Annotated in this window: 111 protein-coding genes, 5 tRNA genes and 2 pseudogenes (1 of these 118 running past the window's edge); 62 read left to right on the forward strand and 56 right to left on the reverse strand. The window is 64.7% G+C overall.

Going from position 1 to position 112,778, the window contains the following annotated elements; translation table 11 throughout:
- Nucleotides 1-187 precede the first annotated feature (187 nt).
- Nucleotides 188-1,327 (reverse strand): alpha/beta fold hydrolase, encoded by a 1,140-nt coding sequence (locus P8R42_21585; protein ID MDG2307191.1) that lies wholly within the window; start codon nt 1,325-1,327, stop codon nt 188-190.
- Between the two features lie 309 nt (nt 1,328-1,636).
- Between P8R42_21585 and P8R42_21590 the strand changes: the two genes are divergently transcribed.
- Nucleotides 1,637-1,849, forward strand: coding sequence for a hypothetical protein (locus tag P8R42_21590; GenBank protein MDG2307192.1), 213 nt, complete (start codon nt 1,637-1,639; stop codon nt 1,847-1,849).
- Between the two features lie 55 nt (nt 1,850-1,904).
- Nucleotides 1,905-2,120, forward strand: a complete 216-nt coding sequence (locus P8R42_21595; protein ID MDG2307193.1) for a transposase — start codon at nt 1,905-1,907, stop codon at nt 2,118-2,120.
- A gap of 254 nt (nt 2,121-2,374) precedes the next feature.
- Here the strand turns inward: P8R42_21595 and P8R42_21600 are convergent, their stop codons facing one another.
- Together P8R42_21600 and P8R42_21605 are read right to left on the reverse strand one after the other, a co-directional pair.
- Nucleotides 2,375-2,668 (reverse strand): hypothetical protein, encoded by a 294-nt coding sequence (locus tag P8R42_21600; protein MDG2307194.1) that lies wholly within the window; start codon nt 2,666-2,668, stop codon nt 2,375-2,377.
- Nucleotides 2,665-2,859, reverse strand: coding sequence for a hypothetical protein (locus P8R42_21605; protein ID MDG2307195.1), 195 nt, complete (start codon nt 2,857-2,859; stop codon nt 2,665-2,667). Before P8R42_21605 ends, P8R42_21600 begins: the two co-directional genes overlap by 4 nt.
- A 366-nt stretch (nt 2,860-3,225) precedes the next feature.
- Here P8R42_21605 and P8R42_21610 point away from each other — a divergent pair, with 366 nt between their 5' ends.
- Nucleotides 3,226-3,540 carry a hypothetical protein gene (locus tag P8R42_21610; protein MDG2307196.1) on the forward strand — a complete coding sequence of 105 codons (315 nt, stop codon included), beginning with the start codon at nt 3,226-3,228 and terminating at the stop codon, nt 3,538-3,540.
- Between the two features lie 45 nt (nt 3,541-3,585).
- Nucleotides 3,586-4,356 (forward strand): DNA-formamidopyrimidine glycosylase family protein, encoded by a 771-nt coding sequence (locus tag P8R42_21615; GenBank protein ID MDG2307197.1) that lies wholly within the window; start codon nt 3,586-3,588, stop codon nt 4,354-4,356.
- Nucleotides 4,357-4,525: 169 nt separating this feature from the next.
- Here P8R42_21615 and P8R42_21620 read toward each other — a convergent pair whose 3' ends face one another.
- Nucleotides 4,526-4,750 (reverse strand): fasciclin domain-containing protein, encoded by a 225-nt coding sequence (locus tag P8R42_21620; GenBank protein MDG2307198.1) that lies wholly within the window; start codon nt 4,748-4,750, stop codon nt 4,526-4,528.
- A gap of 85 nt (nt 4,751-4,835) precedes the next feature.
- Here P8R42_21620 and P8R42_21625 point away from each other — a divergent pair, with 85 nt between their 5' ends.
- The 15 genes from P8R42_21625 (at nt 4,836) to P8R42_21695 (ending at nt 21,461) form a co-directional block, all read left to right on the forward strand.
- The gene (locus P8R42_21625; GenBank protein MDG2307199.1) at nt 4,836-5,036 is read left to right on the forward strand and encodes a TIGR02450 family Trp-rich protein; all 201 of its coding nucleotides are present in this window, start codon (nt 4,836-4,838) and stop codon (nt 5,034-5,036) included.
- 115 nt (nt 5,037-5,151) lie between these two features.
- On the forward strand, nt 5,152-5,799 hold the full coding sequence (locus P8R42_21630) for a cytochrome c3 family protein (protein ID MDG2307200.1): 648 nt from the start codon (nt 5,152-5,154) through the stop codon (nt 5,797-5,799).
- Nucleotides 5,783-8,809, forward strand: a complete 3,027-nt coding sequence (locus P8R42_21635) for a TAT-variant-translocated molybdopterin oxidoreductase (protein MDG2307201.1) — start codon at nt 5,783-5,785, stop codon at nt 8,807-8,809. The genes P8R42_21630 and P8R42_21635 overlap by 17 nt, the downstream gene beginning before the upstream one ends.
- A complete protein-coding gene (gene nrfD, locus P8R42_21640; GenBank protein ID MDG2307202.1) occupies nt 8,806-10,206 on the forward strand; it encodes a polysulfide reductase NrfD in 1,401 nt (466 codons plus the stop codon). Before P8R42_21635 ends, nrfD begins: the two co-directional genes overlap by 4 nt.
- Nucleotides 10,203-10,739 carry a DUF3341 domain-containing protein gene (locus P8R42_21645; GenBank protein MDG2307203.1) on the forward strand — a complete coding sequence of 179 codons (537 nt, stop codon included), beginning with the start codon at nt 10,203-10,205 and terminating at the stop codon, nt 10,737-10,739. Before nrfD ends, P8R42_21645 begins: the two co-directional genes overlap by 4 nt.
- On the forward strand, nt 10,732-11,319 hold the full coding sequence (locus P8R42_21650) for a cytochrome c (GenBank protein ID MDG2307204.1): 588 nt from the start codon (nt 10,732-10,734) through the stop codon (nt 11,317-11,319). The genes P8R42_21645 and P8R42_21650 overlap by 8 nt, the downstream gene beginning before the upstream one ends.
- The gene (locus tag P8R42_21655) at nt 11,316-12,461 is read left to right on the forward strand and encodes a hypothetical protein (GenBank protein MDG2307205.1); all 1,146 of its coding nucleotides are present in this window, start codon (nt 11,316-11,318) and stop codon (nt 12,459-12,461) included. Before P8R42_21650 ends, P8R42_21655 begins: the two co-directional genes overlap by 4 nt.
- Nucleotides 12,458-12,868, forward strand: coding sequence for a hypothetical protein (locus tag P8R42_21660; GenBank protein ID MDG2307206.1), 411 nt, complete (start codon nt 12,458-12,460; stop codon nt 12,866-12,868). The genes P8R42_21655 and P8R42_21660 overlap by 4 nt, the downstream gene beginning before the upstream one ends.
- A complete protein-coding gene (locus tag P8R42_21665; GenBank protein MDG2307207.1) occupies nt 12,865-13,713 on the forward strand; it encodes an SCO family protein in 849 nt (282 codons plus the stop codon). The genes P8R42_21660 and P8R42_21665 overlap by 4 nt, the downstream gene beginning before the upstream one ends.
- Nucleotides 13,713-14,708, forward strand: a complete 996-nt coding sequence (gene coxB, locus P8R42_21670; protein MDG2307208.1) for a cytochrome c oxidase subunit II — start codon at nt 13,713-13,715, stop codon at nt 14,706-14,708. The genes P8R42_21665 and coxB overlap by 1 nt, the downstream gene beginning before the upstream one ends.
- Nucleotides 14,696-16,330 (forward strand): cytochrome c oxidase subunit I, encoded by a 1,635-nt coding sequence (ctaD, locus tag P8R42_21675; protein ID MDG2307209.1) that lies wholly within the window; start codon nt 14,696-14,698, stop codon nt 16,328-16,330. Before coxB ends, ctaD begins: the two co-directional genes overlap by 13 nt.
- A 1-nt stretch (nt 16,331) precedes the next feature.
- A complete protein-coding gene (locus tag P8R42_21680) occupies nt 16,332-16,979 on the forward strand; it encodes a cytochrome c oxidase subunit 3 family protein (GenBank protein MDG2307210.1) in 648 nt (215 codons plus the stop codon).
- Between the two features lie 9 nt (nt 16,980-16,988).
- A complete protein-coding gene (locus tag P8R42_21685; protein MDG2307211.1) occupies nt 16,989-17,390 on the forward strand; it encodes a cytochrome C oxidase subunit IV family protein in 402 nt (133 codons plus the stop codon).
- Between the two features lie 25 nt (nt 17,391-17,415).
- The gene (locus tag P8R42_21690) at nt 17,416-19,851 is read left to right on the forward strand and encodes an FAD-dependent oxidoreductase (protein ID MDG2307212.1); all 2,436 of its coding nucleotides are present in this window, start codon (nt 17,416-17,418) and stop codon (nt 19,849-19,851) included.
- Nucleotides 19,848-21,461, forward strand: a complete 1,614-nt coding sequence (locus P8R42_21695; protein ID MDG2307213.1) for a cryptochrome/photolyase family protein — start codon at nt 19,848-19,850, stop codon at nt 21,459-21,461. The genes P8R42_21690 and P8R42_21695 overlap by 4 nt, the downstream gene beginning before the upstream one ends.
- Before the next feature lie 25 nt (nt 21,462-21,486).
- On the opposite strand, the gene P8R42_21700 is transcribed toward P8R42_21695, so the two are convergent.
- The gene (locus P8R42_21700) at nt 21,487-21,639 is read right to left on the reverse strand and encodes a hypothetical protein (GenBank protein MDG2307214.1); all 153 of its coding nucleotides are present in this window, start codon (nt 21,637-21,639) and stop codon (nt 21,487-21,489) included.
- On the opposite strand from P8R42_21700, the gene P8R42_21705 reads away from it, so the two are divergent.
- Together P8R42_21705 and P8R42_21710 are read left to right on the forward strand one after the other, a co-directional pair.
- Nucleotides 21,633-22,040, forward strand: a complete 408-nt coding sequence (locus P8R42_21705; protein MDG2307215.1) for a class I SAM-dependent methyltransferase — start codon at nt 21,633-21,635, stop codon at nt 22,038-22,040. The genes P8R42_21700 and P8R42_21705 overlap by 7 nt on opposite strands.
- A 333-nt stretch (nt 22,041-22,373) precedes the next feature.
- Nucleotides 22,374-23,120 (forward strand): SDR family oxidoreductase, encoded by a 747-nt coding sequence (locus P8R42_21710; protein MDG2307216.1) that lies wholly within the window; start codon nt 22,374-22,376, stop codon nt 23,118-23,120.
- 420 nt (nt 23,121-23,540) lie between these two features.
- Here P8R42_21710 and P8R42_21715 read toward each other — a convergent pair whose 3' ends face one another.
- Nucleotides 23,541-23,723 carry a hypothetical protein gene (locus tag P8R42_21715; protein ID MDG2307217.1) on the reverse strand — a complete coding sequence of 61 codons (183 nt, stop codon included), beginning with the start codon at nt 23,721-23,723 and terminating at the stop codon, nt 23,541-23,543.
- 674 nt (nt 23,724-24,397) lie between these two features.
- Here P8R42_21715 and P8R42_21720 point away from each other — a divergent pair.
- Nucleotides 24,398-25,657, forward strand: coding sequence for an NAD(P)/FAD-dependent oxidoreductase (locus tag P8R42_21720; protein MDG2307218.1), 1,260 nt, complete (start codon nt 24,398-24,400; stop codon nt 25,655-25,657).
- Here the strand turns inward: P8R42_21720 and P8R42_21725 are convergent.
- A complete protein-coding gene (locus P8R42_21725) occupies nt 25,654-25,797 on the reverse strand; it encodes a hypothetical protein (GenBank protein ID MDG2307219.1) in 144 nt (47 codons plus the stop codon). The two genes, P8R42_21720 and P8R42_21725, sit on opposite strands and share 4 nt — an antisense overlap.
- A 170-nt stretch (nt 25,798-25,967) precedes the next feature.
- On the opposite strand from P8R42_21725, the gene P8R42_21730 reads away from it, so the two are divergent.
- Complete coding sequence (locus tag P8R42_21730) at nt 25,968-26,672, forward strand: tyrosine-type recombinase/integrase (GenBank protein MDG2307220.1); 705 nt, start codon at nt 25,968-25,970, stop codon at nt 26,670-26,672.
- 67 nt (nt 26,673-26,739) lie between these two features.
- Here P8R42_21730 and P8R42_21735 read toward each other — a convergent pair whose 3' ends face one another.
- Nucleotides 26,740-28,119 carry a sulfatase gene (locus P8R42_21735; protein ID MDG2307221.1) on the reverse strand — a complete coding sequence of 460 codons (1,380 nt, stop codon included), beginning with the start codon at nt 28,117-28,119 and terminating at the stop codon, nt 26,740-26,742.
- Nucleotides 28,120-28,441: 322 nt separating this feature from the next.
- Between P8R42_21735 and P8R42_21740 the strand changes: the two genes are divergently transcribed.
- The 4 genes from P8R42_21740 (at nt 28,442) to P8R42_21755 (ending at nt 30,611) form a co-directional block, all read left to right on the forward strand.
- The gene (locus P8R42_21740) at nt 28,442-29,500 is read left to right on the forward strand and encodes a recombinase zinc beta ribbon domain-containing protein (protein ID MDG2307222.1); all 1,059 of its coding nucleotides are present in this window, start codon (nt 28,442-28,444) and stop codon (nt 29,498-29,500) included.
- A 50-nt stretch (nt 29,501-29,550) separates the two neighbouring features.
- On the forward strand, nt 29,551-29,760 hold the full coding sequence (locus P8R42_21745) for a type II toxin-antitoxin system HicB family antitoxin (GenBank protein ID MDG2307223.1): 210 nt from the start codon (nt 29,551-29,553) through the stop codon (nt 29,758-29,760).
- Nucleotides 29,750-29,977 (forward strand): type II toxin-antitoxin system HicA family toxin, encoded by a 228-nt coding sequence (locus P8R42_21750; GenBank protein ID MDG2307224.1) that lies wholly within the window; start codon nt 29,750-29,752, stop codon nt 29,975-29,977. The genes P8R42_21745 and P8R42_21750 overlap by 11 nt, the downstream gene beginning before the upstream one ends.
- 190 nt (nt 29,978-30,167) lie before the next feature.
- Nucleotides 30,168-30,611 carry a hypothetical protein gene (locus P8R42_21755; GenBank protein MDG2307225.1) on the forward strand — a complete coding sequence of 148 codons (444 nt, stop codon included), beginning with the start codon at nt 30,168-30,170 and terminating at the stop codon, nt 30,609-30,611.
- 10 nt (nt 30,612-30,621) lie between these two features.
- Here the strand turns inward: P8R42_21755 and P8R42_21760 are convergent.
- The 4 genes and pseudogenes from P8R42_21760 to P8R42_21775 form a co-directional block, all read right to left on the reverse strand.
- Nucleotides 30,622-30,995: pseudogene (locus tag P8R42_21760) on the reverse strand (DUF5615 family PIN-like protein).
- A 347-nt stretch (nt 30,996-31,342) separates the two neighbouring features.
- A complete protein-coding gene (locus tag P8R42_21765; protein MDG2307226.1) occupies nt 31,343-34,123 on the reverse strand; it encodes a fibronectin type III domain-containing protein in 2,781 nt (926 codons plus the stop codon).
- Between the two features lie 204 nt (nt 34,124-34,327).
- Nucleotides 34,328-34,402 (reverse strand) — tRNA-Glu (locus P8R42_21770).
- A 67-nt stretch (nt 34,403-34,469) separates the two neighbouring features.
- Nucleotides 34,470-35,870 carry a DUF1329 domain-containing protein gene (locus P8R42_21775; GenBank protein MDG2307227.1) on the reverse strand — a complete coding sequence of 467 codons (1,401 nt, stop codon included), beginning with the start codon at nt 35,868-35,870 and terminating at the stop codon, nt 34,470-34,472.
- 301 nt (nt 35,871-36,171) lie between these two features.
- On the opposite strand from P8R42_21775, the pseudogene P8R42_21780 reads away from it, so the two are divergent.
- A pseudogene (locus P8R42_21780) lies at nt 36,172-36,396 on the forward strand (transposase).
- 98 nt (nt 36,397-36,494) lie between these two features.
- On the opposite strand, the gene P8R42_21785 reads toward P8R42_21780, so the two are convergent.
- A complete protein-coding gene (locus tag P8R42_21785; GenBank protein ID MDG2307228.1) occupies nt 36,495-38,282 on the reverse strand; it encodes a DUF1302 family protein in 1,788 nt (595 codons plus the stop codon).
- 166 nt (nt 38,283-38,448) lie between these two features.
- Here P8R42_21785 and P8R42_21790 point away from each other — a divergent pair, with 166 nt between their 5' ends.
- Nucleotides 38,449-39,138, forward strand: a complete 690-nt coding sequence (locus tag P8R42_21790) for a methyltransferase domain-containing protein (GenBank protein ID MDG2307229.1) — start codon at nt 38,449-38,451, stop codon at nt 39,136-39,138.
- 222 nt (nt 39,139-39,360) lie between these two features.
- Nucleotides 39,361-39,942, forward strand: a complete 582-nt coding sequence (locus P8R42_21795) for a hypothetical protein (protein MDG2307230.1) — start codon at nt 39,361-39,363, stop codon at nt 39,940-39,942.
- 78 nt (nt 39,943-40,020) lie between these two features.
- Here P8R42_21795 and P8R42_21800 read toward each other — a convergent pair.
- Both P8R42_21800 and P8R42_21805 read right to left on the reverse strand, forming a co-directional pair.
- Nucleotides 40,021-40,093, reverse strand: a tRNA-Lys gene (locus tag P8R42_21800).
- A 58-nt stretch (nt 40,094-40,151) separates the two neighbouring features.
- The gene (locus P8R42_21805; protein ID MDG2307231.1) at nt 40,152-40,529 is read right to left on the reverse strand and encodes a response regulator; all 378 of its coding nucleotides are present in this window, start codon (nt 40,527-40,529) and stop codon (nt 40,152-40,154) included.
- A 110-nt stretch (nt 40,530-40,639) separates the two neighbouring features.
- On the opposite strand from P8R42_21805, the gene gltX reads away from it, so the two are divergent.
- The 3 genes from gltX (at nt 40,640) to P8R42_21820 (ending at nt 42,260) form a co-directional block, all read left to right on the forward strand.
- Nucleotides 40,640-42,064, forward strand: a complete 1,425-nt coding sequence (gene gltX / locus P8R42_21810; protein ID MDG2307232.1) for a glutamate--tRNA ligase — start codon at nt 40,640-40,642, stop codon at nt 42,062-42,064.
- A 37-nt stretch (nt 42,065-42,101) separates the two neighbouring features.
- Nucleotides 42,102-42,174 (forward strand) — tRNA-Gln (locus tag P8R42_21815).
- 14 nt (nt 42,175-42,188) lie between these two features.
- Nucleotides 42,189-42,260: transfer RNA gene (locus P8R42_21820), tRNA-Glu, on the forward strand.
- Between the two features lie 595 nt (nt 42,261-42,855).
- On the opposite strand, the gene P8R42_21825 is transcribed toward P8R42_21820, so the two are convergent.
- Complete coding sequence (locus tag P8R42_21825) at nt 42,856-43,095, reverse strand: hypothetical protein (GenBank protein MDG2307233.1); 240 nt, start codon at nt 43,093-43,095, stop codon at nt 42,856-42,858.
- Nucleotides 43,096-43,379: 284 nt separating this feature from the next.
- Nucleotides 43,380-43,772 (reverse strand): hypothetical protein, encoded by a 393-nt coding sequence (locus tag P8R42_21830; GenBank protein MDG2307234.1) that lies wholly within the window; start codon nt 43,770-43,772, stop codon nt 43,380-43,382.
- Between the two features lie 158 nt (nt 43,773-43,930).
- Here P8R42_21830 and P8R42_21835 point away from each other — a divergent pair, with 158 nt between their 5' ends.
- The 5 genes from P8R42_21835 to P8R42_21855 all read left to right on the forward strand — a co-directional run bounded on the left by P8R42_21835 (nt 43,931) and on the right by P8R42_21855 (nt 47,432).
- Nucleotides 43,931-44,350, forward strand: coding sequence for an HIT family protein (locus P8R42_21835; GenBank protein ID MDG2307235.1), 420 nt, complete (start codon nt 43,931-43,933; stop codon nt 44,348-44,350).
- Between the two features lie 71 nt (nt 44,351-44,421).
- Nucleotides 44,422-44,691, forward strand: a complete 270-nt coding sequence (locus P8R42_21840) for a hypothetical protein (protein MDG2307236.1) — start codon at nt 44,422-44,424, stop codon at nt 44,689-44,691.
- 80 nt (nt 44,692-44,771) lie between these two features.
- Nucleotides 44,772-45,659, forward strand: a complete 888-nt coding sequence (locus P8R42_21845) for a DUF692 domain-containing protein (GenBank protein ID MDG2307237.1) — start codon at nt 44,772-44,774, stop codon at nt 45,657-45,659.
- Nucleotides 45,634-46,428 carry a putative DNA-binding domain-containing protein gene (locus tag P8R42_21850; GenBank protein ID MDG2307238.1) on the forward strand — a complete coding sequence of 265 codons (795 nt, stop codon included), beginning with the start codon at nt 45,634-45,636 and terminating at the stop codon, nt 46,426-46,428. Before P8R42_21845 ends, P8R42_21850 begins: the two co-directional genes overlap by 26 nt.
- Nucleotides 46,425-47,432, forward strand: a complete 1,008-nt coding sequence (locus P8R42_21855) for a DUF2889 domain-containing protein (GenBank protein ID MDG2307239.1) — start codon at nt 46,425-46,427, stop codon at nt 47,430-47,432. The genes P8R42_21850 and P8R42_21855 overlap by 4 nt, the downstream gene beginning before the upstream one ends.
- 442 nt (nt 47,433-47,874) lie before the next feature.
- Here the strand turns inward: P8R42_21855 and P8R42_21860 are convergent, their stop codons facing one another.
- From P8R42_21860 to P8R42_21880, 5 genes are all read right to left on the reverse strand, one after another.
- Nucleotides 47,875-49,317: an oligosaccharide flippase family protein gene (locus P8R42_21860; protein ID MDG2307240.1), complete on the reverse strand. Its 1,443-nt coding sequence runs from the start codon at nt 49,315-49,317 to the stop codon at nt 47,875-47,877.
- 69 nt (nt 49,318-49,386) lie between these two features.
- The gene (locus P8R42_21865) at nt 49,387-49,830 is read right to left on the reverse strand and encodes a hypothetical protein (protein MDG2307241.1); all 444 of its coding nucleotides are present in this window, start codon (nt 49,828-49,830) and stop codon (nt 49,387-49,389) included.
- A gap of 153 nt (nt 49,831-49,983) precedes the next feature.
- Entirely contained in the window at nt 49,984-51,171 is a 1,188-nt protein-coding gene (locus P8R42_21870; GenBank protein MDG2307242.1) for a cytochrome P450, read from the reverse strand.
- Nucleotides 51,172-51,179: 8 nt separating this feature from the next.
- Nucleotides 51,180-51,974 (reverse strand): SDR family oxidoreductase, encoded by a 795-nt coding sequence (locus P8R42_21875; GenBank protein ID MDG2307243.1) that lies wholly within the window; start codon nt 51,972-51,974, stop codon nt 51,180-51,182.
- A 77-nt stretch (nt 51,975-52,051) separates the two neighbouring features.
- Nucleotides 52,052-53,512, reverse strand: coding sequence for an MATE family efflux transporter (locus tag P8R42_21880; GenBank protein MDG2307244.1), 1,461 nt, complete (start codon nt 53,510-53,512; stop codon nt 52,052-52,054).
- Between P8R42_21880 and P8R42_21885 the strand changes: the two genes are divergently transcribed.
- The 8 genes from P8R42_21885 (at nt 53,511) to P8R42_21920 (ending at nt 60,215) form a co-directional block, all read left to right on the forward strand.
- Nucleotides 53,511-54,836 (forward strand): citrate synthase, encoded by a 1,326-nt coding sequence (locus P8R42_21885; GenBank protein ID MDG2307245.1) that lies wholly within the window; start codon nt 53,511-53,513, stop codon nt 54,834-54,836. The two genes, P8R42_21880 and P8R42_21885, sit on opposite strands and share 2 nt — an antisense overlap.
- On the forward strand, nt 54,836-55,597 hold the full coding sequence (locus P8R42_21890; GenBank protein MDG2307246.1) for an SDR family oxidoreductase: 762 nt from the start codon (nt 54,836-54,838) through the stop codon (nt 55,595-55,597). The genes P8R42_21885 and P8R42_21890 overlap by 1 nt, the downstream gene beginning before the upstream one ends.
- Nucleotides 55,598-55,606: 9 nt before the next feature.
- Entirely contained in the window at nt 55,607-55,987 is a 381-nt protein-coding gene (crcB, locus tag P8R42_21895) for a fluoride efflux transporter CrcB (GenBank protein ID MDG2307247.1), read from the forward strand.
- A gap of 2 nt (nt 55,988-55,989) precedes the next feature.
- Nucleotides 55,990-56,322 (forward strand): DUF190 domain-containing protein, encoded by a 333-nt coding sequence (locus tag P8R42_21900; protein MDG2307248.1) that lies wholly within the window; start codon nt 55,990-55,992, stop codon nt 56,320-56,322.
- Nucleotides 56,323-56,392: 70 nt separating this feature from the next.
- Entirely contained in the window at nt 56,393-57,307 is a 915-nt protein-coding gene (locus tag P8R42_21905) for an NAD(P)-dependent oxidoreductase (GenBank protein MDG2307249.1), read from the forward strand.
- An 11-nt stretch (nt 57,308-57,318) separates the two neighbouring features.
- Entirely contained in the window at nt 57,319-57,714 is a 396-nt protein-coding gene (locus P8R42_21910) for a hypothetical protein (protein MDG2307250.1), read from the forward strand.
- Complete coding sequence (locus P8R42_21915; protein ID MDG2307251.1) at nt 57,711-59,603, forward strand: DUF3604 domain-containing protein; 1,893 nt, start codon at nt 57,711-57,713, stop codon at nt 59,601-59,603. The genes P8R42_21910 and P8R42_21915 overlap by 4 nt, the downstream gene beginning before the upstream one ends.
- A gap of 291 nt (nt 59,604-59,894) precedes the next feature.
- A complete protein-coding gene (locus P8R42_21920) occupies nt 59,895-60,215 on the forward strand; it encodes a hypothetical protein (GenBank protein MDG2307252.1) in 321 nt (106 codons plus the stop codon).
- Nucleotide 60,216: 1 nt separating this feature from the next.
- Here the strand turns inward: P8R42_21920 and P8R42_21925 are convergent, their stop codons facing one another.
- From P8R42_21925 to P8R42_21935, 3 genes are read right to left on the reverse strand one after another with little or no spacing between them, the layout of a single operon-like run.
- Nucleotides 60,217-61,161, reverse strand: a complete 945-nt coding sequence (locus P8R42_21925) for an LLM class flavin-dependent oxidoreductase (protein MDG2307253.1) — start codon at nt 61,159-61,161, stop codon at nt 60,217-60,219.
- A 2-nt stretch (nt 61,162-61,163) separates the two neighbouring features.
- Nucleotides 61,164-62,321 carry an acyl-CoA dehydrogenase family protein gene (locus P8R42_21930; protein MDG2307254.1) on the reverse strand — a complete coding sequence of 386 codons (1,158 nt, stop codon included), beginning with the start codon at nt 62,319-62,321 and terminating at the stop codon, nt 61,164-61,166.
- Nucleotide 62,322: 1 nt separating this feature from the next.
- Entirely contained in the window at nt 62,323-63,456 is a 1,134-nt protein-coding gene (locus tag P8R42_21935) for an acyl-CoA/acyl-ACP dehydrogenase (GenBank protein MDG2307255.1), read from the reverse strand.
- Nucleotides 63,457-63,543: 87 nt separating this feature from the next.
- On the opposite strand from P8R42_21935, the gene P8R42_21940 reads away from it, so the two are divergent.
- On the forward strand, nt 63,544-64,443 hold the full coding sequence (locus tag P8R42_21940; protein ID MDG2307256.1) for a TIGR03619 family F420-dependent LLM class oxidoreductase: 900 nt from the start codon (nt 63,544-63,546) through the stop codon (nt 64,441-64,443).
- On the opposite strand, the gene P8R42_21945 is transcribed toward P8R42_21940, so the two are convergent.
- Complete coding sequence (locus tag P8R42_21945; GenBank protein ID MDG2307257.1) at nt 64,414-66,672, reverse strand: DUF748 domain-containing protein; 2,259 nt, start codon at nt 66,670-66,672, stop codon at nt 64,414-64,416. The two genes, P8R42_21940 and P8R42_21945, sit on opposite strands and share 30 nt — an antisense overlap.
- Before the next feature lie 79 nt (nt 66,673-66,751).
- On the opposite strand from P8R42_21945, the gene pap reads away from it, so the two are divergent.
- Nucleotides 66,752-68,227 carry a polyphosphate:AMP phosphotransferase gene (gene pap / locus P8R42_21950; protein MDG2307258.1) on the forward strand — a complete coding sequence of 492 codons (1,476 nt, stop codon included), beginning with the start codon at nt 66,752-66,754 and terminating at the stop codon, nt 68,225-68,227.
- Between the two features lie 6 nt (nt 68,228-68,233).
- Here the strand turns inward: pap and P8R42_21955 are convergent, their stop codons facing one another.
- Genes P8R42_21955 through P8R42_21965 form a run of 3 tightly spaced genes read right to left on the reverse strand, consistent with a single transcriptional unit; the run spans nt 68,234 to nt 70,421 of the window.
- Nucleotides 68,234-68,656, reverse strand: a complete 423-nt coding sequence (locus P8R42_21955; GenBank protein ID MDG2307259.1) for an OB-fold domain-containing protein — start codon at nt 68,654-68,656, stop codon at nt 68,234-68,236.
- Nucleotides 68,657-68,660: 4 nt separating this feature from the next.
- A complete protein-coding gene (locus P8R42_21960) occupies nt 68,661-69,881 on the reverse strand; it encodes a hypothetical protein (GenBank protein ID MDG2307260.1) in 1,221 nt (406 codons plus the stop codon).
- A 39-nt stretch (nt 69,882-69,920) separates the two neighbouring features.
- Nucleotides 69,921-70,421, reverse strand: a complete 501-nt coding sequence (locus P8R42_21965; protein MDG2307261.1) for a DUF4215 domain-containing protein — start codon at nt 70,419-70,421, stop codon at nt 69,921-69,923.
- A 240-nt stretch (nt 70,422-70,661) separates the two neighbouring features.
- Between P8R42_21965 and P8R42_21970 the strand changes: the two genes are divergently transcribed.
- On the forward strand, nt 70,662-71,084 hold the full coding sequence (locus P8R42_21970) for an alpha/beta hydrolase (GenBank protein ID MDG2307262.1): 423 nt from the start codon (nt 70,662-70,664) through the stop codon (nt 71,082-71,084).
- Here P8R42_21970 and P8R42_21975 read toward each other — a convergent pair.
- The 3 genes from P8R42_21975 to P8R42_21985 form a co-directional block, all read right to left on the reverse strand.
- Nucleotides 71,050-71,122 (reverse strand) — tRNA-Ala (locus tag P8R42_21975). The genes P8R42_21970 and P8R42_21975 overlap by 35 nt on opposite strands.
- 141 nt (nt 71,123-71,263) lie before the next feature.
- Nucleotides 71,264-73,060: a DNA repair protein RecN gene (recN, locus tag P8R42_21980; protein ID MDG2307263.1), complete on the reverse strand. Its 1,797-nt coding sequence runs from the start codon at nt 73,058-73,060 to the stop codon at nt 71,264-71,266.
- A 3-nt stretch (nt 73,061-73,063) separates the two neighbouring features.
- On the reverse strand, nt 73,064-73,906 hold the full coding sequence (locus tag P8R42_21985) for an NAD(+)/NADH kinase (protein ID MDG2307264.1): 843 nt from the start codon (nt 73,904-73,906) through the stop codon (nt 73,064-73,066).
- A 191-nt stretch (nt 73,907-74,097) separates the two neighbouring features.
- Between P8R42_21985 and P8R42_21990 the strand changes: the two genes are divergently transcribed.
- Nucleotides 74,098-75,351: a replication-associated recombination protein A gene (locus P8R42_21990; GenBank protein MDG2307265.1), complete on the forward strand. Its 1,254-nt coding sequence runs from the start codon at nt 74,098-74,100 to the stop codon at nt 75,349-75,351.
- 9 nt (nt 75,352-75,360) lie between these two features.
- On the opposite strand, the gene P8R42_21995 is transcribed toward P8R42_21990, so the two are convergent.
- From P8R42_21995 to P8R42_22030, 8 genes are all read right to left on the reverse strand, one after another.
- Nucleotides 75,361-75,813, reverse strand: a complete 453-nt coding sequence (locus P8R42_21995) for a pyridoxamine 5'-phosphate oxidase family protein (GenBank protein MDG2307266.1) — start codon at nt 75,811-75,813, stop codon at nt 75,361-75,363.
- A gap of 10 nt (nt 75,814-75,823) precedes the next feature.
- Nucleotides 75,824-76,888, reverse strand: a complete 1,065-nt coding sequence (locus P8R42_22000) for a ribonuclease Z (GenBank protein MDG2307267.1) — start codon at nt 76,886-76,888, stop codon at nt 75,824-75,826.
- An 83-nt stretch (nt 76,889-76,971) separates the two neighbouring features.
- Complete coding sequence (locus P8R42_22005; protein MDG2307268.1) at nt 76,972-77,214, reverse strand: hypothetical protein; 243 nt, start codon at nt 77,212-77,214, stop codon at nt 76,972-76,974.
- A 58-nt stretch (nt 77,215-77,272) separates the two neighbouring features.
- Nucleotides 77,273-77,917 (reverse strand): hypothetical protein, encoded by a 645-nt coding sequence (locus P8R42_22010; protein MDG2307269.1) that lies wholly within the window; start codon nt 77,915-77,917, stop codon nt 77,273-77,275.
- A gap of 15 nt (nt 77,918-77,932) precedes the next feature.
- Entirely contained in the window at nt 77,933-78,136 is a 204-nt protein-coding gene (locus P8R42_22015) for a hypothetical protein (protein ID MDG2307270.1), read from the reverse strand.
- Nucleotides 78,137-78,172: 36 nt separating this feature from the next.
- Nucleotides 78,173-78,550, reverse strand: a complete 378-nt coding sequence (locus P8R42_22020) for a hypothetical protein (protein MDG2307271.1) — start codon at nt 78,548-78,550, stop codon at nt 78,173-78,175.
- A 3-nt stretch (nt 78,551-78,553) separates the two neighbouring features.
- Nucleotides 78,554-78,961, reverse strand: coding sequence for a biopolymer transporter ExbD (locus tag P8R42_22025; protein ID MDG2307272.1), 408 nt, complete (start codon nt 78,959-78,961; stop codon nt 78,554-78,556).
- Nucleotides 78,954-79,613 carry a MotA/TolQ/ExbB proton channel family protein gene (locus tag P8R42_22030; protein ID MDG2307273.1) on the reverse strand — a complete coding sequence of 220 codons (660 nt, stop codon included), beginning with the start codon at nt 79,611-79,613 and terminating at the stop codon, nt 78,954-78,956. The genes P8R42_22025 and P8R42_22030 overlap by 8 nt, the downstream gene beginning before the upstream one ends.
- Before the next feature lie 176 nt (nt 79,614-79,789).
- Between P8R42_22030 and P8R42_22035 the strand changes: the two genes are divergently transcribed.
- Nucleotides 79,790-80,131, forward strand: a complete 342-nt coding sequence (locus P8R42_22035) for a hypothetical protein (GenBank protein MDG2307274.1) — start codon at nt 79,790-79,792, stop codon at nt 80,129-80,131.
- The gene (locus P8R42_22040; protein MDG2307275.1) at nt 80,128-81,456 is read left to right on the forward strand and encodes an aminopeptidase P N-terminal domain-containing protein; all 1,329 of its coding nucleotides are present in this window, start codon (nt 80,128-80,130) and stop codon (nt 81,454-81,456) included. The genes P8R42_22035 and P8R42_22040 overlap by 4 nt, the downstream gene beginning before the upstream one ends.
- Here the strand turns inward: P8R42_22040 and P8R42_22045 are convergent, their stop codons facing one another.
- Both P8R42_22045 and P8R42_22050 read right to left on the reverse strand, forming a co-directional pair.
- Nucleotides 81,457-82,974, reverse strand: a complete 1,518-nt coding sequence (locus P8R42_22045) for a leucyl aminopeptidase (protein ID MDG2307276.1) — start codon at nt 82,972-82,974, stop codon at nt 81,457-81,459.
- A 45-nt stretch (nt 82,975-83,019) separates the two neighbouring features.
- Nucleotides 83,020-83,355: a hypothetical protein gene (locus P8R42_22050; protein MDG2307277.1), complete on the reverse strand. Its 336-nt coding sequence runs from the start codon at nt 83,353-83,355 to the stop codon at nt 83,020-83,022.
- A gap of 289 nt (nt 83,356-83,644) precedes the next feature.
- Here P8R42_22050 and P8R42_22055 point away from each other — a divergent pair, with 289 nt between their 5' ends.
- From P8R42_22055 to P8R42_22065, 3 genes are read left to right on the forward strand one after another with little or no spacing between them, the layout of a single operon-like run.
- Entirely contained in the window at nt 83,645-85,582 is a 1,938-nt protein-coding gene (locus tag P8R42_22055; GenBank protein MDG2307278.1) for a serine protein kinase, read from the forward strand.
- Nucleotides 85,583-85,602: 20 nt separating this feature from the next.
- Nucleotides 85,603-86,838, forward strand: coding sequence for a DUF444 family protein (locus P8R42_22060; protein MDG2307279.1), 1,236 nt, complete (start codon nt 85,603-85,605; stop codon nt 86,836-86,838).
- On the forward strand, nt 86,839-88,275 hold the full coding sequence (locus tag P8R42_22065) for a SpoVR family protein (protein ID MDG2307280.1): 1,437 nt from the start codon (nt 86,839-86,841) through the stop codon (nt 88,273-88,275).
- A 1-nt stretch (nt 88,276) separates the two neighbouring features.
- On the opposite strand, the gene P8R42_22070 is transcribed toward P8R42_22065, so the two are convergent.
- Nucleotides 88,277-89,518: a molybdopterin molybdotransferase MoeA gene (locus tag P8R42_22070; GenBank protein ID MDG2307281.1), complete on the reverse strand. Its 1,242-nt coding sequence runs from the start codon at nt 89,516-89,518 to the stop codon at nt 88,277-88,279.
- A 139-nt stretch (nt 89,519-89,657) separates the two neighbouring features.
- Between P8R42_22070 and P8R42_22075 the strand changes: the two genes are divergently transcribed.
- Both P8R42_22075 and P8R42_22080 read left to right on the forward strand, forming a co-directional pair.
- A complete protein-coding gene (locus P8R42_22075; GenBank protein ID MDG2307282.1) occupies nt 89,658-90,767 on the forward strand; it encodes an ATP-binding protein in 1,110 nt (369 codons plus the stop codon).
- Nucleotides 90,757-92,205, forward strand: coding sequence for a sigma-54 dependent transcriptional regulator (locus P8R42_22080; protein ID MDG2307283.1), 1,449 nt, complete (start codon nt 90,757-90,759; stop codon nt 92,203-92,205). Before P8R42_22075 ends, P8R42_22080 begins: the two co-directional genes overlap by 11 nt.
- Here P8R42_22080 and P8R42_22085 read toward each other — a convergent pair.
- From P8R42_22085 to P8R42_22135, 11 genes are all read right to left on the reverse strand, one after another.
- The gene (locus P8R42_22085) at nt 92,180-95,056 is read right to left on the reverse strand and encodes a helicase C-terminal domain-containing protein (protein ID MDG2307284.1); all 2,877 of its coding nucleotides are present in this window, start codon (nt 95,054-95,056) and stop codon (nt 92,180-92,182) included. The two genes, P8R42_22080 and P8R42_22085, sit on opposite strands and share 26 nt — an antisense overlap.
- Before the next feature lie 51 nt (nt 95,057-95,107).
- Nucleotides 95,108-95,614, reverse strand: a complete 507-nt coding sequence (locus P8R42_22090; protein MDG2307285.1) for a hypothetical protein — start codon at nt 95,612-95,614, stop codon at nt 95,108-95,110.
- 116 nt (nt 95,615-95,730) lie between these two features.
- Nucleotides 95,731-96,366 carry an OmpA family protein gene (locus P8R42_22095; GenBank protein ID MDG2307286.1) on the reverse strand — a complete coding sequence of 212 codons (636 nt, stop codon included), beginning with the start codon at nt 96,364-96,366 and terminating at the stop codon, nt 95,731-95,733.
- Nucleotides 96,367-96,547: 181 nt separating this feature from the next.
- Nucleotides 96,548-99,304, reverse strand: a complete 2,757-nt coding sequence (locus P8R42_22100; GenBank protein ID MDG2307287.1) for a c-type cytochrome — start codon at nt 99,302-99,304, stop codon at nt 96,548-96,550.
- Nucleotides 99,305-99,322: 18 nt separating this feature from the next.
- Complete coding sequence (locus P8R42_22105) at nt 99,323-99,496, reverse strand: hypothetical protein (GenBank protein ID MDG2307288.1); 174 nt, start codon at nt 99,494-99,496, stop codon at nt 99,323-99,325.
- Nucleotides 99,497-99,506: 10 nt separating this feature from the next.
- Entirely contained in the window at nt 99,507-100,316 is an 810-nt protein-coding gene (locus P8R42_22110; GenBank protein MDG2307289.1) for a cytochrome C, read from the reverse strand.
- Nucleotides 100,317-100,415: 99 nt separating this feature from the next.
- A complete protein-coding gene (locus P8R42_22115) occupies nt 100,416-101,186 on the reverse strand; it encodes a cytochrome b N-terminal domain-containing protein (protein MDG2307290.1) in 771 nt (256 codons plus the stop codon).
- Between the two features lie 43 nt (nt 101,187-101,229).
- On the reverse strand, nt 101,230-101,670 hold the full coding sequence (locus P8R42_22120) for a Rieske 2Fe-2S domain-containing protein (GenBank protein ID MDG2307291.1): 441 nt from the start codon (nt 101,668-101,670) through the stop codon (nt 101,230-101,232).
- Between the two features lie 371 nt (nt 101,671-102,041).
- The gene (locus tag P8R42_22125; GenBank protein MDG2307292.1) at nt 102,042-102,296 is read right to left on the reverse strand and encodes a hypothetical protein; all 255 of its coding nucleotides are present in this window, start codon (nt 102,294-102,296) and stop codon (nt 102,042-102,044) included.
- A gap of 387 nt (nt 102,297-102,683) precedes the next feature.
- The gene (locus P8R42_22130) at nt 102,684-105,296 is read right to left on the reverse strand and encodes a 1-acyl-sn-glycerol-3-phosphate acyltransferase (protein MDG2307293.1); all 2,613 of its coding nucleotides are present in this window, start codon (nt 105,294-105,296) and stop codon (nt 102,684-102,686) included.
- Entirely contained in the window at nt 105,293-106,444 is a 1,152-nt protein-coding gene (locus P8R42_22135; GenBank protein ID MDG2307294.1) for an aminotransferase class V-fold PLP-dependent enzyme, read from the reverse strand. The genes P8R42_22130 and P8R42_22135 overlap by 4 nt, the downstream gene beginning before the upstream one ends.
- A gap of 56 nt (nt 106,445-106,500) precedes the next feature.
- Between P8R42_22135 and P8R42_22140 the strand changes: the two genes are divergently transcribed.
- The gene (locus P8R42_22140) at nt 106,501-107,451 is read left to right on the forward strand and encodes an RluA family pseudouridine synthase (GenBank protein ID MDG2307295.1); all 951 of its coding nucleotides are present in this window, start codon (nt 106,501-106,503) and stop codon (nt 107,449-107,451) included.
- A gap of 20 nt (nt 107,452-107,471) precedes the next feature.
- Here the strand turns inward: P8R42_22140 and P8R42_22145 are convergent, their stop codons facing one another.
- Nucleotides 107,472-107,834, reverse strand: a complete 363-nt coding sequence (locus P8R42_22145) for a hypothetical protein (protein ID MDG2307296.1) — start codon at nt 107,832-107,834, stop codon at nt 107,472-107,474.
- Between the two features lie 149 nt (nt 107,835-107,983).
- Here P8R42_22145 and P8R42_22150 point away from each other — a divergent pair, with 149 nt between their 5' ends.
- From P8R42_22150 to lon, 4 genes are all read left to right on the forward strand, one after another.
- A complete protein-coding gene (locus P8R42_22150) occupies nt 107,984-108,178 on the forward strand; it encodes a thiamine biosynthesis protein ThiS (protein MDG2307297.1) in 195 nt (64 codons plus the stop codon).
- A 457-nt stretch (nt 108,179-108,635) separates the two neighbouring features.
- Nucleotides 108,636-109,025: a hypothetical protein gene (locus P8R42_22155; protein MDG2307298.1), complete on the forward strand. Its 390-nt coding sequence runs from the start codon at nt 108,636-108,638 to the stop codon at nt 109,023-109,025.
- Nucleotides 109,018-109,857, forward strand: coding sequence for an SAM-dependent methyltransferase (locus P8R42_22160; protein ID MDG2307299.1), 840 nt, complete (start codon nt 109,018-109,020; stop codon nt 109,855-109,857). The genes P8R42_22155 and P8R42_22160 overlap by 8 nt, the downstream gene beginning before the upstream one ends.
- A 189-nt stretch (nt 109,858-110,046) precedes the next feature.
- Nucleotides 110,047-112,494 carry an endopeptidase La gene (gene lon / locus P8R42_22165; protein MDG2307300.1) on the forward strand — a complete coding sequence of 816 codons (2,448 nt, stop codon included), beginning with the start codon at nt 110,047-110,049 and terminating at the stop codon, nt 112,492-112,494.
- Here the strand turns inward: lon and gph are convergent.
- On the reverse strand, nt 112,491-112,778 hold the 3' portion of the coding sequence (gene gph / locus P8R42_22170; protein MDG2307301.1) for a phosphoglycolate phosphatase. Its footprint extends 456 nt past the window's final position; the window shows 288 of its 744 coding nt (coding positions 457-744); its start codon lies off the right edge, out of view; it ends in the stop codon at nt 112,491-112,493. The two genes, lon and gph, sit on opposite strands and share 4 nt — an antisense overlap.

Consider the following 112,778-nt stretch of genomic DNA (forward strand, 5'->3'; position numbering starts at 1 on the left):
GGACGATCCGGATTTTCTCTTCCGCCGAAAAACGACGCCGTGTCTTGCGCTGAATGTCGCGGACGACCTTCTCCGCGCTTTCTCCCTTTCCCATCGGATTCTCCTTCCGTTTGGGCCGGGAGTGTCTCTTATTTCATCGACATATTTGGTCCAACCGTCTCTGAACCCGAACACGACGGAACCGGCCTCACTTCGCGAAGAAGACCACGTCCGGTTCGTTCGCTTCCGCGTAGTCCGTCGTCAGGTAGTCCGCGTAGCGCTCGTCGCCACCGAGGTACCGCCCAAAGAACGCCGCCGCGTAGAGGTTCTGGACTCGAAGCGCGATGTTGATGTCGAGGGCCGGCGGCTCGCAGGTTTCTTCGTAGGGGCCGGTCAGGGCCGATGCCCCGATCGACGCCCAGGTGTCCTTGGTAATTCCGATCGAGATCAGCCAGTTCCCGATCTGGCAGATGTTTGCAAAGTGCGTGTGCGTCGCACCGACGGAATCCACTCGGAAGAGGTTCGGGGAACTCTCTGCGAGATCGAAGCTTCGAATCTGTTGTTCGAGAAGCGAGTCGAGCGTTCCACAAAGGAAGAGCGCGGGGAGCGTGAGGCGGCGGAGCTCGTCATCCGAAATCCGAGAGTTCGCGGCGGCAATCGGCATGATCGCGACCACGCGCGGGTCCGGCGCGAACACATCGTACCCGGTGGCGGCAGCGGTTGCCGTGAAGCCACCGAAGGAATGTCCGGCAACGCCGACCCTGGCCGTGTCGACGCGGCCCTCGAACGGGTCGCCCGCCGAATCGTTGCGCCGGCTCATGTAGTCGATGACCGCTGTGACGTCGGGGACGCGATCGGCGGCCGGGTCTGGCGAGCTGTTGTCGCCATTGATGTTCCCTGTGTGCTCGGGTGAGATCACCACGTACCCGTGGGTCGCGAGGTGCTCCATCAGTGGGACGGACTGGGTATTGATGCCCCCGAAGCCGTGCGAGAACACGATCAGCGGCCGCACACCCGACCCACCGGGCGCCGCGTCGCGGTACGCAAGCTCCGACGTGATTCCGGCTTCGCCCTGCAGCGCGTAGAGCGTGAACTCCGAGTCTCCGGCGTCGTCGATCGGGTACCAGATGTCGACCGGCAGACTTCGGCCGCCTCGAGCATCATCGATCACCACGTCTTCCGCGTGGCCCGCCATGTAGGGACCGGACTCCGCCGGCAGAGCGAGAGGCCCCATCGGTTGCGCGGGGCCCGTATCGCTCGCGGTTTGAGCCGAGTCACCGCAGGCCGCTAGGGCGAGCGCGGCCAACGCGAGAAGGAAATGAGATCCTTTTGCAGTCGAGTTCTTCACAAGCGATTCCTCCAAAACGATAGTGGCCCGAGGGCGAGCCCAACGGTTGTTTCGCAAGCTCCCAGGCGTGATGCAATCGGGACGCGCGGGCCTACCCTGCCCGCCCTAGGATCGGCGTAGGATCCCCAACCGGGCAACCGACTTTCGTCGACCCTCCGGCCCGGTGAGGGCCGGCCGGGCTCGCTCACGGGCCCCACACCTCGCGATCGCGTGAGAAGTACGCTCAAGATCGCCAAAACACCCGTCGAACGGTCGGTTGCCGAGCCAGAATCGCTCGACGTGCGGTGGAACACTTGGTTGACTCCGTGAATGCAGACACGAGAGTACGCCGACTTCGTCCTTCGGCAGCGCGACGATATTCCGGCGCTTTACGGCGAGGTCGATTTCTCGACGGTGCCCGAACGGCTCGACAGCGAGGCGGCGGTCGACGACGAGCGCTTCGCCAAGACGCGGTCGCAGGTTGCTCGTGTATTCGACAATCGGTCCATGAGGCAGAAAGAGGCGCACGCATACGTCCGATAAGGCGCCGTTAGGTCGCCTTGGAGCCAAAAAGGGGCTTCATGTCGGCTATCCGCTGGTGGAGCTGGACAAGTACTACGGTCCGTGGGGGCTTGAGCGGGCGCTTGGTCGCTTCGTGGAGCACTACAACCACCAGCTCTACCACGAGTCACTGGACAACGTGACGCCAGCCGATGCATATCATGGACGTCGCAAAGCGATCCTGTCGCGCGGCGAACAGATCAAGACGAAGACAATGGCTCCTCGTAAGCGGCAGAATCTACGCGCCGCGTAGGCAGGCAAACGTGCCGGAAGTGTCTCTAAAAAATCGACCCCGAAGATTCCGACTCAGCTGACGACGTACACCCCTTCCACACTCCCACCTCAACAGCCCTCCCTTCAACCCGCCCCCCATCCCGGCTGTCAGCCGCAAGGGACAAGCGACTCGAGCGAAATATCCTTCGTCGGCCCGGGGCCGGCGCGCCGCGGGGAGGACACCGCCGCCGGACGGCGGACTCCCGCGCAGGGGTAGGCTCCGGGGAGTCCGCTTCAGAGCTCCGGCTGGTGCTCTGAGGGGTGATGTCGCTCGAAGAGCGCTAGGTACTCAGCGAGTGTCGTTCGACCGTCATCGTTCGCGTCGAAGGTCTTGAAGCTGACCCCGTATAGGCCAAGGTTCGCCTCCTCGAACTCTTTGCTCGACAGAGCTCCGCTCCCGTCGGCGTCGGCCAGATTGAAAACTTGCTCCACCCGCGCACGCGCGTCGGGCCCCGCGTGCTCGAGGCCGATGGACGGCTCGGCCACGAGGACGATCGCCACGGCCAAAATCAGTTGGGCCTGTCTCATCGACGTGTATCCTCCGCGCTCCGAGCGCGCACCGAGGCCGTTGTTGGCCGGGAGTAGACCAGCGCATCTCGCGCGAGAATTGCGATCGATACGCCCACGGCGGTCGCCGTGAGCGCCAGCAACGGCTCCAGTCCCGTGAGACCCAGATCCAGTCGAACAAGAGAACTACCCATGATGGCGAAAACATTCATTTCGAACCTCCTTGCTGGTTGGAACGCTATGCCCGTTTTGCGCGAGGTCAATACACCTACTGCAAAATATCTCTTTTTATTAACTAATCTAATATCCCGAAGCGCATCGACACCTCTGGAGGTTCATCTCAAACTTGAAGAGAGGCACGACGGGCCGGCGCGCTCAGCGCGAGAAGCTCCACAAGCTCGCCAATCCTGTCCACCAGAGAGCTCGGCTCGGCTCGACCTCTGAGCGTCACGAGCCAGGCGACGAAGACAACCAATGCGAGCGCCATGTTCGGCGGCGGTGGAACGCCAGCTCCTGCCTTTCTCGATGCGGAACAGTTCGTCTATGGCGTCAAGCTCGAGAGCCCCTAGGATCGAGATATGACGCGCCCGACGACGAAATGGTCGGCCCTCGAGACGGCACGAACGGAACTCCTACCGCGCATTGATTCGCTTCAGCGCCTGTCAGAGTTCCTCGACGGGCACGAACGCGCCCGCTTCTTTCGCGAGATTGCAGATCTGATTCGGAGCGCAAACGAAACCGACGAACGGATGGAGCCGTTCATGCGTCTTTCCACCAACGCCTTCCAAGGGTTCACGGTATCGCCCCCCGAAGCGATCGTACTCGACGAGGTTCTGGAAACGGCCAGTAACGTTTCTGAGGTTCTGGCTCGGGACGACGCAGCCATCCACTGAAGAATCAGCTCCTCTCGCCCCGCAGCGAGAAGATCTTTCGACCCGATGCCTGAAGGCCACACCCTGCATAAACTCGCCCGAGACCTGTCTCGTGATTTCGTCGGGAAAACTGTGTCCGCGAGCTCGCCGCAAGGCAGGTTCAAAGAAGGCGCGGCGCGCATCGACGGGCGAAAACTGTCGGCCGCGGAGGCCTGGGGCAAGCATCTATTTCTTCGCTTCGGACGAACCCATGTGCACGTCCATCTGGGGCTCTTCGGAAGATTCCGTCGCCGAAGAATGCCGCCTCCCACACGGTGTGGTGCCGTGAGGCTACGTCTCGAGGATTCTCGCTGGATATGGGACCTTTCCGGCCCGACTGCGTGCGAGATTCTCTCCCTTCGTGAGCGGACCGCGCTCATCGACCGTCTCGGGCCGGACCCTCTGCGGTCCAACGCCGATCCTGACGCGGCCCTCGCGCGCATTGCTCAGAGTCGTCGCTCGATTGGCGCTCTGCTGCTGGACCAGTCGGTCATCGCCGGCATCGGCAATGTATACCGCGCAGAAGTTCTCTTCCTCGCCGGAATCCACCCGGAGCGAACCGGCCGCTCCCTTACCGACAGCGAGCGCGCAGATCTCTGGTCGCGCAGCGTCGCGCTACTCCGACGGGGCGCCGAACTCGGCCGGATCGTGACCGTGGACGAACCCGGTCGTACGAGCGGCGAACGGCTCTGGGTCTACAAGCGGCGCGTGTGCAAGCGCTGTTCTTCGCGCATTCGTTCGAGCACAATCGCGAGCCGTAAGATCTGGAATTGCCCACGATGTCAGCCAGCCGCGTGAGGATTCCGCCAGGGAACCCGTCTACGTCTTCGCGAACGCAGTTTCGGCCCTCGCGTTGCGAGAGCCGCAGGCTGCCTCTCCTTTCGACCGGGAAGGTTGGACGGACGCAGTCGCGTCTCGCCGGATTTCCGCCGACAGGGGAGGCAACCTGAAAGACGTTCTCGCGACGCTACTCCGGAAGAAGTACGGCATCGATCACATGGATGACGCCGTTCGACGCGAGGACATCGGCCGCGACTACGTTCGCGTCGTTTACGCGCACGGCCCCACCCGACTCGGTAATCGCAACTGTCTGTCCATTCAGGCGCTCGGCCGATCCCGCCGCGATCGCGTCGGAAGCCCTCACCTCCGCGCCAAGCACCTGGTAGGTCAGGATCGCGGTCCGCGTCTCGATGTTCTCTGGCAGGAGGAGTTTTTCCTCTCCTCAATCTTTTTTCTGTGCAGGCCTCCCTGCCGTCACGGGATCGAAGGCTACGTGCATTCTCGAGACCGACAACAGAAGTAAGTGGAGCGCGCGCCGCCCTCGCAACAAAGAGAAGCACTTCGTGGTGAAAAGGGTTCTCTACGAAGATCGGCGCGCCGACCAGGTGGTTCTCGAGGCGGTCCACTCCGGTCGCAGCTATCGGATGCCATGGCGGGACCTCGCCGACTCTGATCGCTGGCAGCCGGGTTGGGTGTGAAGCCGTCGGGGTAGCACCAGATTCTATTGATTCCATATTCTTATATTTAGATTCAGCTTTTTTTAAACAAACTTATCTTGCAGCTTCGCGGAAGCGGCCTACGGTCGAAAAAGCGATGCAAGTCTTTCACCGCAGCACGAACGTCCTGTCGCGAGTGACTCTCTTCGGCGGATTGTTCATCCTCGTTGCCGCCGTTTACCTCCTCGCGACGGTGAATCGCTCGCCTTGGGTCTCTCGCCAGGGGATCGCGCGAGAGCAGCCCATCCAGTTCAGCCACAAGCATCACGCAGGCGAGCTCGGGATCGATTGCCGCTACTGCCACACCACGGTGGAAGAGCTCGCGTACGCCGGCATGCCGCCCACCCAAACCTGCATCAACTGTCACTCACAAATTTGGAGCGACAGCCCCTACCTCGAGCCCCTCCGTTCGAGCTGGCGCGACGCAACACCCATCGAGTGGACGAAGGTCTATGACCTTCCCGGCTACGTGTACTTCGACCACAGCGTGCACGTTGCGAAAGGCGTGGGCTGCACTTCCTGTCACGGCAATGTCGACGAACAGAACGTCCTCTGGCAGGAGCCATCGCTGCACATGGAATGGTGCCTCGGCTGCCACCGTGAGCCGGAGAAATTCGTTCGGCCCAGAAGCGAAGTTTTCAACATGAACTGGGAGCCCCCGACCAACCAACTTTCCCTGGGGCTGAGCCTGATCGAGCTGAACGACATCGATCCACGGGAGGATTGCGGTGCCTGCCATCGTTGACAACGAATCGAAGACGCCCCGGCTCGACCTCGACCAGATCCGAGCCCGTCTCGAAGGAACCTCTGGCCCAACTTACTGGAGAAGTCTCGACGAGCTCGCGGGTAGCCCAGAGTTCGAGGACTTCCTTCATGCCGAGTTTCCTCGGCAGGCGGCCGCCCTGCCCGACGCCTCCTCAGGTGTGGCGCGAAGAGAGTTTCTGAAACTCCTGGGAGCGTCGCTCGCGTTCGCTGGAGCCGCCGCGTGCACCCGCCAACCCGCGGAGAAGATCGTGCCCTCCGTGAAGGCCCCTGAAGACACGCCCGGTCGCCCACTGCAGTTCGCGACCGCGATGCCGGCAGCGGGATACGGTACCGGCCTACTCGTGCAGAGCCACGAGGGCCGACCGACGAAGATCGAAGGCAACCCAGAGCACCCGGCCAGCCTCGGAGCAACCGACATCTTCGGCCAAGCCTCGATCCTCACCCTCTACGACCCCGATCGCTCGCAGGTCCTTCGCCAAATCAACGAGGTCTCTTCCTGGAACGGCTTCATGTCCGAGATCGCCACCATTCTCGAGGCGCAGGAAAAGAGCGAAGGAGAGCGACTCCGGTTCCTCCTCGGAACAGTGACCTCGCCAACTGTCGCCGCCCAGCTGGAGCGACTGCGCGAGCGCTATCCGCGGGCCGGCTTTCATTTTTGGGAACCAACGAATCGCGACAACACGCACGCAGGCGCGGCTCTCGCTTTCGGAGATCCGGTCGACCAAGTCCTCCATCCGGAAAAGGCGGAGCTACTACTCTCCCTGGACGACGACTTCCTCGGCACCGGCCCAGAGCACCTTCGCCACATTCGAGAATGGTCGAAGCGCCGGCGACCGGCCGGAAAAGACTTTACAGGCACCCGGCTCTACATCGCGGAGAGCACCTACACGGTCACCGGGTCCGTGGCAGACGAGCGTCTCGCGCTGCGCGCCACGGACGTCGGAGTCATCGCGCACGCGATCGCCTCCCGTCTCGGTCTCGGCGTCGACGCCCCTGATCTCTCGGAGAGAGAGAACGCATGGGTCGAGGCTGTCGCGCGAGACCTCCAAACGCACCGCGGGCGCGGTGCCGTCGTCGTCGGGGAGAACCAACCGCCAGCCGTGCACGCCCTTGCCTGGGCCATGAACGAGCGACTTGGAAACATCGGAGAGGCGATCGAAACGATCGAGCCCGTCGCCGCCTCCGCCCCAGCGCAATGGACGTCGATCTCAGAACTCGCCGGTGACATGCACGCCGGTCGGGTCGACGTCCTGTTCGTTCTGGAGTCGAATCCGGTTTACGACGCACCCGCGGAGCTCGACTTCGCCGCAGCCCTCGAGCGCGTACCCCACGCCATCCACCTGGGGCTCTACGACGATGAGACCGCACACCTCTGCCGCTGGCACGTCCCGGCGGCACACTACCTGGAGGCTTGGGGCGACGTGCGAAGCGGCGACGGAACCGTCTCTCTGCAGCAGCCGCTGATCGCGCCCCTCTACCAGGGCAAGAGCACTCTCGAGATACTGGCCCTCGCGCTCGGCCTCTCCCAGCCCTCAGGATACGCCGTACTACGCGAGCATTGGAAGAACACGTGGAAGACGAGTGACTTCGAAGCTCGCTGGCAGCGGGCCCTGCGTGACGGGACGGTTGCAGGCTCTCGTTCTGTATCGCGTCGGTTCGCCTTGCGCAGCGACCTCGGCGGCGCGCTTCGCAATCTACCCAAACGAACCAAAGAGGGACTCGAGGTCGCCTACCGCATGCACCCGACGGTCGGCGATGGGCGCTTCGCGAACAACGGATGGCTCCAGGAGTGCCCCACGCCACTTGCCAAGCTGACCTGGGACAACGTCGTTCTTCTGGCACCCAGCACGGCGGAACAGCTCGACGTCCAGAACGGTGACCTCCTCGAGGTCACAACGCCCGGCGGGCGGGTGGAAGGGCCGGCCTGGATCCTGCCCGGCCAACCGGCGGGAAGTCTAGGCTTGCAGTTCGGGTACGGCCGGACGCGTGCGGGCAACGTCGGAACGAAGCGCGGCTTCAACGTGTACCCTCTCCGCACTTCGACGGCCCCCTGGTTCGCCGAGAGCACTGGTGTTCGAAAGGTCGGAAAGAGCCAAACCCTCGCGTGCACCCAGCATCACGGAACACTGGAAGGGCGACACATCGTCCGGTCGGGATCCGTCGCGGAGTACAATCGCGATCCCGCGTTCGCGCAACACCTGGTTCACGAGCCGGCGGTCGACGACACCCTGTATCCAAATCACAAATACGACGGACACGCTTGGGGCATGGCCATCGATCTAAACGCCTGCGTTGGCTGCAACGCCTGCCTCGTGGCCTGCCAGTCCGAGAACAACATCCCGGTAGTCGGGCCCGAACAAGTCGCGATGGGCCGCGAGATGCACTGGCTCCGTGTCGATCGGTACTGGACGGGAGACCTCGACGAACCGGAAGCGCACTACCAGCCAATGCTCTGCCAGCACTGCGAGCAAGCGCCCTGCGAGGTCGTGTGTCCGGTGAACGCGACCGTACACGACAGCGAAGGTCTGAACCTGATGGTGTACAACCGCTGCGTCGGCACGCGGTACTGTTCGAACAACTGCCCCTACAAGGTACGTCGCTTCAACTTCTACCTTTATTCGGATTGGGACACGGAGAGCCTCAAGCTCCAGCGAAATCCCGACGTGACGGTACGCAGTCGCGGCGTAATGGAGAAGTGCACGTACTGCATTCAGAGAATCAACCGCGGCCGAAATGAAGCTCGAAAGGACGGGCGACAGGTTGCCGACGGCGAGGTCGTGACCGCCTGTCAGCAGGTCTGCCCGGCAGAGGCGATCGTCTTCGGAGACATCAACGATCCGGAAAGCCGCGTCGCGAAGCGAAAAGCCGACCCGCGAAACTACTCGGTGCTCGCCGACCTGAACACGCGCCCCCGCACGACGTATCTCGCCTCCGTGAAGAACCCGAATCCCGCGCTCGAGGACAAAGACGAGGATCGAGGCCACTCTTGAACGGCAACGGACAGAACGAGGCTGCGTCTGTCGTCGCACCGGGAGAGATCATTGGCCCCGGACAAACTCTGGGATCCGTCACGGACAAGATCGCCTCCGTGGTTTTGGTCGAGCGCGTACCGCGTGGCTGGTGGATCGGCTTCGGAATCTCACTCGCCCTCCTTCTGCTGTTGATCACCTCACTGGGGGTGCTCTTCGCCTACGGCACAGGCGTCTGGGGAGTGAACGTCCCGGTGGGCTGGGGCTTCGCAATCATCAACTTCGTGTGGTGGATCGGCATCGGCCACGCCGGAACGTTGATCTCCGCAATCCTGCTTCTGTTCCGTCAGCAGTGGCGAACCTCGATCAACCGCTTCGCCGAGGCGATGACGCTGTTCGCGGTTGCCTCCGCCGGTCTGTATCCGATCCTGCACCTGGGCCGACCCTGGCTCGCTTACTGGCTCTTTCCCTACCCGAACACGATGGGAATGTGGCCGAACTTCCGATCCCCACTGATCTGGGACGTGTTCGCGGTCTCGACCTACGCGACTGTCTCGTTCCTGTTCTGGTTCGTCGGGCTGATCCCGGATCTCGCAACGCTGCGCGATCGTTCCGAGTCGCTCGCAGGAAAGAAGATCTACGGCATCCTCGCGATGGGCTGGCGCGGGTCCGCCACTCATTGGCATCGCTACGAGACCGCCTACCTGCTGCTCGCTGCCCTCTCGACACCACTTGTCGTATCGGTCCACACGATCGTGAGCTTCGACTTCGCCGTCTCTGTGATTCCGGGATGGCACGCCACGATCTTCCCACCGTACTTCGTCGCGGGTGCGATCTTCTCCGGTTTCGCGATGGTCGCTACCATCGCGATTCCTCTTCGCTGGGCCTACGGCCTCGAGAACTTCATCACGATGAAGCACCTCGACAACATGGCGCGCGTCATGCTCGCGACGGGGTTGATCGTGGCCTACGGCTACATGATGGAGGCGTTCTTCGCCTTCTACAGCGCCAACCTTTTCGAGCGCTCGATGATGCTGCTTCGATTCGAGGGGCCGTACTCCGACGCGTACTGGGCACTCATTCTCTGCAATGTGCTCATCCCTCAACTCCTCTGGTTCAAACGCGTGCGAGCGAATACGCTCTTGCTCTTTGCGATCGCGATCGTCGTCAACATCGGCATGTGGCTGGAACGGTACGTGATCGTCGTGACGAGTCTCTCGAACGACTTCCTTCCGTCCTCTTGGAGCGAGTACTCGCCTACCTTCTGGGACATCGCGCTCTACGTCGGTTCGTTCGGCCTCTTCGGGACACTGCTCTTCCTGTTCATCCGCTTCCTTCCCATGATCTCGATCTTCGAGATGCGCACTCTCGTTCCTGAAGCGGAGGTCGAGAAGGAAGAACCGGAGACTGCTCGATGAACGCGAAAAAGCACTACGGGATCATCGCCGAGTTCACGAACGTGACCTCTCTCGTTCGCGCCATCGAAGAGGCACGCGGCGCCGGCTACCGCGACATGGACGCGTATACGCCGTATCCGGTCGAAGAGGTGTCCGAAGCCCTGGGCCACCACCGCTCCATCCTTCCTCTTCTCGTTCTGTGCGGGGGAATTCTCGGGGCCGCGGGCGGCTTCGCCCTCCAATACTGGACCTCTGTGATCGACTACCCACTGAACGTCGGAGGAAGGCCCTACAACAGTTTCATCTCGTTTATCCCGGTCGTATTCGAATGCACGATTCTGGTGGCGGCGCTCGTGACGGTTTTCGGAATGCTCGCCCTGAACGGGCTTCCGCGACCTCATCACCCGATCTTCAACGCGAAGGACTTCGCGCTCGCGAGTCGCGACCGCTTCTTCCTCTGTCTCGAATCCACCGATCCGAAGTTCGATCTGACTGAAACGCGCGCCCTGCTCGAGGGCCTCGACGCGCACGCCGTGAGTGAAGTCGATGCGTAGACTCTTTGCCTACTCCATTGTCACGTTGGCACCGCTCCTGCTGCTGGGCGGCTGTCGGCAAGACATGCACGATCAGCCGCGTTACGAGCCGAACAGCGCCAGCGCGTTCTTCCCGAACGGAACCTCCGTACGACCACTGGTCGAGGGAGTCGTGGCACGCGGAACCGTATTGGACGATCCCGCCCGTACGACCGGCAAGGTCGACGAAGAGCCGGTGATGCGAAACCCCATCCCGGTCGATGAAAAACTGCTCGAGCGGGGCCGGGAGCGGTACGGCATCTACTGCACGCCGTGCCATGGAGCCATCGGCGACGGGAACGGCATGATCGTTCAGCGCGGCTACCGCCGACCTCCGAGTCTTCACCAGGAACGGATCATCGCATCGCCCGACGGCTACCTCTTCGATGTGATCACGAACGGGTACGGCGTGATGCCGGCGTATCGAGCACAGGTACCAGTCGATGACCGCTGGGCGATCGTCGCCTACATGCGCGCGCTCCAACTGAGCCAGACCGCCGAGCTCGAACGACTCCCCCCGGTCGACCGGCGCGCCCTCCTCGCTTCCGGAGGTGAGCCGTGACCGAACTCGCACCACTACGCCACCGCGCCCTTCGCATCGGGCTCCTCGCCACGATTGCGTGCATCGCCGGAGCCATCTACGACCCGGAGCAGGCGGTCCGTTCGTACCTGATCGGTTACCTGTTCTGGCTCGGGATCGCGCTTGGAGCGCTCGCCATCCTCGCGATCCACTTCCTGGCAGGGGGTGCCTGGAGCGCGGTCCTTCGACGGCCCCTGGAGGCGGCGACACGCACCTTTCCGCTCCTCGCCCTTCTCTTCCTGCCGCTCGCGGCGGGGACAACGACTCTCTACGAGTGGGCCCATCCGGGGGTGATGGAGCACGACCCCATCCTCGCGGCGAAGGCCTCGTATCTGAACGTTCCCTTCTTCTACCTACGCGCGGCGCTCTACTTCTCGGCCTGGATCCTACTCTCCTTTTTCCTCAACCGGCTGTCGATCGCGGAGGACGAGAACGCCGACCCGAAAGCCACGCAGCGCCTCGAGATGCTGGGACGCGGAACGCTCGTCGTCTACGGACTTACCACGACGTTCGCCTCAATCGATTGGGTGATGTCGCTGGAGCCCCATTGGTTCTCCATGATCTTCGGTCTCCTGATCATGGGGGAGCAGGTGCTGTCGGCCTTCACGTTCGCGATTCCTGTCCTCCTCTACCTTCGGTGGCGCGGATGGATCGGCGACGTCGTGAAGCCTCAGCAGATGCGGGACCTCGGGAGCTTCTTGCTCGCGTTCGTGATGATCTGGGCCTACCTCTCGCTCTCTCAGTTGTTGATCATCTGGTCGGCCAACTTGCCGGAGGAGATCAGCTGGTATCTGCGTCGGTCGACGGGCGGATGGAAGCTTCTCGCAACAGCTCTCGTCCTCTTCCACTTCGCCGTCCCCTTCTTCGTGCTGCTCTCTCGCAACGCAAAGACACACGCCGTCGTTCTCGGTGGCGTGGCGCTGTGGATCTTGTTCGGTCGCTGGATCGAACTCGTGTTGCTGATTGTGCCCTCCTACGAGACCACCGGCTTCACCCTCCACCCGATGGACCTCGCCACCCCGGTTGCCGTTGGCGGCGTGTGGCTTTGGGCCTACCTCGGACATCTCGGGCGCCACCCGCTCATCCCGCGCAACGACCCGTCGCTCTCGGAGAATAGTCCATGAGCCACGAAAGAGACGCCATCGCGGCAAGGCCGATCTACATCGGTCTGGGAGCTCTTCTGTTGCTCGTCGTTCTCGGCTGGGCCATCCCGACGTGGCTCGAAGTGCGGCTGGTCGACGAGCGAACCGCCAAGCTCCCGCCGGCGAACCCTTTGACAGAGGTCTACGGACGCAAGGTGCCGCCCGCGCCCCGTCTCCAGGTAAATCCCGACCGCGACATCGCAGCACTTCGGGCGGCCGAAAGAGAACGGCTGGATCACTACGGCTGGCTCGACCGAGCGACCGGGCGAGCCCACATTCCCATCGAGAGAGCCATGGAGCTCCTCGCCGAAGGCTACTCCGTACACCCGTCAAGAGATCCGAGACCGGCGGTATCGACCGCAGAATCCGAGCTGGGAGATACACCATGAACCGCACTCTCTGTATCGCTCTCTTCTCCGCCTCCCTTCTCGCGCTGGCCACCGTCGCCGTCGCCCAGCCGACCGGTGCCAGGCGCAGCATCCTTTCTTTGCCGGAGATGGGTCGCCCCGCAATTCTGCGGGACGTTGCCTTCGATCAACGACTCGGCGACTACGTTCCTCTTGATGTCGAACTGACCGACGAACAGGGGTTGCCCGTAACGCTCGGGGACTACCTCGGAAAACGCCCGATCGTTCTCCTTCCGGCGTACTACAGCTGTCCGATGCTTTGCCCACTCACCATCGAGGGGGCCGCACGCGCACTGAAGACGCTCCCCTTCGATGCCGGTACGGAGTTCGACGTTGTCGTCTTCAGCTTCGACCCCGAAGACACCACCAAGAGTGCCGCGAGACAGAAGACCACGGCCGTGGCTCGCTACGGGCGAGAAGATGGCACGGGCTGGCACTTTCTTACGGGAACGCCAGACTCGATCGAGAGACTCACCAAGGCGATTGGCTACCGCTACGCCTTGGACGAGAAGAGCGGAGAGTACGCCCACCCGGCCGGCCTCGTCGTCCTCACGCCGACCGGCCAGATCTCGCGCTACCTGTTCGGACTCGATCCGAGCCCCCGCGACTTGCGGCTCGCACTCGTCGAATCGTCTGAGGAGAAAATCGGGAGTCCGGTCGACCAAGTACTTCTCTTCTGCCTGCAGTACGACCCGAAACACGGGAAGTACAGCGCGGTCGCGCTCGACTCGATGCGGCTCCTCGCGGCGGCCACCGTGGCCGGCCTCGGGCTCTTCATCGGTGCCGCCCTCTGGCGGGAGCGCCGGAAGCCGAAGGGGGGAACGTGATGCCCGAACTTCGGCTCTTTCCCGAGCAAGCGTCAACCATGGCAGGCCAGGTGGACCAGCTCTACTGGTTCATCACAGGCGTGAGTGGCTTCTTTGCGGTTCTCGTCGCCTCGCTGATTCTGTTCTTCGCAGTCCGCTACCGCAAGAAACCCGTTCGCACGGAACGGCCACAGACCAAGAGCGTTCTCGGCCTCGAACTCACATGGACGATCATCCCCTTCCTCATCTCGATGGTGATGTTCGTCTGGGGCGCGCAAATCTTCATCGCGATGAGGGAACCTCCGCCCGACGCGCTTCAGGTGTTCGCCGTAGGCAAGAGGTGGATGTGGAAGGTTCAACACCTCGAAGGCCGGCGGGAGATCAACGAACTGCATGTACCCGTCGGTCAAGCCGTGAAAGTGACCCTGACCTCGGAAGACGTGATCCACAGCTTCTACATCCCGGCATTTCGCGTGAAGCAGGACGCGGTACCGGGCCGTTACACGGAGTTCTGGTTCGAGGCGACGACCCCCGGCACATACCACCTCTTCTGCTCGGAATTCTGTGGCAGTCAGCACGCACGCATGATCGGACAGGTCGTCGCCATGGCGCCGGCCGATTACCAAGCCTGGCTTTCGGGCACGGAACGCGGCGCTCCCCAGCTCACGATGATGGAGGCCGGAGAGCGGTCTTTCGTCGAGTTGGGATGCAAGTCATGTCACCAGAGCGGGGACAGTGGACGCGGCCCAACCCTGGCCGGACTCGCCGGCAGCGTCATTGAAATGTCGGATGGAACGCGACGCGTCGCCGACGCCGCCTACCTGCGAGAAGCCATCCTACGACCGCAGGCGAGCGTCCGCGCTGGCTACCAGCCGATCATGCCTACCTTCCAGGGGCTGATCAGCGAAGATCGGGTTCTCGAGCTGATCGCGTACATCGAATCTCTCGAGGAGCCGGCGCCAACCGTCGTCGCGGACGGAATACGCACCGAGGAGGACAACACATGGACGCGATGAGCCCTGAGCAGTCGTCCGAGAACTACCTGAACGTCGACTACGGCGTTTGGTCGTGGCTCGCGACCAAAGATCACAAACGAATCGGCCTCCTCTACTTGGTCGGCATCACCGTCATGTTCGGACTCGGCGGCCTCGCCGCCCTCGCCATCCGCCTCGAGCTCCTCACGCCTGGCGGCGACCTCATGGGCGACGACACCTACAACAAGATGTTCACCACACACGGTGTCATCATGATCTTCTTCTTTCTGGTACCCTCAATTCCGGCGGTACTGGGAAACTTCCTTCTGCCGCTGATGATCGGCGCCCGAGACCTCGCCTTCCCGCGCCTGAACCTCGCCAGCTGGTACATCTACATGCTCGGCGCCGGTGTCACTCTCGCAGCGATCCTGACGGGTGGAATCGATACCGGCTGGACGTTCTACACGCCGTACAGCACCGAAGGTTCGAATACGAACGTCACGATGGCCGCCCTGGGGATCTTCATCGCCGGCTTCTCGTCGATTCTGACCGGGCTCAACTTCCTCGTCACGATTCACCGAATGCGCTGCCCGGGGCTCACGTGGTTCCGCCTCCCCCTATTCGTCTGGGCGATGTACGCAACCAGCATCATCTTCATCCTCGGGACCCCCGTGATCGCGATCACCATCCTGCTCGTGGCGGTCGAGCGAGCGTTGGACATCGGGATCTTCGACCCAGCCCTCGGCGGAGACCCCATCCTCTTCCAGCATCTCTTTTGGTTCTACTCCCACCCGGCCGTGTACATCATGATCCTCCCGTCGATGGGTGTCGTAAGCGAGATCATCACTTGCTTCTCGCGTAACCGAATTTTCGGCTACACGTTCATTGCGGTCTCGAGCCTTGCAATCGCCCTTCTCGGATTTCTCGTCTGGGGTCATCACATGTTCGTTGCGGGGCAGTCCACGAATGCAGGGCTCATCTTCTCCTTCTTGAGTTTTGCCGTAGCGATTCCTTCGGGCGTGAAGGTGTTCAACTGGACAGCGACGCTCTACAAGGGGTCCATCAGCTTCGAAGCACCGATGGTCTACGCACTGGGCTTCATCGGACTCTTCACGATCGGCGGGCTCACGGGACTGTTCCTCGCATCCCTGGGCGTCGACGTTCACCTGACGGACACCTACTTCATCGTGGCGCACTTCCACTACATCATGGTGGGTGGGGCCGCGATGGCGTACCTCGGCGCCTTGCACTTCTGGTGGCCGAAGATCAGCGGGCGGCTCTACTCCGAGGCTCTCGCTCGTATCTCCGCCGTGCTCGTCTTTCTCGGCTTCAACCTGACCTTCTTTCCCCAGTTCCTCCTGGGCTATCTCGGAATGCCGCGGCGCTATCACGTCTACCCGCCCGAGTTTCAGGTACTGAACGTCTTCTCGACCGCCGGCGCGTCGATTCTGGGCATCGGGTACCTGCTGCCCCTGATCTATCTGGTCTGGTCGATGCGCTATGGACCTCGCGCGTCGAGCAACCCGTGGAATGCAGCCGGACTCGAGTGGACGACTTCGTCCCCGCCGCCGGCGCACAACTTCACAACGACCCCCGTCATCGACGGCGACGCGTACGACTACGTGCGGATTGACTCGGACTCCAGTCATCGTGAGGTCGCCTGACGTGTCCTCTCCGGAGACGCACCCCGTCGCGCATCAGTTCGATGACGCCGAACAGCAGTTCGAGGCTTCGACCCTCGGCATGTGGATTTTCCTGCTTACCGAGGTCATGTTCTTCGGCGGAATCCTCGTGGCCTATGCCGTGTACTTCGTTTCTTTCACCGAGGCTTTCGAGGACGCGAGCAATCACCTCTCCCTCGGCCTTGGAGCGCTCAATACCCTCGTTCTGCTGACGAGCAGCCTCACGATGGCCCGGGCCGTCCACGCGGCCCAAGCCGAGACGCGTCAAGCGCAATTCAAATGGCTCGGGATGACAATTCTTCTCGGGCTCGCGTTTCTCACGGTCAAAGCGTTCGAATACAGCTCAAAGTTTGCGGAGGCACTGGTACCGGGCGACCACTTCGGTTTCTCGGGACCCCACGCCGCGCAGCACGAACTGTTCATGTCGTTCTACTTCGCGCTGACGGGCCTGCACGCCGTACACATGATCATCGGCATCGCGATTCTAAGTGTACTCTTGCTGATGGCGCGACAAGATCGGTTTCGCCACGACTACTTCACGCCGGTCGAAATGACGGGACTCTATTGGCACTTCGTAGATCTCGTATGGATCTTCCTCTTTCCCATGCTGTATTTGCTGGGACGCCACTAGGAGAACGTCGTGTCACACTACGTCATTCCCGTCTCCACCTACAGCCGCACCTTCGCTAAGCTCATCGCACTCACGGCGCTCACGATCGCTATGGCCCTGGTCGACCTCGGAGCATGGAACACCATCGCGGCCCTCACGATCGCTGCCACGAAGGCCGGGCTCGTCTGCTTCTACTTCATGGGATTGAGGTGGGCGAACCGGCTGATACGCGTTTCGTTCGTCGTGTCCCTGGCTGGAGTCGTGATTTTGTTCGGAGGTGTTCTGAACGACGACCTGACTCGCAGAACGAAGACCTATCTGCCGGCAGAAACGCGCGGTCTCGTCCGAGACTTCCGGGTGCAGGGGCTGGACGGCCTGATCCCTCGAACGCCGGAAGCGCAGACCCAGGAGGACGAGTCTGCGGTGCATTGAGTCGCGCCCGCGACCAGGAACGATCATGACAAAGCCCGAGCAACTCCCTCTTGCCACAGCCGGGCCGGACCCCCACGGCCCCGTTCGAGAGAGGATCCAAGTCCTTCGAGGAGGAACACGTCTCGAAGGCGAGTTCATTCTGTACTGGATGCGCACGGCCGTGCGTGCGCACGAGAATCCAGCGCTCGACGCCGCCCTCCTTGCTGCGGAAGCCTATGACCGGCCGGTGTTCGTCTATCACGCGCTATCGGAGAGATACCCCTTCGCATCCGACCGTCATCACCGTTTCATCTTGGAAGGAGCTCGTGATGTGCAGCTCGAGTTCCAGCGACGATCCATCGGATACGCCTTCCATCTCGAGCGACCGGGGCACCGGTCTCATGCTCTGAAGCAGCTGGCCACACGCGCCGCTCTCGTCGTCACGGAGGACTTCCCGACGCCTCCAATGCGTCAATGGCTCGATGCGCTCGTCGCCTCCTGCGATGCGCCGGTATGGACGGTCGACACCGCGTGCGTCGTGCCGATGCGCCTCGTCCCGGGCAAGCCGGATCGAGCGTTCGCATATCGGAACCGAACCCGCTCCCTCCGAGAGGCTCGCGTCGGAAGACCATGGGTCGATGCCCCCTCGCCGGGCTCGCCTTTCGTTCCCGACGAGCTGCCGTTCGAACCCGTGGATCTGGAGAGAGAGACGCTCGGAGCGCTCATCGGCGCATGTGAGATCGACCACGGCGTGGCTCCGGTCCCCGAGACGCCCGGGGGCAGCACGGCCGGCTACCGACGATGGCAGGCGTTTCTCGAACGAGATCTCGACCGCTACAGCGCGAAGCGCAACGATCCGTGCGCCGGCGCCACGAGCCGGATGTCCGCCTACCTGCACTATGGACACGTTTCACCGATGCGCCTCGCCCGCGAAGCAGCTGCGCACAGATCTGCGGGTGCTCGGAAGTTCCTCGACGAACTTCTCGTCTGGCGAGAGCTTGCGTACACATGGTGTTGGCACGAACAGAAGATGGAAGAACTTTCGGCCCTCCCCCACTGGGCGCAGAACACGCTCGTCGAGCATCACGACGTGCCCCGTAGCGGGCTGTCTTGGGAACGACTCGCACGCGGCCGGAGCGGCGACGCGCTCTGGGATGCCGCGCAAACGTCACTCCTCGTTCATGGCGAGCTGCACAACAACCTGCGGATGACCTGGGGCAAGGCGATTCCGCCCTGGCGTCCAGACCCGAAGTCAGCCCTGGAGATGCTCCTCGACCTCAATCACCGCTACGCTCTGGATGGTAGAGATCCGGCGTCGTACGGCGGTCTCCTGTGGTGTCTGGGGCTCTTCGATCGCCCCTTTCCCGAAGCGAAAACGGCACTCGGCACGATTCGAAGTCGCTCGACCCGCAGCCAGGAAAGACGGATCGACACGGCGGCCTATCTGCGCAAGGTCGAGAGACCTCGCGCCAGCTTCAACCCGAAGATCGCCGTGATTGGAGGCGGCATCGCCGGACTCGCTTGTGCCCGAACCCTTCAGGACCATGGGCTTTCTGTCGTCGTCGTCGACAAGGGCCGGGGGCCCGGCGGTCGCACCTCTTCGCGGCGCACCCCCCAAGGGCACGTCGATCACGGCGCACAGTTCTTCCACGCACGCGGGGAGAGCCTGAGGCGGTATGTTCGGTCCTGGGCCGAGGATGGAATCGCAGCCGCCTGGGACGCGAGATTTCTCGGCCCCTCGGAGAAGGGGGCCTTCGTAGAGCGCCACGACGAGGAGGTGCGTTGGGTTGGCACCCCATCGATGAGCGCTATTGCGCGGCACCTCGCCAGCGAGCTCGACGTGCGCCGTGACCAGCGAGTTCTCCGCCTCGAGCGCCATTTGGACGGCTGGCGGCTGGAGACCTCCGACGATGTGCTCGGCCCCTTCGACCAGGTCGTCCTTTCGCTTCCCGCAAGGCAGACGGCCTCGTTGTTGACTGACGGCGCTCTACGCGAGCGGCTCGCCTCCGTCCGTTACGCCCCTTGCCTCGCCGTCGCGACGAAGTTTCCGGTCGGACTCGACCTCGGGTTCGATGCGGCCCGGTTTGGCCCCGAGGAGCCTCTATCCTGGGTCGCCCGCGACGCGAGCAAGCCCCGCCGGACCGACGAGGGATGGTGGATCCTGCACGCGGCGCCCGATTGGTCACGCGACCATCTTGAACGGGACCCCGACGAGAACACCCGAGATCTTCTGGCGTGCTTCGCGGAGCGATTTGATTCGCCGCCGCCGGACGAGACGTTCGCGCATCGTTGGCGCTATGCTCTCGTCGAGACCCCGCTGGGGGAACCTTGCCTGGCGGACCCCGAGGCCGGCTGGATCGTCTGCGGCGATGGGTGTCTCGGCGGGCGCCTGGAAGCCGCCTGGGACAGCGGGATCGCCGCCGCGGGACGTCTACTGGGCGAGCCGCCCGAAACCGCCGCCCAGGGTGTGCCCGGCCAATGAAGCGAACGCACAAACGAACGCAGACCGTCGCGAAACCGACGGGAACGCTGGCGATCGTGCTCGGCGATCAGCTGAACCGGGATGCCGAGATCCTTCGACGGCTCGATCGCGAACGCGACGTCGTCCTCATGATGGAGGTCCGAGCGGAGTCACTCGCACCCAGAAGCCATCGCCAGCGAACCGCTTTGTTCCTTTCGGCAATGCGCCACTTCGCCAAGGAGTTGCGCGCTCGAGGTTTCTGCGTGCGATACGTCGAACTCGATGACGAGGCCAACACACAAACGCTCGCCGGCGAGATCGACCGTGCGATCGAAGAGTTGAGCCCGCGCGCGCTCGCATGGACCGAACCAGGCGATATCCGCGTTCGCATCGACCTCAACGCCTGCGCAGAACGGGCGAACCTGAAGCCTACGGTGCTTCCGGACGGACATTTCCTTACCTCGATCGAGACGTTTGCGGATTGGGCGAAGGGGCGTCGCCGGCTACGGATGGAGGACTTCTACCGCTGGCAAAGACGTCGCCTCGAAGTCCTCGTCGAAGAGAACGGCCAGCCACGGGGCGAGCAGTGGAACTTCGATGCGAACAATCGGCGTCCATTCGGTAAGCGCGGGCCGGAGGGGCTGCCTCCGAAGCGCCGCAGGCAACCGGACGCGATCACGCAGTCGGTGCTCGCCCTCGTGGAACGAGAGCTTCCGGAACTACCGGGACAATCGGAGAACTTTGATTGGCCCGTCACGCGCCGACAGGCTCTCCTCGCTCTGCGCCAGTTCATTCGCAACCGTCTCTCGTCCTTTGGCCGCTACCAAGACGCGATGTGGTCCGGCGAACCCACACTGTTTCATTCTCTGCTCTCCACCTCTCTGAACCTGAAGCTCCTCGGCCCCAGCGAGTGCGTCGATGCCGCGGTGGACGCTCTCGATGCCGGAGAAGCACCCATCGAAAGCGTCGAGGGTTTCGTGCGGCAGATCATCGGGTGGCGCGAGTTCGTCCGAGGAATCTACTGGCTCGAGGGCCCAGGCTATCGGGATCGGAACGCCCTTGGCGCAGACCGCCCGCTCCCCCACGCCTACTGGACCGGACAAAGCGACATGAACTGCCTGGCGACGGCCGTCGGAGAAGTGCTCGATCGAGGTTACGGACATCACATCCAGCGACTGATGGTGACGGGGAACTTCGCCCTCTTGGCCGGAGTCGAGCCACGGGCAGTGAACGACTGGTACCTGGGCATGTTCGTGGACGGAGTCGATTGGGTTACGGCACCGAACGTCGTTGGGATGGCGCTCCACGCCGATGCTCGGCCCGGCTCGACGGAGGGCGTCCTCGGCTCGAAGCCGTACGCGGCGAGCGGGCGATACATCGACCGGATGAGCAACTACTGCCGATCCTGTCGGTTCGATCCGAAGAAACGCATCGGGCCGGAGGCATGCCCCTTCAACGCCCTGTATTGGGACTTTCTGTCCCGGAACCGAACGCCTTTCCGGGCAAACCCCCGCATGGCGCTCGCGATGAAGAATCTGGACAGAATCCCGGTCGAGGAACTAGACGAGATTCGCCGCCTAGCGCGAACGATCCGCCAACGGCTGAGCGCCGACGACCTGCGGACCACGTAGTGATCATCGAGTTGGTTCGTTCCGCTCAGGCTCGTCCACTCGCGACCGCAGTGAACTCGATGGTCGTGGAGAACGCGTGAAGATCGAGGAGCTGCCGAGCCTGTTCGCCGACTGCTGGTTTTGGGGGCACGGACGTCGGGGACTCGGCGCCCACCGCCTCGATCATCTCGATTGACACGACACGGTCGAACGTTCCAAGTCATCACCATTCAAGACCAGGCGTTCGAGCGTGCGAAGAACACCGTGGACTTCATCAAGCGCTACATCTTTCCCGGAGGCTGCATGTCCTCGCTCTCCGCGCTGCTCCAGCCCTCCGTGCGGTCCAGCTCGATGAAGCTCGTACACCTGGAAGACTTCACACCGCGCTACGCCGAAACACGGCGTCGGTGGAGATCAGGGTTTCTCGGCAACCTGGGCCGCGTACGCCAGCTCGGATTCTCCGAGGAGTTCAGCCGCATGTGGGAATTCTATCTCTGCTCCTGTGAGACCGGCTTCGAGGAGCGCTACATCGGTGACATCCAGGTTCTGATGGCGAAGCCGGAAAACCGGAGTAGACCGATTCTTCCAGCCCTCTCCTGACCGTGGAGGAACGACTCGGCTGCTCAAAGCCCTGCCGATTCCCGCTTGGCACGGCTCAATGCCGGCGTAGGCTAGAACTGTGAACGGTTCTGACTACGAGCCAAATCAACTCGAAGTTCTCCTTCGCGCAACGCGCTTGCGCGCACAGTTCCCTCGCGCGCCTCTCGACTATTTCGCGCATTCACTCGCCTACGAGCTCGACATGAAAGCCGAGGACATCCTGAAAATCTTGAGATTCGCATGGGGCATCACGGGGCAGGGTTCTCATGCATCATGAGAATCTACGCGCGGTACAGTCCCACCGAGAGCAGGCGTGACTCGTGACGAGACGAAATGCCTGAATGCTCTCTGATTCAGGGAGCGAACCGGGGCATCGGTCACGCGCTCGCTCGAGCCCTCCTGTCCAAACCAGAGGTCGGGACGGTGTATGCAACCTGCCGAGACCCGGAGAACGCAATCGAGCTTCGTGCTCTCTGCAATGATCCGCGTCTGGTCATCCTCCGGCTCGACGTCACCCGCGAGACCACGATCGAAGCAGCCGCCGCCCGCGTTCGAGCCGGGTCGGGCCGTCTCGACCGGCTCATCAATGTCTCGGGCGTTCTCCACGATGAGACGGGTATCGCTCCAGAGAAGCGTCTCGATGCGATCTCGGGCGATAGTCTCCAGAAAGTGTTCGCGGTAAATGCCTTTGGCCCGCTGCTCGTAATGAAACATTTCCATCCTCTGATTCGGCACGAAGGCCGCGCCGTGCTCGCGAATGTCTCGGCCCGCGTCGGAAGCATCACGGACAACCGACTCGGTGGGTGGTACGGGTACCGCGGCTCGAAGGCGGCACTGAACATGTTCACGCGAACCGCCGCGATCGAACTCGGACGACGTGCTCCCAACGCGATCGTCGTCGCCATACATCCGGGTACGGTCGACACCGGGATGTCACGCCCGTTTCAGCGGGGAGTTCCTCCTAAGAAGCTCTTCGCCCCCCCCCGAGCGGCAGAGCAAATCCTCGACGTGCTGGCCCGACTCCGGCCGGAGCAGTCCGGTAGCTTCCTGGCCTGGGACGGCTCGGAGATCCCGTGGTGACGCGCCAGGGCTGCGAGACCTCGACGCTGGGTTTGAGGTTCACTCGACTTCGGCCGCCCTCTGTTCGAGATCGAAGTCGGGTGTTCCCACGGTCACGATCCCCAGATACCCGTCGATCGTGACGTAGTCGTCCGTACGAAGGAGCCGCATCGCAAACGAGCACTTCACCCTGCTTGAACCGTCCGAGATCGTCGCGGCTCCGAACGAGGCGGACTGTCCCCGCAGCCAAACCTGTGGGCCGAGCCGAGCGGTCCCCCGGCCCGGAGCGCGGCCTCCAGCAGTCCCACGAACTCGTACGGGTCGCTCGGTCGCACAGCATTATTATAATAGGAAGCCAAGCGCCGAACGCCGTGAACGAAAGGGATGAAGTCCTCCCAATAGACGCCCTTCCATCGTTCGAGCGTCGCGGACCTCCGTTCGTCAAACGCACGGGAAAAGGAGGAGGCGGATTACATCGATTCGCAAGATGGCACAGGAGGGGGAGGCGACAAACGCTGCAAGATGGCGGTGTCGCTCGAGCAGGAGTTGAACCCACGGCTCGGCACCGTCCTCGTCGCCGGAGATTTCGTTCGACTCGAAGAGCGGTTCATCTTGGCTCGCCATGTTCGCTCCCTCCCTGTGCCGTCGCAAACCTCTGTATACGCCTGAATCTAGTCGCGTACGCGCGCTTCGGGGATCCGGCCGCTTTGGCGAACTCGGGAAGCTTCTCAGGTGCTGCCCCCATCGCACAGGGATTGCATCCGCCCAATGCGCCGGCACCATCGCAAAACGGGGGAGCCGGCGGCGTACCGCCCCTGGCCTCGACGGCATGTTTTCGCTTGCGTCGGGCTGCATCCGGGATAGCCTCTCCCCGTTTTCGGAGAGAGATCGTTGGAAAATCTACGCATGGTTCTGCAAGTGGTCGCGGCGCTCGGCCTGCTGAACGTCTGGATCACACGTTCGTCCAAGCCGACTCCCTACCGAGGGGCAGGAGCCGAGAGCATGTCCGCAGAGTTCGCGGCCTATGGATTGCCGGGTTGGTTCATGTGGGTCGTTGGAGCGATCAAAGTCGGCGTAGCCGTCGCCCTGCTCCGCGGGCTGTGGATCCCAGAACTGGTTCGGCCGTCCTCCCTCACCCCTGGTGGCGATGATGCTCGGCGCCTTGCTCATGCACGCCCGAGTCGAAGATCCGCCCATGAGATCGGTTCCAACCGGTGCCATGCTCGTAATCGCCGCCACTATCGCCTTCGCGTGAGTGGTATGCCCGCCGGAAGGTGACGAGATTGTCTGTGGCAGGAATGGCGGACGTGGACGTGTGCATCGTCGGAGGAGGGCTCGCGGGGCTCGCCTGCGCGCGCGAGCTTCACCGGGCAGGTCACTCGTCCATCGTCTTGGAAAGCGAAGCGACTCCCGGGGGGCGAGTCCAGACAGATGTCGTCGACGGCTTTCGACTCGATCGCGGATTCCAGATCCTGCTGACGGCCTACCCGGAGGCCCAGCGGGTTCTCGACTACGGAGCGCTCGACCTTCGCTCCTTCGAGCCCGGTGGACGGATCTTCCGGGACGGTCGCTTCTATGACGTGGGGGACCCCTTGCGGCGTCCCACGACGGCGCTCCAAACGCTCTTGGCGCCCATTGGCTCCGTCAGTGACAAGCTCCGAATTCTCCTGCTCGTTGCCCGGGTGCGGCGCGGACCCGCCGCGCGCCTTCTGCGAGGACCAGACGGCTCGACCATGCAAGCCCTCGTAGACGCGGGATTCTCACCCCGCATCATCGAGAGCTTCTTTCGCCCCTTCTTCGGTGGGATTCAGCTCGACCCCGAGCTCGAGGTCTCGAGCCGACGCTTCGCGATCATTCTGCGGATGATCGCGGAAGGCGACGCCGCCGTGCCGGCGAGAGGAATGGGCGAGATCCCGAAGCAGCTCGCTCGCAGCCTTCCCGACGGTACGGTCCGAACGCGCTCCCGGGTTGAGCGACTCGAAGGAACAACGGTGCGCCTCGAGAGTGGAGAGCACGTCCGCGCGCGAGCCGTCGTCGTAGCAACCGACGCTCCGTCCGCCGCCACGCTCCTCGGGATTCCGCCCGTCGTGATGCGGGCCGCGAGCTGCGTGTACTTCTCCGCCCCCACCCCGCCGTTCGACGATCCGCTGATCGCCCTCGACGGCGCCCGGTCCGGCCCCGCAAAGAACGTTGCCGTCTTGACGAATCTCTCTCGCCACTACGCGCCCGAAGGCCAGGCGCTCATCGTTGCCGCCGTGCCGGGAGCGCTTTGCCGGGGGCCCGACGGGACCCTTGATGACGGTAACTCTCTCGCTGACGACGTCCGGAAGCAGCTTCGCGGCTGGTTCGGAGACGAGGTCGAGAACTGGCGACATCTTCGCACGTATCGAATCGCAGCCGCGCACCCCGACCAACGTCCTCCCTTCGATCCAAAACAGCCTGTCCGCCTGAACTCCCACCATTACGTCTGCGGCGACCATCGCGACACCGCGTCCATTCAGGGAGCACTCTATTCCGGGCGCCGGACCGCCCGCGCGATCTCGCGCGATCTCGGCTAGCCGAAACTCGCCGGCCGGGATCCCAGCACCCACAACAGGAGGGCACCGCGTGCGGACCAAGCGGCGGTGCGGAGCCGGCTGTTCGCGACGAGCTCGAGCAAGCGGTGCGCGACGTCGAGATGTACTTTCGCGAGGTCCATCGTCGATAGGCGTGTGCCGAGCCGCAGGAGCGGTCACCTTCTCCGCGCTCTCTCCCTTACCCATCAGGTGCGCCTTCCGGTTGGGCCGGAAGTGTCTCTTATTTCAAACCCCTAACTGGTCCAACTTCAGCTGAACCCGAACACGCCCTCACCCGCCGTACACGACCTTCGTGCACCTCCTCTTCTGGTCTGCGCTCCGACCCTCGGAAGCCGCTGCACTCACCTGGGGAACCGTGGATCTCCGTCGGGGCCGTGTTTCGGTGAAGGAGTCTCGCTACCTGAACGAGAACAACCCTCCAAAGGTCCCGATGGCCGAAAGGACGGTTCCTCTGCATCCGAGCACCGTCGAGCTTCTGCGGGAGATGCAGCCCCTCCACGTGCCCCCTGAGACGCCGGTCTTCCTCAACACCCGTGGCAGGCAGATCAACCAGGACTCGTTCTCGGAGCACTGGGACAATGCCCTTCGCGCCTTGGGCCTTCGGCACCGTGGCCTCTACCAGACCAAGCACACGTACGTCTCGCTGGCGCTCCTCGCGAGCGTTCCGATCAAGAGGCTGGAGGCGCAGACAGGCGTCGCTGCCCAGACGCTCCTGCGGCACTACAGCGCCTACGTCGCGCAGCCAGGCGACAGGCCGATCTGGGAGATGATGGAGGCCTCTCGCGAGGACGACGAACAAGACGAGACGGCCTCGGCTGCCCCCCGACGAACAATCTCGGGGGCAGTACTCGACGAAAGCCGAGTAAGAACAAGCGACCCTCGCGACTCCGAGTTGGAACCAGCTTGTTCGCTGGCTCCACGAGCTGGACCTGGTCCGCAGGGAGGTCGCGGCATGATCCCGAACGCCCGAGAATCTCTTCATTCCGCTCCGGCGTGACCCCGACCCGAGACTCCAGGAAGAGATTGGAACCCCGCTTCGCGAATCTGTACGGGTGATGAGCGGCCTATTCGACGTAGCCGAGGGCGCGGAGCTGCTCCCGTCGGTTCTTGCTGAGCTTCTTGCGGCGTGATCGCTGGAGCAGGTCTGCCTCCTCCGCAGTCAGCTCCTCCAGCTTTACGCCGAGCGACTCCACGATCTCGGGATACCCGGCGGCGACGTCGCGCAGCTCTCCCGGGTCGTCTTCGAGGTTGAAGAGCGTCAACGCGCCGTCGCGGCGGTAGAGCTTCCACGGCGGCTGGCGCAGGGCGGCCTGACTCCCCTCAGTGATGCTCACGGCAGGCCGTTCTCCGTCGTCCGTCCGAAGCGTCGGAAGAAGGCTCTCGCCGTCGATTTCTGCAGGGACATCGAGCCCGAGCGCGCCGACGACGGTCGGGAACACGTCGATCAGGCGCACCTGCCGGTCGACCACGCGCCCAGCGAACTCCCCACCCGGGAACTTGACCAGCAACGGGATGCGGAGCGCCTCGTCGAAGAGGGTCTTTCCATGGAGTGAGAGCCCGGTTCGCTCGCCGAGTTCCTCACCGTGGTCCGAGACCACGACGATCAAGCTGTCATCGTAAAGCCCACGTTCACGCAGCCCGCGCACTAGCGCTCCGAAGCCCGCATCCGCAGACCGGATAGCCGCATCGTAGAGGCGTATCCAGTGCTGGATGTCGGCCGGGGCCTTCGTGCTGTTCGCTCGCCCGAACCACTCCCGGGTCAGGATCGCGTCGCCGAGGGGACCGTCATATGACTCCTCGAAGATCGAGAGAGTCTCAACCGGGGGGGTCAGCGGGATGTGCACCTCGTAGGAGTGGACGAATAGGAGGAACTTCTTCGGCTCGACACTATCGAGCCAGGTGAGGGCACTCACCACGCGGTCGATCAGCCGCGTCGACCGCTTTGCGCTGCGACCGACCGAGTTTCGAGCCTGCTCGAAATGCTCGAACCCCTGCCCGAGGCCAAAGGGCGCTCCGAGGTAGCCGCCGTCGTTCAGCGACGCCGTCGCGTAACCCCTCGCCGAGAGCACTTCGGCCATCATTACCAGCTCGGGGGGGGCCTTCCTCCCCTCGCTGATGACGACGCCGTGGGAGCTAGGCGAGAGCCCCGTGAAGAGCGAGGTGTGCGAAGGCAACGTGGTGGGTGAGGGCGCCACCGCGCTTCGGAAGAGGACTCCCTCGCGAGCGAACTCGTCGAGGTGGGGGCTCGTGGGCTCGTCGTATCCGTACGCTCCGAGGTGGTCGGGACGCAGCGTGTCGATCGAGACTACGATCACGTTGCTGTCGGGCCAGGACGACGGCACGTCCGAGGGGCCGTTCGATTCAGTTACGCAGGCGGCAGACACTCCAATCAGCAAGAGAAGCAGGACGCTGAGCTGGAGGAGCCGATGACGCGGCGAAGTCATCCGCTCGTTTGTAACACGCGATTCGGATCGTAACTCCAAAACTAACGGCGGTTGTCTCGCGCCTCGTGCCGAGTTGACGATCGGGGGCCCCCGGTTTGCGATAAGTCGATAGCAGCCGCCCCGCTCCCGTGGCGGCCTCCGTCGTTTACGTGCACCGGCGACGGGGGCTCACCGACCGGCGTCAGCCGTGCCATCCCCAGCGACGCCTTCCTCGGCCATACGGCGGGCGCGGTTCTCCTGAGCCGCTCGGACCATAGTCGGGATATCCAGCGCCTCCCGCTGCGGCTACCGGCGGACCATCGACAGCGCGGGCCGCAAGAACATCGAGCCCGATCCGGCCTCCGCGTCGCTCATCCGCGAGGCGTTCGAGCGGTATGCCAAGGGCACCGAGACGAAGGCGGACGTTCTGCGCGAGGTGACGGCGCTCGGCCTCCGAACCCGGAAGGGCAAGCCGCTGTTGATGCAGACGTTCCAGAAGACGCTGCGCAAACCGATCTACGCGGCGGTCCTGCGGATGCCCGCGTGGGAGATCGACGCCGTGCCGGGAAACTTCGAGCCCATCGTTCCCGAGCATCTGTTCGAGCGGGTCCAGGACGTTCTCGACGGCAAGAGCATCTCGGTCACACCCCACACCCGGAACCACGCGGATTTCCCGCTGCGACGGTTCGCCCGGTGCGCGCATTGCGACACCCCGCTCACGGGGAGCTGGTCGAAGGGCCGCAACCGGAAGTACGCCTACTACCGCTGCCGGACCGCCGGTTGCCAACGGGTGAAGATCGGCAAGGACGCCTTCGAGGGCCGGTTCCTGGACTTCCTGACCGGCCTTCGGCCCAAGCCCGAGTACGTCCGCCTCTTCCGCGAGATCGTGCTCGACGTCTGGAACGCAAAACGGGCCGAGGCGAAGGCGGGCCGGTTACGGCTGTCCCGGTGCATCGAGGACCTGGAGGAGCGACGTCAGAAGCTCGTCGAGGCGTACCTCTACCGGGGCGGCATCGACGACACGGTGTACCGGCGGCAGGACGACAAGCTGGCCGAGGAGATCGCCCTCGTCCGCACCGAGCTGCACGACGAGGAGCTGGCCGAGATCGACGTCGAGGGCGTCCTGAACTTCGCCGAGGTGCTTCTGCTCGACACGCGCCGCCTCTGGATCGAGGGCAACCTGGCGCAACGACAGCGGCTGCAAAAGGTACTCTTCCCGGCCGGTATCACCTTCGACCAGGAGAACGGATTTGGAACCGCCGAAACCGCCAGTTTCTTCAGGTGGTTAGCGGCGGTCCCAGGCTCCGAAAACCGTAAGGCGACCCTCGCAGTTTCCAGTTTGAACCAGATCTACGGATGGCTCCGGCGGGTTTCGAGGCTCCGAGATGCACTTGCGGCATGACCCGACCGAACGGGCTGGCCCCGGGTTCACCCCCCGGCTATCATTTCTCTATGAAGCTACCGGTGACGCTGGAGAGGGACGAAACGGGCGCGGTGGTCGCCGAGTGCCCGGCTATCCCAGGCTGCGTCAGCCAGGGCACGACCGAGGACGAGGCGCTCGCCAATATTCGTGAGGCGATCGTGGCCTGCCTCGAAGTACGCGCCGAGGAGGGCCTGCCTCTGACAGTCCGCACCGTCGAGATCGACGTCGCTGTTGCCTGACCTGCCGGTCGTCGCGGGCCGCGAGGCGAGACGCGCCTTCGAGCGGCTCGGGTGGATCTTCCGCCGTCAGTCGGGAAGCCACATGATCCTGACAAAGCCAGGGAGCATCGTTTCGCTGTCGATCCCTGACCACCGCGAGCTGGCTCCAGGGACGCTACGGAAGCTGATCCGGCTCGCCGGGATCACCGTCGAAGAGTTCCGCAGCGCCGCTCGGTGACCGGAACGGATACAAGCGACCCTCACGACTCCGAGTTGGAACCAGCTCGTCGAGTGGCTGCGGGCGCTCGATCTGGTCCGCGAGGACGTGGCCGCATGACCGGGAGCGCGAGAGAAGCCGCCCGGTCCGCCCGGACGTCGGGCCGAACGAAGACTCCCAGCGAGTATCGGAACCGTAGAAGGAGCGAGAGATGACCCGACGGAACGGGACGGATGCCGACACGGCGAGCGCGTCTTCGCTCACGCCGCAGCAGGAGGCGGCCACCGATCTCCTCGCCGTGGGGAACACCGTCACCCAGGTCGCGGACGCGGTCGGTGTCGCCCGGCAAACGGTGAGCGAATGGCGAAACCAAAACGCGGCATTCCAGGTCGCCGTCAACTCTCGGCGTCTGGACCTTTGGGACGGGCTCCAGGACCGCCTGCGTGCCCTCCTCCCGAAGGCCGTGGACGTTCTCGAACGCTCCCTCGACGAGGACGGCAAGCCCGCCCGCGACGCGGCGGTGCAGGTGCTGAAGGCTTGCGGGCTCTACTCCCTGCCACCACCCACCGGGTTCACGATGGTCGAGGACATCGAGATCGCGGGGCGCGAAGCCGACGGCGAACGGTGTCGGCGGCTGATGTTCGCCGACCTGTGAAAGCGGCCGATCACTTCCGAACCGGCAGGATGCGCACCCGTGACGCCACCTCGTCCACCGTCACGATGGCTCCGTCGGCAAGCATGTCGGAGTGCTCGCACAGGACCGAGACGATGTCCTCCCCGATCGCGTCCGGCAGGACGTTCTGCGCCCGGACCTGAACTGAACTACGCTTGGCCCGCTCGCACCCGTCGTGGCCACCAAGGCCGAGAAATCGAGGTCGTGCGTGAGGACGATCGCGCCCCGCTTTCTGGCCCACCTCATGAGCATCTCGTCTGCTGCCCTGGCGTCGCCGACATCCCCCCAGTGCACGGCCTCGATGCCCCGCGTGGTGAGGAACCCCACCCACATCGGGCTGAGGTTCATGTCCACCAGAACCTTCACGAGGCTCTGAGCGGAAGTTCGATCTCCTTTTGAGCCGGGGGTCTGCGGGGGCCGTCCGACGATAACGCACGCCAATGGCGTACTTGCCGGGGGATCACGCCACGGGCCGACGAGCGAGCCGTTCCAAAATCCAAGTTTTGCGGGGCAGCGGCTTCTGCCCAGGCAGGGGCGCTGCTCGACCTGCACGTAAGGTCCGAAGCGGCTCCCTGGCCCTGGGATTCGATTCAGTCCCGCAGGGATGCGGGCTGCGACTGCTCCTGGCAAAGCTCGCCTTCGGCGAGCGGCGGGATCGAATCCCACCCCTCCGCTCCCACGCGGTGTCTCTGATACGATGGCGATCGCGCGTCCTAGGGCGAAATCGACTTCGCGAAGAACCGCTCGCTCGTGTTCGCCAACACATCGGAGCCATCGAACGTCGCGGTCTGGCAAGCCGGTGTCTCGCTGTTGAAGACCTCGACCACGACGGGGAGCGTCAAGCCCAGCGCCTCATCCGATAGCTCCGCGCCCTTGCTGTTCCACACGAGCTGTGGCCGTGGGCTCTCCCCGCTCTTCAGTTTCAAGACCCGCGTGCCGTCCGCGCTCGCCGTCTTGTCCTTATAGACGAACCCCTTCGACCCGAGTTCCCTCCAGCAGGCCTTCCCAGCGCACGGGCCGCGCGCCGGAGCGCTGCCGGTTCGGACGAGGCCGCCCGCGTCGTAGACACACAGCCGGTAGCCCGTCGAGAAGACCGGGAGCCCAAGCTCGGCCTGGGTGGTCGTCTGACCAAGGAGCCATTTGAACAGAAGAGCGTCCTTGGCTTCGCCGTCCTTGTCCGTGATCTTCAGACTGCTCTTGATGGCAGTCCGACAACCTCCCGTCGGCACCGCGGGGCAGTCCGCCAGAACCGGAACCGAGGCGTCGAGCACGTAGGCGATGCCGCCAGTCGTCTTGTCGCCGGTTCCGATGTGGGTGTAGCTCGTATCCTGGGCGACGTCGCTGATCGTCGGGTACGAGAAGAACCGTCCATCCGTGAGCTTCGTGACCCATACCTCGCCGTTCCACAGAAGGCCGACGGTCCGCTGATCGGCGGAACCGCCGACAAGGGTGTACTCACGATCCGTCGCCAGGTCGGCGAGCGTCGGGTGATGCCAGACGTTGAATCCATCGACGAAGTACCATCCGCCAGGACCGGCCGAGATCGCGCTCCCCGTGGCGTCGCCTTCTCCGAGGGGAGTGGCGTTCGTGCCGTTCACCAGGTCGGCAAGAGTGGAATAGGACGTGAACCGGCCTGTCCCGTCGCCTGCGTAGTGCACCCACCGGCCCCCCGCCTCGTCCCACGCGATTCCTCCGCCGTCCGGCTTCCCCGTGCCCATCTCTACGCCGTCTTCGTCGACCGCAAGGTCGGCAAGTGCACCGTAGCCGGTGTACGACCCCTTCGACCCGCCATGCGACGCAAGGTAGAGCTCGCCCGGACCACCCGGAAGGCCCGTCGTAAACGTCGCCTCGGGCGACCACGCGCTCCAGGCGAACGCATCGTCCCGGTAGCGCACACGCCAGGCATACGTGGCACCGCTCTGGAGCACGCCACCGACAGTCACGCGGGTCACGTCGGTTCCCGCCGAGGTGTCCACCGAGAAGAAACCGTTGCTGCTGCCCGTCGCATCAGGCGGTGAGTAGAGGTTCTCGAATCGTTGCCAGGTATCGACGACCGGGCTCGAGTAGTCGCCGGGAAGGCTCGTGACCTGGAAGTGGCTCTCGAGGTGTGTGTCACCGTCCGCGTCGACGAAGGCGGAGCCGACGAGTTCCAGGGCGAGGAGGTCTACGGCCCCCGAAAGAGCGGTCGGGAACGTCGCCGTGGGCACGTCCGGCGGGATGTTGCCCAGTCGCAGGCTGATGTCGTCGACGACCTCGTTGTCCTCCGGGACGACGTCGTTGCCCCGGCTCACGCGGCGGATCCGCAATGAAGGTGCTGGCCCGGCCGCGATTTCGGCAACCATGAATCCATAGTCAGGAAGCGAGAGCTGGATCTCGTCGTAGTCGGCGTTGGGGTACGCTCCCCAGTAGTCGAGACTCCCCTCGGAGCTCGCGACGTTGATCCAGAGGTGTTGATGATCGCGGGATTGGCCCCGCGCGTACGCGTGCGTATGACCAAAGAAGTGGACCGACGGCTTCCCGCAGGTCGCAGAAAACTGCTCCAGCCTGCTCACGACATCGCCTGAGAAGCCCCTCTCTCCCGGCGTCCACGATTCGGACTTGTGCGGATGGTGGAGCTGCGCGAACACGAAGTCGATCGTCGACGTGACACAAGCGGTCGCGAGTACACCGTCGAGCCAGTCGAGCTGCTCCTGGATGCGATAGTCGTCGTTCGAATCGAGACCGATGACCCGGACGTTCGAGTAGTCCTTGTAGTACCAGTGCTCGAGGTATCCGGGCGTCCCGTTCTCGGGCAGAACGAAGTACTGGAAGTAGTTGGGACTGTCGCCCTCGTGGTTCCCGGTCACCGGGTAGTAGGGAACGTGCTGCGCGAGATTCTGAGCCTCATCGAAGAACTGCGTCTCCCACTGGGCATACGAGCTGCCGGTCGCGACGAGATCGCCCGGGACCAGCACGAAGGCGATCTCGTCAGCCAGCGTCGGACCAAACGTCTGCGTCACGAAGTCGATGATGCCGTCATTGACGACCTCGGTGTGCTTCGCCGGATCGGACCCGGATTGGCTGTCGGAGTAGGCGACGAACCGGAAGGAAGCCTCGCTACTCGCGAGCGGGGCGGTACGCAGATCGAAGACGGCGCTCGTCTGGGTGTCGGTGCGGACCCGGTAGTAATGGATGGTGTCTGGAGACAGGCTGGCGAGATCGACCCGGTGTAGCCGCGAGGCACCCGATCCGACCTGAGACGTCCCGGCCGTCGACTGGCCGAGCGTGACGGTCGGTCCGTAGTCGACGAAGGGGGCCCCGTCGTCTTGGTCCGTCTCCCACACGATCGTCAGGGAGGTCGGCTCTGCGTTCTGCAAGAATGGACCGACGACGATCTCTACCGCGTGAGCCGCCTCGGGAGCCGCCAGCAACAGCACCGCCAAGGCGGCCGTACCGCATCCCCGGATGACCGAGAGCACGTTGGGTGAGTTCTGACCGGAGACCACGGAAGCCATGGGTACCGCAAGAGGACTTGGCCGCGCAACGCGGAAAGCGGCGCGAGGCCACGTCCATCGCAATGATCGAACGCCACTACGAAGAGTGGATTCCGAAGGACCTCGGATACGGCCGCCGCGTCGCCTCCAGCCTGTTCGGCGACCAGATGGGCAGATACGTGGGCAGAAACGACGACCTCGCCGGAATGGCGCAGGAGAAATGGACGACCCCGACGGGATTTGAACCCGTGTTACCAGCGTGAAAGGCTGGTGTCCTTGGCCAAGCTAGACGACGGGGTCCTAAGGCGCTTCCGAGAATCTGTAGTGACCGCGGGCTCCAGTCGCAAGCCGCAGGGGTGAGAACGGGCTATTTGCCCATGCGGCTCACCCGATCGACCTCGAAAATCTTGTCGTCGATCTGGATGTGGTACTCCGTGGGCAGGACGGGCATGCCGGTGACCGTCGCCCTATCCTGCTTGTAGTTCACGGCGAAAGCCGCGTTCCCGCCGGCGCCCGTGCGCAGGTAGAAGGGCTTGCCGTCGAAGGTCTTCGTCTCTGTGATGGGCATCGCCGGAGAGGCCCAGTTCGCAAGTGCGTTGCCCTTCCAGTCGTACTTGTTCTTCCAGTATCCGCGGAACGTGTCCTTGTCGAAGTACATGACCTGCTTGCCGTAGAGGTAGTACGGGTTCTTCGGGGTCGCCTCGACGATCCACACGGGGCGCGGCACCAGGGTGTACGCGATCGGCGCCCAGGCGACGAGATTCTCGCCGTCCTTGCGCTGCCAGTCGTCGAGCTGCGGCGGGATGAGAGGCACGTCCGGCGTGATCAGGCGCCAGCCGGTTCCCGCCTCGGGGACGAGCTTTGATACCTCTTCCTCGGGATCGAGAGGCTTCACGGGCGAGCCGTTCTCGAGGGCCGGCCCATCGAAGTGCGCAAGCACCTTGCCTTCACCAACGAGCTTGAATTCGAAATCTTCCGGTTTGCCGTCGAAGTACGGGCCGTCGTCGAGTGAGATGTCGGAGCCCAGTAAGCCGTCGGAACGATTCGCCGGATTGATCGGACGCACACGGCGAAGCGCGGGAACATACGTCCACGCGTTGTCTTCCTTGTCGCCGTCGCGGAAGCGCCAGTTCAGGTTCACGATCCCGTTCACGTCGGCCGGCTTCACGACGACACCCATCGTCCGAGCCAGAATGTTGAGCGGGTTCTCCCCGATCTTCTCCTGGAACTGCGGCGGATTGCCGTCGTAGTACTTGAAGTGAACGTCGGTCGAGATCCGGCGAAGCGGACCGTCGCGAGAGATCCAGTTCACCGGCGAGCTCGTGTGGAACGATCCCTCCCAGTACAGCGTGTAGAACCAGTTCCAGACCGCCTTCGAGCCAGCCTTCGGATCGTCGGGAGCGATGTCGGGGAACGGTCGGCCGCTGATGGTCTCGGGACGCTCGCCCGTCGCCTTGTCGACGACGGTCCCATGCTCGTCGATGTCGTACTTTCCGGCGTTCGCCGTCGACGCCTCGACGAGGTTCGGGTCGACGAGCCAGTCGTTCCCGCGCTTCTGGATGATGACGTTCTCGTAGTCCCCACGCTTGTAGAACTCGAGAATCTCGTCGGGGAGCGCACCCTTCGCGATCTCCCAATTCGTCTTGTTGAGCTTCGTCCCCGACGGCACCTCGTCGATCGGGTCCGCGTGGGCAATCGACGCTAGGGGCAACAGCGCGGCGAGAACAACGACGGCGATCCGAAGTTGCGTACTGCAGGAGAGAGTCATCGTCTATCCTTCAAAGGGTCGGGTGACTCCATCGCAAGGTTCGAGTCGCCCATTCATCTGGCTCGGCACCGCGGGAGTGGTCAAGCGACCAATGCGCCTGGGGCCCGAACGAGCCCTAGAGTAATGTAACTGCAGTGCCTGCATATACGCCATCTAATCCTGCATGGGATATGCAGCTGAGGCGGTGCGGCTAAAGAAGGTCGCTCGAATTACTCTGGACTCATGGCTCCGTGCGCCGACGACGCTGTTCGCCGCTCTGAAAGTTGCCAGCGGGAAGGTGCACGGACGTTGCTACCCGCGCCGCGAGCTACACCTCACCCTCGACAACTACGGGACGCACAAACATCCGAAGGTGAGAGAGTGGTTGGAGGCGCACCCGCGTGTCCATTTCCATCTCACGCCGACGAACAGCTCGTGGCTCAACCTGGTCGACCGGTGGTTTGGGTTGATCACCGATCAAGCGATTCGATGTGGCAGCTTGGATGGTGTGCCGCGCTTGATCCGGACGATCATGAGCTACCTCGACGACTGGAACCCAGACGCAAAGCCCTTTCGTTGGCTGAAGACGCCCACAGAGATCCGGCGCAAGCTACGTCGCGTTACAGAGATTTCGGATACACGACACTAGTTGATCTGATAGGTCGCTCGGATCCACGCCTCGTCGCGGTCCCGCAGCAACCCGGGACCGATCGAGTAGCCGTTATTGAGCGAGCCGAACGTGTGGGTCGTGACATACTTGAAGTCGAACAGGAGAGTGTCGCTGAAGCGGTAGACGACCGACGGGCTAAACGTCAGCGAACCACGGTGCGTGCCGATCGTCGTGAGCTGTGGGGTTAGGGTCCCGTGCATGAAGTCCGACCGCAACGTGACCTGTGCGAACCCGCCGACCGGGTCCTGGTTCACGAAGTCGCACTTACGCTGAGTCTCGGGGATGCTCGGATCGTTCGGGTTGTCGCAGAACTTCCCGTTATAAAACCCGGCAGAGTCGCCCCCCTCCTGCTCGCGACGAATCGCCGACGGCTTCAGGATGCCGAGGGCCCGGTAGTCCTTCGACGAAGTCTCGTCCGTGTTCCAGAACCACACGATCGAACCGACCAGAAGAATGCTCGACGTCGGATTCAGCGCCGGAACGAAGAAGTTGTAGTCGAGCCCGAACTCACCGCGGAGGATGTTCAGCCGATCGTAGTGGCCACGCTTCTGAAAGCCGCTCGCCTGGGCTTGCCCGATGTTCTTGAACGCAAGGAAGCCCGGCTCTCCGTTGAACAGCTCGACTTCTGTCCGGACAATCGAGTTGAGCATGTCGCTATACCAACTCACCGCGCCACCGATCACGTTCGTGAGCTTGTTCTTGAGGGCGGTCGTGATCTGCTTCTGCGAATCGAGGCCGTAGACGACGGGAACCGGCTGAATCGGAAACGTCGTGTAGAACCAGGCCTGCAGATTGTAGTCGCGGTCGATGACGGTTTGGAGCTTCACACCCCAGCGGGAGTTCGCGGTCGACGGTTGCGGGAGTTGTTGGAAAATGTGCAGCGCCGCGCCGCTCACGCCGGGAGACGCGTACCCCTTCGACGCCGGCGGCTGCTGCGCAAATGGGCTCCCGCTCTGGATGACGAGCGGCGAGATCGTCGTGTCGAGCCAACCCGGAACCCAATACGCCTCCAAGAACGCACTCGACAGCGGCCCCATCACATCAAACAACTCGTAGGTTCCGCGGATCGTCCACAGCGGAATCCGGGCCTCATCGAGATCGATCATGAGACCGGGCTGGATCGTCACGTCGAACGGGTTGTTGGCGTCGAGCAATCCGATCGTGTCGGCTTCACCCCACGAGATCGCTTGCCGTCCGATCCGCAGGAACCAGGGACCGTTTGCAAGATCGACGTACGCCTCGTTCACGCGGATCCGGCGGCCGTAGGTTCGTCGCGCTTGCCGCTCGTAGACCCCACCGGGAAACTCGACGGTCCCGTCCGCGGCGCGGCTAATCTGGGTTCCCTTACTTACCTGCTGCAGCTCGTGGTCCCCATACTGCGAGAGGACGGTCCGCCAACGATCGGGCCCGTAGTCGTAGAGCCCGTCGTAAAAGCCCCACAAGGCGACGCGGCCCTCGAACTCGTCGATCCACTTCTTCACGGGCTTCGCGAGCCGCCGGAAATCCACCTCGAACTCCGGATTCATGAAGTTCCGGTGCTGGATCATGTCTCCGCCGTTGCGCGACGGAACGGCACCCGCCTGATTCAGCGCGGTGCCGTTGCTCTCCTTCTTGGACTTCTCGGTGGCGATCGAGAACTGTGTGTAGAACCGACCGCGCAGGGTGAAGGCCTCGTTCGGCCCGAACTCGAGAGCGAAGGCCGTCCCGGATGCCCCAAGGAGTATCGTGAGAGCGAGCGCGCCGCGCCCGATAGGTGAAGCCATCTAACTCTCCCTCTTCGTCGGTGGAACACAGGAGCCGGCCGAGAGCCGCTGATTCGGCCGAACGGCGCAAAACCTATGAGCTCTGGTCTAGAGGTGTCAATCAGTCGGGCCCCCTGAGGCGACCGGTGTTCTTGCAGCTCTGCGCCGGGAATGATTGGAGCGTCCCATGCGACGAATCGCCCTAACCATCGCTGCGTTTCTCGTCTGCGGACTCCTTTCCCCGGCCACGCTGCCGGCGGCGGACCCTTGGCACGCCGCGACCTCGACGCACTCTTTCGAGGACGTGGACCACTGGACCGCCGTCTTCGACGACCCGGGCCGGGACGAATGGCAGAAGCCGGCGGAGCTCGTCGCCGCCCTCGGACTGAAACCGGGGGCGCGAGTGGCCGACCTCGGCGCCGGAACAGGCTACCTGGAGGGCTATCTCTCTAAGACGGTAGGACCCGAGGGAACCGTGCTCGCGATCGACACCGAAACGGCCCTGGTCCAACACCTCCGAAACCGCGCCGAGAAGGAGAACCTGCGCAACGTCACACCGATCCTCGCGTCGACCGACGACGCACGAATCCCGAGAGGTTCGGTCGACCTCGTGCTGATCCTGGACACGTTCCACCACATCAGCGACCGACTGACCTACGCCCGAGACCTTGAAGCCGCACTAAGGCCGGGTGGACGCATCGCGATCATCGACTGGCAGAAGCGCGAGCTACCGGTCGGGCCCGAGGCTCCGCACAAGCTCCCGCGCGGGCACGTCCTGGAGGAGATGCAGCAGGCAGGCTACGAGCTCGTCGAAGAGCCGGACGTTCTGCCGTATCAGTACTTTCTGATCTTCCAGCAGACCGCGGGTGCAATGTGACGAGTCATGGGCGGAGCGCCGCCGCATGGCTCTTGGTTCTTTGGATGATGCCGCCACTTAGCGCGCTTTCCGAGGAAGCGGCCGAGCCGGCCGACATCGTTCTCCTCGGAGTATCGCGTCCTCAATCTGGGTATCCCTGGCAGCAACAGCGCGTAGCTTCGCAGCCGCTTTCGCGAGCACCTCGAGCGCTACCGGCCCGAACTCGTCGTTCTGTGGGTGGGCTTGAACAACTATTGGAACCGAGCGGCATCCGAGCCCTGGGCCGGGGCGAGTGTCCCGGCGCGCACTCTCCTCCAGCGCGCGATCGACAGCCTCCGGATCGTGCGCTTTCTTCACGTCTCCGAGCACCAGCGGGCCCTCCGTGAAGCGCAGCAAGTCCACCAGGCGGCTCGGGCAGTCCTTGCCGACTGGCCGACCTACGTAGCTCCCGAGGCGAAGAAGCCACTTCGGGCACTCGCCAAGGGAACCCAAGAGCACCATCTGCTCGGCCACCGGCACGTCCTGCGCGACGAGACTCGAACCGATGGAGACATGGCGGGCGATGAACTCACAGACGTAAACCGTCTCGATCTTCAATGGATGATGGAAGAGGCGCGCCAGGCGGACATGCCGGTAGTCGCCATCGCGTACCCGATCCCGGCCGACGCCACCGCGCGGCTACGACACCGACTCGAGGCCTCCGGTGCGCCGGTACCGAAGATGATCTACGCCACCGCGCATCCGACTCAAGCCCTCTACCATGCAGTCGGAGACATGGTGTTCGAGACGATCGAGCAACACCGCCTTCTTCCGCCTCCCCGCTGAGCCATGTTCCGCGGACACCGAGGATGGAACCGACGAACGGGTCGGCAGGTTCGTGGACTTCCTGGGGAGAAAGAAGAATGAGGCGTGTGGGGATTGAACCCACGACCCACGGCTTAAAAGGCCGTTGCTCTACCAACTGAGCTAACGCCTCAGGAGTCCGGAGGCTTACACATGGGCCCCCTGAGCGACAAGGGGCTCGAGCGGGGCGCTCAGAGCTTGAGGAGCCTCTCGAGCTTCTCCTGCACGAGGGCCGGATCGACGACCGGCTTCGCGAGGTAGTCGTTGCAGCCGTTCGCGAGTGCCTTCTGTTCGTCGCCCGCCATCGCCTGGGCCGTGAGCGCAATGATCGGAATGTCCTGGCCCTTGTCGAGATCGCGGATTCGCCGAGTCGCTTCCCAACCATCCATGACCGGCATCTTCAGGTCCATGAAGATGAGGTCCGGCGGGCTCTCTTCGACGGCCGCCACAGCCTCTGCACCATTGGCGGTCTCGACAATGTCGAAATCGCCGATCTTCTTCAGCCGGTACAAGAGGATACGGCGATTGTCCTCATTGTCCTCGACGACCAGAATGCGCTTGCGTGACATGAACGGTTCCTAAAACGGCGGATCGATCTGCAGACTCTGGGAAATCTCCGAAGCCCTCTTCCCAGGTCTGAGCTTGGCACCCCTGCCGAGCCTTTGCTAGCCCGGCGCCAATGCCCCCGATGCGAACGCGCTTCGCGCCGAGCCCCACCGGCGCCCTGCACGTGGGCGGCGTCCGGACGGCCCTCTTCTCCCAACTGATGGCTCGCCAGTCCGGCGGCGCCTTCGTCCTGCGGATCGAGGACACCGACCGGAAGCGGTCCGAAGAGCGTTTTACCGAGGGAATCCTCGAAGGCCTCAAGTGGCTCGCCCTCGATTGGGATGAGGGCCCGTTCCTCCAGAGTGAGCGGACGGCGCTGTACGCGACGGCGATCGAGAAGCTTACGACCGGCGGCGCCGCCTACCCCTGCACCTGCACGCCCGAGGAGCTCCAGCAGCATCGCGAAGAGGCCAAGGCCGCCGGGAAACGCGCCTCGTACAACCGCCATTGCCGCCCCGGTGTCGGCCCCGGACCGGTCGAGGGACGCCCAGCGTCCCTGCGCGTCGCCTCGCCCCTCGAAGGTGAGGTCGCGTTCGACGACGAGATCAAGGGACGCATCGCGTTCGCCGCGGAAGAGATCGAGGACTTCGTGATCGCGCGGTCCGACGGCTCACCGACGTATCAGCTCGTCGTCGCCGTCGACGATACGGACATGGGCATCACGCACGTCGTGCGCGGCGACGACCACGTGAACAACACGCCGAAGCAAATTCTGATCTACCGCGCGCTCGGTCTCGAGCCGCCGAAGTTCGCGCACCTTCCGCTGGTCCTCGGTGCCGACAAGGCCCGCCTATCGAAACGACACGGCGCCGCGGCGGTCCTCGAGTATCGCGAGCTCGGCTATTACCCCGATGCACTCGTGAACTTCCTAGCTCGGCTCGGCTGGTCCCACGGAGACCAGGAGATCTTCACACGCGAGGAGTTGGTAGAGAAGTTCGCGATCGACGACGTCGGCGCAGCCGCGGGCGTCTTCAACGCGGAGAAGCTCGACTGGTTGAACGCCCAGTACTTGCGCGCGCGAACGCCGGCGGAACTCGCCGCAGACCTCCGTGAGTTCGCCTCCGCACAGGGACAGACCCTCCGCGGCGACGAGGCCTGGCAGGCACGCATGGTCGAGACGCTGCGCGAGCGCGTGCAGACACTGAAGGAGCTCCTCGAGTCGTCGCGATACTATCTCGAAGAGGCGCTGGTCTTCGACGACGCCGCGGTGGCCAAGCTGCTGGTCCCCGACGCGGCGCCGCTTCTCGAAGAACTGATCACCCGCCTCGAAGCCCTCTCCTCCTGGGACGTCCCGGGCCTCGAGGAGTCCTTCCGGACGGTCGCCGAGAAGCAAGGCCAGAAGCTTGGCAAGCTCGCCCAGCCGGTCCGCGTGGCCGTTACGGGCGGCAAAAAGAGCCCCGGAATCTTCGACGTCCTTGATGTCGTCGGCCGCGATTGGACCCTCACCCGCCTCCGAAAAGGCGTGGACATGTGCCGGTCCGGAGCCCCGGAGGCTTGACCGGAAACTGAGCATCCACTAGCCACATTCCCGTTAGTGGGGTGTGGCCAAATTGGTAAGGCACCTGATTCTGGTTCAGGGGATTGTAGGTTCGAGTCCTACCACCCCAGCTAGCAGTATATACGGTCCCATCGTCTAGCGGTTAGGACGCCGGCCTCTCACGTCGGTAACGGGGGTTCAATTCCCCCTGGGACCATTCAACTTCTTCATCGGTGACCGGGGTTGGTGCCAAATAGGTGCCAACCCCGGTGCCACTTTCGGCGCTCAAGCCATCGACGGCAGCCCGGAGGTAGGTGTCGATGAGATGGGTGTAGCGCATCGTCATGCGCGGATCGGAGTGGCCCAGAAGCTCTTGGAAGACCAGCTCTGTGTCAAGCACGTCGGCAGCGAACGTACCGGGTCAATCCGAGTAGCGCGTGTGCGCCAGGGCCGGTCCTGGTCAGTTCATCAACGCCAGCGCGCGACGGTACTTCTCGGCCGCCGCGACCGTCTCGGGGTCGTATTCCTGCGGCGCGCGCAGCACGTCGTCCGCCTTGCGGCGGAAGCGTTCGATCCAGATTTCGGCCCAGCGGCACGAGGCGTCGCCGGGCTCGGCACACTTCTCCGCTGCTTCGAAAACACCTGGCGCACGGTTGCGAAAATCGGCGAAGACGCTAGACGACCGTCTCGATCTTGAGGGCGCCCATGATCGCGATCAGGCGCATGAGGAGCACGAGTTCCTTGGGGGCACGCAGATTGAAGACCATCGAACCGAGTGGCGGAACTCTCCGACCGCCGCTCGAGACTCTACCTCAGGACCCGCGATCGTTCACGACGTCGCGGAACTCCCAGCCTTCGTCACGTCGAACCTGAACACCGATGCCGCGCGTCCGCAGACGGTCGAAGCGAGACCGAATCCAGGCGAGACCATCCTCGCTCGTTCGGGCCGGGACGGCGACGTCGAGCTTGGCACCGTTGCCGGCCCACATCGCATCGGAAAACAGGGTCTCGACCTCGTACTGCGTGAGCCAGCCCGTACGCTCATTGCGCATGGTGGCAACTCCTCGCTTGGCGAGGCTGGCACGAAACGGAAAGACCTTCTGTTCGTTCAACGGCGTTTCTCCGAACTGGTTCGTGATGCACGACGGTCCGACCCGCGGGCGCGCCAGGACGGCTGCCACGGGTGATCACCCTGGGGCGGAATGGATCGAGGAGAATGCGAAATCTGGTGGAACGTGTGTCGATCTGGGGATCGAAAAATAGCAGCCGCCCGGGAACGAATCCATGCTGTTGCGGCCGAAATCGGGCTGGCCGAAGCGATTTTTCGGGCGCCCCCTCAGTCGGTCGAGCCCGACCCGAAACCACCGCCGCGGCCCCGCCCCGCATCAGCCCCACGGGCGCTCCCGAATTCCGGAGCGTTAGGCTGGGGCGTTGCCTCGGCCTGGGTCAGCTTGGCTGCCTTCTTCTTGCCAGCCCTGGTGCGCTTGTTCTTCTTGCGGTCCTGATCGCGGTCGGCAGCGGCCAGGAACTGAGCCGAACCGCCCACGTCGTACCGGCCGCGAACCTTCGGGATGTACCGCAGCCGCATCGTGATCTTGTGCTGCTCGTAGTGCCTCACACAGCGCCAGCCCTTGTACGCCGGCTCGCTGCACACGACGCAGAGGCCCTGCTGCCGATGCTTGCGCTGCCATAGAGTCTGGCGGCTCACCTGGCCCTTCTTCTGCGGCATACCGGTCGGGTTCCCCTGACTTGTAGTGAGAGGCCGGTGGAGAGCCCAACGGCCACGAAAGGCAGCACATGCTGCCCACGAAACGCCGAGGGTTCAAGCTTTTTCTGCGGCCCCGCCGATTTGACCGGGCTTCGCGACCGGTCTAGGTGTCAGGATGTATGTCGTGCATCTTCTGCCGCATCATCAGCGGCGAGACCCCGGCCCAAGTCGTGGCGCGCGACGAAGGCTCTACTGCCTTCCTCGATGTCTCGCCGCTGGCAGACGGGCATGTCCTCGTGATTCCCCACGCCCATGTCGCGCGTCTGGAAGATCTCGAGCCGACGGATGCGGACACCCTATTGCGCGCCGTGCGCCAACTCTCCGGGCCCATCCGGACAGCCGTGGGGGCCGACGGCACGACCATCGGAATCAACGACGGCGAGGCAACCGGACAGACCGTTCCACACGTGCACGTCCACATCGTACCCCGCTGGACCGGGGACGGAGCCGGAAGTGTCCACTCCATCTTTCCCAATGGGGATCGACGCGACGTCGCTGAAGTCGGCGAAGCGATTCGCGCCGAACTCGAACGACGGTGAGCCAGGCGGCTCACCCGAGGTGCAACCCGGTTGGGGACGATCCCCGCCACATCCGTAGGAGGAGAACGACTATGAACAAGACGACCAAAGGTGCTGTAATCGCCCTTTCCGCTGCTGCCCTCTTTACCACTGGCAATGCCTTCGCCGGTTCGCACGGCGACGCACCCGCCGAGGGCGACGACGCCAAGGTTTCCTGCTCCGGCGTGAATGAGTGCGCGGGCAAGGGCCAGTGTTCTGCCAAGGGCAACGAATGCGCAGGCAAGAACAAGTGCAAGGGAATGGGCGTCCAGAAGATGTCGGCCGAGGACTGTAAAGCCAAGGGCGGCAAAGCGGAGGGCTGAGCCTCTCCTCCGGTTGGAGCGGAGCCCCGGGATGCTGCAAGGCGCCTCGGAGCTCCGTTTCGGACCGGGCCACGGCTCCCATGCGAAACGAGTCCAACCTCGGCATCGGCATCGGTCTTCGGACGACGCACTTCGGCGAACTGCTGGAGCGCAAGGCCGACGTCAGCTGGTTCGAAGCCGTCTCCGAGAATTTCTTTATGGACGGCGGGCGGCCCCTTCACGTCTTGGAGCACGTTCGCCGCGACTACCCGGTCGTCTTCCACGGCGTCTCGATGTCGATCGGCACAACCGATCCGATTGACGATGCCTACCTCGCGCAGATCCGCGAGCTCTCCCGGCGCTACGAGCCACCGTGGGTCTCCGACCACCTCTGCTGGACCGGCGCCAAGCGCCACAACCTCCACGACCTCCTCCCGTTGCCGTGGAATGAAGAAGTCCTCGCGCACGTGGTCGAGCGCGTAACGCGGGTACAGGACGCGCTCGGACGCCGGCTTGTCCTCGAGAACGTCTCCAGCTACCTCGCGTTTTCGAACTCGACGATGAGCGAGGCCGAGTTCCTGGTGGCCCTCGCCGAGACGGCCGACTGCCAGATTCTCCTCGACGTGAACAACGTCTACGTGAGCGCCTTCAATCACAGATTCGATGCGGCTGCGTTCATCGATGCCATGCCAGCTGAACGCGTCGTGCAGCTCCACCTGGCCGGCCACAGCGACATGGGCACGCACCTTCTCGATACCCACGATGCACCCGTCTGTCCCGCCGTCTGGGAGTTATACCGACACACGATTCGCAGGCTAGGCCCCGTGCCGACTTTGATCGAGTGGGATGGCAACGTTCCGCCGCTCGCGACGCTCGAAGCGGAAGTCGCGCTAGCCCGCGCGATCTGCAGCGAGGTCGCCGCCGAGGCCAAGGCGAGACCCGGAGCGAAGGGAGCGCCCGACCGTGCCGGACGAACCTTCGCTGCTTGATCTGCAGCACCAGCTCGAATCGCTGTTCTCCCTCGGAGGAACACCGGACTACGAGGGGCGACTCGAAGCGGACGCGCCGGCCCTACCCATCCGCGGAGACGAGCGCCTGTCCGCAGCCGAGCGCATCGGCATCTACACCGCAATGATCTTCGCCCGCATACGCGATGCCATCGCCGAGGATTTCTGGTGCACCGCGCAGCTCCTCGGTGACGACTGGGAACCGCTCATCGCCCGCTATCTGGAGGCGCACCCCACTCGACACGCGGACCTACGACTCGCCGGTCGCAACCTCCCTGCGTTCGTGCGCGCGACGCAGCGAACCCCGCTCGCCGACCTGGCCGATCTCGAATGGGCGTTGATCGATTCGTTCACTGCGGCCGACGCCCCCATCCTCCGCGCCGAAGCGCTCCAGGCGCTGGCGCCCGAGGCGTGGCCCGCCCTCGCACTGGAGGCGGTGCCTTCGTTGCGGCTTTGCAGGCCAACGTCCTCGTGCGACCGGACACGACGACGGATGCTCGAGGGTGAGGAGGCCGCGCTCGAATCCGAAGAGGCCTTCCCCCTCCGGATCTGGCGCACGGAGTTCCGCGTGTTTCAGAAGCGCATCGACGAGTTCGAGTTCGGCGCGTTGAAGCTCGTCGCCGGCGGCACCACGTTCGCCGAACTGTGCACCTGGATCGCCGAGCAGGAAACCACCGAAGGCCCCTCCGAGGCGGCCGTGCGCCTACTCCAGCTCTGGCTCGCCGATGAGCTCCTCTCCTGCGGCCCATGACTTTCTCGGCTCGCGGGATCCCGATCCACACCCGTTCTCTTTCGACCACGCTCCGCGAAGGCGCAGGCGGCGCAGTCGCCTTCGATGGGTACGTTCTCGACCTGAGGAAACGCGGCGCGGTCCCCGTCGGTGGGTACATCCAAGGGCCCGGTATCATCCACCACATGCAGCTGTCGGGCACAGTGGACCGAACGGTGCCCGCATATCGAGAGATCGAAGCTCAGATGCCCAGCGTCGCCTTCGAGGCCTCGCCGGGCACCGGAGGCGAAAGCTGCCGCGATCGGATCGGCAACGTGGCAGGGCTGATCGGTCTGCCGCTCGGCGACGGGTATCCGCGCGCGATCGGCCGCGAGATCGGCGGCGTCCTCGGCTGCTCCCACATTCTCACGCTCGCACAGCTGCTCGGCCCAACGATCGTGTGGGGATTGGAACGCGACGCCGAGCGCGCGGGCGGATCCGGGCGGCCCAGCGGAGAGCGCTTCTTTCGTCGAGATGTGACGGTGGACGGCTACGTGGACGGCGACGAGCTCCGCCTCCTCGCACAACTGAACGACCTCCACCTCCGCCCCGAGGCCGAGTGCGAGCAGACCACAGACCGCCTCGCCGAACAGGTCGAGGTTCGGGTCCAGGCGACGCTGTCTCTCGCCGGCATGGCAGTCTCCGGGGTCCTGGTCGAAGAGCGACGCCGAACCCTGGCGGACCTTGAGACCGCCCCCTGGCGCCCGCGCCCCGAGCGCGCGGCGCTCCTGGACGGCGGGAGCTTCGCCCGGGGGATCTCCGGCCACATCCTGCGCGGCTTCGGTCCCGGCGGAAACGACCGACCCGTGCTCGACACCTTCCTGATGCTCGCCCCGGCCACGATCCAGTGCCTCGCCTCATACCGCGACACCTGGACGAAGCTCGGCGGCTCGAAGCTCGCCGAATCCGGCGGTCACGCCGACTCCTGTTACATGTGGCGTGAACGCGGAGCGCTGCAGAAACGCCGCACGCCGTCGGCAGATTGAGCACTCATCCCTCCCCTCGTCCGGACCGTACTCGTCCTCGTTGTGATGTTGGTCGCCGTCTTCATCGGCATCACAGTCATCGCGACAGAAGGTCAGGAAGTCGTCGTGCTCTCTACGCGGGCTCAGGACGGCTCGACCCGCCAGACGCGGGTCTGGGTAGCGGACGCCGACGGCGCGGCCTGGATCGAATCCGCGAACTCCGAGCGTGAGCTCTACGCCGACATTCGTCGGAGCCCGGCCGTCTCACTGTACCGTGACGGCAAATCCCGCCTCTACCTTGCGCGCTCGTTCGCCGACGCCGAGGGGAACCAGCGCATCCGATCTCTCCTGCGCGAAAAATACGGCTGGGCGGATAGGTGGCTACAGCAGCTGGTGGACACGTCGAAGTCGATTGCCGTTCGACTCGACCCGCCCCCGAACTTCATGGCGCCACGTCGGCAAGTCAGAGGTCCCGCGCCCGGAGCCGCTCCAACATCCCGCGGTTGGTCCACAACCAGGCAAGCGACAAGAGCAGCGGGAGCACCCGGCCGACCCATAGATCGTCCTGCATCGTGAGGCCCACACCCAACGCGACGCCCGGAACCATCCAAAGAAGTAGGCGACGGTTCTCCCCCTGAACCCGGTAGTCCAGCGCGCGATGGTGGTACACGTACGTGACGACCAACGCGAGAAGGTTCGCCGCGAAGTACGAGGCCGCAGCAGCCGACGCGCCGAGGTACGGCATCGTGACGGTCGACAGGCCTGCCCACAGTCCCCAGTACAAAAGTGCCTGGAACACGAGGAACCGGAGTCGCTCCCTGGGCAAGAGCGAAATGTTCATCGATTGGCGCACCATCGCGACGAGCTCGCCGACGAGTTGCCAGGCAACGATCGTGGACGCCGCGAGGAACGCCGGCGTGAAGAGAATCGGAATCCAGAGTTCCCGCGTCGCCAATAGGGCCAACACCCCGGGCGCGAGGACGGTCAGCACGATGCGCAGGAAGTTGTTCTGGAGATGCAGGATCGCCGCCGGGTCCTCCAGGCGCGTCGCTACCTTCGGCATCCCGTAGCTCCAGAGCGCGGTCCCCAGAAGGCCAAGGTAGTTCTGCCCCACCTGCCAGGCGACCTGGTAATAGCCGTTCGCTTCCGTCCCGAGCTGGCGAAGAATCTCCGCGCGCACGAACACGCCTACGCCGGCGGCGGTGAGGCTCGTGATCGTCAGGGCGCCTGCCAGCCGCAGAAGCCGCCTCGCAACCTCGCTATCGGGTCGCCTTGGTCTGAGTGAGATCCCCAGCGGACGTGCGAGCCTCCGCCACACAAGCCAGGCCGCCAGAACCAGGACCACTGCTTCGATCACCGCGAACGAGGCCACCGCACCGGCGACGCCCCAGTACGTCGCGAGCGCGGCCATCGAAAAGACCGCCATCACCGACTCGACGACCGCGATCAGCAGAAACGTCCGATAGTCCAGGACTCCCGTGAATGTCCGGGCGAGCATCTTGCCGGGGATCGCCACCGCGACCGTGATCGCGACCAGAACGACGAGGATGCCCTGCGTCGGATCGCCGAACGCCCACGCCGCGATCTGCGATGACGCGAGAGATGCCGCCGCGGCGGTCGTCAGCGCGAGCACCGTCACGAGCGTGACCGTCGTGACAATCAGGCGCTCGAGCCCCTTCATGTCCTCTCGCCCGTGACACTCGGCGACGAGCTTCAGGTAGCCACTGCGCGTTCCAAGGGTGGACAGAGCCGAGAGCAGCTCTCGCAACGCCATCGCCTGCCCGAGGATCCCCATCCCCGCCGGACCGAGCAGCGATGCGGCGATCTTCGTTCGAACCGCACCGAGGACCAGTAGGACCACTCGCTGCGTGCCCAGCAGCCCCACCGATCGGACGAGTTCACTCATGATGGGCTCGCCGTCACGCTGGTGGGCGTATCACGTCGCAGGGGGATCGCCCGCGCGTGCAGCCACAGATCAGCGGGACCGGGACGAAGCGGGGCGAGAGACTCGAACCGCCGGCTCGACCGACAAGACCGGCACGAGCAGATCCACGGCGCGCCGGAATGCCGTCGGGAGGCCCCGGGGCGAGGACTCCCGACGCGCCAGCAGGAGTCCGACGATGCTCGCGAGGAAAATGGCCGCGAGGTCGCTCGGCGGAGCGTCGCGGCGCACCGTCCCCGCTTCCCGGGCGGCCCCAAGGAAGCGCGTGAGGCGCTCTGCCAGCTCGGGAACGCGGACCCCAACCTCGTCTCCGCTCCGTGCGATCAACGCAAGGACGTCCGGCACGAGTGCCGCGTGTTCTCCGACGACCTCCGTCACGATCGCATCGACGACACCCCGAAGAACGACGACCGGCTGGGCGGGATCGGCCCCGTCGAGCGCGCCGGACACGCTGGCCGCGCGCCACGGACGCCGCACGCACGATGTCCCCGACCTGCGCCGCCTCGACCCCGACACGATGAAATTCCGCAAGCGCCGCTTCCCGCACACGGGCCCGCGTCTCGAGACGAGCCCGAGTTCGACCGGGATAATGATCGGCCTTTGCAGCTTGCGACACGCCAGCTTCTGCGGTCAGGCGGACACCCGTACTGGCAGCTCCTCGATTCCAGTGATGAAGTTCGACACGCGGCGCTCCGGCGTCGCGTTCGAAGCGAGCCGTAGTTCGGGAAGGCGCTTTACGAGCTCCTCGAAGAAGATGCGGAGCTCGAGGCGCGCCAGGCTCGCGCCCAGGCAGAAGTGAGAACCGTAGCCGAACGCCACGTGATCGTTCGGGTCACGGGTGATGTCGAACTCCATCGGACGCTCGAACATCCGCTCATCTCGGTTCGCCGACGGGTACAGCAGAAGGAGCTTCTGCCCCTCTCGGATTGTTTCGCCGCGAAGCTCGACGTCACGCACCGCGATGCGAGCCATGTTCTGGATCGGGGTGACCCAGCGGAGCATCTCCTCCACCGCGAGCGGAATCTTCTCCGGGTGCTTCCCCAGTTCAGCGTACATCTCGGGACGCCGAAGAAGTTCGTAGGCGCCGCCCGTGAGGACGTGCCGTGTCGTCTCGTCTCCTCCGATCAAGATGAGAAGGGACTCGGCGAGCAACTCATCGTCGGTGAGCTTGTCGCCGTCGATCTCCGAATGGACGAGCACGCTCACCAGATCGGACTGCGGCGGCCGGCCGCGTCGGTCCGCCAGGACCTTCGCTTGGTGTTCGTTGTAGGCAACGAACGATTCCGCGGCGACGGCAGTCTTCGCCGGATCAGACGACCCGCTTCCGACGATCAGGTCATCCGACCATTTCAGCAGGTCCGGATAGCGCTCCGGCTCGACGCCCAGCATGTCTCCGATGACGATCAACGGGAGCCACGCCGCAACATCATGAACGAGGTCGAACTCGCCTTGCGCGGCGACTTTCTCGATCAGGTCGCCACAGATCTCACGCACGCGCGGCTCCCGCTCCTCCACTCGCCCCTTCGTGAACCCGCGGTTCACGAGGTTCCGGCGCCGCTTGTGGGCCGGATCGTCCATGTCGATCATGTGCGGGAGCGGGCCCACCTCGGGCCGGATGCCCCCCGCATTGGAAAACGTCTCGGGCTGCTTGGAGATGCCCATGACGTCCTCGTAGAGCGTGATGCCCCAGATGTCGCCGGCTTCGTCCCAGTACACGGGCGCGTTGTCTCGCGCCCAGGCGAAGGCTTCGTGCGGACCATCCGCGTAGAACTGGCCGTCGGTGATGCGAAGATCTGGATTCGTCGGATGGTTCGGCACGATGATTTCTACTCCAGGCCCATCAGTTTAGTCAGTCCGAATCGGTGCCCGGCCATGAAACCGCCGTCCACTGCGAGCTCTTGCCCGGTGACGAACGAAGCCTCATCAGAGGCGAAGAACAGGATGCCGTTCGCGACCTCCTCCGGACGACCGAAGCGCCCGAGCTGGTGCGCGTACTCAATTCGCGCCTTCACGTCGCGCATCGCCTCCATGTCCATCACGGACCGAAGCAGCGGCGTGTCGATGAAGCCGGGGCAGATCGTGTTCACGCGGATGCCCTTCTTCGCGTAGTCCATCGCTAGGTTCTTGCCGAGCAAGACTACGCCGCCCTTGGACGCGTTGTACGCGCTGCCGCCCTCGCTGCCCTGCAGCCCCTCGATGCTCGCGATGTTGATGATGCTGCCGCTCTCCTGCTCGAGCATTGCCGGCAGCACGTGCTTGCACATCAAGAAGGTACCCTTGAGGTTGATGTCGACGACCCGGTCCCACTCCTCTCCATCCACGAGATGGACCGGGCCTCCCCCGGCGACACCGGCGGCGTTCACGGCGATATCGATACGGCCGAGCTTCTCGACCGCCTTGGCCGCGAAGGCACGAACCGCATCTTCGTCCCGAACGTCGCCCGCATCGAGAAAGCTCTCCGGTGCGCCCGCCACGGCCGCCTGCCAGTCGCCATCGCCTTCTGTGTTCATGTCGAACCCGGCGATCCGCGCGCCTTCACGCGCGAAGACGCGTGCCGTCGCCGAACCGATTCCCGACGCCGCGCCGGTGACGATCGCAACTTTCCCTTCGAGCCGCCCCATGGTCTTCCTCCTGGTGGTTGAGTCTCCGACTGACGAGCGTCAGCTGACGGCTGTCCTGCTATAGGACACCTGGACCGTCAAGCCGCTCGGGCCGGTGCCGCGGCTCCGACCCGGGTCCAGCGCCCGGTCGCAAGCCAGGCACCGGTTGCCAGCGTCGAGAATGCGGTGCCGAGGAGAGAGCCGGTCCAGATCCCCGTCGGGCCCATCGTCTCGGCGAGCCAGTACGCCGACGGGATGCCGACACCGAGGGTACCGACGACCGAGATCAGCATCGGAACGATGAAGTCCCCGGCGCCCTGAAGTGCGCGCATGGCGACCAGATTGAAACCCATCAATCCGAAGGCCGCCGACGAGAAGACGAGGAACTCGCTTCCGACCTCGATGACTTCCGGATCAGCGGTTATCAGGCCGAGCAGCTCGCGACGGAACACCAAGATTACCGCGGCGAAGGTCCACATGACCGATCCGTGCACCAGTACCCCGGTGCCGATCGCGCGCCAGGCACGCGGAACGTTGCCGGCACCCAACGCCTGCCCCACGAGCGTCGCGCACGCGGTCGCAAGCGGAAACGAGAACGCGGGGACGATCATACCAAGTCGCAGGCCGATCGAATACGCGGTCTGTACGGTCGGACCGAAGTCGCCCGCGAGGCGTAGAAACGCGAACGTCGTGACGACCATGCCCATCATCTGCAGCGCCGGCGGCCAGGCGTTACGCAGGATCATCAGCAACGCCGACGGATCCGGCACGAGGTGCCGCGCCCGCAGGCGAACGCGGGCCGATCCGCGAAAGAGGACCGTCAAACCGACAGCCAGCGCCGCCCATTGGCCGATCGAGATCGCGAGCGCCACGCCCACGACACCGAGCGCCGGCGCGCCGAGATTCCCGAAGATCAGCACCCATTCCAGAAAGAGCGCCACGACGACCTGCACGAGATTCGCGAAAAGCGGCGTCACCGTATCTCCGGCACCCACGAGAATCGCGCGGAACATGATGCTGCCGATGAACCCGAAGGACAGGATGGCGAGCACCTGGAAGTACGACACGCCGAGGTCCACGAAGCTGTCGTCGGGGCGCGCGAGCCCGAAGAGTTGTTCGGGAAAAAAGAACCCCGCACCGGCGACCAGGGCCGACACGATCGCAGCCATGACGAGGGCCTGGCCACCGAAGTGCTCGGCCCCGTCCTCCTGCTCCGCTCCGATGGCCCGCGCGATGAGGGACTGCGTCGCGAAATTCATCCCCATCATCGCCATCGTGACAACTTGCCAGACTGTCTGATTGACCATGATGACGGCGGCGAGCGGCCCCTCGCCCAACTGGCTCAGGAAGGCAAGATCGACGATCTGAAAGACCACCCCGATCGCCAGACTCCCGGCGACCATCGGCAGGGCCAAGGCGAGGAGGGACGAGAGCAATCGCCCGCGCGTGTAGTCGCGCGAGCGGAGCCCTGTGAAAAACCCGCGCACGGAGAGGGCTAACATCCCCGAAAACGGCCAGCCACTGGCAACGGAGCCACGCGGCGGATATGTGCCACGCATGGCCGATACACTGACGATTACCGACAGCCGAACCGGCAAGAGCTACGAGGTCCCGATCGAGCACGGCGCGATCAAGACCACGGACCTCCTGCAGATCAAAACATCGGATGAGGACATCGGTCTTCGCGGATACGACCCCTCCTTCACGAACACGGCGGCATGCAAAAGCCGGATCACGTACATCGACGGCGAGAAGGGCATCCTGCAGTATCGCGGTTACCCGATCGAGCAGCTGGCCGAGCACAGCAACTATTTGGAAACCGCCTACCTGATCGTGAAGGGCGAACTCCCAGATGAGGAGCACTTCGCTCGCTGGGAGCGCAACGTCACCATGCACACCATGGTGCACGAGAACATCAAGCAGTTCATTGCAGGCTTTCGGTACGACGCCCACCCAATGGGCATTCTTCTCGGCACCGTCGGTGCTTTGTCGACGTTCTACCCGGACGCGCACGACGTGGAGAATCTGGATTCGCGCCGGCTTCAAACGCGCCGGCTCATCGGCAAGCTACCCACGATCGCGGCGTACGCCTATCGCCACATCCGCGGCTACCCGTACGTCTACCCCGACAACGAGCTCAGCTACACGGGCAACTTCCTCTCGATGCTGTTCCGCATGCGGGAGCGGCGGTACAAACCGGATCCCGTCATCGAGAAGGCGCTCGACACGTTGTTCGTGCTTCACGGCGACCACGAGCAGAACTGCTCCGCCAACGCCGTTCGCGCGGTCGGCAGCTCGCTGGTCGATCCCTACTCTTCGGTCGCCGCCGGGATCGCGGCGCTCTACGGGCCGCTGCACGGCGGAGCGAACGAGGCCGTCGTGCGGATGCTCGAGAGCATCGGCTCGGTCCAGAACGTCGCGAAGTCTGTCGCCCGCTTCAAGAAGGGCGAAGAGCGCCTCATGGGCTTCGGCCACCGGGTCTACAAGAACTTCGACCCGCGCGGCACAATCATCAAGAAGCTCGCGTACGAGGTCTTCGAGGTTACGGGCAAAAACCCGCTCATCGACATCGCTCTCGAGCTCGAGCGCATCGCACTGCAGGACGAGTACTTCCTCGAGCGGAAGCTCTATCCCAACGTCGACTTCTATTCCGGCATCATCTACCAGGCGATGGGCTTCCCAATGACAATGTTCCCGGTGCTCTTCGCCATCGGGCGGACGTCGGGCTGGCTCGCGCAGTGGGCCGAGATGCTCCGCGACCCCGAGCAGCGCATCGCACGGCCGCGGCAGCTCTACCTGGGTGCGATGAGCCGGGAGTACACCCCAATCGAGGACCGACACCCACCCATCGACCGTGAAGACACGGTGAGCGACGACATCTGATGGGCACCTACGTCGTCACAGGCAGCGCCTCCGGCCTCGGAGCCGCGACGGTCGTCCGGCTGCAGGGCCTTGGTCATCGCGTGATTGGCATCGATCAACACGAAGCCGAGATCGTGGCCGACCTGGCGACCGCCGACGGGCGCGAGCATGCGATCCGGGGCTCCCTTGCCGCGAGCGACGGAAAGCTCGAAGGCGTCGTGTCCTGCGCGGGCCTGGCGCCGTTTCACGAGACCACGGCCATCACCCGCGTCAACTACTTCGGAGCCATCGCCGTGCTCGACGGCCTGCGCGACGCGCTCACCGCAGGGGACCGCCCAGCCGCCGTCGGGATCGCAACCATCGGAATCGTCTTCGAAGGCATCATGATCCCCGAGTACCTCGAAGCCTGCCACGCCGGCGACGAGGAGAAGGCTGTGGACATCATCGCCGCCAGCGACGGCACGACGTCCTATTCGAACGCCAAATGCGCGCTCGCTCAGGCCGTGCGACGGCGTGCCGCGGAATGGGGACAGCTCGGCATTCGGCTGAACGCGGTCGCGCCCGGCAAGATGGAAACGCCGATGCTCGACGGCCTCCTCGAGCGCCCAGAGTTCGCGCCGACGATCGACGCCCTCCCCGTCGGCTTAGGGCGGTCGGCTCCGCCGGACGAGATGGCGGCCGTGGTCGTCTTCCTGCTCGGACCGGACGCAAGCTACGTCCACGGCCAGGTTCTCTTCGTCGACGGCGGATCCGACGCCGTCGTGCGACCCGACACCGTATAGGAGCGTTCGTTGCGCTATCTCATCATCGCAGCGGGCGGAGGACTCGGAGCCGTTCTACGATTCGCGGTCTCGGGCTTCGTCCAACGGCTCAGCGACGACGCATTCCCAATCGGCACCCTTAGCGTCAACGTGCTCGGGTGCCTCGTCATCGGATTCCTCGGGGCGCTGTTCTCCGGCCCCGCATTCATCCGCGACGAGTGGAGGTTCTTCCTCCTCACCGGCTTGCTGGGTGGCTTCACCACGTTCTCGACCTTCGGGTACGAGACGCTGGCACTGATCGACGACGGCGAGTGGGCCCGCGCCGGCGCCAACGTCATTCTGAGCAACGGGCTCGGTCTCGTGGCCGTCTTTATCGGCTATCGGTTGGCCGGAAGCCTGCAAGGAGCGTGACCATGGTGAAGTCCGAAGAAGGATGCGCGTTGCGCATCTACATCGCCGACAGCGACCGCGAAGGCGGCAAGCCGGTGTACGAGGCAATCGTGCAGAAGGCCGAGGAGCTCGGCCTCGCCGGCGCCACCGTCCACCGCGCATCGATGGGGTTCGGCCCGAAGCACCATCTCGTGGCCGCCAAGGTCTTGCGGCTGAGCGCCGACCTTCCGGTCGTGGTCGAGGTGATCGACACGCGAGCGCAGATAGACACACTCCTGCCGCATCTCGAGAAGCTCATCGCGAACGGCATCTCGACCCTCGAGCCGGTCGAACTGATGCGCTACTCCGCCGACTGACGGCGATCCGGTCGGCACCTGCGCGCCAGCCGGTTCTCGCGCCGCGATTCTTCTGAGGTATACGGGACCAATGTCGTCGCTCGAGATCTCCCCGCAACAAACCCGCATCGGCTGGATCGGCCTCGGCGTAATGGGCGCCAGCATGTGCGGTCACCTGCTCGAAGCCGGGTTCCGAACCACGGTCTTTACCCGGACTCGATCCAAGGCCGAAGACCTCATATCTCGCGGCGCGGCCTGGGCGGACTCGCCCCGCGAGCTCGCAGCCGAAAGCGACGTGGTCTTCTCGATCGTCGGCTTCCCACACGATGTCCGCGAGGTCCTGCTGAGTGAAGACGGCGTCGTCCCAGCGCTTCGCAAGGGCGGCGTGGTCGTCGACATGACGACGAGCGAGCCGAGCCTTGCCGTCGAGATCGATACCGCGGCCCGCGCACGCGGGCTTCATGCTGTCGACGCACCGGTGTCGGGCGGCGACACCGGCGCCCGGGAGGCACGACTCTCGATCATGATCGGCGGGGAGGCCCCCGTCGTCGAAGCGTTGCAGCCCTGCTTCGACGCCATGGGGAAAACCATCGTCCACCAGGGCCCCGCGGGGTCGGGCCAGCACACGAAGATGGTAAATCAGATATTGATCGCGAGCACGATGGTCGGGGTCTGCGAGGCGTTGCTCTATGGCCATCGCGCCGGGCTCGACCTTCCAACGGTCTTGCAATCGGTCTCGTCCGGCGCCGCGGGCAGCTTTGCGCTGTCGAACCTCGGACCCCGAATCCTGGCGCACGACTTCGACGCCGGTTTCTTCGTAGAACACTTCGTGAAGGATCTCGGGATCGCGCTCGCCGAAGCCGCACGACTGAACCTTGCCCTACCCGGCCTCGCGCTCGCGCGGCAGCTGTACCTGTCCGTTCAAGCGCAGGGCCACGGACGAGACGGAACACAGGCCCTACAGCTCGCCCTCGCGTCGATGTCCGGCGTCACGTGGCCGAAGTAAAGGACGCCTCGATGTCGCGCACCACCGCCCGCCGCGCGCTCTGGACCGCCGCGCTCTTCCTCGCACCCGTTCCCCTTCTGGCGTTCGCAGATGCGTTCGTTCCCACCATGCGCGTCGTCGAATTGGCTCTGGTCGTCGCGATCACGATCTTCGTCGAGGGCTCACACGGCGTCGCGCTGTTGCTGCTCGGGCTACTGGCGGCACACATCGTCGTCTACGGGCTTCTCCTTTGGCTGGGCGCGCGCGTCCTTGCGGCCTCGATCGAGCGGGCGGCTCCGGCCGCGCTGGGTGGCATCACCCTCGCACTGATCGGCGCAGGCCTCCTCGTGACGATCGCGTTTCCAGTCTACGACTCGCCGTTCCATGCCCGATTACCGCACACGAGCCTTCTCGAGGTGTATCAGTGAGGTGCCTCGCTCTGATCTTCGCAGTGCTCGCAGCCGCGACGAGTGCAGCCGCATTCGAGCGTACCGAGGAGCGTGAGCCCTGCGCCGACTTCGACCCGATGAAGCGTCCCTTCTTCGGCGACACCCACGTCCATACCTCGCTCTCCTTCGACGCGGCCGGTCAGGGAACCCGGAATGACCCGCGGGACGCGTACCGCTTCGCCCGCGGCGAGGCGATCGGAATCCAGCCGTACGACGAGAACGGCAAGCCGAAGGAGCTTGTCCAGCTCCGGCGGCCACTCGACTTCGCAATGGTCTCGGACCACTCGGACCTGCTCGGCGAAACGCAGATGTGCAAGAGCTCAGGGTTGCCCGGGTACGACTCGTGGATCTGCACCGTCTTCCGTCGCTGGCCCCTACTCGGCTACGCCCTCATCAACAGCCGGTACGCGATGGAGCGCCCTACCCGGATGAGCTTCTGCGGCCCCGACGCACGCGATTGCCTCGCCCAAGCACGCGGGCCCTGGAGGACCATCCAAGACGCCGCCGAAGAAGCGTACGATCGAACGTCACGCTGCGAGTTCACGACCTTCGTCGGGTACGAATGGACGGGAATGCCGGGGATGGCCAACATCCATCGAAACGTCGTCTTCCGGAACGAGCGCGTGCAAGAAGCTCCGACCACCTTCGTCGAGCACCCGACCGCCGAGCAGCTCTGGACCAAACTCGAGACGGAGTGCCTCGACGGCAGCGACGGTTGCGACGTCCTCGCGATCCCACACAACTCCAACGTGAGTAAGGGCCGCATGTTCCTTGTCGAGACCGACGCGGGCGAGCCGATCGGCCGGGCCGATGCCGAGCGTCGTTCTCGAATCGAAACACTCGTCGAGGTCACACAACACAAAGGCGATTCCGAATGTCGCGTCGATGGTCTCTCGCGCGACGAGCTCTGCGGGTACGAGAAGCTCTCGTACGCCAGTCTCGGGGGCGAGGCGCTCCCGAACAGCTCTCCCGCCATCCCGCCGCGTGTCTATACCCGCGAAGCCCTCACCGAGGGACTTGTGCAGCACGCGAAGATCGGCGCGAACCCCTTCCGTCTCGGCCTGATCGGCGCGACCGACACGCACTTCGGAACCCCCGGATTGGTCGCGGAAGATCAGTTCCCGGGACACGCCGCCGGAACGGTGACGCGGCGCATGGAGATCCCGGCGCTTCCGGATAGCCCCAACTACAATCCGGGCGGACTCGCGGTTCTCTGGGCCGAAGAGAACTCCCGAGACTCCCTGTTCTCGGCGATGCGAAGGAAGGAAGCGTACGGCACGACCGGCCCGCGGATCGTCACACGCTTCTTCGGCGGCTGGGATTTCCCAGACGACATCTGCAACGCGCCCGACCTCGTAGCCCGCGGATATGCGCAGGGCGTCCCCATGGGAGGCGATCTCCCAAGCCCGCCCCCGAACGGGGCACGACCGCGTTTCGTCGTCGCCGGCTGGCAGGATGCCGGTACGGAAAAGCTCGCGGGTACGCCACTCGAGCGCCTACAGATCATCAAGGCGTGGGTCGACGGCGGCGTGCCGCACGAGGAGGTCTACGACGTCGCCCGTGCTCCCGGCGGGCCGGGTACGGTCGATCTCGCGACGTGCGAGCTCGACGGCGGCGGAGCCGACTCCCTCTGCACGGTCTGGGAGGACGCGGACTTCGATCCCGGGGAGCACGCGCTGTACTACGTGAGGGTCCTGGAGAGCCCTAGCTGTCGTTGGCTTCAGTTCGCATGCAACGCCAAGGGCGTCGACTGCACCGACGCCTCTACGGTGCGAAACGGGCTCGAGCCGTGCTGCGACCCGGATGCGGCCAAGGTCCTGCAGGAGCGCGCCTGGACTTCCCCGATCTGGTACACGCCGCCAGCGTGACGGGCCGCACAGCGCTCGCGATGGCTCGGCGCTTCGGATAACCCTGCGGCGCCGTGGTCGTGCGCCTGATTCTCGTTCAGATCACGGCTCGCGGCGCGCTTCTCGCGCTCGCTGTAGTGACGCTCTTCCTTCCCCCGGCATTTGCCGCGCGGGCCGAAGAGCCCCATCACTCGGCCTGCGAGCACTCCTACGACCGCATTCCGGAGATCCGAAGACTGCGTCGAGGAGCCTCAGAGCGCCTGCTCGGGACCTACGACACCCGATACCAGCAGCGGAGTCGACCAGACGCATGTGTTCTCCAAGTCGGTGTCCCTCCTGGGCGCCGATGGCGAGCCGATTCGCGTCGTAAAGGAAGTCATTCGCAGCCCGCGATACCGCGCTTCCATCGCCATGACCTGGCACAACGCGGGCGGCCCGGGAAACCTCGATCGCACTTGGCGCTTCGTGCGAGAAGACGCCGTCGAGGTCGACGGACGGTCGACCCACAAGCCCGCCGACCGCTGCGGCTACCAGCTCTACTTAGAAGAACGCCTCATCACCCGCGACGACGTGATCATCGTCGTCGCGCCGACACCCGCCCCGACGCCCCGGCAGCAGAACCGCGGCTGGTAGATCAGCGCCGAAGCTTTCGGATCTCCGGAAGCATCTTTGCCGACCGCTCCAGGAACTCGTCCGGAGCCATGAGCGGGGACAAGACGAAGCGCCGTGCCCCGCTCGTGACGAACGTGTCGAGCTGCTCGAGGCAATCCTCCGGACGGCCGAGCAGGCAGTACTTCCGCGCCGCGTCCTCGAACGGCCGGTTGTAGATCATCTGTAGCGTGCTCGCGGCCCGCGAGAGAGCGGCATCGTAGTCGTCGTCGAGGATCGTGAAGAGGAACGCATCCGTGCGAAAGGGCACCTTGTCCCGCCCAGCTTCGCTCGCATGGTCTCGCATCGTGGCGAGATTCGCCGCGTACATCTCGGCCGAGCACATGTGCGAGATGTAGCCATCACCGAGTCGACCGGCCCGCCTAAACGCAGGGGCCTTCCGACCGCCGACGATGATCGGCGGCCCGCCGGCCTGAAGGGGCTTGGGGGTGATCGCAACGGGCCCGAACTCGAAGTTCTTCCCCGCGTGCTCCACCTTCTCACCCGACCACAACTTTCGCAGGACCTCGATCGCCTCGTTCGCTCGGCTGCCCCGCTGGTTCACCGGGACCCCACACGCCTCGAACTCGGGCGCGAACTCGCCGCCGACGCCGACCCCCAAGTCGAGTCGTCCGCCCGAGAGCACATCCAGCGTCGAGGCCACCTTCGCCGTCGTCGTGGGGTGGCGCAGCGGGAGCAGGTACACCCCGGTCCCCAATCGCACCCGCTCGGTCGCCGCCGCGATAAACGACAGCGTGGTGAGAGACTCGAGGATCGGCACGTGGAACGACACGTGGTCGCCCACCCAGATGGAGTCGAAACCCATCGCTTCGATCCGGCGCGCGTGGTCGAGGACCTGCCCGCGGTCTTGCGACGTCATCACGACGCCGCATTCGATGTCGTCTCGAAGAACGAGCGGATCGCCGGCCACCGTCAATCCTTCGGAAGGCCGAGGATACGTTCAGCGATGATGTTGCGCTGAATGTTCGGCGTGCCGCCACCGATCACCACCTCGGGCCAACTGAGAGCGAAGTGCTGCCACTTGCCCCCGCCGGGCGTACCCGGCCCGCTCGCCACGTTGGCCGCGTTGCCGGTGATCTCCATCGCGATCTCGCCCATCTCGATTTCGAGATTTGCGCGATGCAGCTTGTTGATCGAGGTCTCGCTCCCGAGCTTCTCTCCCTTGAGCTGCTTGGTGAGGAAGCGCAGGCCGTTGAGGCGCATCGCCTCGATGCGGGTCTCGACGCGCACGAGGCGGCCGCGGAGATTCGGCGTCTCGCTCGCGGGGCGCCCGTTCTTCAGTGTCTCCTTGGCAAGCCGCTTCATGTCGGCAAGGCGGCGCTGCAACCCCTGTACTTCGGAGATGCTCGACCGCTCACTCGCGAGAGCCGAAACCGTGACCTGCCAGCCCTGGCCTTCCGTCCCGAGGCGGTTCTCTACCGGCACGTGAACATTGTCGAAGAACACCTCGGCGAAGATCGAGGATCCGGCCATGTTCTGAATGGGTCGAACTTCGACACCCGGCGATTTCATGGGGACGAGGAGGCACGTAATGCCATCGTGCTTGGCGGGACCATCCGACGAGGTTCGAACGAGAAGGATGATCCACTCCGCGAACGGCGCCAGCGAGGTCCAGATCTTCTGACCGTTCACGACGTACTCGTCGCCCTCGCGCACCGCCTTACACTGAAGACTCGCGAGGTCACTTCCGGAGCCCGGCTCCGAGTAGCCCGTGCACCACTGATACTTGCCGTCGAGGATCTCCGGAATGAAGCGCTGCTTCTGCTCTTCCGTTCCGTAGTGGATGATCGACGGACCGACCCACGCGAGGCCCATGAAACAAGTGCCGAGACTCGGCGCGCGACGCTGCGACATCTCTTCCTTCAGGATCACCTGCTCCATGATCCCGCCGCCGCCACCGCCGACTTCGCGGGGCCACGAAAAGCCGACCCAGCGCTTCTCGCGAACCTTCTGCTGCCACTGACCGTCGAACTCTGGGGCGCGCTCGCCCTCGGGCGGCAGGTTCTCGTCGAGAAACTGCCGAACTTCGGCGCGGAACGCCTCTTCTTCAGGACTCAGCTCGAAGTCCATCTCACCAACCTCCCAGCGTCGCGACGCGTTCGTAGTGATGCTCGGCGTCGCCGAACATGGGCCGCATCCACCGTGCCCGTTTCAAGTAGAGTTGGATGTCGTATTCCCAGGTGTACCCAATGCCGCCGTGGAGCTCGACGCCTTGAAGTCCGAAGCTCGGCATCACCTCGCTCGCGTAGGCTTTGGCTCGACTCACGGCGAGCGATGCGTCCGGGGCGTTTTGATCTAGACCCCAGGCCGCGTAGTACACGAGCGACTTGAAGGACTCGATGTCGACGTACATCTCGGCGAGCGGGTGCTTCACGCCCTGAAACCGACCGATCGCCGAACCGAACTGCTGGCGCTCGCGCGCGAAGTCCGTCGTGAGCCGCAGGCCACCCTCGCCCGCTCCGACCGCCTCGGCGGCCACCAGTGTCGCGCCCACTTCGATCAGATGATCGATCGTCGACCAGGCAACGCCCCGTGCTCCGAGCCGCGCGCCGTCGTCGACCCGAACGCCATCGAGTGTGAGGGTCGCCACTCTCTTTGTGAGGTCGACGGACGGAAGCTCTTCGACCGAAACGCCGGCCGCGCCCTTCTCAACTACGGCGAGGGAGATTCCCTCGGCTCCGGTTCCGGCGCTCGAACGGTAGGCGACCACGAGGAGATCGGCCACACCACCGTCGGCGACAAAGCACTTCTTACCGCGCAGCACCTCGGCCTCTCCATCGGCCTCCGCGAGTAACGCCGTGCCTTCGGGATCGTAACGGTCGCTCTCCTCGAGGATTGCGAGCGCGGCGAGCCGTGAACCGTCAGCCAGCGATGGCAGCAGTCGTTGCTTCTGCTCGTCGCTGCCGAGACGCTCGATCGCCCGCGCGGCGAGGACCTGCGACGTGAGCGGCGAGGGGAACAGGCCTCGGCCCATCTCCTCCAGCAGCACGACCAGCGTCACGAGGCCCATGTCGGCGCCGCCGTACGCTTCCGGAATCGTGAGACCGACCCAGCCGAGACCGGCCATTCGGTTCCACAGGTCCCGCGAGAAGCCCTCGGCCGTCTCGGCGTGCCGTCGCACCTGCTCGAGAGGCGCATGTTCATCGAGGAGCTTCCGCACCTCGCCGCGAAGGATCTCCTGCTCTTCTGTGAATCCAAAATTCATAGTGTTCTCCTGATCCTTTGGGGGTAGAGAACGGAGTGACGGATGTCCATTTGCATCCCGTAGGCCCAGCGCGGACAACTCGAAGCGATGAAATTCTCCGTGAGCCTGGCAACCGACCGCATCCAGTTCGGCGACGAGTTCGTTTCGGCCGGGGCGATCTCTGAAATCGCGGGGGCGGCGGAGGCCGCGGGCTATCACGCCTGCTTCGTGACGGATCATCCCTACCCGGTCCAGCGCTGGCTGGAGGGCGGCGGCCATCACGCGCTCGATCCGTTCGTTGCGCTGACCGTCGCGGGTGCGGCGACAAAAACGATCAAGCTGCACACGCACATCGTCGTGCTGCCGTACCGCAACCCGTTCCTCACCGCGAAGGCCGGGCTCACACTCGACCTCATGTCCGGCGGTCGACTCATCCTCGGCGCTGCCGCCGGATACTTGAAGGGGGAGTTCCAGGCACTCGGTGCCGACTTCGAAGGCCGCAACGATCTCTCCGATGAAGCCATCATTGCGATCAAGCGCGCGTGGACCGAAGACGACGTGAAGATGGAAGGACGACACTTCAACGCGCGCGGCAACACGATGCGGCCACGTCCCATCCAACAACCGCACCCGCCGATCTGGGTCGGCGGAAACTCGAAGCGTGCAATCCGCCGCGCCGTGGAACTCGCTGAAGGCTGGGTCCCCTTTCCCAACAGTGCGGCGATGTCGCCCTTCACGCGCAGCCCCATCCTCGAAACCGATTCCGAACTCGAAGAGCGCATCGCCTTCGCGCGCGCGCACGCCACCAAAGTCGGGCGCACCGCGCCGCTCGACATCTGCTTCTCGATCGACAGTCACGCGTCACGCGATCTAGACCTCGATACGATCGCAGCGCGCGTCGAGGCGCTGGAGCGGCTCGGCGTAAACTGGCTGACCGTTGGCTTCCCGGCCGAGACGCGCACCGAATACCTCGAGAAGCTACGGGCGTTCGGGCGCGGGGTCCTCTGAGGTCTGACCACCGACCGGCCCGGGCGGTACCGGATCTGACACGGTGCCCGACGCCAACTCCGATGGGGTGCCCGGCGCGCCTCGCAGAGCCGCGTCGACCGCCTTCAAAAGCGCGTCTGGGAGGGCCTCGAGGAACCCGTAGCTCAGCCGCTCGGGATCTCCTTGCAGGCCGATTTGGAGGACGCCCTGTCCGGTCTCTCCCTCGAGCCGCTCCACGATCTCTGGCAGCGGCGCGCCCAGGAGCAGTGCCGAGGGGTCCGCACCCCCATCGCCCCGCAAGCGAATCCCCTCGAACTCGACTTCGATCTCGGCTTGCGCGACTGGTCGCAGCCGAGCCCTCGCCTCGAGATCGATCCTCCCCGCGACCGCCTCGTATCCGGTGAGCGCGTGCACGTAGGCATCGAGATGACGGAAGCGCACGTTGTCGAGCCCCACCGTCAGCGACACGCCGCTCGTCGAGGAGGTTTCCGAGAAGCGAACCCGCGACCGAGCCGGGCCTGCTGCTTCCATGCGAAGCTGGAGCGGACCGGCGGTGCCGGCGGGGCCGTCGAGCAGCGCCTGCAGTTTTCGTAGCCGCACCTCGAACGGAGGCTCGGTCCTTCCGTCCCGGAGTTCGACCTCTCCATCGACGATGCGTGCACCCATCGGCGGTGGCACGCTTGTCGGCACCGGTCCGTCACCAGCCCAGCGCACCAGTCCTGCGTGAAACGCGGCGAGGGGCGACTCCTCGCTTGCCGCCGTGCCGATCTCGGCCAGGATCTGCTCGAGCTCGAATCCCGATTCGTCCCATCGCACCCAAAGGTGTGGCTCCTCAATCCACACGCGATGGAAGCGGAGCCGGGCCGGCGACAGCGATCCGTGTGCGACATCACCGCCGACGCGAACCACCTCGAAGAGTGGCACCTCCTCCCCACCCGCGAACGTGACTGCGTCCAGGCCCCTCATCTCGAGCCTACCGGTGCCCGAAACGCCCGGAGGCCCATGAAGCACCAGGTCTGCATCCAACTCGCCCCGCCTAACCACCGCGGCGCCGGTGCGCCCCGCCAACAACGGGCCCACGGGTATCGCCGTGAACCCGACACGCATCGTCCCCGGGAGGTTCGGCGTAGACCGCTCGGCCTCGACCTCGATCCGACCGCTCCCGTAAGAGGCGAGCGCGGAGATCGCTCCCGTACCCGGCCACGTCGCCAGGTCCCGCACATCGAGCGCGTCGAGGGTGAACCGCGCCCCATCGGCACGCGGCGCCCAGCCGACGTTCGCGAAACTTCCGTAGCCGAGCTTTACGCTCCAGCCGAGTGGCGCCGACGCCGCGTCCTGTAGGACCGAAGGAGCGACGAGCCCACCCGCGCCGACCAGCTCTTGGATCGAAACGCGCCGCTGCAAGGGGTCAACGCTCACTCCGACGAGGCTCAGCTCGTCAAAGGCCACCAGCCTCTGGTCGTCCGCGCCGTAGACGAAATCCTGAATCGAGACGTCGACGCCCACGAGCGCCTCCAGCACACCCTCCTGACGAAAGCGCTCGTACCACACGCGCCCGGAGGCCCGCCCTCCGAGCTGCCACGCCGGGTCGCGAACGAGGACTCCGAGAGACAAGTCGGTCGCGTCGACACCAACGAGAAGGCCCGGCTCACCACCGTCCGCCAATCCGACTTCGGCGACCAAGCGACCGACCGACGTCATCACAGCCAGCTCCGCCGAAACAGACACCGCGTTCGGCTGGCTGCGGGAGACCTCGAGGTCGCTCAACTCAAAGCCGGCGACGACGATCGGAAGCCCGTCCCTCTGCTCGATGCGCGACTCGTCGAACCTCAGCGAATCGATGCGCACAGGCGCCCCATCCGAGGGGAACTTGCTCAGGCGACGCAACAGACCGTCGAGGAGCTCGTCTCGCCCGTCCACCGCGTGCACCCGCGGACCCCAGAACTCCACCCGGACGCCCGACGGCACGCCGCCGAACCAGGTCGCGAAGTCCGCCGCGAGATAGAGCCGAGCCACACTCACCGTCGGTGCGGCGTCGGGGCCGATCGTCACGCCGGTCGCGAGGAGCCGCAGCGGCCAAGTCGGTCGCGCGGCCACCACCCGCACCGGGACGCCCAGAGCACCCGAAAGCACGGCCTCGGCCACGCGCGGTAACGCCACCGAGAAGAAGGCCCACACGGCCAGCCCCAAGCCCAGCAACGCACCGACCATGACCAGCAGAGGTCCGCGGTCTCTGAGCCAACGCCCCATCCGAGAGGCGTGCTATCAGAGAGAGTCGGTGCGGAACAGAGCACCACATGGTCTCCCGAGAACGAATGAGGACGCTCAAATGCTCGAATCCGCCGAGATGGGCCGTAGCGAAAGCCGCGATGCCTACGACGAACGCCTGCCCGCGCTCCGCGTCGAACTGCTGAACGCACAGTTCGACCTCCGGGGTGCAAAATTTCCTGTCGTGCTCCTCGTGGCCGGCGACGACCACATCGGGTGTAACGCGGTCGTGAACGTCCTCCATGAATGGCTGGACGCGCGGTACCTCCGGACGCATGCCTTTACTCGGGCGACCCACGAGGAACGCGAGCGGCCCCGCTTCTGGCGCTACTGGCGCGCGCTGCCCGGCCGCGGCGAAACCGCGCTCTACGTCGGGGCCTGGCCTCAGGCTGTCGTAGCCGACCGCGCTCGCCGCAAGATCGGTAAGGGGGAATTCGGCCGCCGCCTCGGTCACATCGCCCGGTTCGAGAGCACGCTCGTGCGCGAGGGCGCATTGGTGGTGAAGTTCTGGCTTCACCTACCGAAGAAGGAGCTGCAGAAGCGCCTCCGGCGCGCAAAGAAGGACCCCGAGCAGAACTGGCGGGTCGGCGAGACCGACGGCTACGTCTACGAGAACTGGAACCGCGTAATTCCCCTCGCCGAGGAGATGCTTGCCAGAACCAGCACCGGCGCGGCGCCGTGGCACGTGATCGAGAGCAGCGATGCGCGCCACCGCGACCTGACGATCGGCGAGACGCTGCTACGCGAACTCAAGGAACATACCGAGGGGCGCCCCGCGCCTCCGCCCGCAGACGCGCCTACTGGCGGCGAGGTACCACCTGCCGATGGAGCCTTGGCCTGCACGGATCTGACCGCGAGCCTCTCCGGCGAACGCTACGACAAGGAGCTCGCGAAGCGCCAGCGGCAGCTGCGCAAGCTCTCTGGCCGCGCCCGCAAGAAGGGGCTGTCGTCCGTCCTCCTGTTCGAGGGCTGGGACGCCGCCGGCAAAGGCGGCGCCATCCGCCGGATCACGAGCGCCCTCGACGCGTCGGACTACCACGTCGTGCCCATCGCGGCGCCCACCCAAGAGGAGCTTGCCCACCACTACCTCTGGCGGTTCTGGCGCCACCTGCCGCGCGCCGGTCGGATGCTCCTCTTCGACCGCAGTTGGTACGGACGCGTCCTCGTCGAGCGCGTCGAGGGCTACGCCACGAGCGAAGCGTGGCAACGCGCCTACAGCGAGATCCGCGACTTCGAAGAGCAACTCGCCGAGCGGGGAACGCCGGTCCTCAAGTTCTGGCTCCACATCGATCCCGAGACCCAACTCGAGCGGTTCAAAGCCCGCGAGATCACCCCCTACAAGAAGTACAAGATCACCAACGACGACTACCGCAACCGCGAGCGCTGGGAGGACTACTCCGTCGCCATCGAAGAGATGATCGCCCGCACGACCACGGAGTCGGCGCCCTGGCACGTCATCGCCGCCAACGACAAGAAGCACGCGCGCATCCAGGTCCTGAAAACCGTCTGTCGAGCCCTCGACCGCGCGCTCGACTAGAACCGACTACGACTTCGGCCGAAACCGGGGCACGACCAACTCTTCGCTCATGTGTTCGAACACGACTTCGACCTCGAGCCCGATCCGAACTTCGGAGGGATCGATCTCGACGAGGTTGCTCACGACCCGAAGTCCTTCAGTGCCGTCGAGCTCAATCGACGCGACGACGTACGGCTCGGGCATCCCGGGGATCAGCGGTTTGTGCACGACGGTAAAGGTGTAGACGACGCCGGTGCCGGCGGTGTCGCGAACCCCCTGGTCGTAAGAGCCGCAGCGGTTACAGCACGGGGCCGGCGGATGCCGCTCGGCCTTGCACGCGGTGCAGCTCTGCACGACGAGACGGCCCTCGAGCGCCGCCTCCCACCAAGGCAGGGACTCACGGCTAATGCCCGGGCTGGGCATCAGGTCGGGAAAGTAGCGATCCGTCATCGTCCTAGTCCTTCACCAGCAGCGCCGCGCTCGTCGGTACGCCGGCGGCACTGGTCACGAGGCAGGTACGGGCGTCTTCGACCTGCGAGGTCGAGGTGCCGCGCAACTGTCGAACCCCTTCGTTGATGTGGTTCATGCCGTGCATGTACGCCTCCGACAGACTTCCGCCGTGCGTGTTGTTCGGGAGTGCGCCATTGGGCCACGCAAGGGCTCCCGAAGCCGCGAACGGCCCGCTCTCTCCAACCTCACAGAAGCCGAACGCCTCGAGGACGAGAAGGACGAGCCCAGTGAAGTGATCGTAGATCTGCGCGACATCGACGTCGCTCGGGCTGAGATCTGCGTGCTTCCACATTTCTCTCGCCACGACGCTCGCCCCGCCCCCCGCATAGAGCTCGTCGCTGCCGTTCGTGTCGAGAAAGGGACCCCAGCCGTATTGGCCCGGTGCGCCCTCGGCGTGGGCCGCAATGCGAATTACCGGCTGCCCCAGATCGCGTGCGCGTTCGGCCGTCGAGACGATCACCGCACACGCGCCATCGTTCTCGAGGCAGCAGTCGAAGAGCCGGAACGGCTCCGCGACCAGACGGGAGGCCTGATGATCCTCGAGCGTCATCGGCCGCCCGTGCATGACCGCGCGGGCGTTTCTCTGCGCGTGGGCTCGCGTCGCCACGGCCACGGCGCCCATCTGCTCGCTGGTGGTTCCGTAGAGATGCATGTGGCGCTGCATCACCATCGCGTAAGCGATCGGGGCGCTAAACATCCCGAACGGCAGCGAGAACGCCATCTCCGCCTCCAGCAGGTTCGATGCCTGATGGAAGCCCGGCTTCTCGAGCTGCCCGTAAGACGCAGCAGCACTGCCGAACCGGAAGTGCTGCCCCTGGCAGAGGCTCCGATACACGACCACGGCCTCCGCGTGCCCGGCCTCCACCGCTCGCGCCGCCGAGCCGAGTGCCCCGCACGCGCCGCCGCCTCCCGGTAGCCACGACATCCCAGCGTAGCGAAGCTCGCGCATGCCCAGGTCCCGGGCGATGAGAACGCCGAGGTTCCGATCATCGGCGAATGAGCCGACTCCGTCGATGTCCGCGACGGCGAGACCCGCGTCCGCGGCGGCCTTCGCGACGGCTTGGCACGCAAGCCCGCGTTCGCTCGCATCCGTGATGCCGCCCCACTTCGCGTAACGTGTCTCGCCGATGCCGACGATGCACGCCTGCCGCGCGCGGTCAGACATCAGCTACGCCCTTCCTGCCTCTCGAGTTCTCGTCCATGGCTAGACGAAGACTACGGAACCACGGCTCGCACGCAAACCGGGCCGGTCGCCCTCGGCTCCGGCGCCGCGTGCTCCGGCCCAGCGAGGACGGCTCAGCTGGGGCCGCAAGGACAGCGACCGGAGGATCAGACCGGCGGCCAGCAGCAGGCCCAGACCGAGCGCGAACAGGCTCCACAGCGACATCGGGGGCAACGCCGGCTCGATTACACAGGCAGAGGAGCAACCGTCGCCGCTCGAAACGTTGCCATCGTCGCACTGCTCGACCGCGTCGAGTCCGCCGTCTCCGCAGATCTCACACCACGCGTTCGTCCCGCCGGAGACGATCGTCGAGAGCGTCCCATCGTACCCATTGCCCGAAACGTCCCGTAGGTTGGAATCGCCGGGCCACCACGCCGTCAACGTGTCCGTACACGCGAGGCCACCCGGTCCGGCCAAGGCCGGCGACGGATCCGCACCGAGTACAGTGAGGGAAAGAACGAGAACACCAACGAAGACGCGCACAAATGAGCTGCTCCTGTGTCACCCCCAGAGATGAAGTTGCTGAAATTTGGCGAGTACATCGGTTCTCGCGCAAAGGTAATTCGCATGGCCAATGCCTCTTGCCCCGTCCGCCCGGGGAGAGTTGGCGTCGGTGGGTGGAGGCACGGGTCCGATCACTGGTGATGGCCGTAGTTACCTCGCGTCTGATCCTCGCCTGCGGCGACCGGTGGATCGTCGAATGCGCCGCCGCCTCCGCTCGCGGTGTCCGGTTTCTTCGAGTCCGACGGACTGCAGATTCACTACGAGTCGTTCGGCGAAGGCGACCCGATCATCCTGGTTCACAGCTGGGGCGTCGGGTTCGAGTTCAACTGGGTGATCACGGGCTGGGTCGACGCACTCATGTCGTCCCATCAGGTCATCGCTCTCGACATCCGCAGACACGGCAATAGCGACAAAGCGCACGAGCGGGATCTCTACAGCTCCAGCGTGATGGCCCGTGACGCTCCCGGGCCAGGACCACCTGACCGCGGTGTTCGATCCCCTCTTCAAGGAAGAGGTGCCCGGGTTTCTCGCGGGTGTAGCCCCGGTGGGGCGCACGAACTAAGCTCCGAAACGACGAAAGCCCAGGCACTGCCTGGGCTTTCGAGAGTGGAGCCGGACGGGATCGAACCGACGACCTCCTGACTGCCAGTCAGGCGCTCTCCCAACTGAGCTACGGCCCCTCGTGCTACTTCTTGGTGGCGTTTCCTGTACGGGATCGGCCCAGACCGCGCAACGCGGCAGGGGGTTCGCCACCCCAGTAGTCCGCCTGCGCGACGTTGCGATCGTCGCAGGCTCCGGCCCACCGAGCCCAAGCGAGCCTATCAGCCCTCTCCAGCCCGAGCCTTCGCAGCCTTGGCGCGCCGCTTCCCACCCCGAGCGGAGGTCGTTTCCGCCGGCGCCGTGGCGCGCTTGAGAATCTCCTCGGCGTGGCGAAGCGCTTCCTCGCCCGGGTCGGCGTCCCCGAGCATGCGAGCGAGTTCTCGGATGCGATCCTGGCCGTCGACCGCGACGACGCGTGTCCGGGTGCGGCCACCCGACTTCCTCTTCTCGACCGAGTAGTGCCGGTCGGCGAAGGCCGCGATCTGCGGAAGGTGCGTGATGCAGATCACCTGGTGGCGTTGCCCGAGGTCTCGCAACCGGCGACCAACGATCTCGGCGGCCGCACCACCGATACCCGCGTCGACTTCGTCGAAGACCAAGGTCGGAACCGTACCCGCACCCGTGACATTGCGCAGTGCCAGCATCAGGCGGGATAGCTCTCCGCCGGACGCGACACGCGCCAGCGGCATCGCGCCCTCGCCCGTGTTCGCTTCGAGAAAAAACTCGGCGCGATGCGGACCATCCGGCCCCAGAGCGCGTCCGTCGCGGACGAGGGCCGCGGCCGCGCCCCGAGTCGTCGAGGGCGCGAGCGATTCGAATTCGACGCTGAACTCCGCATCCGCCATCGCGAGCGTAGCGAGCTCGTCCTTCATCCTCTTTGCGAGAAGCTTCGCCGCCGCTCGCCGCTTGTCGGACAGAGCGTCGCCCACGCGCCACGCCTCGCTTGCCGCCTCATCCAGCTCGGTCTGAAGAGCCTCCGGATTCGACTGATCGTGCTCTCCACGGTCGATCTCGCGCTCGAGTTCGTTGCGACGAGCGAGAAGCCCTTCGACGTCCTCCGCCCGGTGTTTTCGCTGCAGCCGATCGAGCAACGCAAGGCGCTCTTCGATGGCCTCGAGTCGCTGCGGATCCGAATCCAGCCCGTCGACGTAGCTCTGCAACTCGTGCACCGCGTCCGCAAGCGGGCTCGACGCCTGCTCGAGGCCCGTCGCGACTACATCGAGGGCCGGGTCGAGGTCGGCAAGGTCACGCAGAGTCGACGCATACCGCTCCACCGCACCCAGCGCCGCGCCCTCGCCGGCATGAAGACGTTCCAGCGCCTCGGCGGCGGAACTCGCGAGCCGTCCCGAGTTACGCAGACGGGACCGTTCGTTCGCGAGCAACTCGCCTTCGGCGGCATCCTCGACGCCCGCGGTCACCAGCTCGTCCAGATCGTACCGGGCCATTTCGAGCCGGCGTTCCAGGTCGGCGGCCCCCCGCTCGAGGGCCTCCAACCGGGCAATCCGGTCCGCGAGTTCGGCGTATCGCTCTCGGTATTCTCCCGCGAGGGCCGTAGTGTCCGCGAACTCGTCGAGCATTTCGAGGTGGGACTCGGCGTGCGCAAGCCGCAGAGACTCGTGCTGCCCCTGAAGCTGCGCGAGCGCGGCGCCGACCTCGACCAGAACCGACAACGGCACGGTCTTGCCGTTCATCGCGACCTGTCCGCGACCGACTCGGCTCACGGTGCGGCGCACGCGGAGGTCCGCCTCTTCATCGACGGGCACACCCCGGGCGCGAACCCGCGCCTCGAGGTCGGCCGATTCGGGCGGCCACACGTAGCGTGCCTCCACCCGGGCCGTGTCCTTGCCGCCCCGGATCACATCGCTCGCAGTTCGGCTGCCGAGAGAGATCGCGACGGCGCGTTGCAGGAGGCTCTTCCCCGCGCCGGTCTCGCCGCTGATCACGTTCAGGCCGGGACCAAACTCGAGCGTGAGGTCCTCGATCAGAGCGAGATCACTGACGTGAAGATCTCGAAGCATCAGCTACACGCGCGCCCATCCGAGCTTCGTACGAAGCAGATCGTAGAAGCTCAGGTCCGGCGAACGAACGAGGCAAGCGAAGTTGGGCGACCGCGTGATCTCGATCTCGTCGTCGTGCGCCAACCGAATCGTCTCCTGTCCATCCAGCGTCAGGAGAAGTTCGTCGCGCGAAGAGCGCTGCCGGAACTCGAGACGCGCTCCATCGTCGATCACGAGGGGGCGCACGCTCAGCGTGTGGGGGCAGATCGGCGCAAGCACCAGAACCCGTACCGACGGATGCACCAGAGGACCACCGGCGGACAGGGAGTACGCGGTCGAACCCGTCGGCGTCGACAAGATGACGCCATCGGCTTTGAACGAGGCCAGGAAGTCCCCATCGACTCGCGCTTCGATCTCGACGGTGCGGCCGAGCGCCCCGCGGCTCAGCACCGCATCGTTGAGGGCCTGATACGTCTGCGCCGCGCCGCCCGCACGTCGAACGACAGCTCGAATCATCCGTCGCCGATCCACCGCGACGTCGCCGGCCAGACTCGACAGCAACGTCGTGCGCAGATCGCCCCGGTCGATCTCGGTCAGGAACCCGAGGCTGCCGAGGTTAACGCCCACGATCGGAACCTCCCGTTCGCCGGCGTGCCGCGCGGTCGCGAGGAAGGTGCCATCGCCACCGAGGACGAGAATCGCATCGCTGGAGACGAACATCTCCGGCTTGTCGGCGGCCGGAACTCCCAGCATCTGGGCCGAATCGGGTTCGGCGAGCGCTCCGAGCCCTTGTTCAGCGAGCCACCGGACGACATCGCGCGCCACTTCGGGCGCGTGCGGAGCCCCGCGTTTGAGGACCAGACCCACCCTGCAGTTCGGAGGCGACACTCGGCCTGAGGCTAGCATATGGCGCTGGATCGTGGCTAACTCGCGGCGCCCTCGAGCAGAACCACATGAGCGATACACCCGATCTCTTCAGCCGGGTCGCGCCCCGTCCGGCGAGCGCCAACCCAGCACCGGAACCGCCCGAGAACCGCTCCGCACCGCTGGCCGAGCGAATGAGGCCCCGCCGTCTCGAGGACATCGTCGGCCAGACCCATCTCCTCGAGACCGGCCGCGTACTGCGTGAGATGCTCGAAGGGGGCCATGCCCACTCCCTCGTACTCTGGGGACCGCCGGGCACGGGAAAGACGACCATCGCCCGCCTGCTTGCGAGCCGGCTAGAGCTGCCCTTCGCCCAACTCTCGGCCGTCCTCGCCGGCGTGAAGGACGTCCGCGCAGTCGTCGAGAGAGCGAACCACGAACTCCGCGCGGTCGGCCGGCCCACACTCCTGTTCCTCGATGAGATCCACCGCTTCAACAAGGCGCAGCAGGATGCCCTGCTCCCCCACGTCGAAACCGGAACGCTCGTTCTCGTCGGTGCCACCACCGAAAACCCCTCCTTCGAAGTCATCGCCCCACTCCTCTCGCGGATGCGCGTCCTCACCCTCGAGTCGCTCGGGGACGACGCGCTCGGCACTTTGCTCGACCGAGCGCTCTCCGACACCGAACGTGGCCTCGGCGACCGCGGCCTCGCGCTCTCAGACGAAGCGCGCGCCGAACTCATCGCCTATGCCGATGGTGACGCTCGGGTCGCGCTCGGTGCCCTCGAAGTGTCCGCGGATCTCGGCGCGCGCGCAGGCTCGTCGACGATCACCGCCGAGCACGTCGTGGAGGCCGCCCAGAAGCGCTCGCTGCGCTACGACCGCGCCGGCGAAGAACACTACAACGTCATCTCCGCCTTCATCAAAAGCCTTCGGGGAAGCGACCCGGATGCCGCGCTCTACTACCTAGGCCGAATGCTCGAGTCCGGCGAGGACCCGATGTTCATTGCGCGCCGCATGGTCATCTTCGCCTCCGAAGACATCGGGAACGCCGACCCGCGAGCGCTGCAAGTCGCACTGTCCGTGAAGGACGCGGTTCACTTCGTGGGCCTGCCGGAGGGACGCATCCCACTGGCGCAGGGCGTGACGTTCCTCTCCACCGCGCCGAAGTCCAACGCGAGCTACGTCGCGCTCGATCGAGCCATCGAGGAGATCCGCCGCACCGGCACCCTCCCCGTCCCCATGCACATTCGAAATGCGCCGACGAAGCTCATGAAGGCGCAGGGCTACGGCAAGGGATACGACTACCCGCACAATCACGACGGGCATCACGTCGAGGAGGAGTACCTCCCCGAGGCGCTTCGCGGACGCCGCTACTACGAGCCGACCGACCAGGGCGAAGAAGCGAGCATCGCCGAGCGCCTGTCCCACTGGCGCCGCCCCAAGTGAGCACCAGCCCTAAGACGGCGCAGCGCTCCAACGATGAACGCGATCGATGCGGAGTTCGGTGACCGGATGGCGCTCCGCCTCGAGGCCCATTTTCACGTACTGCGGATACCGCTTGCGCAGCGCGCGAATCGCCTCGACGCATCGTGGTCGGTCCTCGAGCGGCTTCCCCTCGCCTTCGATCAGCACGTAGGTCAGACGCTGCCAGTTCTCGTCCCAGCGGTCGACGACGAACGCAAAGCGCGCGTTCTCGGAGAGATTGTGCAGTCGCCGCAGAACGCGCCCGGCCGGCTTCCGCTTCTCGTCGACGGCGAACACGAGCGTTCGATCGTCAAGCACGGCATAGCAGAGCGGAATGACGTGCGGCTGGGCCTCGCGGCTCGCGGTCGCCAGATGACCGACACGACACGCGGAGAGCAGCTCTCGGTCTTCTTCGTCGAGTGCGGTCCGCCGGTCCTGACTCACGGCGTCGACGTCAGCCCGCCGCCGAATCGAGTTCGGCGACGACGCCGGCTTCCTTGCGACCTCGGAAGGCCGCTTCGGCCTCCTGACGGAGCATGTCCCCTCGACCTTGGTACCGCGGAGAGTAGTGGAACACCTTCAACCTCCCCGCGCGGGACATCCGACCGATCGTACCGGCTTCGGCCGCGGTGAGGTGGTAGCGCATGGCCGCTTGATCACGATCCTCGTCGAGGAACGGCGATTCGCAGTAGAGCACGTCGGACTTGTGCATCACCGGAAGGAGTACCGCGAGGTTCTCGGGCATGAAGCGCGTGTCGACGATATAGCCGAGCTTCTGTCCCGGAGTGATCTGCACCAACGAGCGAAGGCTCCCAAGAGACCGCTCGCCTTCGATCCGGCCCGGCAACTGAACGGTGATCGGGGTTTCGTCCGGAAGCTCTTCGCGCAGGGCGTCCTTCAAATCCTTCAACCAACGCCCCGGCGCGAGGCCCTGCGTCGCCAGGGATTCGGCGTCGACGTTCAAGTGCGTCGGTTCGTCGATCGCGAAGGCGAGGCACGGGATCTTGTGATTGGTGATCGCGGCCCGGACTCGGAATTTCCCGTCGTCGATGAGCACCGGCGTTCCGGGCGGATCCTTCGGGTCGGGCTTTGCGCGTTGTGCGGGGAGGAGTTCTGTATCCTCGCGCTCGAAGCCGGTCGACGCCCGAAAGACCGCACGCTTGCAACCGGTCGCCGTAACCTCGGTGACATCGATGACGAAGGTGTAGCTCTCGGTCAGGTTCCAGACGTAGCCGCGGAGCTTGCCACCGACGCAGTCGGCAATCCCTTCGGGCCCGTAGAGATACAGCCGCCTGTCGCGGTTCAGGAAAAGCCGCAGCATTCGGTCAAACCCGATGAAGTGATCCATGTGCGTGTGCGAGACGAACACGTGGCTCACCTTGAGTAGCTCAGCTGCAGGCAGTCCGTCGTTTCGACCGAGGTCGAACAGTACCGCGGCCCCCTGCCAGCGCATCTCCACCAGCAGGCCCGGGTCGCCGAACGGGCCGTTCACCAGCCGCGGTGCGAACGAGGAAGCCATGGTGCTTTTCTAGCAGGAGGGGGAAGCCCGTTCTATCCGGGGTCCATCGCGTACAACGGTGCCGCGCGGGACCAACCGGGAGCCTATCCGCCCTTCTGCATCTCCTGCATTACGAGGCTTGCGACCTCGGTCATCGTCTCGTTCAAGACCTGGCCGAGCGTCTTGTCCTCGTCTTCGAGCTTGCCCACCAGTTTGGACAGGGCAGCGAAGTACCGCTCGAGCGTGTCGTCTTCGAGGGAAGGCAGTCGAGCCGCCATGGCGACGCAGAAACGCTCCTGTGTCATCTCGACGTCCGATTCCATCATCGTGCGGATCTTCGCGTCCATGAGGCTGTCGCAACCATGCCGCAGCGAGCCTGTAAAGGCTGCCGGAGCCGGCCCCTGTTTAGACGTCCCGGTCGCCGCGTTCCCGGCCAAGAACGCCGAGAAGATCCGAATGGAGCTGCCACCAGACCGAGTGGACGGAATCGACGGAGAGACCACTCAAGAAGTCCCGCTCCCCTCGGCCCGCGCGATCCACAGCGCGGCTCAGACGCTCGCGATAAAGAGCATACCGTGGCCGCAGCGCCGAGAGCCGGTCGAGCCAGGGCTTCGCCTGCGTGAAGAGGCGGCCGAGTTCTCCGAGGATCCGGCCGTCGTACCCGGCGTCCGAGTGATCGTTCACGGCGAGCGTCGTCCCGACCATCCGCATTTGCCAACGGTGCAGGAGATCCTTCAGGGCGACGTTTGCCGCATCGAACTCCGGAAGAAGCTCTTCGAGCGCGACACCGACCTCCCGCCGGTCCGCCGCCAACGAAGCCTCTGCAACGCCCTGCCCCTGCGACGTGAGTCGAAACCGCTCGACTCGGTCCGGGGTCTGGCCTCGCTGCACGCCACCGCTTCTCTCGAGTGCGTCGAGAGCCCGCGAAACCTCATCCGCAAAGAAAGCCGTACGCACGACCAGCTCGGCGACCGACAAGCGCCCCCCGACCGCGAGGGCCCACAGGACTTCGCCGTGTGTGCGGTCCGGGTCGTCCTCGCGCGAAGCCACCGTGTGCTCCGAGCGTCAGCTCGGCTGCCAGTTCTCGGCTTCTTCGCGAGTGTAGACGTTGATCGGCAGGATCATCTTGCACGTCGGGCAGACGACCTTCTTGATCACCGGGAACGAGAGGTAGTTGAGCGCGATCGCTTCCATTTCACGCGTTCGGACGCGCAGACAACACGCGTATTCTTCAGTCCGGAGCGCTTTCCTGTCACTCGCCTTCGCCATGATGCTTCCCTCATTGCTGCACGCGCACGGAGCGCGTCAGAGCTTGAACTCGTCTCCGCGTTTCTTGACCGCACCGGAGCGCTTCCGCATGGAGTCGACCGACCCCGCGGCGTGACCGGCTTGCCCACCCTTCAGGGCCGACTGGAAGCTCCCTGCGAGCATCTTCATCGCTTCGGCTTCCGCCGGATCGAGGACCGACGCCAACTGCGCCAGTCCCTGCATTGCCGCGAGAACCTCGGCAACGGCCTCTTCCGGCTTCCCATCCTGCCTGAGAGCGACGGCGTGTTCCAGGCGAACCTTGATTCCTCCGAGGCCCGGTGTGGCCTTGGGGCCCAACGCCATCGCGAGATCGCCGAATCCTGCGATCAGCGCCTCCAACGACTCGGGGGCCAGGAGTAGGTCTTCGCTCGCCATCGACTACTTCTTGCGCGTGGCGGCGATCGCCACTTCGGTGGCACCCGCGTTCCGCGCTTCGTCCAGGATGTAGACCACGTCGGCCAGGATCACCGTGCGATCGCCCTGCAATACGACGCGCTTGTTGTCACTTTCTGCAATCGCACTCCGGAGAGCCGCGCTTAGAGCCTCGCGATCCGTCGGGGCGCCGTCGACGAACAGACTCTCGGTCTCGTCCACCGTCACGACCACGCCCTTGCTGTCCGAAGACGTGGCTCCGGCTTCGGGCAGGTTCACGCTCGGTCCCGACTCGACCATCGCCGAACTAGTGACCATGAAGATGATCAGCAGAACGAGGAAGATATCGGTGAGCGGCGTGATGTTGATCTCAGCGACGATACCGTCGCCTTCAACATCATCCCCCTCAGGCAACCTGCCGACTGCCACTATGCCCCCTGTGCGCGCAGACGCCGTCGATGAACCGGGTCACACCAACACGCATGGTTGTCGCGAGCTCTCCGAGCCTCACCATAAAATAGTTGTAAACCGCGACCGCCAGGATCGCGACGCCCAGGCCCAGAGCGGTCGCAACGAGTGCTTCCGAGATACCGGCGGCGACGACGGCAAAGCCGCCCGCGCCCGCTTGCGCCATGCTGTGGAAGGCCCGCATGATGCCGACGACGGTCCCGAACAGGCCGATGAAGGGCGCCGCGCTCCCGATCGTGCCGAGGATCCAAATGTTGCGCCGAAGCCCCTGCGACTGGTCGAGGCGATACCCGTCGGCGATTGCAAGCAGATCTTCCACGGGAGTCGTCCGGGCATGGGAAAGCAGGTGTCGGTAGACCTCGCCGAGCGGGAGGTCTGCCCCTTCGCGGTCGAGAAGATCCTCCGCGCCCTCGGTGTCTCCACGGCGCATCAGAAATCCGACCTGCTTGGAAAGCGAGATCATCCGGGCATCGAGGCCACGTAGGGCCCACAATCGCTCGCCGGCGATTGCCAGTGCGACGACCGAGCAGGCCAGGAGCGGATAGGTCGAGTACCAGCCCTGCTGGACCAGATCGAGAAGCGTCACGGCGTCGAACATTGGTCCCCCGTACCTAACGGACTCCGGGCTTTTCCGAAACCTGCGGGCACGGCCGTCCCTGCCCGATCTTGTCAGTACAGCGGGGCGCCGCTAGCCTTGAGGTCGTGCCGGCCCTTTCCCGATGGAGTGCCCCGGGGTCCAGGGGTTCGCGCCCTTTGCCTCGCTCCGGAGCCGCAATGGCCCTCTTGGCAATCCTGGCCTGTGCTGCGCCCCGCCCGGAGGCCCCAGCGGTCAGCGGCCAAGGACGCGTCTCGGGCGCGGTGATCATGATCCACCCGGCCTCCAGCCGAGTCGAACTCGCCGATGCTGGCCGGCGCTTCTCGGTGTTCTACGACGACGAAACGCTCATCAAAAGCGGCGCGGTCGAGCTATCCATCGCAGATATCCACGAGGGCGACCGGATCGTCGTCTCGATCGGCGACGAGCAGGATGCGCTCGCTCGCCTGATCACGCTCGCCGGCCCCCGCAGAACACCCGCGCCCGCACAACCAACGCCACGGAAGAAGGACCTCCCATGAGCACTGCGACCGATGGACTTCCCCCGTTCGACTTCGCCGCCCGGCGCGCGCAAGTCCTCGACCAGATCGGGGACGGCATCGCCGTCTTCCGCGCGCCGCCGCTCGCAGTGCACGCGAACGACGTGGAGTACCGCTACCGCCCCAAATCGAACTTCTTCTACCTCACCGGGTTCGGCGAGGCCGATGCCGTCGCCGTCTTGGATGGTTCGGCGGAGGCGGAGAAGTTCGTCCTGTTCGTCCAACCGCGCGATCCCAATCGTGAACAGTGGACCGGCTCGCGTGCAGGCGTCGAAGGCGCGATCGAACAGTTCGGCGCCGACGCCGCCTATCCTATGGAGCAACTGCCCCGACAACTGATCCCGCGCATAACGCACGCGGGAGCACTGCACTACCGACTGGGCCACGACGAGGCGTTCAATCATCGGCTCCTCGAGATGGCGAAGACTGCGTGGGCGTCTCGGCCGCGCACCGCAAACGACCAACCGACATCCCTCATCGACTCCGGGCCCCTCGTCTACGAGCTACGGCTCAAGAAGTCCGAACAAGAGATCGCGTGGCTCCAGGGTGCGATCGACATCGCGGCGCAAGCCCACATCGCAGCACTTAAAGAGACACGCCCGGGCCAGTCCGAGTACGAGATCGAGGCGCTCGTGGAGTACACCTTCCGGCGCCGCGGCGCTTCCGGCTGGGCGTACCCCTCGATCATCGCCGGCGGCTCGAACGCGACGGTGCTCCACTACATCGACAACGAGGGGCCGCTGCGAGACGGCGAGCTCCTGCTGATCGATGCCGGCTGCGAGCTCGGATACTACTGCGCCGACATCACCCGGACATTTCCCATCGGTCGCGACTTCGCCCCCGCGCAGAGGCGCATCTACGATCTCGTGCTCGCCTCGCAGGAGGCCGCCATCGATGTAGTCCGCCCGGGAGCCACAGTAGACGAAGTGCACGAGCGTGCCGTCGAAGTCCTGGTCGAGGGGCTCCTGTCTCTCGATCTGATTCCCGGCGCCGACGTGGCGACAGCCGTAGCAGCCGACGACTACAAGAAGTTCTACATGCACCGGACCAGCCACTGGCTCGGCATGGACGTCCACGACGTCGGCGCATACAACGTCGGCGGCTCGCCTCGGCCCCTCGAGCCCGGCATGGTGCTCACGGTCGAGCCGGGGCTGTACTTCGCCCCGTCGGTGGACGGCGTGCCTGACGAATACCGAGGAATCGGCATCCGAATCGAGGACGACGTGCTCGTCACCGACGACGGCTGTTCGGTGCTCTCCGCTGCGGTACCGAAGCAGCCCGATGAGATGCTCGCGCTGCGCGGCTAACTAACGCGCAGCGGCGATGCGTTCGACCATTCCGACGAGGCTCCGGACACCCCAGCCGACGGCACCACGCGGAATGTACGGCTGTGCCTTGTCCGCAAACGCCACGGCCGCGATGTCCAGATGGGCCCACGGGACGCCTCCGACGAACTCCCGAAGGAAGAGGCCACCGAAGATCGAACCGGCGGTTCCGTCCCCGATGTTCTTCATGTCGGCGACTAGACTATCCATCGCCGGCACGTACTCGTCGACGAGGGGCAGTTCCCACATAGGCTCGCCTGCATCCCTACCGGACTCGATGAGGTGCTGGATCAAAGCGGGCTCCGTTCCCATGATACCGGCGATCGAACGACCGAGCGCGACGGTCACCGCGCCCGTCAGCGTGGCCACGTCCACCATGTAGCGTGGCCGCGTCGCAGAGCCGGCACCGCTGGCCGCCCAGGCCAGAGCGTCCGCCAGGACGAGACGTCCCTCGGCATCCGTGTTCAACACCTCGACGGTACGGCCCGAATGCGTATGCAGCACGTCGCCGGGCCGGTAGGCATTCCCGCCCGGCATGTTCTCCGCCGACGCGATGTACCCGCGGACTTCGACGGCGGGCTGAAGCCGCGCGACGGCACGCATCGCACCCAGAACGGCGGCCGCGCCCGCCATGTCCCGCTTCTGGATCTCCATGTTGCCGGGAGGCTTCAGCGAGAGGCCGCCCGAGTCGAACGTCACGCCCTTGCCGACCAGGGCGATCGGACCGCGGCGCGCGCCACGTGCTCCTTTTGGCGGCGTATAGACGAGTTCGATGAGGCGAGGCTCATTCACACTAGCCTGCCCGACCGCGAGGATCGCGCCCATCTTCATGCGGGACAGTTCGCGCTTGCCCAGCACACGCACGGCGAGACCGAACTCCTTCTTCATCTTCTGGGCAACCTGCCCGAGATGCGCCGGCGTCACCACCGCCGCCGGCTCATTGATGAGATCTCGGGCGAAGCCCGTCGCTTCGGCGATAGCCCGCGAACGACTCAGCGCATCGGTGACGGCGCGCGTCGCCGGCACACCCACGATCGAGCACGAGGTGAGATCACTCGTGCCGCGCCCCGACTTGTAGTTCCGAACCGGGTGCGTCGCGAGCAGGACGCCCTCGGCGATGGCGCCGGCAGCCGTCGACTTCGCATCTGATTGCGCGACCGAGAACGCAACGCCCTTGCAGCGGGAGCGGCGCGCGAGATCGACGCCCTGCCCCGCGAGGCGACGCCAAACCTCTTTCGATGGCTCATCCTTCACGGCTCCGCCGACGCCGATCAGCGCGATCTGCTCGGCAGGTAGCTCTCCGTGCGTCTGATACACGAAAACCGCGCCACGCTTGCTGATGTCGTGACGACGCTTCTTCGCCTCCCGCAGCAGGCGTCCGTCCGTCGCACGGTCGAGCGCGGCGACGTCGGAGGCCTTTGCAAAGCCACTACGAACCGGAACCACCAGCAGGTCACAGCGAAGTCTTTCGGGGGCGCCCTTGTCTCGTCGGATGTCCATAGAGATCTCTTCCTTCTACTAAATGGGGGCGATTCGCCGGAGCGATCAGCCGGCGTGCTTCGTCAGGTAGTCCAGAATCGCCTTCTCGTCATGCGCGGCCAAGGGGGGCAAGCCCCGCTGCGCGCGAAGCAAGGCCATGCGCCCCATCTGCATTTCCCACATCGCGGGCTTCAACATGTGAGGCGGGTACGCGACGTGACACGTGCCACACTCTCGCGCATAGAGCTTCGCTTCGGGAGACTCGGCATCCGGAAGCGGCGACGAGCAGCCCGCGACGAAGGGGGCGGCGAAGAGGAGAGTGAGTGCAAGAACGAACGACACCATCGCGCCGTTCTGGTTGACGCCCGCCACCACACCCTTCTGCCCGTCTAGTTCAATCATTGCACGACTCGCGTCGAATCCGAAACCGCTTGCACTCTCTTCCGTCGACGACTCTCGCCGACGGAAACGGGCGCAATGTTTTTTCCCTTCGACAACCGAACATAGAGGTTGAAGGGGAAACGAAGTGAACAAGCAACTCGCGAGTTGCTTGTACGCGTTGAACCGCGCACGTATACTTACGAAGAGGACAGATCGCACCAGCCTCGAGGATCAGACGACGCCTCGACTGCGCGGGACACCCGATCACGAAGCCGCGCGAGCCGAAGGCCAGTCGAGAGGAGCCGGCGGTATGGCTAGCGACAAGGAAACCTTCGCGCGAATGATCCAGGAAGATCGCGACGCACACGCGAGCGACTCCTGGAGCGGTACCTTTCTCGAGTATCTCGAAAAAGTTCGAGACGACCCAACCCTCCCGAAGCTCGCGCACTCACGCCTCTACGAGACCATCTCTCGCGAAGGCAGCGAGGACATCCATCTCACGGACGATGTCGGCGCGCAGCGACTCTACAAGGACGAGCCGCTCAAGGTCTACAACTTCTTCCGAGACGAGTTCTTCGGAATCGAGCGGACCGTCGCGCAGATCGTGCGCTACTTCCACTCCGCCGCGCTCAAAGGCGAGGAAAGTCGACAGGTGCTCTACCTGATGGGCCCGGTGGGGTCCGGCAAGAGCTCACTGGTCGAGAAGATCCAGCGCGGGCTCGAACAGGCCGAGCCGTTTCACGCGATCGCCGGTTCCAGCATGCACGAAGAACCGCTGCAGTTGATCCCACGCCACCTGCGCAAAGAGTTCGAGAAGATGCTCGGCGTACACATCGAGGGCGACGTCTCCCCGGTCACGCGCCATCGTCTCGAACTTGAATTCGGCGGCAGGTACGAAGACTTCCCGGTCGAGCTCAAGCGATTCTCCAAGCAAAACCGCATCGGCATCGGCGTCGTCCCGCCCGTCGATCCCAACAACCAGGATACGTCGGTACTCATCGGCAGTGAGGACATCTCCAAACTCGATCAGTATTCCGAAGGCGACCCGCGGGTCCTCGACCTGAACGGCGCGCTCAACGTGGGCAACCGGGGTGTCGTCGAGTTCATCGAGGTCTTCAAGAACGAGACGGAATACCTGCACGCGATGATTACCGCGACGCAGGAGAAGGTCATCCCCGCGCCGGGACGGCACGGCATGGTCCACGTCGACACGGTGATAATTGCCCACTCCAACGAGGCGGAGTGGCAGCGCTTCCGCGCCGACCATACGAACGAGGCCATCCTCGACCGTATCGTGGTCGTGAAGGTTCCCTACAACCTTCGCCTCTCCGAGGAAGTGAAAATCTACCAGAAGATCATCCGCGACTCGGACTTCCGGGCGCACGTGGCGCCACACACTCTCGAAGCAGCCTCGATGTTCGCCCTCCTCTCGCGCCTGGAGCCGACGGCCAAGTGCGACTTGATGACGAAGCTGAAGCTCTACAACGGCGAAGAAGTGGTGGAGAAAGGACGCACCAAGAAGATCGACGTCCGCGAGCTTCGAGAAGAAGCCAAACGCGAGGGCATGAGCGGCATCTCGACGCGCTTCACCATGAAGGCGCTCGACAACGCCCTGTCCGACAATATCGACGGAAACTGCATCAACCCCATCAACGTGCGTGAAGCCCTCATCACCATGGTCAAGGAAGGTGACCTCGCCGACGACGTTCGCAAGCATTATCTCGAACTCCTGCAGGACGTGCTCCACAAGGAGTACCTCGAGATCCTCGAGAAAGAGGTCACCAAAGCATTCGTCTACTCGTATCAAGAGCAGGCGGAGTCGCTCTTCAACAACTACCTCGACCACGCCGAGGCCTACGTGAACAAGACGAAGGTCAAGGATCAAAACACCAAAGAAGAGCTGCAGCCCGACGAGAGCTTCCTGAAATCGATCGAAGAACAGATCGCGATCATCGGCTCGGCGTCCGACGGGTTCCGACAAGAAGTCATTGCCTACCTCTGGGCCGGCTCCCGGCGCGGAGAGCGCATCTCCTACAAGAGCTACGAGCCGCTCAAGGAAGCGATCGAAAAGAAGCTCATGACCTCGGTCCGCGACATCTCGCGGATCATCACGAAGGCACGAACCCGCGACGAGGAGCAGACCCAGAAGTACAACGCGATGGTCTCCAACCTCCTCGATCACGGCTACTGCGAAAGCTGCGTCGACGTCGTCATGAAGTACGCAGCCAACAATCTCTGGAAGGACTGAAGACGGAATAGGAGGTTCGAGTGGCCACCGGAGCAATTTTCCGCCCCTTCCGGCATTCCGAAGCCGAACGTAGCGATCGGAGCGCCGGCGACCGCCTGCGCCATCGCCAGAAGATCCGCGAGTCGATCCGCGACAACATCGCGGACATCATCGCCGAAGAGTCCATCATCGGCCAGCGCAAGGACCGGGTCGTCAAAGTCCCCATCCGCGGCATCAAGGAGTACCGGTTCGTCTACGGAGAGAACGAGTCCGCGGTCGCCGAGGGCGACGGCGACGTCCAGGAAGGCCAGGTCGTCGGGCAGGCCGATGGCGAGGGCCAGGGCGACGGGGACAAGGCCGGCGACAAGGCCGGCCAAGACATCTACGAGACAGACGTCACCCTCGAGGAGCTCATCGAGATCATGTTCGAAGATCTCGAACTTCCGGACCTCGAGCGACGTGCGCTCAAGCAGATCCCCGCAGAGCGCACCACGAAACGTAAGGGCTACCGGCAGGTCGGCATTCGGGTGCGGCTCGACAAACGGCGCACCGCTCGGCAGCGCGTGAAACGCGTGCTCGCAACCCGGGGGCGAATGGACGACCCCGACCTACCGACCAACACCGAAGGAACGGGCCGTTACCCGTTCCACACCGATGACCTCACGTACCGGCACGTGATTCCCGACCTCCGCAACGAATCCAATGCGGTCGTCATCTGTATCATGGACACGTCCGGATCGATGGACACCATGAAGAAGTACCTCGCCCGAAGCTACTTCTTCTTGCTCTTCAACTTCATCGCCACCAAGTACCTCTCGGTCGAGCTCGTCTTCGTCGCTCATCATACGGAAGCTCGCGAAGTGACAGAAGATGAGTTCTTCCACAAAGCCGAGTCCGGCGGCACCTTCATATCCTCCGGGTATCAGAAGGCGCTCGACATCATCGACGAGCGCTATCATCCGTCGCTCTGGAACATCTACGCGTTCCACTGCTCCGACGGCGACAACTTCGACTCCGACAATTCCGCCGCGATGCGCTGTGCCAAGCAGCTCGCGGACGTATCCAATTTGTTCGGCTACGGCGAGATCAAACCGCTCGGCTCCCGCTACTACGAGAGCTCGATGCTGAGTCTGTTCCGCCGACTCGACGCCGACAACTTCCAGACGGTGGTGATCGAGAAGAAGGAAGACATTTGGCCGGCGTTCCGCTCCTTCCTATCGAAGGATCGCGCCGGGCTCATCACCGAGAAGGCCCCCGAAGAGGCGGCCGAGGTCTGAATCGTGCCGAACTACTCCATCGACGACCTCGAGGGCTGGGACGAACGGATCCGTGAGAAGGTGGAGGAGTTCGGGCTCGACCCCTACCCGCAGGAATTCGAGATCTGCGACCACAACGACATGCTCGGCTACATGACGTATTCGGGTATGCCATCCCACTATCCGCACTGGTCGTACGGCAAGAGCTTCGAGAAGACCAAGACCATGTATGACCATGGCGTCTCCGGCCTGCCCTACGAGATGGTCATCAACTCCAACCCGTCGCTCGGCTACCTCATGCGAGACAACACGCTGTGCCTACAGATCCTCACGATCGCGCATGTGTACGGCCACAACGACTTCTTCAAGAACAACTTCAACTTCACTGCAGTCACCCGTGCCGATTCGACACTCTCGATGTTCAAGGCGCACGCGCAGCGCGTGCGATCCTACGTCGAAGATCCGTCGATCGGGCCCGATGCGGTCGAGAGAATCCTCGACGCGGCGCACTCGCTCTCCATGCAGCTGCGACGAAACCGCGCGGTCAAACGCCTCTCCGAGGCAGAAGAGAAGCAGCGACTCTGGGAGGATGCCCAGCCGCAGCCGGACCCCTACCGCAGGATCCACCGAACGCCGGACTACGAGGCTCCGGACTTGCGGAAGACACCCGCCTCACCCGAGGAGGACGTGCTCGCGTTCATTCGCGACTACAACCCCTACCTGACCGAGTGGGAACGCGACCTTCTCACCATCGTCCATGAGGAAGCGTGTTACTTCCTGCCCCAGATCGAGACGAAGATCATGAACGAGGGCTGGGCCTCCTACTGGCACCGCGAGATTATGAACTCGTTGGATCTCCCGCAGGAGCTTCACCTGGAGTTCCTCGTGCGGCACAACCAGGTCGTCCGCCCGCACCCCGGGAGTCTCAACCCATACCACCTCGGCCTACGCGTCTGGGACGAGATCGAAGGACGAGAAGCGCCGTCACCGCCCGAGGAGCGTGAGGACGCAGGGCCACCGCCCGCCGGCGACCGCAGCGCCATGTTCGCGGTGCGCGAGGTCGATCGCGACGTGAGCTTTCTGCGACGATTCCTCAACGAGAAGGTGATGACCGATCTCGACTTGTTCGAGTACGAGAAGCAGGACGACAAGCTCGTCGTGAGCAAGGTTTCCAACGAGGATCATTGGCGCGAGATCAAGGCGACCCTGCTGCGGGGCGTCGGCATGGGGAGCACGCCGATCATCCGAATCACAGATGCCGACTTTGGCGACCAACGCACGCTGTACCTCGTGCATGAACACGAGGGCCGCGACCTCGAACTCGGATACGCCGAAAAGACGCTCATGCACCTGCACGAACTCTGGGGCCGCGAGACCGCCCTCGAGACCTACGTCAACGAAAAGCGCACGATCCTGAAGTACGACGACGACGGCTTCAAGGCCGAGGCGGCTTCGTAGGTCAGTCGAACACGTGGGCCGCCGCCAGATCGATGCCCGAGCGAATCTGCAATGCAGTAGCTTGATCGCCGACGGCGAACGCGGCATGGCCGGGCGGGCTGATCAGAAGGCCGTCGGCGAGCGAGAGGGAACGCAGCACCCCTGAACTCTGCGAGCCCGTGCGGCGAGCGACGAGCCCTAGCCCCTCTGGACGAAGCGTGCACCGAACGAGTTCGGTGAGGTGACCTGCCGTGCGCATCGCCTCACCCACCGTCACACGGACCGCCGGCGCGTAGACGTCCGGGCACCCTAGCGCCGCGCGAAGCGCCGGCGCGACGTACAGCGCGAAGCAAACCGTCGCGGATACTGGATTCCCGGGCAGGCCGAAGTAGAGGCACCCCTTCCCTGTGGCGAACGTGATCGGCTTGCCCGGCTTTTGCGCTACGCGCCAGAACCGCCGCTGCAGCCCGATCTCGTCCATCACATCCTTCACGTGGTCGAAGTCGCCAACGGAAACGCCTCCGGTCGAGAGCACCGCGTCGCAGCGCGAGGCCTCTTCGAGGGCCGCGTGCAGAGACGCGCGATCGTCCCGAATGATTCCGAGGCGCTCCGGCGTCCCACCGACCTCGCGGACCGCGGATGCGAGCGTGTAGGCGTTCGAGTCGTGGATCTGCCCGGGCCCGAGCGGCTCGCCGAGCGGCACCAGCTCGTCTCCGGTTCCAAGGATGGCGACCCGCGGGCGTTTCGACACCGAGACTTGCGCGCAGCCCATCGAGGCCAGGAGCCCGGCGTCTGCCGGCCGCAGAGCGCGGCCTCGCTGGAGCACGGTCTCACCGGAGCGGATGTCCTCCCCCGCCCCACGAACGAAGCGGCCGGCCGGGCAGGACGCGTTCAGCACGACGACCTCGCCTTCGGTCTGCGCCTCCTCGATCGGCACCACGGCGTCGACCCCGGCGGGGATCGGAGCCCCCGTCATGATGCGCACGGCCGTCCCACCCTCGACCACTCCCTCGAGCGGGCTCCCTGCCGCGATCGTCGCAACCACCCGAAGGCGCGCCGGGGCATCCTCCCTGGCATCCGCCAGGTCCTGCGAGTGGACGCCGAAGCCGTCCATCTGCGAGTTGGCGAAGCTCGGCACATCGGAGGGGGCCCGGACATCCTCCGCGAGGATTCGCCCGTCCGCCTCCGAAAGCGGGATCGACTCCGCTCCCAGGGGTCTCACCTCGGCCAAAACCAGTTCCAGAGCTTCGCGAATCGAGATCATTGCCGGGTCCACTCATCCCAGGCGCGGCTTTGGGTCAAGTCCTTGCTTAGGAGGGGCCTTCGAGCCGGCGGCAGCCGCTTTTGGCCGGTTTTGCATCGCTCGCTAAGAGGGCATCTGCTTAAATGTCGGGCATTTGCTCATGAAGAAGGCAGTTTCAGATTTTCTCAAGCTCCAATGGCTCAACGTTCTCGAAAGCATCGATGAGGCGATGATCGTGGTGGACCAGGGCGGAGCGGTGGAGTTCATGAACGAGGCGGCGGCGATCCTCACCGGACACTCCGCGAGCCTCGCGATCGGGACCGCTGCGTCCGGCCTCCTGCGCGAAAACCAATGGCTGGTCGACCTCCTGCAAAGCCATAGCGCGCCCACCGACAACGCCGTCCACATCGACGGAACCGTAGTCGACCGGCTCCATCACAAGGTACCCGTCCACGCCTCGGCAACGCTCCTGCGTCAGGAGGACGGCACCCGGGTCGGAACCCTCCTTACGCTGCAAGACCTGACGCACCAACGGGAACTCGAGGCCCGGGCCCGCGAGGTCGACCGGCTCGGTGAGCTGGAGACCCTCGTCGCGGGTCTCGCACACGAGATCCGGAATCCGCTCTCCGGGATGCGGGGAGCGGCGCAGCTGCTCTCCGGCGAGCCGGGTGCCGGCGAGCGGGTTACGGAGTGCACGGCGATCATGGTCGAAGAGATCGACCGACTGGAAGGACTCATGTCCCAGCTCTTGGAGCTCTCAGGCCCGCCACGCGCCCTGCAGGTTTCCGTAAACATCCACAAGCTCCTCGACCACGTGGTCACCATTGAAGCCGCGGGCGGGACTGACAAGGCGCGCTTCACCCGCCGGTTCGACCCCAGCCTTCCCCCCGTACTCGGCAACCCGGCACGGCTCACCCAGGTCCTTCTCAATCTCATCAGGAATGCCGGCGAAGCCACCGCGGCGTCAGGCAGCATCACGCTCACGACCCGGATGGAAACGACCTACCGCGTCGCGGGGGCCGGCCACCGCGGCCGGTTCCTCGCGATCGAAATCTCCGACGAGGGCCCCGGTATTTCCGAGGCCGACCTCGATCGGATCTTCTCACCGTTCTTCACGACCAAAAGCCGCGGGACCGGCCTCGGCCTCGCGATCAGCCAACGCATCGTCAGTGAACACGGCGGTGTCCTCCGAGCACGAAGCACGGTGGGACACGGCGCAACGTTCACGTTGACGCTGCCGGTAGACCCAGGAACAAACCATGGAGAATAAGCAAACGGCCGACATCCTCGTCGCGGACGACGAGCGCTCCATCCGCTATGTGCTTCGCGAAGCGCTCGCGGCCGATGGGCACCGGATTCACGAGGCCAAGACCGGCGTGGAGGCACTCGCCCAACTAGAGAGCGGCAACGTCGACCTCGCGCTTCTCGACATCCGAATGCCCGAGATGAACGGGCTCGACGTGGTGACGAAGGCGCAGGAGCAAGGCTGTGCCACGACGCTCATCGTAATGACCGCCCAAACGACGATGACCAACGCCGTCGAAGCAATGAAGCGCGGTGCGTACGACTACCTGACGAAGCCCTTCGATCTCGACGTCGTCCGCATGCTCGTCCAGCGCGCGCTCGAGACCCGCCAGCTCTCATCCCAGGTCGACGATCTACGCGGCGAACTGCGCAAGAAGTACGAAGTCGGCGTCGAGATCGTGGGGCGCTCGCCGGTGATGCAGGAGATCTACAAGCTCCTCGGACGCGTCGCCAAGAGCGACGCCACCGTCCTCATCCAGGGAGAGAGCGGGACCGGCAAGGAATTGATCGCGAAGGCCGTTCACTACCACTCCCCGCGTTGGGAGGGGCCGTTCGTTGCGATCAACTGCTCGGCCATCCCGCGGGAACTGCTTGAGAGTGAGCTCTTCGGCTACGAGCGTGGCGCGTTTACCGGCGCCTCCGAGCGCCGCGCCGGCAAGTTCGAGCAGGCCGGCGGCGGCACCCTCTTCCTAGACGAGATCGGCGACATGCCGCTCGAACTCCAGTCCAAGCTCCTCCGCGTTCTTCAGGAGCGCGAGTTCCAGCGGGTCGGCGGGCGCGAAACGCTGCAGGCCGACATGCGCGTCGTCGCGGCGACCAACCAAGAACTCGGCGGGGCCGTCCGAGACGGCAAGTTCCGCGAGGACCTCTTCTTCCGGCTGAACGTCGTGCCGATCAATGTACCGCCCCTGCGCGACCGCGTCGGCGACATCCCCGAGCTGATCCGCTACTTCATCGAGAAAATCAATCGAGACCTGGGCACCGAAAAGACCGGCATCGCCCCCGATGCAGAGGCCGAGCTCTTGCAACACACCTGGCCCGGAAACGTCCGCGAATTGGAGAACGCGCTCGTCCGGGCGGCCGTCGTGTCGCCCGAACGAACGCTGATGAGTAGTGACTTCACGCTCGCCGAAGCACGCCGGGCAAAGAGTACGATCGGCGGATCGCTCGAGGACACCGTGCGCGCCCGTACCGACTCCCAGTTCGAGTCGCTCGGCGACCGGGACCCCGTCGATCTCTACGCGAATCTGCTCGAGGAGTTCGAGCGCCCTCTGCTCCAGATCACGCTCGAGCGAACGGGCGGCAATCAGGTGCGCGCTGCGCAGATCCTCGGCATCAACCGCAACACGCTGCGCAAGAAGCTGGTCACTCTGGGCCTCAGTGCGCGGCCTCAGCAGCCTTGAGGTCGAAGAACTGCTGCATCTCCTCGAGAATGACCTCGATGTCGTCGACCAGCACCCGCGGCGGCCCCGGAAGCGACGCGATGAAGTCCTCTACGTAGCGCTTGGACGGGTCGGCGCCGAGCACGACGACGAAACCACGGTCGGTCTCGCTCCGAACGAGCCGGCCGAACATCTGCTTGAACAGCACGACCGCCGGCTCCAGCGAGAGTGCCTTGAAGGCGTCCTCACCGGCGGCTCGTAAGCGATCCTGACGCCCCCGAAGAAGCGGGTCGTTGGGCTGCGGGAACGGAAACTTGTCGATCAAGACGCACGACAGTGCGTCCCCGGGAATGTCGACGCCCTGCCAGAGGCTCCGCGTGCCCAGGAGCACGGACCGGGGGTTGCCTAGAAAGCGGTCCACCAGAGCGGCGGCGCCGCCGCTCGGCGGCTGGACGAGAATCGAGATGTCGTCGTCCTTCAGTTCCTCCCGAAGTCGCCGCGCGACCTCGAAGAGCCGCCGACGACTCGTGAAGAGCGCCATCGTGCGGCCACCCAACATGCGAGCGACCGCAGCCGCGGCCGAGGCGCAATCGTCCTCGAAGCTGGAGTCGCGGTAGGTGCTGCCTCGGACCAATCCGAGAACAGCATGATTCTCGAAATCGAAGGGCGACGGCAGAACGAGCGAAGGCATCCGGCGGTCGCGGGGAATGCAGCCCCAGCCGAGCTTCTTCAACGTAGGTGCGGGATCGCCGCCGACGCCGAGCGTCGCAGAGAGCGCCACGAGAGTCTTCGGTGCCTCGAGGACGCGCGCGTGGATCAACTCCGCGGCGTCGAGTGGCGTGACAGTGAGCGACCATTCGTGGGTCGAATCCCGCTTGCGGAATCCACGCGCAGCGTACACGTGATCTTCGCGGGATTGGGCGAACAGATCTCCGAGGACACCCCCCGCGGCATTCTGGAAGAAACGACCCAGAGCGGCGGCCTCTCGATGGATCGCATCCTCCCGCGGATCATCGCTGCGCTCGTCCTCGTCCCGATCCGTATTCGAGGGTGCCACCTCCTCGATCAGGCCGCCGAGGCGCGCCACCTGGATGACCAATCTCTCCACCGCGACCGAGAGGTCCACCCACGGCCCTTCCGGCGGATGCAGAGACGAAGGCGGGACGGTGCTCTCCTGATCGCCGATCGCCGCCACCAGCCGTGCGCCGACGTCGTCCACCCAGATGTCGATTTGCTCGATCAGCTCATCGATCTCATCGAGGATATCGCGACGGCCGGCACGAACGGCAAGCACGCCGACAAGGCCGCGCTTCGGATGCGTGCGAACACGGCGAAGCGCGCCGCGGATGTCGCGTGCCTGCAAATTCTCCGCGAACGCGCGGTCGCCCTCTCCGACCAGCTCGTGCGCTTCATCGATGATCAGCCGATCGATCGCGCCGTACCGCCCCGGCCATGAGAGCAACAGCGAGTGGTTGATCGACACAACCCCGGCGTCGGCGAGGGCATCCACGCGCGACAGATAGCCGCAGGCACCGCCCGGCTCACTGCGACACACGCGGATGTCACAGTCGCCGCTGCACGCGATTCGCTCGCGCACCGTGCGGAGCCCGGGGTCACGTGTCGCGAGCCAGCCACCGAATGCTTGCAAGTCGCGGTTCGGGCAACGCGCGAAGTAGCTCACGAGGAAGAGCCGTGCCGATGAAGTGAGCTCTTCGAGCCCGACATCTGCGCGGCCCAGCGCAATGTCCCGCGCACGCGAGGGGCTGCCGTAATTCGCACGCCCCTTCATGACGACCGCGGGCAGAGGCGGAACCCCGAGTACCCGCGCAATCGCGGGGAGCTCTTCAGCGACGACCCGCTCCTGAAGTGTGCGGTTCGCGGAGGAAACGACCACGCGTTCGCCGGTCAGGGCGGCGTGAAGGAAGGCCACGAGCCCGTAGCCGAGTGTCTTGCCGATCCCGGTTCCGGCTTCGATGGCGAGGGCCTTCTCCTCGCGGAACGCCGTCGCGATCGCTTCGGTCAACTCGACCTGCCCCTCCCGGACCCGGTACCCCGGGATCTCTCGACCGAAGCGCTCCTGGTCCGACAACAGCGTCCCGAGGTCCTCCGCGTCGATCGGCCGGAGCGCACTCGGGTCGAAGCGCTCGATCTCCTTTCGGCCGCGCGAAGCCGGTGGCCGGGTCCGACGCGCGGCCCGGCCCAGCGGCCCTAGATCATCCGGCCCGCCGAGACCGAACAGAGCACTCCAGCCCCAGTCCTGCTCGACGACCGCGAGAACGTCAAGGAGCTCGTCGTGCTCCCCGTTCGCAATCTCCTCGTGAAGCTTCGCCATCACCGCGAGAGCGTCCGCCGCATCATGCAGCGCACGATGCCTCTCGATCCGTCCCAACAGCTGCCGATCGAGTGTCGCCAGGTCGTGCGCCTGGAGCTCCGGCCGCAGGATGCACGCCAGTTCCAGCGTATCGAGCCACGTCGCGGTTCCGGAGATCGTTCCGCTCAGGAACCCCCGCTCGAACTCCACGTTGTGTGCGACGAGCGTCGAACCGCGAGCCCAGTCCTTGAATCGCGCTCCGACTTCGGCCCAGGAGGATTCCCCCGCAAGGTCCTCGCCCCCAAGACCCGTCAGCTCGCAGACCGCGTCCGGCAATGGCGTCTGTGGATCGACGAGACTGTGAAACGTCGAGGTCGCGCCACTCGGCGCGATCCGAATCGCACCGATCTCGATGATCTGTGCCGTATCCGGCTCGAGGCCCGTCGTCTCCAGATCGACGACCACGATAGCACCGAGTGCCGCGGCGAGCCCCCGCCGGGACGACTCGACGGGCAAGCCGAGCTTCTCGGGAAACGGGGCGTCGGCAACTTCGATGGGCATTGAAGCTAGGCTTCCATAGACGACGACTGAATGCTCACCGCGTAAGCGGCATCAGACGACAAGCCATCGCAGTGCGCCGACGACGATGCAGAACGACACCGCCACGAGCCACCCACGACGCGTGGCCGCCTCCATCGCAACCACGAAGGTCGCCAGCATCCAGACCGTGATCCCAATCCCAAGTGCCGGCGGGTAGCCGATGATCGGCACGAGGAGATAGCCCACGCGAGGCACGTGGGCGGCTGCCAAAGGCCGAACGACCTCGCCGTAGCTCCGCGGCTCGCGAAGCACGAGCCGGCACAGCCCCCATACGAGGGCTGATTCGATCGCCAAAATCCCGAGACTCAGCAGAATGCCGATCACGAGCGCCACCGGAAGAACGAGGCCCTCATCGGGCCCGATCACCGGTGCGCTGGCCGCACCAGCCAAGACCGCCACAGCGACGCACAGCTTGGTCGCGTCCCTGCTCCGGGACACCGCGCGATAGGTGTTCGGGTTCAGACGCAGTGCCCCTCCGATGAGTTCGAAGAGAGCGCCCGGCCCGACGTAGTTGTCCATCCCGTACCTGTATCGCGGGCGGTGAGCCGGGTAGCAACGCCAAATGGAAATCGGGGCGTTGCAGAATCAGCGGGCGGGGCGACCGTGGCCGCCCCGCCCGTTGGAAGTACCGGTGTTCAGCTCTGCGGAACCAACTCGACGCGCCGGTTCTGCGCGCGACCTTCGTCGGTCTCGTTGGTCGCCACCGGATCGGCCTTGCCGAAGCCCCGTGTGGTGAGGCGACTCGCTGCGACGCCCTGGCTGACCAGGTAGTCCTTCACAGTCGCCGCACGGCGGTCCGATAGGCCGATGTTGTACTCGGCGCTACCCACACCATCGGTGTAGCCCTGAACCTCGACCTGAAGGTTCGAGTCCTCGTTCAGGATCTTCGCGGCCGCGGCCAGAATGGGCTCGCCTTCGGGGCGCAGGCTCGCCTTGTCGAAGTCGAAGTGCACTCCCCGAAGAACGAGCTTGGTCTTCGTCGGCGGCGGCGCGGGAGGAGGAGGAGGAGGCTCTTCATCGAAGAGCACATGGCCGATCAAGGCACCGAGAATCGCACCGGTTGCGATGCCGATTCCGATTCCTGCGGCGCGGTCCGTGTCCTGCGCCGTGAAAGGCGGATTAACGTTGTTTACGATCGCGCCCCCGGCCGTGCCGAGAGCTGCCGCACCAACGATCGCGCCACCGATGGCGCCTTGTCCCCATTGCTTTTGGGGAGCACAAGCCATTGTGAACATGGCCAGGACGATCCCTGCGATCACCCTCCGATTCATCACACACCCTCCTCAGTTCCACGCGCATCCCCGTCCAGCAAAGGACCAGGGATCACGGACGCCACCCAAATCTAGTTCGGCGGCCCCCAGAGGGCCCCGAAAGTCCGGGGATTATACCGCTTTCCAGGACGGAATCAAAGAAACACGCGCTCATAGAGGCCGAGCCGCGCCCCGATGGACTTCAGCCGGCCTCCGGCGCGTCCCCCGTCTCGGCCGAAGCCTCAGCCCTTGGATCCACGTCTTGCTCCTCAGCCTCCTCCGGAGTGGCCGGTTCCTCGGCCTTCGCCGTCTTCTTCGGGGCCCCGAGGGACATGATGTAGTCGCGCATCGCGACGACCTGCTTGTCCTCGTCGCCATCGAACACGTCGGGCGGGCCTCCAGGGTAGAAGGCCGGCATCTTCGTGCCTGGCATCAGTGCCTGCGGATCCTTGATCCAAGAAAGAATCCAGTCCGGATTGAGCCGCTCGTGGGCGTACGCCAGGTTCGGCGCCCACTGCTCCATCGGTCCGGCCGGAGTCTCGTCGCCGCGGACGTGACACGCCCAGCAAGCGAAATACTCATCCGACATCAAAGCCTCGCCGGTCTTCAGCATCTCGGGCGTCGAGTCGACTGCCGGATCCCAGAAGAAGTACGGATCCCGAAGCTCGGCCATCGCAGCGAAGTAATCCACGATCGAAGTGGTCTCGTGTTGGCTCAGCCCAAACGTCGGCATACGGATATCAAGCCAGAAGCGCAGCGGCTGGCGCGACGGGTCCTGAAGGAATCCGTAGAGCCACTCCGGCTGAACCTTCCCACCCTCACCGTTCAAGATCGGCGGAGCCTCGGTCGGATTGTCTTCGTAGAGACGGCGGACATAGCCACCCCGGTCGTCGATCACGTGGCAACCGGTGCAATTGTAGCGTTGAAGAACTCGCCGGCCCGCCTGGATCTTCTTCTCAGCCCCGTCATACTCGGCCGTGCGGTATCCAAGTGGTGGCAGAGCGCCGGTGCGACTCGCGAGCCATGTACGGAGGTTAAGGATGTCCGGGTCGGACAGCCTGAAGTTCGGCATCAGCTGTTCGACGTGCTCGGTTTCGTAGATCCGCGGATTCTTCAACTTGTTGAAGGTCCAGGCATTCCAGGTCCGTGGGATTTCTGGATTGATGCCGAAGAACAGCTCCTCGAGCGGTTTCACGGCGAACCTCGAGAGTTCGACCCCGATCCTGGACTCTTTGTCCATACCGTTGATCGCGTGACACCCGTAGCAGCCGTACTTCCGTACGACGGCCTCGCCCTCGGCGACCAGCTCTTCGTTTGCGAGGGTCGACTCCGTGACGACCGGCTCGGGCTTCTCGACTCCCGCGGAGAGACTCATGAGATAAGCCGTGATGTCCCGGGCCTCGCCTTGTGTGAGGCGCAGGTTCGGCATCCGCGATTCGGGATTGTAGCCCTTCGGATCCTTGATCCACCAGTAGATGAAGCGTGCCGTAGTCTTCTCACCAACGTTGGTGAGGTTCGGTGCGTAGTCCTTGCCTGTGCCGACCGGCGTCGCAACTTCGTCCGCCGCGAGCGCGTGACATGCGCGGCAACCGACCTTGCCGAAGAGCTCCTCGCCTTTTGCAACCTGTGCGGCATCCTCCGGGCGAATCCCGCCAGGGTCGGGGTGCGCGGCGAGCCACTCTTCTCCGTCCGCCTTACTAGACGACCAGATATACGCGGCGACGGCCTTCGACTGTTGCTCGGAGAACTCGAAGTGCGGCATCTTCGTGCGCGGCCTAAACGCGTACGGGTCAAGAATCCAATCGAACATCCACTGCGGATCGACCTTGGCCGAAACACGCCGGAGGCTCGGGCCGACGCGCGGCAGGTCGCCGTAGCCCTGAACCAGATGGCAGCCGTGGCAGCCGAGCTGCTCGAAGAGGTACTCGCCTTCGGCGAGATTCTGCGCACTCGGGAGTCGCTCGACATCGCGGTGGCAATTGAGGCAGCGTGCCTGCATCTGCTCTCCTCGAAGGAGCGGCTGCAACCAGAACCTCACTTCGCCGTGCGCCTGATCGATGGAGTTCAAGGCAGCGCCCTGGCCGCCGTGACATGCCGTGCAACCGAATTTCTCCGGTGGATGCGCTCTCATCAGCGGATCTTGATCGGGATGCGTCGTCCAGGGCTGCGGCGCGTCTTCGAAGCCTGCCTTGTTGATGCCCATGTGGCACGACGTGCAGCGATCCACGCGGTCGACCGGCTGCTCGAAATTGTTCACGTCGAAGTCGGGCAGGACGATCTGCTTGATCGTCGCGATCGGGGCCATCTCGATGTTGGCCACGACCGACTTCATGTTCGACAGGCGGATTTCGACGGCGGCGCGATCGGTCTCGTGAGTCGCCATCTCCCGCTGAACGGCCTTGACCGGCGCGTGGATCTCGTCGAGCTCCGCCTGAATGCGGGCAACCACCGCCTGGGTCTCTTGCCAGGCCTTCTCGTCGACGGCCCGCTGGGCGATCAGCTCGTCGCGATGTTTCTGCTTCAGACCGACGTTGCCGCCGTGCTCGATCGCGTGGTCGTATTGATACCAGGCAGCCTCGAGCTCGCTCTTCACGAAGCGAACCTGAAGGTCGGCGTCGCCCTCTGCGATCTTCGCGGCAACCATCCGCTTGTCCGCATCGGCGAGCTTCGCGGTGGTCTCAGGTGACTTCAGGCCAGCTTCGACCTCCGCCATCTTGGCGTGGAGAGCCTGGTACTCATCCTTATCGTCCAGCTTGGCCTGTTCGGCCTCGAGTTTCTCCCGCTCCATCTTCTCCGCAAGAGCGTGATAGCCGTGCTGGTACGACTTCCAGGGACGACGCAAAAATGAGTCGTCCAGAATCGTCCAGATAGCACCCACGACCAGCAGGGCCGCACAGAGTAGCCACAGACCTGAGTAGCTACGTTTTTCGTCGTCGAGATTGAGATCGCGTCTCGCCATGGATTCCCCCGCGGGCGGTCAAGCCGCCCCGCGGCCTTCGATCAAGCGCCCCACCAGGAACGCTCCAGATCCGACCATCAGCATCCGGAGCTCAAAACGGAGCCCCTCCGAATTCGTAAGGCCATACATCAAGCCAAAGCCCACGGTCGTAATGCCGATGAGCTGCAGCAATTTCGCCAGGTAGAACTTCACGTCGCCCTGTTCAGATATTGATCCACGGCGTTTTCATTATGTACTGGATCGACAGCAGGTGACGGAGCAGCATCTTGATGAGGACCGCCACCATGTTCAGGAACAGGAACGACGTGAGCATGAAGCGTGTCATGCCCCAGCGCTCCATGAACTCCCGTCCCTTGAGCCAAATGACCCACGCATACATCGCAACCGTACCGACCACGAAGAAGGCCAAGACGAGACTCCCGCCGAAGACCGCCGACCAGAAGTAGTCTCGGAAGCCGAGTAGATACGGCAGATCGATATTGACCAGTGCTTCAACCAGGTGTGGGTCCCACTTCTCCCAGGGCCAGAACCAGTTCCAGCCCGGTCCTCGCAGAAGCGTTCCGATGACGATCAGCGAGATCCACAGAACGTGGAACCCGAAGAAGAACGTCATCAGTTCCCATTTGCGGGGTTCGAAGCAGTAGTAGCCGTTCCCCTTGGGATTGATGTCGATGTACGGGATCACCATCAGACCCACGATGATCAGGCTCGGCAGCGTGACGCCGGCGTGCCAGGGGTCGAAGAACACCAGGATCTCCTGAAGGCCGAGGAAGTACCACGGTGCCTTCGAGGGATTCGGTGTACGTGATGGGTTGGCCGGCTCCTCGAGAGGAGCATCGACACCGAGCGACCAAACGATCATCAGCAGGAGCACCAGAACGGTGCACAGGAACTCCGCGCGGACGAGGTGCGGCCAGGTGTGAACCTTGTCGTCACCAGGCCCGAGAGCCTTCTTGATCGATACTTCGACCCGCTTGCCAGCGGGTTCAGCAGGCTTTGCCGTCGTCGCCATTATCAGAGGTCCTTGGGTGGCTTCGCGAGGACGTAGAGACCCCAGAGAATCACGCAGAACAGAACGGGCAGAACGAGAACTCTCACTTGATCTCCTCTGCTACAGCGCGGGCCCGGAGAAGCCGTCGCGTCGGATTCTCCAAAAGTGAACCGCGAGGAACAAACTCGTCACAAGCGGGATGAAGATGCAGTGCAAGATGTAGAACCTCATCAGCGTCGCAGGTCCGACCTCACCTCCTCCGAAGAGGAAGGCGCGTGCATCGTAGATCGGGTTCACCCCAAGGAGTTCTTTGAATGGACCATCGTGGCCCAACACCGGTGTTGCACGTCCCATGTTCGATCCGACGGTCACAGCCCAGATTGCGAGCTGGTCCCAGGGGAGCAGGTATCCCGTGAAGCTCAGAAGAAGCGTGAGCACGAGCAGGATCACGCCGACCACCCAGTTGAACTCACGAGGTGGCTTGTAGGAACCCGTGAGGAACACCCGGAACATGTGCAGCCAGACGGCGATGACCATCCCGTGCGCAGCCCAGCGATGCATGTTCCGCATCACCACGCCGAACGGCATGTCGAACTCGAGGTACTTCATGTCGGCGTACGCGTACTGCGTGACCGGACGGTAGTAGAACATCAGGTAGATGCCGGTCACGACCGTGATCAGGAACATCAGGAACGTGATGCCACCCATGCACCAAGTGAAGCGCATGCGCGTCGCGTGCCGTCGCACCTTCGAAGGATGCAGATGCAGCCAGACGTTGCCCGAGACCATCAAGATCCGGTTTCTGGGCGTGTCGTCGTAGCCGTGACGGAAGATCGACTTCCATACCGGCGAGTCCGTAATCTGCTGCTTTAAGTCTTCCCACCAATTCACGGGTCGTATCTCCCTGCGTACGCTGGATCCGGTGCGGCGGCGCTCAGGCCTTCAGGAACGAGCCAGGCTTGCCCCACTGGCCCTTCTCGAACAGGTACTTCGTCGCTTTGTCGATGACGATCTGACCGTCGTCGGCCAATGAGATCTTCACACGCTCGAGAGGACGCGGTGCGGGCCCCTCGAAGTTGATGCCGCTGCGATAGAACCCGCTGCCGTGGCAGGGGCACTTGAACTTCGCTTCGGCAGTGAGCCAACGCGGCGTGCAGCCGAGGTGGGTACACTTGGCCCAGAGCGCGTAGAAGCCATCCGGCTCACGCACGATCCAGACGCGATATTCCTTCTTCCACTTCTCGCTGACCTCACCCACCGCGTAGTCGGTCGGCTTGCCCGCTTTGAAACTACTAGGCGGCAGAAAGAGAATCCGCGGAAAGGCGGATCGCACTGCTGCAAGGAGCGTCGTGACGGAGAACACCCCGAAGAGCATCCACCCCACGCGACCGAGAAGGTCGCGACGGGACCAGAGCCCCCCGAGTGCCGCCTTCTCGCGCTGACGCTTCGCGCGCTCGAGCCTCTGCTCTTCGCGACGGCGCTGCTCGGTCTGTGCCTGGTCAGCTACTGCTTCGCCCGTTGCCATTGATCATCCATTCATCGACGCCGCTGGTACCTCGATCCAAGCCGAGCGGCCTGCGGCCGGTCTGTTCTCTTCTTCACACCGAAGAGTAGTGGCTCGAGCCCCTGCCCCACCAATGAAAACACTGAAATGGGGCCATTAGCAGTCCTGCTACAACAGGGCCCGACACACGCACCTTCGGTTAACCTGATCCCAAATTGCTTAATCTTTCCGTGACCAGATCGCTAGTCCGTGGAGCCCGGGGGGGCCTCACCCTCCTCTGGCGCGGCCTTGGGCCGCCTGCGGGTGATCGCCATGGCCACCCCGACGACGCACATGAAGGCCCCAATGGCCGTAATCGCGAGGCCGACGAGGCCGAAAAGTGGCATCAGCAGCACCCCCAGCACCAGGAATGGGATCCCCAGACCAAAGGGATTCAGGGGTCCGGGGCTGCTCCCGTGGGGCCGAGGCTCCTGGGAGGCGATGACCTCGGTGTCCACTTCGTCCTTGAGGACGTCGATCGCGAAGTCCCGCGCCTCTGTGCGGCCGGGGGACTTGCTGTCGTTAATCGCCTCGGCAAGCTCCTTGGCCAGCTCCGCGATCCGCTCCTCGTGCTTCTTCTGCTCGTTGTTTTCGATCGATCGCGGCTAGTCCAACCCCACCCCGATGTCAACGCGGCCGCCGCCCCGCAACTCCGCCAGTGCCCTCTTACGAGACGCGGGCTGATGTGCACGAGCGGGGCGCGACGAGCCTGACGATTAGAGAAATCCCCGAGATTAAAGAAAGTCCCTACTTCGGAGCCCAAACCGTCTACCCTCCCGCTCTCAGAAAGATTGCTGCCTGAGACATGCGCCATGGCGGGGAGTCCCCCTGCCTCGGAAAGCCGTTCAGGCAGACAGCCGAGAAGCCTCTCCAGCCACCCGAGCGAGCTTCTGCTCGCCCTGCAGCGTCGTTTCGCGGGCAACGACCAGTGCCGCGCCAATTCGGTTCGCGATGTCCGGCAGGTCGTCGAAGTTCGGCCCGCGCCGAAGCCAGACGTCCTTCTCTCCTCGACGCGTCTCCTTCTCGAGACAGCCGATCTCGACGAGCCGTGAGATCGCATTCCCGAACGTCTGGTCGGTTGCGGCTTCGGGCTTCACGACCTCCCCGAGCAGCATCGCTGCATCGAAGTAGCGACGTAGCCGTTGAAGGAACTTCGCACGCGACACCGGCTCTTCACCGATCTGCGCAGCCGTACGCGCGGTGATCCAGTACCCTTCGCGGAAGTTCTCGAGGATCCCGACGAGCGCGTGGACGAGCGGAACATGCGCGCTGGCGCCATCGACACCCGCACCGTACGCCCGAAGATAGTCGACGAGTCGGCCCGCCTCCGCGGCAACTTCTTCACGCTCGGGGAGCGGGAACTCCCACCGGAAGAGATCGAGCCACCACCAGACCTCTTCGCTCAGATCGCGTCGCGGAACGCCGCGCAACATCGCGTGCGCGACGAGCGACGGCAGCAGGAAGAAGTGGATGCTGTTGTTCTTGTAGAAGTCGAGAACCTTACGCTTGCCGGGAGGGACACGGAGTTCCCGCACGCCCTCTTCGAGCAGCTTCGCCGACGTGAGGAAGCTCGTAATCTCAGCGAAGCTTCCCGAGGCGAGATTGCGCTCGAGGGACGACGTGAACGTCACGCCCTTCCAGCGCAGCAACTCCGCGAGCATCTGAGAGAATCGAGCGAACTCTTCGTGACCACGCGCGCCGCGCGGTGACGAGAGCAGGACGGTGGAGCTGAGAGACGTTGCGCCGACGACCGCAACGTCGTTCACGTCGCGCAGAATCTGGAAGCCGAGCTTCTGAACGAAGCGACGCTGCTCCTCCTCGACCTCGGGATCCCCCTCGCCTTCGGCGAAGCGCTGCATCCGGTCGCCGAGCAGAGCCTTCATCGAGCGCGGCTCGGCAAACGTGACGTACACCGTGCCGTTCCGCTGCGTCAGGACGCTCCGGGCACGGAGAAGCGCTCCGAAGTTCTCCTTTTGCTTCGCTTCTCCCGAGAGCTCTGCATCGTACGCGCTCTCCTCGGCGATCCGGCCGTAATGGATCGAGATGGGGACGAGGTACAGGTCGCGACGCCCGCCCTGCAGAAACGCCCGCACCACCCCTCCAAGCATGCCGAGTTTCGGGGTGAGGATCTTCCCCGTCCGACTCCGGCCGCCTTCGATGAAGAACTCCATCGTATAACCGAAGCGAATGAGCGTGCTGAGGTAGCGATGGAAGACGAGTTTATAGAGCGCGTTGTCCTCGAAGGTCCGCTTCATGAAGAACGCACCCGACCCTCGCAGAAGTGGCCCCATCGGCCAGAACTTCAGATTGATGCCTGCCGCGATGTGCGGCGGAGAAAGGAAGTTCTGGCGGAAGATGTACGAGAGCACCATGTAGTCGAAGTGGCTTCGGTGACACGGCACCAGAACGACCGGGTGTTGCTTCACGCAGTCCGCGACGCGACCGATTCCCCGGATCTCGACGCCGCTGAAGGCGCGCTTCCAGATCTGGTAGAACAAGCCCTCGCTGATCCCGAAGGCCAAGCCACTGAAGTTCGCGGCCATCTCCCAGAAGTAACCGCGCGCTTCCCGCCACGCCTTCCTCTCCGAGATTCCCTTCTCGGCGGCGATCCGCGTGACGGCCGCGCTCACCTCCGGTCCTTCGAAGACCCGCTCTGAGATCGACTCGCGCGGAACGATGAGGGGTCCCCACACCGCGCGCTCCTCGTGGGCAAGCTCGCGCTGCAGCCAGTGGGTGAGGCGGCGCGCGATACGGGCCTGCCCCATCGGGCGATTTGCCGAGACGAATTCCTCGAGATCGACGACGCGCCCGACCCGAAGAATTAGATCTTCACGATTGAACGCGTACGTGACGATCTTCTTCAGGTCGTTCGGCGCGTCGTGGACACTGTAGGCGAGAGTTGAGATCCGGCTGGCCTGGCGCCGGATGACGCGTCCGCGGAACAACGAGACCGGCACCAGATGCACCGAGCGATCCAGGCGACGCGACCGCGCGACGATCTCCGCCAGCAGGTCTGCCCCGGGGCGAGCCGCGGCGAGCCGTTCACGCGCATCACCGAGGAGCCGCGGCCGCCGCGCACGCAGAAAGATCAGGATCGGCTGACCCTGTTCGACCAGCTCGCCGGCGGCGTCGCGGTCCGGGGCGGCGTGACGTTTCGCGGGACGGAAGCGGCCGAAAACGCGCCGAAGTGCGTCCCGGAACGGAGCGAACCAGCCCGCGCTGACGCCGTTGGCGAACCGCGCCAGGGGGAGGCCTTCCCGCAGCATCAGCCAGTTGATCAACAGATAGTCGAGTAACGAGCGCTGGCGTAGAACGTAGACGACTGTCCCGGTCTGAGCGAGCTCGCGGAGGTTCTCGACCTCTTTGCGGTCGAGGTGGACACTCGCGGTGAGCCAGCGCGACAGCCGGCCCGGCAGCCAGCCCAGGCGCTCGACCATGGCCGACGGCTGCGCGTTCACGAGAGCTGCTCCTCGGCGTCATCCAGGCGATCGAAGAAATCCGACACGTGGTGATCATCTTGGTAGTGGTGCGGTGCGAGTCGCAACCCTCCGAGACGCACTTTGCACACGACACCCCGCGCCCAGAGCTCCTGGCGCAGGCGTTCGGGCTTGGCCTTGGGCTCGAACGTGACGATTCCCGACGGCGCGGGCGTCCCCGCGCCACCTCGGGCTCCGAGGAGACGGCGATCCCGAAGGCGCAGTCCCTCGGCCAGCCCGCTCGCCAACCCGCCGATTCGGGCCTCGATCTCCGGCAGGGTTGCCTCGAGCGCGAGGTCCACTGCCGCTCCGAGGCCGTGGAGGGCCATCAGGTTGAGGCTTCCTGCTTCGAGCTTGGCCGCGTCGGTTCGCACTTGGAATTGGTACGGATAGTGACGGCTGCTCTCTACGACGCTCTTCCAGCCGAGTTCGACGGGGCGAAGTCGATCGAGCAACCGATCGGAGAGGGCCATGAAGCCGGCTCCTTCCGGAGCACAGATCCACTTGTGCCCGTCCGCCGCTACGCAGTCCAGCCCCTCCCCGGAGAGGTCCACGGATACGGCGCCGAGCGCCTGAATGGCATCGACGACGAGGAGCACATCGCGACTCCGGCAGAGTTCGCCAAGCGCGGCGAGAGGCCGGCGGTCGCCGGTCCCGTAGGCCACCGCCGAGATCGCGAGCATCCGGACCCGCGCGTCGAGGGCCGCCACGACCTCGTCCAGGTCGCCCACGACAGCCGAGGCCGGGAGCATCCGGGTCTCGACCCCAATCCGCTGCAGATCCCACCAGGGGTACATGTTCGACGGGAACTCCTCGTCGACGGTCAGGATCACGTCACCCGGCTTCCAATCGAGGCCCGCCGCGACGAAGGACAGGGCCTCGGACGTATTCTTCACAAAGGCGACCTGCCGCGACTCGGCACCGGACAACCTCGCGCACGCCGCCCGCACCTCCTCGGCTCGAAGTTCCCAGTACGGATACCGGACGGCGAGGTTCTCGACCGATTCTCGCGTGAAGGCGTCGATCGCTTCGGCCACCCGCGTGGAGATCGGTGCGACCCCTGCGTGATCAAAGTGAATTCCGGTCTCCGCGCTGGGGAATACAGCGCGATACGGTGACTGAGCAATCATACCCGTTCCCATCGGCGCGCCTCGACGCACCCGGACAGCGAGCCTATCATGTCCCGGTGGCTTTCCCGGCGCAGAATGTGAGGTTCCTTCGGGTGACCGAGGAGGACCGCGGCGTACGCCTCGACGCCTTCGTCGGCGCGGCACTCGGCGTGGGCCGCCGGACGGCGGCCCGCCTGCCGTCCGAGGCCCGGGTGAACGGTCGGCGCGCGGTGAAGGGACGCCATCTACTCCCCGGCGACGAAGTCTCCCTGGCCGAGACTCCCGTCTCGGAACAAGGCGACGGCGCACCACCCGAGACGATCAGCGAGGACGGCGACCTGCTGATCCTCGCAAAGCCAGCGGGCCTCCCCACCGTAGCCATGGCCGGAAAGAGCGGCCCTTCGGTGGCGCAATGGCTCGAACGCCACCATCCCGAGTGTACGGGCCTCGGGCGAGCCGGAGAATCCGGGCTCGTCCACCGCCTCGACAACGGCACGTCCGGGTTGTTGTTGGCCGCGCGCACCGCATCCGCATACGCGGCGCTGCGGAGCCAATTCAGCGAGCACACGATCACCAAGACCTACCTGGCCATCGTGGACGGCGAGTTGGTCGACCCCGTGACGATCGACGCCGCGATCGGCCAGCATCGCAAGAGCCGCACCCGCGTCCGGGCGCTGTCGGAAGGCCCGCACCCCCGCTACGCGATCACGCCGGCAACGAGCGAGGTCCGCCCGCTGCGCGCTCTGGGTCGTGCAACTCTGGTGGAAGCCCGCACGAACACCGGAGCCCGGCATCAGATCCGGGCCCATCTGGCCCACGTGGGCCATCCCCTCGTGGGCGACGTTCGCTACGGCGGCACGCCAACCCCGGCGATCCCCGACTACATGCTCCATGCGTCCGAGGTCGCGTGGCGCGACGTCGTGACCGGTGCCCCGAGGACCGCGCAGCGCGAAGCCCCGGCGGTCTGGGAGGACGCGATGGCCTCGCTGTCGGGCGCGCACCCTGCTCCTCCATCCGACCGGGACTGACCCCCGATCGAGCGACGTCGTCAGGTCGCCCGCCCCTTGCCTTCCTTGCCGCTGCCCGAACACGGCACGCAGATGTTGCGCGTATTGTCGGGATCCTCGACCAGGCCCTCGTCGAGATTGTGACAAATCTGGTGGCACGTGACGCAGATGAAGTAGATTCCCTCGACTGTCTTGTCGATCCGCTCCCGGTTCAGGATCCGGCCGGCGAGCTTCGCCATGCGGATGCCGAGCAGATCCTTGTACTGTCGCTTGATCTTCAGGCGACCGGCTTCGTCCTTGGGGAGAAGCTCGTCTTCATCGGTTCCCGAGGAGCCGTCCGCACCGAGAATGCTGAAGCCCTTCTTGGCCTTCTTCCCGGCCTTCTTCTTCGTCGTACGAGGCATGGCGCGTCCCTTCTGATCGAATGCTGCGCAGCCGCGCTACTCCGCGACGGCTGTGGATGTTCGTCAATGGCCCCTGCGAAATCAAGACGCCTTTGCGGAAGACCGCCCCCGGCTGGAGGGCACAACGGCGCTTTGCTACCGCCGGAGGCGTGCAGGTCCTTCTGACCCCGCAGAGCCAACAGGTCGAGATCGAGCGCGCGAAGCGCTTCATGGTCCTCTTGGAACAGCTCTCGACCACCCCCGGCACCGCCCTCGTCATCCGCGGAGAACACGTCCTCACGGACAACGGACGCCTCTCTGCCACCGACGAGATCGAGCTCCGCTCGGTCGTCAGCGGCGGCTGAGGCCCCCCCGTGAAGTGCACCCGCTGCCTCAAGCCGGCCGAGGTGAAGCTCCGGGCCCACAATTCCGTCTTCTGCCCGAAGTGCTACCTCACGTTCTTCGAGCGACGTATCGTCCACACCGCCGAGAAAGAGTCGAGGTTCGATCGGAACGACCGGATTCTCGTCGCCGTGTCGGGCAGGAAGGACAGCCTCGCCCAGCAGGGTTTCCCGACAATCGGCTTCCATCTCGACCTCGGGATCGGCGGGGACTCGAGTCGCTCGCTCGAACGGTCCGACGAGTTCGCCCGGGAGCGCGGCCTGGAACTCCATGTCCACTCGCTCTCCGACGACGACCCCGCCGCGCTCAAGTACGGATGCAGGGTGCTTGCGACCGGACACAATCTCGATGACGAGGCCGCGCGTCTGTTCGGCAACATCCTGCGTTGGCAGACCCACAACTCTGGCGCGGCAACGCCCCGTGATCCAGCCGACGCACGAGAAGTTCGTGCGCAAGGTGAAGCCGCTCTATCTGACGAGCGAGCACGAGACGGCATCTTTCGCGTTCCTTCGAGGCATCGAGTACGTCGTCGAAGAATGTCCGAACGCGGCCGGAGCCACCCAGCTCACATACAAGGGACTCTTCGATCAGCTCGAAAGCGAATCACCCTGTGCGAAACTCGCATTCGTGAACGAGTTCGTCCTGCCCGGGTCCGCCGATTTTCAATCCAAGGAACGCGAGACCACGCCGAACACATGCCGCGGGTGCGGAATGCCCTCCTTCGGAGACCTCTGTTCCTTCTGCTCGTTGCGCGTCGAGATCACTCGCAAGCGCGACCGCCCCAAGCGAAGGAACCTAACGCATGAGTGACTCTACACAAGAAGCCGACGCCGAGACCGAGACCGAAGAGACCCCAGAGACGCACGCGCCCTTCGCCTCTCGCGAAACCGTGCTTCTGATCGACGAGAAGGGCCGCGAGTACCTCCGCAGCCTGCGCCCGGGACGGCGCTTCGACTTCTCCGGCGGGTTTCTCGATGCTGATGATCTCGTCGGCAAGCCGGACGGGACGGAAGCCAAGACGTCGGGCGGCAGTCGCGTTCTCGTCTTCCGCCCCACCTACTCGCGGCTCGTGCCGAACCTCCCGAGACAGGCGCAGGTCATCTACCCCAAAGACACGGGGTCGTTCCTCATCTACGGCGACATCTACCCCGGCGCTCGCGTCGTGGAGACCGGAGTCGGCCCGGGGGCACTCACCTTGGCGCTCCTTCGCGCGATCGGCCCCGAGGGGACCCTTGTCTCGATCGAGCGCCGGGAAGATCACATCAAGATGGCCCAGGAGACGGTCGCCAAGTTCCACGGCGACGCTCCGAACTGGCGCTGTGTTCTCGCCGAGGCCGCCGACGGTCTGCGCGAGGAGAAGGCGGACCGGGTGATCCTCGACCTTCCCGAACCCGTCCCGGCGCTCGCGGCGGCCGCCGACGCCCTGCGGCCCGGTGGTGTCCTGTGCTCCTGGGTCCCGACGACGAACCAGCTCGGCGAACTGGGAAGCGGCCTGCGCGCCGAGAAGCGGTTCGCCGCATCTCAGACCTTCGAGTTGATGCAGCGCTTCTGGCACGTCGCCGAGCGGTCGGTCCGCCCCGACCACCGCATGGTGGCACACACGGGTTTCCTAACGACCGCCTGGCGACTCGCCGACACCTAGCTTGGCGCCGGCAACTCGGCCGACCCTCCGCCGAAACGCGGGCCGATCTGCACAATCGGGGCACGGGAGCCGAGGCGCCCGCTGATGGGCACCAACGGGGCGCGCAGCCCGCAGAACGCCCAGGACCGCTCGCATTTGCTCGGAACGTCCTTAATACTGAGGCTCTGCGCAACTCGATGGGACGGTGAGATGAGCGATAAGGAAGAGCAAGGCCCCGAACTCGACGAAGAGAGCGACGAGCTCGACGACGCCACCGGCCGGTTTGCCGGTTTCGACGAGGATACGAGCAACGTCGATATCCCCAGCGAGCTGCCAATTCTGCCGCTTCGCGGGGTCGTCATCTTCCCGTCGGCGATCGTCCCCCTTCCGATCTCCCGAAAGCCCTCGCTCGAGCTGGTCGAGCACTGCCTGGCTGGGGACCGGCTACTGGGCCTGGTTTCCCAGAAAACGGCAGAGGAAGAGCGCCCGGACCCCAGCTCGCTGTTCACCCGGGGCACCGCCGGCCGGCTCCTCAAGATGCTCAAATACCCCGACAAGAGCGTCCGGATCCTCGTGCAGGGCCTCCGCCGGATCGAGGTCGACGAGTACCTGCGCACCGAGCCCTTCCATCGCGGCCGCGTTCGAACCCTGCAGGACGAGTACGAGTCCTCGAAGGACCTCGAGGCGATGCAGCGCCACCTGGTGAACCAGTTCGCCAAGTTCGTCTCGATGATCCCGTACCTGCCCGACGAGCTGCAGCTGGTCGTCATGAACATCAAAGATCCGGGCAAGGTCACCGACCTCATCGCCTCGAACCTCAACATCACTCTCGACGAGAAGCAGGACCTCCTGAACACACTCGATGTCCAGGCTCGCCTGCAGCGGCTCTCGGTGATCCTCAACCGCGAGATCGAGCTCCTCGAGCTCGGCTCGAAGATTCAGGGCCAGGTCCAGTCCGAGCTGTCCAAGAACCAGAAGGAGTTCTATCTCCGCCAGCAACTCCGGGCGATTCAGAAGGAGCTCGGTGAGGGCGACGGACGCAGCGCCGACATCGACGACCTTCGAGAGAAACTCGATTCGGCAGATCTTCCCGAGGAACCGCGCAAAGCGGCGGATACCGAACTCGAGCGCCTCAAGATGATCCCGCCCGAGTCGGCCGAGCACTCTGTCGTCCGGACCTACCTCGAGTGGCTCGCGAACCTCCCGTGGAACGCAGGTACTGACGACAACCTCGACCTCCCGCACGCCCGCTCGATTCTCGACGAGGACCACTTCGGTCTCGACAAGATCAAGGAACGCATTCTCGAGTACCTCGCCGTCCGCAAGCTACGCAGCGACCCGAAGAGTCCTATCCTGTGCTTCGTGGGCCCTCCGGGCGTCGGTAAGACATCCCTCGGGCGTTCGATCGCACGCGCCATGGGCCGGAAGTTCTCGCGCCTCTCGCTGGGCGGCGTTCGAGACGAAGCCGAGATCCGGGGACACCGCCGTACCTATGTCGGCTCTCTCCCCGGCCGCATCATCCAGAACATGAAGACGGCCGGCTCGAGCAACCCGCTGTTCGTCCTCGACGAAGTCGACAAACTCGGCGGCGACTTCCGCGGCGACCCAGCTTCGGCCCTGCTCGAAGTGCTCGACCCCGAACAGAACTTCACCTTCCAAGACCACTATCTGGACGTACCGTTCGATCTGTCACGGGTGATGTTCATCACCACCGCCAACCAACTCGAGCCGATTCCACCGCCCCTGCGCGACCGCATGGAGGTGATCGAGCTCTCCGGATACACCGAAGAAGAGAAGCTCGAGATCGCGCGTCGCCACCTCGTGCCGAAACAGATCGAAGAGAACGGCCTCACGACCGAGCACATCACGTTCGAGAACGCCGCGATCACCAAGATCGTGCAAGACTACACGCGTGAGGCCGGACTCCGGAACATCGAGCGCGAGATCGGGAACGTGTGCCGGAAGGTCGCCCGTGCGGTCACCGAGGGGCGCACCGAACTCACGAACGTCACGTCGGAGATGGTCCGTGAGTTGCTCGGCCCCGAGAGGTTCTTCGCCGAAGTGGCAGAGCGGACGGCGGAGCCCGGCGTCGTCACCGGGCTCGCGTACACGCCGAACGGCGGCGATATCCTCTTCATCGAAGCGACACGAATGCGTGGAAAAAAGGGACTCACCCTCACCGGGTCTCTGGGTGACGTCATGAAGGAATCGGCGCAGACCGCCCTGTCGCTCATCCGTTCACGGGCGGAAGCCCTCGGCATCGAACCGGACTTCTTCGAGAATTCCGACATTCACGTGCACGTTCCAGCCGGCGCGATTCCGAAAGACGGCCCGTCGGCCGGCGTCACGATCGCGACGTGCCTCGCGTCACTCCTGACAAACCGTCCCGTGCGGCCCGACGTCGCAATGACCGGAGAGATCACGCTGCGCGGTACGGTCATGCCGATCGGTGGCGTGAAGGAGAAAGTGCTCGCCGCGCGCCGCGCGGGCATCAAGACCGTGCTCCTACCGCACCGCAACGAGAAGGACATCGAAGACGTCCCCGCGGGCGTGCGTGCCGAGATGGAGTTTCGGTTCGTCGAGAAGCTCGAGGACGTTCTCGCGATCGCACTCGAGGACCCGAAGGCCGAAGACACAGCCTCGGGGCCGGCCGCCTAGCGCGCCAGCGCCACGATCTCTTCCGGCCGGCTCACGATGCGCGTGGCGCCGGCCGTACGGAGAGTCTCCGCGTCGCTGAATCCCCAACCGACGCCGCAGGAGTCCACGTCGGCGCTCAATGCCGTCGCGATGTCCACGATCGAGTCCCCGACCAGCACGACGTCCGACGGCGCGCAGGCTGCATGCGCCACGAGTTGGAGCAGCCCCTCCGGATCGGGCTTTCGAGTGGCGAGATCGTCACCCCCGATCACCGCGGAGAACGAGTCGGCGACGCCTAGCCCGGC

The sequence above is a fragment of the Candidatus Binatia bacterium genome, assembly GCA_029243485.1.
Classification (GTDB): Bacteria; Desulfobacterota; Binatia; order UBA12015; family UBA12015; genus VGTG01.

What these genes read in the sequence shown, in the direction of transcription:
- P8R42_21590 (MDG2307192.1), top strand. Translation starts at nt 1,637, where the DNA reads ATGCAGACACGAGAGTACGCCGACTTCGTCCTTCGGCAGCGCGACGAT.
- P8R42_21600 (MDG2307194.1), bottom strand. Translation starts at nt 2,668, where the DNA reads ATGAGACAGGCCCAACTGATTTTGGCCGTGGCGATCGTCCTCGTGGCC.
- P8R42_21605 (MDG2307195.1), bottom strand. Translation starts at nt 2,859, where the DNA reads ATGAATGTTTTCGCCATCATGGGTAGTTCTCTTGTTCGACTGGATCTG.
- P8R42_21610 (MDG2307196.1), top strand. Translation starts at nt 3,226, where the DNA reads ATGACGCGCCCGACGACGAAATGGTCGGCCCTCGAGACGGCACGAACG.
- P8R42_21615 (MDG2307197.1), top strand. Translation starts at nt 3,586, where the DNA reads ATGCCTGAAGGCCACACCCTGCATAAACTCGCCCGAGACCTGTCTCGT.
- P8R42_21630 (MDG2307200.1), top strand. Translation starts at nt 5,152, where the DNA reads ATGCAAGTCTTTCACCGCAGCACGAACGTCCTGTCGCGAGTGACTCTC.
- P8R42_21645 (MDG2307203.1), top strand. Translation starts at nt 10,203, where the DNA reads ATGAACGCGAAAAAGCACTACGGGATCATCGCCGAGTTCACGAACGTG.
- P8R42_21650 (MDG2307204.1), top strand. Translation starts at nt 10,732, where the DNA reads ATGCGTAGACTCTTTGCCTACTCCATTGTCACGTTGGCACCGCTCCTG.
- P8R42_21660 (MDG2307206.1), top strand. Translation starts at nt 12,458, where the DNA reads ATGAGCCACGAAAGAGACGCCATCGCGGCAAGGCCGATCTACATCGGT.
- P8R42_21665 (MDG2307207.1), top strand. Translation starts at nt 12,865, where the DNA reads ATGAACCGCACTCTCTGTATCGCTCTCTTCTCCGCCTCCCTTCTCGCG.
- coxB (MDG2307208.1), top strand. Translation starts at nt 13,713, where the DNA reads ATGCCCGAACTTCGGCTCTTTCCCGAGCAAGCGTCAACCATGGCAGGC.
- ctaD (MDG2307209.1), top strand. Translation starts at nt 14,696, where the DNA reads ATGGACGCGATGAGCCCTGAGCAGTCGTCCGAGAACTACCTGAACGTC.
- P8R42_21690 (MDG2307212.1), top strand. Translation starts at nt 17,416, where the DNA reads ATGACAAAGCCCGAGCAACTCCCTCTTGCCACAGCCGGGCCGGACCCC.
- P8R42_21695 (MDG2307213.1), top strand. Translation starts at nt 19,848, where the DNA reads ATGAAGCGAACGCACAAACGAACGCAGACCGTCGCGAAACCGACGGGA.
- P8R42_21710 (MDG2307216.1), top strand. Translation starts at nt 22,374, where the DNA reads ATGCCTGAATGCTCTCTGATTCAGGGAGCGAACCGGGGCATCGGTCAC.
- P8R42_21715 (MDG2307217.1), bottom strand. Translation starts at nt 23,723, where the DNA reads ATGGCGAGCCAAGATGAACCGCTCTTCGAGTCGAACGAAATCTCCGGC.
- P8R42_21720 (MDG2307218.1), top strand. Translation starts at nt 24,398, where the DNA reads ATGGCGGACGTGGACGTGTGCATCGTCGGAGGAGGGCTCGCGGGGCTC.
- P8R42_21725 (MDG2307219.1), bottom strand. Translation starts at nt 25,797, where the DNA reads ATGGACCTCGCGAAAGTACATCTCGACGTCGCGCACCGCTTGCTCGAG.
- P8R42_21735 (MDG2307221.1), bottom strand. Translation starts at nt 28,119, where the DNA reads ATGACTTCGCCGCGTCATCGGCTCCTCCAGCTCAGCGTCCTGCTTCTC.
- P8R42_21745 (MDG2307223.1), top strand. Translation starts at nt 29,551, where the DNA reads ATGAAGCTACCGGTGACGCTGGAGAGGGACGAAACGGGCGCGGTGGTC.
- P8R42_21755 (MDG2307225.1), top strand. Translation starts at nt 30,168, where the DNA reads ATGACCCGACGGAACGGGACGGATGCCGACACGGCGAGCGCGTCTTCG.
- P8R42_21765 (MDG2307226.1), bottom strand. Translation starts at nt 34,123, where the DNA reads ATGGCTTCCGTGGTCTCCGGTCAGAACTCACCCAACGTGCTCTCGGTC.
- P8R42_21775 (MDG2307227.1), bottom strand. Translation starts at nt 35,870, where the DNA reads ATGACTCTCTCCTGCAGTACGCAACTTCGGATCGCCGTCGTTGTTCTC.
- P8R42_21785 (MDG2307228.1), bottom strand. Translation starts at nt 38,282, where the DNA reads ATGGCTTCACCTATCGGGCGCGGCGCGCTCGCTCTCACGATACTCCTT.
- P8R42_21790 (MDG2307229.1), top strand. Translation starts at nt 38,449, where the DNA reads ATGCGACGAATCGCCCTAACCATCGCTGCGTTTCTCGTCTGCGGACTC.
- P8R42_21805 (MDG2307231.1), bottom strand. Translation starts at nt 40,529, where the DNA reads ATGTCACGCAAGCGCATTCTGGTCGTCGAGGACAATGAGGACAATCGC.
- gltX (MDG2307232.1), top strand. Translation starts at nt 40,640, where the DNA reads ATGCCCCCGATGCGAACGCGCTTCGCGCCGAGCCCCACCGGCGCCCTG.
- P8R42_21825 (MDG2307233.1), bottom strand. Translation starts at nt 43,095, where the DNA reads ATGCGCAATGAGCGTACGGGCTGGCTCACGCAGTACGAGGTCGAGACC.
- P8R42_21830 (MDG2307234.1), bottom strand. Translation starts at nt 43,772, where the DNA reads ATGCCGCAGAAGAAGGGCCAGGTGAGCCGCCAGACTCTATGGCAGCGC.
- P8R42_21835 (MDG2307235.1), top strand. Translation starts at nt 43,931, where the DNA reads ATGTCGTGCATCTTCTGCCGCATCATCAGCGGCGAGACCCCGGCCCAA.
- P8R42_21840 (MDG2307236.1), top strand. Translation starts at nt 44,422, where the DNA reads ATGAACAAGACGACCAAAGGTGCTGTAATCGCCCTTTCCGCTGCTGCC.
- P8R42_21845 (MDG2307237.1), top strand. Translation starts at nt 44,772, where the DNA reads ATGCGAAACGAGTCCAACCTCGGCATCGGCATCGGTCTTCGGACGACG.
- P8R42_21855 (MDG2307239.1), top strand. Translation starts at nt 46,425, where the DNA reads ATGACTTTCTCGGCTCGCGGGATCCCGATCCACACCCGTTCTCTTTCG.
- P8R42_21860 (MDG2307240.1), bottom strand. Translation starts at nt 49,317, where the DNA reads ATGAGTGAACTCGTCCGATCGGTGGGGCTGCTGGGCACGCAGCGAGTG.
- P8R42_21875 (MDG2307243.1), bottom strand. Translation starts at nt 51,974, where the DNA reads ATGGGGCGGCTCGAAGGGAAAGTTGCGATCGTCACCGGCGCGGCGTCG.
- P8R42_21885 (MDG2307245.1), top strand. Translation starts at nt 53,511, where the DNA reads ATGGCCGATACACTGACGATTACCGACAGCCGAACCGGCAAGAGCTAC.
- P8R42_21880 (MDG2307244.1), bottom strand. Translation starts at nt 53,512, where the DNA reads ATGCGTGGCACATATCCGCCGCGTGGCTCCGTTGCCAGTGGCTGGCCG.
- P8R42_21890 (MDG2307246.1), top strand. Translation starts at nt 54,836, where the DNA reads ATGGGCACCTACGTCGTCACAGGCAGCGCCTCCGGCCTCGGAGCCGCG.
- P8R42_21900 (MDG2307248.1), top strand. Translation starts at nt 55,990, where the DNA reads ATGGTGAAGTCCGAAGAAGGATGCGCGTTGCGCATCTACATCGCCGAC.
- P8R42_21905 (MDG2307249.1), top strand. Translation starts at nt 56,393, where the DNA reads ATGTCGTCGCTCGAGATCTCCCCGCAACAAACCCGCATCGGCTGGATC.
- P8R42_21910 (MDG2307250.1), top strand. Translation starts at nt 57,319, where the DNA reads ATGTCGCGCACCACCGCCCGCCGCGCGCTCTGGACCGCCGCGCTCTTC.
- P8R42_21930 (MDG2307254.1), bottom strand. Translation starts at nt 62,321, where the DNA reads ATGGACTTCGAGCTGAGTCCTGAAGAAGAGGCGTTCCGCGCCGAAGTT.
- P8R42_21935 (MDG2307255.1), bottom strand. Translation starts at nt 63,456, where the DNA reads ATGAATTTTGGATTCACAGAAGAGCAGGAGATCCTTCGCGGCGAGGTG.
- P8R42_21940 (MDG2307256.1), top strand. Translation starts at nt 63,544, where the DNA reads ATGAAATTCTCCGTGAGCCTGGCAACCGACCGCATCCAGTTCGGCGAC.
- P8R42_21945 (MDG2307257.1), bottom strand. Translation starts at nt 66,672, where the DNA reads ATGGGGCGTTGGCTCAGAGACCGCGGACCTCTGCTGGTCATGGTCGGT.
- pap (MDG2307258.1), top strand. Translation starts at nt 66,752, where the DNA reads ATGCTCGAATCCGCCGAGATGGGCCGTAGCGAAAGCCGCGATGCCTAC.
- P8R42_21955 (MDG2307259.1), bottom strand. Translation starts at nt 68,656, where the DNA reads ATGACGGATCGCTACTTTCCCGACCTGATGCCCAGCCCGGGCATTAGC.
- P8R42_21960 (MDG2307260.1), bottom strand. Translation starts at nt 69,881, where the DNA reads ATGTCTGACCGCGCGCGGCAGGCGTGCATCGTCGGCATCGGCGAGACA.
- recN (MDG2307263.1), bottom strand. Translation starts at nt 73,060, where the DNA reads ATGCTTCGAGATCTTCACGTCAGTGATCTCGCTCTGATCGAGGACCTC.
- P8R42_21990 (MDG2307265.1), top strand. Translation starts at nt 74,098, where the DNA reads ATGAGGCCCCGCCGTCTCGAGGACATCGTCGGCCAGACCCATCTCCTC.
- P8R42_22000 (MDG2307267.1), bottom strand. Translation starts at nt 76,888, where the DNA reads ATGGCTTCCTCGTTCGCACCGCGGCTGGTGAACGGCCCGTTCGGCGAC.
- P8R42_22005 (MDG2307268.1), bottom strand. Translation starts at nt 77,214, where the DNA reads ATGGACGCGAAGATCCGCACGATGATGGAATCGGACGTCGAGATGACA.
- P8R42_22015 (MDG2307270.1), bottom strand. Translation starts at nt 78,136, where the DNA reads ATGGCGAAGGCGAGTGACAGGAAAGCGCTCCGGACTGAAGAATACGCG.
- P8R42_22020 (MDG2307271.1), bottom strand. Translation starts at nt 78,550, where the DNA reads ATGGCGAGCGAAGACCTACTCCTGGCCCCCGAGTCGTTGGAGGCGCTG.
- P8R42_22030 (MDG2307273.1), bottom strand. Translation starts at nt 79,613, where the DNA reads ATGTTCGACGCCGTGACGCTTCTCGATCTGGTCCAGCAGGGCTGGTAC.
- P8R42_22035 (MDG2307274.1), top strand. Translation starts at nt 79,790, where the DNA reads ATGGCCCTCTTGGCAATCCTGGCCTGTGCTGCGCCCCGCCCGGAGGCC.
- P8R42_22040 (MDG2307275.1), top strand. Translation starts at nt 80,128, where the DNA reads ATGAGCACTGCGACCGATGGACTTCCCCCGTTCGACTTCGCCGCCCGG.
- P8R42_22045 (MDG2307276.1), bottom strand. Translation starts at nt 82,974, where the DNA reads ATGGACATCCGACGAGACAAGGGCGCCCCCGAAAGACTTCGCTGTGAC.
- P8R42_22050 (MDG2307277.1), bottom strand. Translation starts at nt 83,355, where the DNA reads ATGATTGAACTAGACGGGCAGAAGGGTGTGGTGGCGGGCGTCAACCAG.
- P8R42_22055 (MDG2307278.1), top strand. Translation starts at nt 83,645, where the DNA reads ATGGCTAGCGACAAGGAAACCTTCGCGCGAATGATCCAGGAAGATCGC.
- P8R42_22070 (MDG2307281.1), bottom strand. Translation starts at nt 89,518, where the DNA reads ATGATCTCGATTCGCGAAGCTCTGGAACTGGTTTTGGCCGAGGTGAGA.
- P8R42_22075 (MDG2307282.1), top strand. Translation starts at nt 89,658, where the DNA reads ATGAAGAAGGCAGTTTCAGATTTTCTCAAGCTCCAATGGCTCAACGTT.
- P8R42_22080 (MDG2307283.1), top strand. Translation starts at nt 90,757, where the DNA reads ATGGAGAATAAGCAAACGGCCGACATCCTCGTCGCGGACGACGAGCGC.
- P8R42_22085 (MDG2307284.1), bottom strand. Translation starts at nt 95,056, where the DNA reads ATGCCCATCGAAGTTGCCGACGCCCCGTTTCCCGAGAAGCTCGGCTTG.
- P8R42_22090 (MDG2307285.1), bottom strand. Translation starts at nt 95,614, where the DNA reads ATGGACAACTACGTCGGGCCGGGCGCTCTCTTCGAACTCATCGGAGGG.
- P8R42_22095 (MDG2307286.1), bottom strand. Translation starts at nt 96,366, where the DNA reads ATGAATCGGAGGGTGATCGCAGGGATCGTCCTGGCCATGTTCACAATG.
- P8R42_22100 (MDG2307287.1), bottom strand. Translation starts at nt 99,304, where the DNA reads ATGGCGAGACGCGATCTCAATCTCGACGACGAAAAACGTAGCTACTCA.
- P8R42_22110 (MDG2307289.1), bottom strand. Translation starts at nt 100,316, where the DNA reads ATGGCGACGACGGCAAAGCCTGCTGAACCCGCTGGCAAGCGGGTCGAA.
- P8R42_22120 (MDG2307291.1), bottom strand. Translation starts at nt 101,670, where the DNA reads ATGCTCTTCGGGGTGTTCTCCGTCACGACGCTCCTTGCAGCAGTGCGA.
- P8R42_22135 (MDG2307294.1), bottom strand. Translation starts at nt 106,444, where the DNA reads ATGATTGCTCAGTCACCGTATCGCGCTGTATTCCCCAGCGCGGAGACC.
- P8R42_22145 (MDG2307296.1), bottom strand. Translation starts at nt 107,834, where the DNA reads ATGCCTCGTACGACGAAGAAGAAGGCCGGGAAGAAGGCCAAGAAGGGC.
- P8R42_22160 (MDG2307299.1), top strand. Translation starts at nt 109,018, where the DNA reads ATGAGTGACTCTACACAAGAAGCCGACGCCGAGACCGAGACCGAAGAG.
- lon (MDG2307300.1), top strand. Translation starts at nt 110,047, where the DNA reads ATGAGCGATAAGGAAGAGCAAGGCCCCGAACTCGACGAAGAGAGCGAC.